Here is a 109,513-nt window from a genome sequence, read left to right on the forward strand (position 1 = left end):
AGCAGGACGAAGCCTGCGCCGAGCAGCCCGAGCGCCAGGGCATGGCAGAAAACCTCCTCGAAGAGCCGGTTGCGCGGGCCGAGATAATGTAGGCGGACCAGATCCGCGGTCGGCACGAGATTGGCTCCGGCAAAGGCCTGCCGCACCTCCAGCAGCACGAAGGCGGCGAAGAAGAAAGCGGCGAGCGCCTCATGAACCAGGCGCGGGCGATCCTGCTTGCTGCGCAGTGCCAGCGCGCCGATAGCGAAGCAGAGCGCTGGCAGGGCATAGGCCGGGATCAGCCAGTTGAGGATGGGCCAGGAGCCGATATCGCTGACGATCGGGCTCCAGACGAACCGCGCCAGCGCTGCGGTGGCGAGCGCCGCCGACATGCTGCGCAGCAGCGGAATCGGACGCAAAGCGGACAGGAGCGCGACGCCCGCGGCCGAAACGGCGAAGCCGACCACCAGCCAGGTCTCGCGCAAGGCGAAGGCGATGGCGAGGCCGAGCGCGATCGCACCGGCGGCGGCATAGGCGGCCGAGCCGATGAAGGCGAGGGGATTGGCGCGCGTCTTGGTGCTGCGGCGCTCGACCGGCAGGAGGAATTCTGAAGCGGCAAAGAGCGCGATCGTCAGGAGCAGGGCCAGTGCGGCAAAGCCGGTCGAGCGTTCGAAGCCGTTGCTGCGCAACGCCGTCGCCAGCAGCAGGCAGACCGGCGCGAGCGCCGAGGCGAAGGCGAGGCAGCCGCGCACCAGGACACCGCCAGTACCTGCCCCGCGCCGCATCAGCAGGGCGAAGAAGGGCGGGAGGGCGAGAAGCAGCGCAAAGAGACCAGCTGTCCAGCGCAGGCCCGGGCCAGCGTCGGGCGCGAAGCTCAGGCGCATCAGGTCGAGCGGCAGGGTCGGTGACAGGCCGAAGGCGCCATCGCGGGTCGGCCAGAGCAGCGCCATGCCGGCGGCCGCCGCGCCGGCGAGCAGTGCCAGCGGTGCCAGGTCGCGATACCGGACCGCGCCGGCGACGGCGGCAGCCACCGTGACGATGATGGCAACATGCAACGGCGCGGGCCCGCCATGGCTGACCAAAAGGATGCCGGAGAGGACGAGCGGCACACCGATGGCGATGAGGCTGGTCAACTCGAAGCCCGCAATCCGCCAGCCGCCATCGGGCTCGGCTCGCCCGCGCAAGGCCGGCCATTCCCTGAGCAGGCCGAGCGCGAGAACCGAGCCGGAGGCGGCGAGCCAGGCGGCCCAGTTCACATTGCCGCCGGCGAAGGCGATGAGCAGCGTCCAGGCGCCATGCCCGGCGACGGCGCCGAGGGTGACGATACGGCTCGGCCGGCGCTGGTGCAGCAGGAGGGCGACCGCGGTAACGAAGGTGATGAAGAGCGCGAGCGCGACGAAGTTCGGCGCGGTGCTGGCGACCAGGAAGGGCGTCGCATAGGAGCCGAGCAGGCCGAACAGGCCGAGCGCCGGGCCGTGCAGGAGCGAGGCGGAGAGCGCCGCCAGGCCGAGCAGGCCCATCAGGGCGAAAGCCGGGCCTGGTCCGATGAAGCCGTAGACCGCATGGGCGGCGAAGATCACGCCGAAGCCACTGAGTACGGCGACGCCCGCGAGCACGCCGGGAATGCTGGCATGGCCGAGGCCGGCGAGCGGGCCGGAGCCCGAGGCGATCGCGAGCGGCAGATCGCGCCGGCGCAGATATTCGCTTGCGCCGGCTGCGGTAAGGGCGAAGGCGGCGCCCAGCAGCAACCGGACGCCCGGACCGAACAGGCCGGCCTCGATCGAGTAGCGGACCAGGAAGAGGCCGCCGAGCGCAAGCGCGACGCCGCCGATCCAGACCGCCCAGCGCGAGCCGATCGCCTCCTCGAAATCACGCCGCGGCGCAGGGGTGGCGAAGGGCTCGGCTTCCGGCGGGAGTTCGCTGCGCTGGACGTCCAGGGCCGGCTCGGGCGCTGTGACACTCGTTGCGAGCGCCTCGATAGGAGTGGGCGGCTCCTCGTGCACTGTCTCGGCGGATGCGCCCTCGATGGTGCGTGCTGTGATGGGGGCGGCCTCCGGCTCCTGTTCGCGCGCGGCGAGGAGATCGGCAGGCAGCGCGTCAGGGGCATCCGTGACAATGGCGGGTGGCAGCTCGATGGCGATCGGCACCTCAGGCGCCTCCACCGGTTCCCCGGCCTCCTCGGGGCGCGCCGCCACGGCAGCACCGGCGGCGATCTGGGCCCGCAGAACGCTCAGATCGGTGCGCAGGGCGTCGATCTCCGCCCCCTGACGCGCGACGATGGCGAGCGCGGCGTTACTGCGCGACCGGGCGGCGAAGGCGGCCCAGGGAACGGCGACGAACAGGAACCCGAAGAGGGCGAAGCCCAGGATCACGACTTCCATTGCGAAATCTCGATCCCTGCTGGCCGGCCGCGGACTCAGGTGGAAATAGCGCGGTGCGCGCTATCCTGTCCAATTGTCGCGTTGCGAGCAGCTGAGCGCTTTTCGTGGTGGCGCAATGTCGATAGGCGAATTCGGCCGTGGCGCTGGCGGCCCGGCAAGGGAGATTTCGGAATGCCGGAAAAGGCGATCGGAGGCTGAGGGGAGCCTCCGATCTGTGCTTTAGCCCCTGAGAGCTATCGCCTGCTAGGCCTTGCCGACGCTGCCGTAGACCATGCGTCCCTGATGGAAGGTGGCACTGCGCACCGGCAGACGCGCGACTGCCTCGGCGGAGCAACTGGCCCCCACCAGTGTGAAGGCGGCATCGTCGCCGGCCTTCGGCCAGGCGCGCTTGCCCTCGTCGTCGAGCGGCAGGACGCCGCCGGTGGCGATGGCGAGCGAACGGGACAGGCGGAACTCGTCGGAATTCCGGTAGACCTGCGCGTAGAAATAGGACCGCTCCAGCATGTCGCCGCTGCCGAAGGGCGACCAGTGGTCGATCACGCTGTCGGTGCCGGTCATTACGAAGACGCCCTTGTCCTGCAATTGCGGCAGCGGCATTGTCAGGGCGCCGAGCGGCACGGTCGAGGCGATCGTCATCTTCTGGGCGGAGAGGCGCGCGATCGTCTCGGCCTGGAGGCCCGGCGCCATCGTCGCCAGCGCGAAACCGTGGCTGATCGTCACCTTGCCGCGCAAGGCCGGGTTCTTCTCGACCGTCTCGATCATGTAGGTCACAGCGGCGGCGCCGGACGGGCCGGTCTCGTGCAGATGGATGTCGACGCCCTTGCCGGTGTCGAGCGCGATCTGGAACATCGCATCGAGCGATTTCTCCATCGCCTTGTCGACATTGGTGGGGTCGAGCCCGCCGACATACTGCACGCCCATCTTCATGGCTTCGCGCATCAGCCCATCGACCTTGGAATGCAGCAGGCCGTGCTGCGGGAAGGCGACGATCTCGCAGCTGAAGTCGTTGCGGTGGTTTTCGAGCGCGCGCAGCAGGTGCTCGAGGCTCTTCAGCCCGCTGACCGGGTCGATATTGCAATGGCTGCGCGCGGTCGTGGTGCCCTTCGACTGAAGCAGAGCGATCAGGCCTTCGGCGCGCTCCTGCGAAGTCGGCAGCAGCGTGGGGATCAGCTTCTCCTCGAGCGCGATCATGTCCATGATCGTCTTGCCCTGGCGGGGACGCGGCGCCTGCCAGGGGCCACCATAGAAGGTCTTGTCGAGGTGGATGTGCATGTCGCGCATCGCCGGCAGCATCAGCTGGCCATCGGCATCATAGCGCGGCAAGGTGGCGGAGAGGGGGGCGCCGGCCGGATGCAGGGCGGCGACCTTTCCGTCCTTGATCTCAACTGTGTAGAGCCTGGTGCGGGTGCCAACCACGATTTCGGCATCATACTCGAAGCCGTCTTCGAGCCGGACATTGCCGAGATAGTAGTGGCGATCGGTCAACGTCGTGACGCCGGTCTTGCCAGCGTCCTTCTCCATTTTGCTCGGCGCCGCCTGAGCGCTGCCACCGGACAAGCCGATGATCGCGGCGCTGGTGGTGAGCTGCCCCGTCTGCATGAGAAAACCCCTGCGGCTCTGCTGCTGCGCGCTGCCCATGTCGTTTCCCCGATCTAGATGTGAGTTTGTGGCTCTGATCTACGGGATGGCCGCGAGCGTTGGCAGCGATGTTTGCCCATGATGATCATTCGATTCAGCAATGATCGATGTGTACGCATAGATGATGCGCTCCGAGCCGCTCGGAGCGGCTATCGCTCCAGTCCGCAGAAGGCCGCCAGCCTTTCGGCCAGGGCGGTGGCTGCAGCCGGGGCGTTGTCGCGGTAGTAGAGCGCCAGTTCGAAGCCGGTTACCTCCGGCACCCCTTCCGCCGATCCCAACACGCGGTGGCCCTGTTGTCGGCAGCTGGCGGGCAGCAGGGTCAGGCCGAGTCCGGCCGCCGAGGCGGCGGTGAGGGCGGCGAGACTCGTGCTGCTGTAGCTGACGCGCCAGCGAATGCCGAGCTTGTCCAGCGCTCCGCACAGCTCTTCCCGATAGAGCCCGTTCAGCGGGAATACCGCCAGCGGCACCGGCGCGCGCTCGATGGCGGGGTGGGCCAGGCTGTCGAGCCAGAGCAGTGGTTCGGGCCGGGCGGCACGCGGTGGCTGGCGGCGGCGCTGCTTGACCAGGACGAGGTCCAGCTCCTCGCGCTCATAGGCGCCGTAGAGGTCGGCGCTGAGGCCGCTGGTGACGTCAAGCCGCAGATGCGGCTCCGCCAGGCTGAACTGTGCCAGCAGCCCGGCGGTGGGAACGGTGAAATCCTCGGGCATGCCGAGCCGCAATACGCCGTCGCGCCAGAAGCCGGTCAACGCGTCATGCGCCTCCTCGTGCAGAGCGAGGATACGCCTTGCATAGCTCAGCAGCCGGCCGCCTTCTTCGGTCAGTTGCACCTGGTGCGGATTGCGCTCGAACAGTGGCTTGCCGAGCATCTCTTCCAGCCGCTTGACCTGCTGGCTGACGGTCGATTGCGATAGCGATACCCGCTCGGCGGCCCGGGTGAAGCTCATGCTGTCACAGACCGCGACGAAGCTTTGCAGCAGTTGCGGGTTGAACATCGGGTAGCGAGTCATCGTCGCGCCGCCATGCGGTTCGTGAGCCGATCAGCCACACTAGGCGGCGCAGGCAACTGGAGCCAAGGCGATACCCGTCGTCGAGCTGATGACAACCAACATGCCGAACCGGGAGGCCGGTCCGTCAAGGCGCTTCAGTCAAGCGATTGCGGGAGATCAACGAACTGACGTTGGCCTGGTGGAGCTGAGGGGATTCGAACCCCTGACCTCTGCAGTGCGATTGCAGCGCTCTCCCATCTGAGCTACAGCCCCCAGGGCGCTGGCCTTCTAGGCCCTGCGTCGCGCTCCTGTCAATCGCTTGCGGCAGGAGTTTTGTGGGCGCTTCCGGCGGAGCGCCCGGCCTTCTCGGAGATACTGTTCGATGCGTGCCGTTCTCGACGTCGTGATGCTGGCGCTGAACCTCTATGTCTGGATCCTGATCGCCTCGGCTGTGCTGAGCTGGCTGATCGCCTTCAACGTCGTCAATACCCGCAACCAGTTCGTCTCCACGGTCTGGGATTTCCTCTACCGCCTCACCGAGCCGGCACTGCGTCCGATCCGGAACATGCTGCCCAATCTCGGCGGCATCGACATCTCGCCGATCATCCTGCTGCTGCTGATCTTCTTCATCCAGAGCGTGATCACTCGCTACATCTACCCCAACGTCTTCTAGGCTGGATGGCCGCCTGGTCCGTCACCCCGGACGGGCTCGCGATCGCCATTCGCCTGACGCCGCGCGGCGGGCGCGACGCCGTCGACGGCGTCGAAACGCTGGCCGATGGCCGTCAGGTCCTGAAAGCAAGGGTTCGGGCCGCTCCCAGCGAGGGGGAGGCGAATGCCGCACTGGTCGCGCTCCTGGCGGAGGTGCTCGCCGTGTCCCGCTCGCAGCTGTCGCTGACGGCCGGCGCCAGCGCGCGGCTCAAACGCATCGTCGTCCGCGGCGATGGCGAGGCGCTGGCGGCGCGACTGCAGAAGCGGATCTGCGAGATTTGATGCTGCATTGCAGCAGAATCATTCGGGTCGGCTCTTGACGAAGGCGGTCGCCTTCTGGCCCAACTGCGCGCCATGGACCAGCCAACGTCTCAGCCGTTCCCGCAGCGCCTGACGGAGGGCTATCGCGCCTTCCTCGATGATCGTTTCACGCGCGAGAAGAGCCGCTACGAGGAGCTCGCCGAGAGCGGGCAGACGCCGAAGATCATGCTGATCGGGTGCTGCGATTCGCGTGTTTCGCCTGAGGTGATCTTCGATGCGAGTCCGGGCGAGATGTTCGTGGCGCGCAACGTCGCCAATCTCGTCCCACCCTTCTCGCCCGACGATCAGCTGCACGGAACATCCGCCGCGCTCGAATACGCCGTGCAGGCGCTGAGGGTCGAGCATATCGTCGTGCTTGGCCATGGCCGCTGCGGCGGCATCAGGGCTTTCGCGGACGATGCGCAGGGCCCGCTCTCACCTGGCGACTTCATCGGCAAGTGGATCACGCTGATCGAGCCGGCCGCGCGCCGCTCGGGCGGGCGCGGTCGCAATGAGAGCTTCGAGACTTACGTCGAGCGCCTCGCTCTGCTCTCGGTCCAGCAATCGATCGCCAATCTGCGGACCTTCCCCTGCATCAGCATCCTCGAGGGCAAGGGCCGGCTGCACCTGCACGGCGCCTATTTCGCGGTCGCGACCGGCGAGCTGATGTTGCTCGATCCGCAGTCAGGGCAGTTCGTTCCGGCGATCGGCGAGATGCCGAAGAAGGTGCAGATGATCCGCTGCTCCGAGGCCGAGTCGGGACAGGGCGGTTGACGTCTGCTCTCGATAGGGTGATTTTTGAACGATCCGCCGCTTAAATCGGCGTCTCTGGGGAAAAATTCGGCGATCCGGCAGCATTTGACCGGACCAGCATTTTTGCTGCGCCGCCCCGATGACGAACTCGGAAGCTTGCGCTAGATTGCGCGCTCCCGCTCACTATCGTTGAAGCTGCATGTTCGATCGTCGTAAGCCCGCCGCCCCGGCACCGTTCGTCACCCACGAAAATGTCGAAGCCAAGATCAAGTGGTTCGATCCGGAGAAAGGCTTCGGCTTTGCTTCTCCGGCGGACGGCTCTGGTGACGTTTTCGTCCACGTTTCGTCCATCGGCCCGCAGGATCCGCAGGACCTGCAGCCCGGTGCGACCATTATCTGCGACCTCGGCGAAGGCAGGCGCGGCCTGCAGGTCGTCGCGGTCCACGAGATCGACGCCTCGACCGCGACCCCGGCTGCGCCGCGTGGCGCCGGCGGTGGTGGCGCTGGCGGTCGTCCGTTCTCGCCGCGCCCGCCCCGTGACGATTTCGGCGGCGGCTACGGCGGTGGCGGTGGCGGCGGCGGTTACGACCGCGGCGACCGTGGCGGCTTCGACCGTGGCGATCGCGGCGGCTTCGATCGCGGCGCCAGCGCCCCGATGGAAGGGCCGTTCGACGGCGCGGTGAAGTTCTTCAACACCGAGCGCGGTTTCGGCTTTATCGCCCCGGACCAGGGCGGGCCGGACGTGTTCCTGCACGTCTCGTCGCTGAGCCGCAGCGGCCTGCAGCCGCCGATGGACGGGCAGCGCGTGCGCTTCTCGATCCGCGCTGGCAAGAAAGGCCCGGAAGCGGCGAATATCAGCTACGTCTGATCCGCCTGCTCCTGTGAGCGCCAGTTCGTGACGAACGGCGTGGCTTTCGGGCCGCGCCGCTTTTTTTGTCGAACGGAGCGGCGGTCCGCGAGATGCCGCCGCGTCGACGGGGCCTATGCCGAGCGCCTCAGACGCGTTCGAGCGCGCGATGCGGCAGCGCCGGCAAGGTCACCGCGATCGCGTCGCCGGGCCCGACCTCGCCGCCTGCAATGACGATCGCCATGACGCCGGCCTTGCGGATGAGGCTGCCATCGGCGGCCCGGCCGAGCACTGCCTTGAGGAGGCCGGGCTGGAACGCCTCGATCTGGGTGCAAGGGTTGCGCAGTCCGGTGATCTCGACGACGGCCTCGCGCCCGAGCCGCAGGCGGGCGCCGACGGGCAGGCCGAGCAGGTCGATCCCGCGGGTGGTGACGTTCTCGCCCATCTCGCCGGGACTGACCGAAAAGCCGGCGGCTGCGAGTTCGCTGAAAAGCTCGGCGTGAATGAGATGGACCTGGCGCAGATTAGGCTGCGTCGGATCGACCGCGACGCGTGAGCGATGCTTCACCGTCTCGCCGCAATGGGCATCGCCCTCAATGCCGAGGCCGGCAAGCAGACGGATCATGGGTAGGACAGGCTTGCTGAAGTGGTGGCGGTCATCCCGAGCCACCGCGACGATCATTCCCATCCGCCTAGCTCCATGTTGTCGGGCTGGTGTCTGGCATGGTGTGCCCCACTTGACGAGCCCGGCGCGCAGCAAAAAACCGGACCTGTCGCCAGGTCCGGTTGGTCACTGCTACGAATCACCGTCGCTCAGTGGGCGTCGCCCTCGAGGCCGCCGATATGCTTCTGGGTGTAGAGTTCGAGGCCGATGCGGCCGATCAGGTCGAGCTGCGTCTCGAGGAAGTCGATATGGCCTTCCTCATCCTTCATCAGGTTCTTGAACAGCTCTTCGGACGGGTAATCGCCGACCTCGCGGCAGTATTTGGCGGCTTCCTGATAAAGCGAACGCGCCTCGAGCTCAGCCTTGAGATCGCATTCGATCACTTCCTTGACGTTCTCGCCGATCCGCAGCGGGTCGAGCGTCTGCATGTTCGGGAAGCCTTCGAGGAAGAGGATGCGGTCGGTGAAGCGGTCGGCATGGACCATCTCCTCGATCGATTCCTTCTTCCAGATCTTGGCCATGTCCTTCAGACCCCAATTGTCGAGGATCCGGTAGTGCAGCCAGTACTGGTTGATGGCCGTGAGCTCGGAGCGCAGGCCCTTGTTGAGGTATTCGATGACCTTCTTGTCGCCCTGCATCGCAGCTCTCCTCGCAATCGACTACATTAGAATGATCCTAATGTAGAAGGCGAAGCGGCAAAAGGGAAGGGGAGATCGCGCAGTCGCAGGAGAAATCGTACCGCCCCAATCAGGCGGCGACGCGGTCGTCGTTCTCCTCGATGCCGGCCATCATCAGGCCGACCGAGACATGCACCGAGCATTCGACCTCGCGGCTGGCGCAGCTATGGCACTGGCTGGCGCAGGCGGCGCGCGCTTCGGCCAGCAGGCTGCGCACCTCGCGGGCGCAACGGCCACAATCGGGACTGCAGCCGAGGCAATCATAAGCCTCGCCCGCGGTGCGCGGGCCGCTCCCGTCCGACGCGACCGTGCCCTTGATCTGCCGGCAGGAGAGAACGTTGCAGGAGCAGACGATCACGCCCGGTGGCCTCCGGCGACTTTCGTCACCGTCTCCTCGCCATCAGCCCGGCGCAGGCGCACGATCACTTCGACGGAGGCGATCAGCATGCCTTCCGGGGCGACCGGCAGGCCCGAGACGTGGATCTCGGAACCGGGGATGTCGACGACGGTCTCGTCATCCTCATTGTAGAAGTGGTGATGCTCCGAGACATTGGTGTCGAAGAAGGTCTTCGGCCCTGAGACCGAGACCTGGCGCAGCAGGCCGACCTCGGAAAACTGGCGCAGCGTGTTGTAGACGGTCGCGAGTGAGAGCGGCTCGCGGGCGCGCAGCGCTTCCTCGTAGAGCATCTCGGCGCTGACATGGCGGTCGCCCTTGGCGAAGAGTAGCCAGCCCAGCGCCATGCGCTGGCGGGTCGGCCGCAGGCCGACGCTACGCAGGCGCGCCTTGACGGCGCTGATCGGGCAGGCGGCGGGAGCCTTCTGCGGCCAGGGAATCTGGTCCACCTGGGTTCGCACCGGGCTGCCATCCTTGAGGGACAGAATGCTCATGAACGCTTTCCAACTCGCAGATCAGTTTTGATGCAGTTTAGAATTTATCTAAACTACTGATATTACTCGTATTTTTGACGCTTCCGAAGCCGACTGTCAATCTCTTCGCACCTGCGGCAAGACGCATCAGGGGGTTGTCCACGGCGCGTGCGCAGCCGCCGCTCAGTGGCCGCCGCCTCCGGCAGCAGGGGCCGCGGCAGGTGGCTTGGTCATGAACAGGGACAGCAGCACCAGAGAGGCGAAGATGACCGTCAGGGCGAGAAAGACGTCACCGAAAGCCATGACCAGCGCCTGCTTGTGTGCCCGCTGCGTCAGCAGTTTCAGCGCCATCGACTGGGCAATGTCGCCATATTCGATGAAGCGCTGGGTCATCGACGCCAGATTCTCCTCGGCGATCTGGCGGCCGGCGGCGACCGCCTCGTGCAGGCGCGTGATGTGCAGGTCGGTGCGGCCGTTGAGCAGGGTGTTGATCACCGCGAGGCCGACGGCGCCGCCGAGATTGCGGGTGAGGTTGTAGAGGCCGGAGGCGTTCTTCAGTTGCTGCGGCGGCAAGGTGCCGAGCGCGAGGTTGTTGATCGGCACCATGCACAGCATCAGCGAACAGCCGCGCAGGATCTGCGGGATCAACAGTTCGTGAAAGTCCCAGTCGGCGGTGATCGACGAGGCCATGTAGGTGCCCAGCGCAAAGCCGCCGAAGCCGATCATCATCATGATGCGCGGATCGAGCTTGGCCGACAGGCGCCCGGCGATCGGCGCGGTCAGGAACATGGCAAGGCCGGTGACGAACATGGTCTCGCCGATCATCAGCGCGTCGTAACCGCGGATGCGACTGAGATAGACCGGGTAGAGATAGGTCAGGCCGTAGAGGCCGATGCCCATGGTGAAGGAGAACAGCGAGCCGAAAGCGAAGTTGCGGTTCCTGAAGGCGTAGAGATCGACCAGCGGGTCGTCGCGCGTCAGCGCGCGCCAAAAGAACAGCACGGCACCGATGACCATCACCCCGGTGAAGAGGGCGATCTCGTGGCTCTCGAACCAGTCGAGGCGTGTGCCCTCCTCGAGCACATATTCCATGCTGCCGAGAAAGGCGGCCAGGGCGCCGAGGCCGACCCAGTCGAAGCGCTTGAGCAGGCTGTGATCGGGCTTGTCGAAATCGATCAGTGTCCAGGCGGCGATGGTGACGCCGATGCCGGGGATGACGTTGACCAGGAAGAGCCAGTGCCAGGAGAAGGCATGGCTGAGATAGCCGCCGACCGTCGGGCCGATCGTCGGGGCGAGCGTGGCGATCAGGCCGATCAGCGGCGAGACGATCGGGCGCTTCGAGGCCGGGAAGATGGTGAAGGCCGCGGCGAAGACGCCGGGAATCATGCCACCGCCGATAAAGCCCTGGACGGCGCGCCACAGGATCATCTCGTTGATCGAACTCGAGGTGGCGCAAAGGATGCTCGCCACGGTGAAGCCCGCGGCGGCGATCGAGAAGAAGACGCGGGTCGAGAGCGCCCGGCTGAGATAGCCGGACAGCGGGATCATGATGACTTCAGCGATCAGATAGGCGGTCTGGACCCAGGCGATCTCGTCGCTGGAGGCCGACAGTCCGGCCTGGATCTCGGCGAGCGAGGCCGAGACGATCTGGATGTCGAGGATCGCCATGAACATGCCGAAGACCATCGCCAGGAAGGCGAAGATCCGGCGCATCGGAATGGCGTCGGCAGCCGGTGGGGCGCCGGCGGGGATCGTAGTCGCGGCGGTGGCCATGCCGGCCTCCAAGACGGGGTACAGCTTCGGGCTTCAGCTTGGGGTTGGAACCGGGCCCCCGGCCCGAGGAGCGCCGTGAGGCGCGGTGCGTTTTGGCTCAGAAGGGGCGAATGAGCCGCTGCGCATCGCCATTTCCCGGTCGGAAAATGGCTCCTCGGGTCGAGGGCCCGGAAGTCTTAATTCCCGGTTCTCGGACGCGGGTCGATCGAAACCACGACCGACATGCCGGGGCGCAGCACGTGCCTGGCCGCCGACTCGGACGACAGGGCGATGCGGACCGGTACGCGCTGGACGATCTTGGTGAAGTTGCCGGTGGCATTGTCGGGTGGCAGCAAGGTGAAGACCGAGCCGGTGCCGCCGGCGATGCCGCTGACCGTGCCCGCGAAGCTCTGGCCGGGCAGTGCGTCGATGGTGATCTTCGCCTTGTCGCCGATCTTCAGCGGGCCGACCTGCGTCTCCTTGAAGTTGGCGTCGACATAGACCTTGTCGAGCGGGACGATCGACATCAGCCTTTTGCCGGCGCTGACCAGGTCGCCGAGCTGCATGTTGGTGTTGGCGACGAGGCCATCGATCGGCGCAGAGATCGTCATGAAGGAGAGGTCGCGTTTGGCCTTGTCCTCGGCGACCTTGAGCTCGTCGATCTGGCGGGCGGCCTCGACGCGCTGCGCTTTCAGCACTTCGATATTGGCCGTAGCCTGGACGACGCCGGCCTTGGCGCTGGCGAGCGAGGCGGCGGCCTGGTCGCGAGCGGCGGTGGCGGCGTCGAGCGTCGCCTGCGAGCCATAGGACTTGGCGGCGAGGTTGCTGGCGCGCTCGAAATCGGCGGCGGTGCGGGTGACGGCAGCCTCGGCCGAGGTCTGCTGCGCCTGCGCTTGCAGCAGGCTGGCGCGGGCGGCCTCGATCTGCGCGTCGATGCGCGACAGGGTGGCCTTTGCCGTGGCACTCTTGGCCTGTGCACTCTCCAGCGCGATGCGCTGGTCGCCAGCGTCGAGCGCGACCAGAGACTGGCCGGCCTTGACCTCTTGGTTCTGCGTGACCGAGATCGTGGCGATGTTGGCCGGCAGCTTGGCTGAGATCGTCGCCATCTCGGCGCCGACATAAGCGTCGTCGGTCGAGATGATGAAGCGGCCATTGCGCCACCAGTCGATGCCGAACCAGAGGCCGGCGGCGAGCGCCGTACCGGCCACGAGAATGAGAGCAATGCGTTTGCCGCTCCGGCGCTTGGGCGCAGGCTTGTCGCTTGCTTGCGGGGCAGCGGCGCGTTCCTCGTCGGCCTTGCGGGCTTCGACGGGGGCTGGTGTCTGCTCGAGCACCGGGTCGACCAGCTTGAGCCGGTCGCGGCGGTCCTCGGAGCGCTTTTCAACGACAGATTCGACAGTCATGGTGACAATGCCCTGACGATCACAATTCGAACCGCTTGGTTCGATTGAGGTTGAAATAGCGCCCTGCGCGGTGCATATCAAGAGGAAATCGAACCAAGCGGTTCGATTATTTTTGCAAGCGCGAACATGCGCGAAACGGATGGAACACAATGAGCGCGACGCTGGAGCCGCGACACGTCAAGGCGATCTCCCGTAACCGGCGCGTCGCTGGTGCCGACCCCGACAAGCGTCACCAGATCCTCGAAGGGGCGCATGCCGTGTTTGCGGCGCGCGGCTTCGACGCGGCCAGCATGAACGATATTGCCGCGGCGGCGAACGTCTCCAAGGGCACGCTCTACGTCTATTTCGAGGACAAGGAGCACCTCTTCGTTGCGCTGATCGAACGCGAGCGCGAGAAGCAGAAGCAGGGCATGTACGCGGCCCTCGCCGAGGAGCCTGATCTTACTCTGGCGCTGGCGAATTTCGGCTCCGGGCTGGTGCGTCTGCTGACCGGCCCCTTCGCGCTGAGTGCCCACCGGATCGTGCTCGGCGTCGCCGAACGCATGCCCGATCTCGGCCGCGAGTTCTACGAACGCGGCCCGATGCAGGGCGCGCGGCATCTGGCGACCTTCCTCGACCAGCGTGTCGCCAAGGGCGAATTGGTGATCGAGGATACCAACCTGGCGGCGGCGCAGTTCGTCGATCTCTCCCAGTCGACCCTGATGCGTCCGCGCCTGTTCAATGCCGTGCGCACGCCGCCGAGCGAGGACGAGATCGGGCATGTCGTCGGCGAGGCGGTGATCACGTTCATGGCGCGTTATGGAGCGCCGCCCAAGAACCCCTAAGGTTTTGCGAAGCGCACGATATCGGCGAGAATCGGTGTGCGGCCGCGGAAGCCTGCGTTCAAGGCGAGCAGGATCCCAGCATGGCCGATGCCGGGGTAGGTCTTCAGTTCGACCGCCACTCCGGCAGCCCGAAGTTTTGCGGCGAGCGCAATGCTATTGCGTGGCCTGACCGTTTCGTCCTCGTCGCCGGTTGCGAGGAAGGCGCGCGGCGCGTGAGCGTTGGCGAAGCTGATCGGCTGAGTATCGAGCAGCCGCGGGAACTCGCCGAAGGCGGCGATGCTGCGTGGATCGTCGAGCGGCAGGAAATCGTAGGGGCCAGCAAGCCCGGCGATGCAGCGCACGAAACCGGGAGGCAGGCCAGCGCGGGCGAGGAAACGGCGGTCGAGCGCCAGCATCATCGCGATATGGGCCCCGGCCGAATGGCCGCTCAATGCAATGCCGGTCGCATCTCCGCCGTACGTCGCGATGTTGTCGCGGACCCAGCGGAGGGCGAGGGCGCCGTCCTCGACGAAGGCGGGAAAGCGGACCTGCGGCACCAGCCGGTAATCGGGAATGACCGTCACGAAACCTTGCGCCGCGAAGGCACGGCCGACAAAAGCATAGTCGGCGCGCTCGCCATTGTTCCAGCCGCCGCCATAGAAGAAAACCATGACCGGTGCGCTACGGGAGCCTTGCTCCGGCACGTAGACGTCGAGCCTGTGACGCTGATCCGGTCCATAGGCGATGCCGCCAGCCGCGAGCCGGCCGCCGGCATCACCCGGGGTGAGCGCGGTGAGCAATCCGAGCGGGGAACAGGCCGATAGCAACGCCGAACCAGCAGTGAGGAGCGCGCGGCGGCTAAGAGTGATGAGAGAGGCCATTGCAGTGCGAGGCTAGAATGAGGTCGGTGCTTTGGATAGAGCGCAATCCGCCGACCGGATGCAGCTTCGCCTAGCGTCCGGTGACCTTACGCGCGCGAATGCGCTCGCGATGGGCGGTATAGAGGCCGGACGCGATGATGATCGCCGAGCCGAACCAAGTGAAGGCGTCGGGCAGCACGGAAAACAGAATGAAGCCGAAGGCCGAGGCCCAGAGCAGCTGCACATAGGAGAACGGCGCCAGCAGTGAGGCGTCAGCGTGCCTGAAGGCCTGGATGACGAACCAGTGCCCGACGGTCGAGAATACGCCGATGAACAGGCCGACCAGCAGCGCCTCGGTCGTCAGGGGCTGCCAGGTCAGCGGCTGCAGCACCGACAGCACAAGGCAGCCGACAACGGCCGACCAAGCCAGGGTGGTGACCGGGTTCTCGCTCGCGCTCATCATCCGGGTGACGATCAGGGCGAAGGCCCAGGTCACCGCCGAAAGGACGGGAAGGATCGAGGCGAGCTGAAAATCGCTGCCGCCCGGGCGGACGACGATCAGTACGCCGATCAGGCCGACGGCGGTCGCAGTCCAGCGCCGCCAGCCGATCCTCTCGCCAAGAATCGGGATCGACAGCGCGGTGACGAAGAGCGGCGAGACGAAGCTCGTCGCGGTCGCATCGGCAATCGGCAGGTATTTCAGCGACGAGACGAACAGGATCGAGGAGACCGTGACGGCGACGCCGCGCAGGATCTGCATGCCCATGCGCTTTGGCTTCAACTGCGCGAAGCCGCCAGGGGCCGCCACCGCCAGCATGATCAGTGCGAAGGCAGCATAGCGCAGCCAGACGACCTGGAGCGCAGGGGTTGTTGCCGTGAGGTATTTCGAGGCGACGTCGGCAGCGGACAGGAAGACGCTGCCGATCAGCATCAGACCGATGCCGCGCAGGCTGTTGTCGCGTCGCGGCGCGGGGCGCTGCGGCGGCTCGGCCGAGGCTGGATCGACCGGCAGAGGCACTCTGGTCAGGGTATCGGGCAAGGTTTCGGCGAATCTCGATGCCGGCCGACCCTAGCCGATGAGCGCGGCGAGCCCTTGCGCAAATCCGGCACGGCCGCCATGCATCCGCGCAAGAAAAAGGCGGGCATGGCGCCCGCCTTGAAATTTTATTTGAACTGCCCGGCCCGAATTCAGGCGGCCTTCTTGCGCGGCTGGATCAGCTTGCGGTTGATCAGAACCTCGGCGATCTGGACCGCGTTGAGCGCCGCGCCCTTGCGCAGGTTGTCCGAGACACACCAGAAGGCGAGGCCGTTCTCGACCGTGGCGTCCTCGCGGATGCGCGAGATGTAGGTCGCGTCCTCGCCGGCCGCCTCGTGCGGGGTGATGTAGCCACCGGGCTCGTGCTTGTCGATGACGAGGATGCCGGGGGCGGTGCGCAGCACCTCGCGCGCCTCGTCGGCGGTGATCGGCTTTTCGCACTCGATGTTGACGCTCTCGGAGTGGCCGATGAAGACCGGCACGCGCACGCAGGTCGCGGTCAGCTTGATCTTCGGATCGAGGATCTTCTTGGTCTCCGCCATCATCTTCCACTCTTCCTTGGTGTAGCCGTCCTCCATGAAGACGTCGATGTGGGGGATGACATTGAAGGAGATGCGCTTGGGGAACTTCTTCACCTGGACCTCGCCGGCGGCGAAGACTGCGCGGGTCTGGTTGAAGAGCTCGTCCATCGCCTCCTTGCCGGCGCCGGAAACCGACTGATAGGTCGAGACGACGACGCGCTTGACGCCGAAGCGGTCATGCAGCGGCTTCAGCGCCACGACGAGTTGGGCGGTCGAGCAGTTCGGATTGGCGATGATGTTCATCTTGGTAAAGCCGGCCGCCGCAGCGGCGTTCACCTCGGGCACGACCAGCGGCACGTCGGGGTGCATGCGCCAGGTCGAGGAATTGTCGATCACGACGCAGCCCTGCGCGCCGATCTTCGGCGACCATTCCTTCGAGACCGCGCCACCTGCCGACATCAGGCAGATATCGGTGTCGGAGAAATCGTAATGCTCGAGCGCCTTCACCTTCAGCGTCCTGTCGCCGAAGGAGACCTCGGTGCCGATCGAGCGCGAGGAGGCGAGCGCCACCACTTCGCTGACGGGGAAAGCGCGCTCGGCGAGGATGTCGAGCATCTCATGGCCCACATTGCCCGTGGCGCCGACGATCGCGACCTTGAAGCTCATGCTGGAAATTCCTTCTGGCGAAACGGTTCAGCCTCCCCGGGAGGCCGTCGCCGCTGATCTCGTTTGCGGGTTCGGCCGGTTGACCCCGGCCGGGGGGGAGAACCCGGAATCGAGGCGACGTGTCAGCGCAGCGTCCGGGTTTTCCCGGTCGCCGTTTTGGTCGTGGTTTTCGTCGTCAGAGCGAACGTCACGGAACCAACCAGAGCTGAACATCATCGCGAAGCCGGAGGAGAAGCGTCCGGCGCGCAATCCCAAACACAAGCCGCCGTAAAAAGTCAATCGTCAGAGCGGTCCTGCGCCATTAACCCTGCCTCCTTACCCGTCATTGACCCTGTTTCGCGATGGAAAGCGGCTGGTAACGACCCGCTCACTCGCCCCGACGAAAGTTCGGCAGCGAGTGGGGCGAGGGCTGCCTGCAGGGGTGCAGACGGTCGAAACGGGTCGGGGTCTGTTGTGTTCGGGGACGGGATCAACGCCATCTGGCAGCGCCTTCAGCCGCGCCTGCATGTCCTGGCGAACGCTGCGCCAGGACGCTTCGACCTCGCCGCGCGGCTGGTTGACCTTGCCGACGCGATCGAGACCGGCTTTGCGCGGATCATGCGGCCGGTTCGGCGTCTCCTGCGCTCCGGAGCAATCGGGCTGACCGGTGGCCTGGTCTGGCGCGGGCTCGCCGCCGTCACCGGCATCGGGCTGACCGCCATGCTCGTCGCCGGCCTCTCGTCAGGCTCATCCGATCCGGCGCTCGCCGGCCTGCCGGGGCCGGCGGAGGCTTCAGCGGCGCCCGCGGTGCGCGATGTTCGTCAGCAGGCACTGCCGCTTGCCGCCAGGGAGGAGGGCTGGGTGACGATCGGCCGCCCGATCGCGCTCTTCGGTCTGGAATCCCCGGAACTCGACAAGCGTAGCGCCTATGGTGCGCGCCGCAGCCAGGACGGCCAGGGGCGCGAGGACGTGCTGACCTTCGGCGCGTTCGATGACGGCAAGTCGTTCCTGTCGCTGAAGCTCCAGGTCAACCGCGATGCGCAGATGCAAAAAGCGCTTGCCGGCCTGTCGCAGCCCTTCGTGATCACGCTGGTGCGCGAGGGCGCGGCACGCGGGCTCTCGGTCGGGCGCAGCGGCGCCACCACGGCGATCGAGACCAAATTCGGAACCGTCGAGACTGCGGATGTCGGCTTGAGCGACGGCGTAGCCGGGCGGGCCTGCATCGCTTTCCGCCATCTCGACGCAGCGGCGCATCTGTCCTTCTCGGGCTGGTGGTGTGGCAGCGAGGCCAAGCCGGCCGACAGGGCGCAGCTGACTTGCCTGATCGACCGGATCGACCTTTTGAGCGCCGGCGATGACCCGGAGCTGCGGGCCAGCTTCGCCCGCACCGAGCTCAACCGCAGGCAGGGCTGCTCGGTGCCGAGGCTCGCCGCGACGGGGCGCAAGGGCTCCTGGCTCGACGCCGACAGCAAGGCGCCGGCGCTGCGGTCGACCAGCGGCAAGCACGCGCAGGCGCGGTAACGCGCTCGTGTGGCCGCGGCGCACTGGCGAGGCGCAACAAAAACATTAACTCTGGAATTGTATCGTCAGCGCGAGAGCCGGATCCGCACAGCTTGGAACAAGCTGAGCGGTAAATCCGTCTCTCACTTTTAATCAGAGACCGTTTTACCGATCAGCTTGCGATCGGAACGGGCTCTAACCGGTCCGCCAACAGCCTTGGCGGGGGCAACCGCCTCAGGAGATCGTCATGCGTTCGCTTTCCCGCCTTGCCGCCGGCCTGGCCTTGTCCGTCGCAGCCGTCACGTTCGCCGCATCGGTGGCTGAGGCCCAGCAGCAGCGCCGCCCGCTGCGCGTCACCGTGCAGAAGCGCAGCTATTTCGACGCCGGCAATGTCGTGCCCGTCGGCAGCATGAACCGCTATGCGACCCAGAACATCGTGGCGAGCCCGGTCTATTCCGCTTCGGGCGAGCTCTATGGCGAGGGCACGCTGCCGTCGCGCATCGGCTCGGGCGCCAATCCCTTCGCCAACAGCTTCTCGACGCCGCGCTTCTGAAACGCAGCATCCCCGGAATTGGAAAGGCCCGCCGTGAGGCGGGCCTTTTGCTTTGTCGTGTCACCGCACCAGGATGTTGCGGAACTGCCAGGGATCGCTGGTGTCGATATCTTCCGGGAACAGGCCCGGGCGGCCGTCGAGCGGGGTCCAGTCGGTGTAGTAGCCCTTCACCGGCCCGAGATAGGGCATCTGGATCGCGAGGCAGCGATCGAGATCCATCTCCTCGACCTCGACGATGCCGGCCTTGGGGTTCTCCAGCGCCCAGACCATGCCGGCGAGCACGGCCGAGGTGACCTGCAGGCCGGTCGCAGTCTGGTACGGAGCGAGCTTGCGCGCTTCCTCCGTCGAGAGCTGTGAGCCGAACCAGTAGGCGCCCTTGTCGTGGCCGTAGAGCAGCACGCCGAGCTCATCGATGCCGTCGATGACCTCGTTCTCCTCGAGGATGTGGTGCTCCTCCTGCGGGAGGCCGGCATTGCCGAACATCTCGTGCAGCGAGAGCACGGCGTCGTTGGCCGGATGATAGGCGTAGTGGCAGGTCGGCCGGTAGATCGCCTTGCCGGCATCGTCGCGCACGGTGAAGTAGTCGGCGATCGAGATCGACTCGTTATGCGTCACCAGGAAGCCATATTGCGGGCCCGGGGTCGGGCACCAGCTGCGCACCTTGGTCTCGGCACCGGCCTGCATCAGGTAGATCGCTGCCTGCGAGCCGGTCTCGTGGGTGCGGGCGTTGTCCGGCATCCACTTCTCATGGGTGCCCCAGCCCAGCTCGGCCGGTTGCACACCCTCGGAGATGAAGCCCTCGACCGACCAGGTGTTGACGAAGACGCCCGGAGGCTTGGGGTTGCGCGAGCGCTGCGTATCACGCTCGGCGATATGGATGCCTTTGACGCCGACCTGCTTCATCAGCCCGGCCCATTCCTCGCGGGTGGTCGGCTGCGGCACGTTGAGGCGCATGTCGGCGGCGATGTTCAGCAGAGCCTTCTTGGCGAGCCAGGAGGCCATGCCGGGGTTGGCGCCGCAGCACGAGACGGCCGTCGTCGACCCCGGAGCACGGGCGCGCTTGGCGGCGAGCGTCATCTCGCGCAGCGCGTAGTTCGAGCGCTCGCCCGGGCCTTTCGTCTCGTCAAAATAGAAGCCGAGCCAGGGCTCGTTGACCGTGTCGATATAGAGCGCGCCGAGGCTGGAGCAGAGTTCCATGATGTCGCGCGAACCGGTGTCGCAGGACAGGTTGACGCAAAAGCCCTGGCCACCGCCCGCGGTCAGCAGCGGCTCCAGCATGGTCTTGTAGTTCTCGAGCGTTACGGCTTCCTGGATGAAGCGGATGCCGCGCTCGTCCAGAAGGGCGCGGTTGTCGTCGTCGGGTGCGATCACCACGAACCGGCTCTTGTCGAATTTGAGATGCCGCTCGATCAGCGGCAGTGTCCCGCGGCCGATCGAACCGAAGCCGATCATCACGATCGGGCCGCTGATCTCGCCGTATACGGGCCAATCCGTCATTCTTTTCAACTCCTGGGTTGGTTACTTGCAGAACAAGCGGACGCTGGTATGGCCTGCTGTTCCGGGGGTCAATCCCGCGGGCGCCAGGCCTATGCTCGTCAGTCGTGTGCACCGGGATAGTCGGCGTCGAGCACGAAGGGGTAGGGGCCGGGATAGCGTTCGACATAGGCCATGTGGCTGACGAGCCCGGTGCCGGGCCGATAGCTGTGCAGGTAATAGGCCGGCGGCTCCATGTGGAAGGTGGCCGGGCCCTCGGGTGCGAGGTCGAGCGTGACCTGATGCGTCACGCTCGGCGCGATCTGCGCGATCGTGCCGGCGAAGCGCGTCGTGATCGGCCGGTGATGGTGGCCGCAGACGATGCGCTCGATGTTCTGATGCTGGCTAACGATATCGCGGAAGCCATCGGCGCCGTCGAGCAGGCGGATGCGGTCCATGTGGATGATGCCGCAATCGAAGGGCGGATGGTGCATGAAGATCACGACCGGCTTGCCGTTCGACCCGGCGAGCGCCGTCTCCAGGAAGGCGAGGCGCTTGTCGCAGAGCGCGCCGGCGCTCTGGCCCGGCAGCAAGGTGTCGAGGCCGATCAGCCTGATGTCGCCGATATCGGCGCTGAACTGGATGAAGCCGTCATCCAGAACCGCATGCGGCCCGAGTTGGAGGCCGGCCGCCAAGGTTTCGCGGCGGTCGTGATTGCCCGGGAGCAACAGCACGGGCACCTCGATGCGCGCGAGCAGGTTCGCCAGCAGCTCATATTCCTCGGCGAGACCGCAATCGGTGAGATCGCCGGTGATCACCAGCGCATCCGGGCGCGGGCGCAGGCCAGCTACGACGTCGAGCGCGCGCTCGGTCAGGGCGTTGGTCTCGGAGACGCGATAGGCCGGCTTGCCGAGCGGGCGGATGTGCAGGTCGGTGATATGGGCGATCAGCATCGAGCGGTATCCATGGATGGCCCGAGCATCCTGCTCGGTCTTGTAACGAGCGCCACACCTTGCGACGTGGGCGTCGGGGAGGCGCGCATGGTCGGGACAAGCCCGACCATGACGACTAGGGCTGCTTTTCAGTTTGTCGGCAGCTTGAGCGCGGTTTGCTCGACATAAGGCTTCATGATCTCGTCGGCGGTCTTCTGCGCCGAGACGAGCGCCTCCTTGGGCTGCTTCTTGCCCGAGAGCACGGCCTGCAGCTCGTCCTCGATCGCCTTGCGGACCGGAACGGTCTTGTAGGTCGCGAACCAGGGCTTGGCGTAGGTGAGCTGGCTGACGGCGATGCCGGCATCCGGATTCTTGGCGATGAATTCCTTCATCTCCGGCAGCTCGTAGGCGGCCATATTGGGCGCGAAGTAACCGGTGGCGCGGCTCCACCAGCCCGACTTCTCCGGCGAGGTCATCCAGTTGATCAGGGTCCAGGCGGCCTTGCGGCGCTCACCCTCGACGCCGGCCGGGATGACGAGCGAGGCACCGCCGATCGGCACCTCGTTCTTCACGTTCTTGGGCACGAAGGCGACCTTGTAGGGGAACTTCGCGTTGGTACGGATATGGGTGAGCGAGCCGGTCGAGAGCAGCACCATCGAGGCCTGGCCGGACAGGAAGGCGGTCGAGACCGCACCACCCGCCTGCACGCCGGCAGGATGAACCTTGTGTTTGGCGACGAGGTCCGACCAGAAAGTCAGGGCGCCGAGCATGGACGGGCTGTCGTAATAGACCTCGCCGCCGTAATCGACGTTGAACCATTGGCCGCCATTGGACTGGGTCAGGGCCTGCAGGATCCAGCCGCCATAGTCGTAATTGGACGGCGCGATGATGCCCCAGCGGGTGACGCGGTCGCCTTCGCGCTTGGTCAGCTTCTTTGCGGCGGTGGCGAGCTCTTCCCAGTTCGAAGGCGGCTTCTCGGGATCGAGGCCGGCTTCCTTGAAGTGGTCGGCATTGACGTAGAGCAGCGGCGTCGAGTTGTGGAAGGGCACGCCGTAGACCGAGCGGTCGAGCACGGCGTTGCCGTGCAGGGCGCGGAAGAACTGGCCCATATAGGCCTCGTTGGTCTTGCCGTCGGTCTTGATCAGATCGTCGAGCTTCTGGATCTCGCCCTCGATTTTGAGGTCGAGCAGGAAGTTGGCCGACATGATCACCGCCGCCGGCGGCTTGCCTGCCTTCATCGCGGCGCGGGTCTTGATCAGGGTCTCGTCATAGGAGCCGGTGTAGACCGGTGTCGCCTTGATCGCCGGGTTCTTCTCGTTGAACTCCTTGATCAGCGCGGTCATGTCGCGGGCGAGCTGGCCGTCGACCGGGACCGGGAAGAACAGCTCGATCTCCGTCGGTGCCTGGGCGAAGGCGGGTGCGATGGCGAAGGAGGCGGCAAAGGCTGCGCCGACGAGAACCGATCTGCGGGTGGTGCTGGTCATCTTCTGGACCCCTTACTTGATGCCTGACGAGACGAAGGAATTGACGAAGGCGCGCTGGAACAGCGCGAAGGCGATCAGCAGCGGCGCGCTGACCATCAAAGTGCCGGCGGCGATGACGCCCCAGGCCTGCGCGCCCTCGGCCCCGCGGGTGAACGAGGCGAGGCCGACGGTGAGCGGGCGCAGATCCGGTGAGTTGATCACCATCAGCGGCCAGAGGAATTCGTTCCAATGGCTGGTGACGGAGACGATTCCGAAGGCGATCAGCGAGGGCTTCGCCAGCGGCAGATAGATGAAGCCGATGCGCTGCCAGACGCTGGCGCCGTCGATCAGCGCGGCGTCCTCGAGCTCGCGCGGGATGGCCCTGAAGGCCTGGCGCATCAGGAAGGTGCCGAAGGCGGAGGCGAAATAGGGCGCCATCACGCCGAGCAGGCTGTCATAGAGGCCGAGCTTCGCGATCGTCGCCAGATTGGGCACGATCAGCACGACCGGCGCCAGCATCAGCTGCAGCAGGAAGAGATAGAAGCAGAGCGTCCGGCCGGGGAACTCCAGCCGGGCGAAGGCATAGCCGGCCAGGGTGATCATCACGATCTGCCCGGCGAGGATGCCGAAGCTGATGATCGCGGTGTTGAGGCCATAGCGCGGGAAATCGGCGGAGGCCCAGGCTTCGGCGAAGTTGCCGAGCGTCGGGATATAGGACGGGACCAGCGATGCCATGCTGGAGCCGCCATAGGTGTGCGGGTTGAAGGCGGCGACCAGCATCCAGAGGAAGGGCGTCATCCAGAGCGCGGCGAGCAGCAAGGTCGCGGCGTAGCCGAGCTTGGGCGAGATCTCGCGATTGGCGACACCGCTCGAAGCTTCGATCATGGCTCGCGCTCCCCGAAGGAGCGCTCGAGCGTGCGCAGGGAACTCGCCGAGATGACGAGCAGCAGGGCCAGCATCACGAGCGTGCCGGCGGCAGCGCGCCCGGCATCGTAGCTCTCGACCGCCTGCTGATAGACGTAGAACAGCAGGAGATTGGTCGAGTCGGACGGGCCGCCCTTGGTCAGGACGAAGACGTGGTCGACCTGGGTGACGACGTTGATCAGCCCGATCACCATGACGAAGCCGATGGTCGGCTTGAGATAGGGCAGGGTTACGTAGCGCAGGCGCTGCCAGGGATTGGCGCCGTCGAGGATCGCCGCCTCATAGGCGTCGGCCGGAACCGCCTGCAGCCCGGCCAGGAAGAACAGCATGTAGTAGCCGGCGTTCTTCCAGATCGTCAGGCCCATGATCGACCAGAGCGCGATATCGGGATTGCCGAGCCAGTTCGGCCCCGAGATCGCGAGCAGGCCGAGATGATAGTCGAGCAGCCCGGCATTGGGCAGGAAGATGAACAGGAAGATCGAGGCGGCGGCGACGAGCGGGATCAGCACCGGCAGGAAGAAGAGCGAGCGGAACAGCGCATTGACGCGGCTCGACCTGGCGAGCGCCATGGCGAAGCCGAGTGCCAGAACAAGGCTCGGGATCACGGTGCCGAAGGCATAGAGCAGGTTGTTGGAGAGCGCCTTGCGGAAGGCGGCATCGGCGAAGAGCGCGGTGAAATTGGCGAGGCCGACATAGGCCTGCGGACCGCCGATCTTGATCTGGTTGTGCAGGGCCTGCCAGAAGACCTGCATGACCGGCCAGTAGGTGAACAACGTCAGCAGGATGAGCGAGGGGGCCAGCAGCCCGAAGGCGAGCATCGTCTGACGGCGAGGCCGCCAGGCCGCGAGCCGCAGTGTCTGCGGTCTTGCCACTCCGCTCGTCAGAACCGTATCCGCCATCGTCCCTGCCTTCGCGGGGGGTGATGGCGGTGCTGGACGACAGTCCGGTGAAGATCGGATGACGCTTCGGCGACGAAGTCGGTGAAATAGCGGGCGCCTGAACGCAGAACGGGCAGACCCTAGGGCCTGCCCGCTGAGCTTGGTGTCGAGGCTGCGACGTCAGGCGGCGCGACGTCGGAGACCCTCCGCCTCCTCGGCTGGGACGAGCGCACCCGTGGCTTTGAGAACGCCGCTCACGTCCTGGAGCGCGCCTTCGCGCAGCTCGAGGCCGAGGAAGCGCTCGCGCTCGACCGGGCCCGGCATGGCGAGATCGGCCATCGGCGCGGCCGAGAAGCCGAAGCGCTCGTAATAGGGCGCGTCACCGACGAGCAGGATCGCGCCATGGCCGCGGCAGGCGGCGCGCCAGATCGCCTCGCGCATCATCGTCTTGCCGAGACCTTCGCCCTGCAGTTCCGGCGAAACCGCGAGCGGGCCGAGCAGCAGCGCCGGCCTGCCATTGGCTTCGACATGCCAGAGCCGCACGGTCGCGACGACGGAACCGTCGCGCTCCGCCGTCAGGGCGAGGCCTTGCGCCGGCAGCCGGCCTTCGCGCAGGCGCTCGCTCGACTTCGACGTGCGGCGCTCGCCGAGGCAGCGGTCGAGCAGGGCCTCGCGGGCCGGAACATCGTTCTCGATCTCGTCGCGGATCGTGATCATGACGCACCTCCTGCCGGAGCGCCCGCGATCGCGCGGACCTTCCCGGCGCCACGCGAACGCGGCCACCTAATCGGATGTTGCGCGAAAGCGCGCAGGGATGAGGGAGATTGGGTCCGGCGGGAGCCACGCCCGCGCTCCATTCTTGGAGACGCGGACGCTCCGCCCGGTTCCCCGGGCAGCCTGCCGATAGGGTGGCAGGGCGCTTCGCCGGACCCGATTGGTCAGGGGCTGGCGAACCAGCCCCTATTCGTCAGATGACGTACTGCTTCAGCGGCGGGAAGCCATTGAAGGCGACGGCCGAATAGGTCGTCGTATAGGCGCCGGTACCCTCGATCAGGACTTTGTCGCCGATCTCAAGGCTGAACGGCAGCATGTACGGAGTCTTCTCGTACATGACGTCGACCGAATCGCAGGTCGGGCCGGCCAGCACGCAAGGCACCGTGGCGTCGCCGTCACGCTCCGTGCGGATCGGGTAGCGGATCGCCTCGTCCATCGTCTCGGCCAGTCCGTTGAACTTGCCGATGTCGAGATAGACCCAGCGAACCTGATCGTCCTCGCTCTTCTTCGAGATCAGCACGACCTCGGCCTCGATCAGGCCGGCTTCGCCGACCATGCCGCGACCCGGCTCGATGATGGTCTCAGGCAGGCGGTTGCCGAAATGCTTCGACAGCGCCTGGAAGATCGCATCGCCATAGGCCGGGACGCCCGGAATCGGCCGCAGATAGCGCGCCGGGAAACCGCCGCCGAGATTGACCATCGACAGCGAGAGACCGCGGGTGGCGCACTCCTTGAACACGGCCGAGGCCGAGGCCAGGGCCGAATCCCAGGCGTTCACGTTCGCCTGCTGCGAGCCGACATGGAACGAGATGCCATAGGCCTGGAGGCCGAGGCGATGGCCATGCTCAAGCACGTCCGCAGCCATTTCGGGCACGCAGCCGAACTTGCGCGAGAGCGGCCAGTCGGCGCCGGCGCCGTCGCAGAGGATGCGGCAGAAGATGCGGGCATCCTGCGCGCCGGTGAGCTTGGCGGCACGGGCGATCTTGTCGACTTCGGCCGTGCAGTCGACGGCGAAGAGGCGCACGCCGAGCTCCATGGCGCGAGCGACGTCGCGCTCCTTCTTAATGGTGTTGCCGAAGGAGATGCGGTCGGCCGTCGCACCGGCCGCGAGTGCGAGCTCGATCTCGACGACCGAGGCGCAATCGAAGCAGGAGCCGAGCTTGGCCAGCAGGCGCAGCACTTCCGGCGCCGGGTTCGCCTTGACCGCGTAGAAGACGCGGGTGTCCGGCAGCGCCCGGGAGAAGGCGACATAATTCTCGCGCACGACGTCGAGGTCGATCACGACGCAGGGACCATCCTCGCGGCGGTCACGCAGAAATTCACGGATGCGCTCGGTCATGAGACGCTGCTCCTCTTCGGCGCAAGCGGCGCCGATACGACGTGTAGCCGGTTGAAACGACCGCGACCCGAGGCGCTGTGGAGACGCCTTAGGACTGCGGACGAGACGTCCGGACCCGAAACACCGTCGATTGGGAGATTAACCCCGCACGCCCGGCAATGAAGGACAAGCCTCTTCGGTGTTGGCCTTTGGAGGACCAACGAGACCAAAAAAGCCCGCTCCGTCGTTGCTTTAAGCTACGTCCCCCGTGGAGATTCGGGGTTCGCCGGTTTCGCCTCCGGCTGCCAGTCGCTGTTCGGGAGCGGCCCTCTTGCGAGAGCCGGGAGCGTGATTTGAGGGGATATCCATCCCCCTCCATCCGTTTCCCATCCCTGGCGGCTGTCCGGCCTCTTGTCCGGATGCCCACCGACTGACACGCGGCCACAGGCACGTGCGAATTGGGTGAGCTGCATATACGGATAGGGGACCCCGGCTTCAAGTTTTTTCTGACGGCCGGGACCGGATTTTTTACAGGACGGGACGATAGCGGCCGGACGCTGCTCCAACGCCCCCTTAACGCTGGCCCATGCGGACCGCGACTGCGCCCTAGACCGGCCCCATTTCATCGCCTAAGTCGTTGGCGCAGCGCGCCTTCGCGCGCCTATATCGATGGGGCAAGCTTCGATCATGACGGTTACCGATCGCCGCCGGGTTCTGGCCGGGCTGAGCGCGGCATTGTGCGCCACCGCCGCGCCGCAGGCTTTGCTGGCGCAGCAGCCGGATCAGGCCCCGCCGCAGCCGCGTTTCGGGTTCGAGGAGGTGGCGCGCCGGGCCCGCGAGATCGCCGCTGTGCCCTATGAGGCCGGGCCGGCGCTGCCGGAGGTGCTGACGCGGCTCGATTTCGATGCCTGGCGCGAAATCCGCTTTCGGCCGGAGCGGGCCCTGCTCGCCCAGTCGAATTCCGGTTTCCGCATGCAGATGTTCCATCCCGGCTTCCTGTTCACGCGGCCGGTGACGGTGAACGTGATCCGCGACGGCGTGCCGATGCCGGTGCCCTACGCCGCCAATCTCTTCGACTACGGGCGGACCAAGTTCGACAAGCCGCTGCCGGTCAATCTCGGCTTTGCCGGTTTCCGCCTGCATTACCCGCTCAATGACCCGCGCGTTTTCGACGAGCTGATCTCCTTCATCGGGGCGAGCTATTTCCGCGTGCTCGGGCGTGGGCAGCGCTACGGCCTCTCGGCGCGCGGCCTAGCAATCGGCGCGGGAGTGCCGGGGGGCGAGGAGTTTCCGATCTTCCGCGAGTTCTGGGTCGAGACGCCGACGGCCGACGCCGAGCGCGTCACGGTCTATGCGCTGCTCGATTCACCTTCGGTCGCGGGCGCCTATCGCTTTCATGTCTATCCGGACGGCGACAGCGTGGTCGATGTCGGCGCGGCGTTGTTCCCGCGCAAGCCGATCGACAAGCTTGGGCTGGCGCCCCTGACCTCGATGTTCTTCACCGGCGAGAATGATCGCCGCTTCCACGATGATTTCCGCACCGAACTGCACGATTCCGACGGGCTGCTGATCCATTCCGGCACCGGTGAGTGGATCTGGCGGCCGCTGCGCAATGCCCGCGTCGCGGCGGCCTCCTCCTTTGTCGAGCGCAATATCCGCGGCTTCGGCCTGATGCAGCGCGACCGCGCCTTCGAGCACTATCAGGACCTCGACCTCGCCTATGAATTGCGACCTTCCTACTGGATCGAGCCGCAGGGCGATTGGGGGGAGGGCGTGGTCGAGCTGATCGAATTGCCGACCACCGACGAGACCAACGACAATATCGTCGCGCTCTGGGCACCGAAGACGCCGCTCGAGCCCGGCCGCGAATTCCGTTTCGGCTACAAGCTGACGGCCATGGTCGATTCCAACGACCTGCATCCTGGCGGGCGGGCGATCAACACCTATCAGGCCAAGCCCAAGGCGCTCGGCTCGGGCGAACCGGTGACGGAGAACGCCCGCCGTTTCATCGTCGATTTCTCCGGCGGCGATCTCGGCTACTATCTGAAGCAGCCTGAAAAGGTCGAGATCGTGCCTTCGATCGCCTATGGCCGGATCAACCGGGCCTTCCTAGTGCCGAATCCGAAGACGGACGGCTTCCGCGCCTTCATCGACATCGTGGTCGAGCCGGGCCAGCTCGCCGAGATGCGCGCCTTCCTGAAGAGCGGCAGCAAGACCCTGACCGAGACCTGGAGCTATCCCTGGCGGGCGCCCGACGCGGGCTGAGGCCGCGGACTTCAGAACTGCGGCGCGCTCGTGCTGCGCGCCGCCTTCCGGCGCTTCTCCGGCGCCGCAGCGACGACTTCGATCTCGACCTTGAACTCCGGCAGGGTGAAGCCGGAGACGATCATCAGGGTCGAGGCCGGCGGCGGGGTGCCGACATGGGCATCGCGCGATTCCATATAGCCCTTCATATGGGCGCGGTCGGTGACATAGGCATTGACGCGGACGACGTCCTTCAGCGTCATCCCCGCTTCGTCCAGGATCGCGGCGATGTTGGCGAAGCAGAGATCGGCCTGCTCTCTCGCGCCCTCGGGAATCGTGCCGTCAGCGGCGATGCCGAGCTGACCAGAGCAGAAGACCAGCCGCTGGCCGGCCGGAAGCTCGGCGCCATGGCTGTAGCGAGCAAAAGGGGCGCGGATCGTAGCGGGATTGAGCGGCTTCATCGGTCGGTCCGGATGGCGGGAGCATCGTTCTGCCATGCCGGCTGCAAGCTGCAAAACCATGTTGAGACTTGACCGGCGCCCTTTTTGCAGCCTTGAACGCGCTCATGTCACGTTCAGGCGCCAGGTTTCACAGTGCTCCGGATGGCCGGGCTATCGAAATGACGGGGATGAGCTTGAGGATTTCTGCGCTGCTGCGGGCCGCGAGCCTGCTGCCTCTCGTGCTGCTGACCGCCTGCGCCGGGTCGCAGCGCTTCGGCGGATACGGCTCGGGTTCGGGCCAAGCCGTCGCCCGCGCGCCGGTTTATGGCGAGCCCATTCAGTCGGCGCCGCCGATCCAGTCGGCCCCGATCACGTCCGAGCCGCTGCCGCCGCCGGGGGGCTACCCGAGCGCACCGCCACAATCGGGCGGTTATCCGGCCGGTGGTCCCGCGCCGGGGCCGGGCGGCATGCCGCCCCAGAACGATCCGTTCTTCGATCCGCAGGCGGCGCAGCCGGGCCAGCAGCCGCCAACGCAGCGTCCGCTCGATCCGGCCCCGCCGAGCAACCAGATCGCCAACGCCAATCCGGGTGGAGCACAAAGTGGCGCCTCGACTCGCGCCGGTACGGTCTCCTCGGCGAATAGTGTCGTCGGCAGCTGGACGGCGCAGGAGGCGACCGGCGGCTCCTGCAAGATGCAGCTGTCGAGCACGTCTTCGCTCGAAATTTACCGTGCTAGCACCACGGGCTGCAGCAATCGCGATCTGCAGCAGGTCAACGCCTGGGATTATCGCGACGGCGAGGTCTATCTCTACCAGCGCGGCGGCACGGTGGTCGCCCGTCTGCGCGTCGGCAGTGCCGGCGCGATGAATGGAGCGATCACGAAATCGGGCGCCGCGCTCTCGCTCAACCGCTGAACGCGGCGCCCGTTTTCGGTCAGTGCCGCGAGGCTGTCCGGCCGAACAGGGTCTGCGGCCAGAACTTGCGCTGCAGCGAGAGCGACAGGGTCGCGAAGCTGCGGGCGTTGTCCATCGCCTCGTCGAGCAGCGTGAACGGCGTCGCCGCGCCGGTGGCGATCCGGCCCTCGATGTCGTTGTAGCCGCCGACCATCTCGGCTTCGAACTTGCGAGCGAGGTTCCGCATCGCGGCATTCTCCGGCAGGCAGGTCATGTAGAGCGTGCGGATGTTGCGATTGCGCGATGCGGTGATCAGGCGGCCGAACAGTGCCTCGCCGATGCCGCGCCGGCGCCAGTCGCGCTCGACGCTGAAGGCGGCTTCGCCGGTCTGGATGACGATCTCCTCGAGTCCGCGCAATTCGGCGGCGCCACGGACCTCGCCCGCCTCGATATAGGCATAGACAAGCCCGCCGACGCCGAAGGTGGTCTCGGCGTAAGCACGCAGAAACTCATCTGTGACCGCCGTCCCGAAGCGCTCGCGCCGCGTTGCGGCGTCGAGGCGAAGGAGATGGGCAGTGAAGAGATCACGCTCGGCAGGCCAGAGACGCCTGACCTCGCCGTGTCTGGCCTTGGCGCCAGCTTTGATCGAACGATTCAATTGCAACTCCTGTGAAAGCGCAAATGCGCTGCCCAAGGAGGCGAATCTTCCCTAACTCGGAGACGAAGATGAGCCTCCGATCAGGGAATACAAGAGGCGTGATTGCGGCAATTTACGGCTAAATGACTGTAAAAACGGCGGAAATGGTCAAGGCCGTGCGCTAACGCCACATCGTGGCGATCGACGCGGCCAATGCCAGTGCGAGCGCGACGTTCAGGACGCGCCACTGCCAGGCGTGCCGCAGCAGCCGCGCCAGCAGCAGGCCGGCGACACACCAGAGCATCAACGACAAAAGCGCGAGGATGCCGAAGACGGTACCGAGCAGGGCTGCGAGTTCGGCTGCGCTGCGGGCGAGCCCGGCAAAAGACGCGGCGGCGCCGAGCGTCATCGCCCAGCCCTTGGGATTCTGCAGCTGGATCCAGAGCGCGCCGAGAAAGCTCGTCGGTCGTGCGATGCCGCGATCCAGATGCGGCGGGCCGCTGCGGGCGATCTTGACGGCGAGCCAGAGCAGATAGACCGAACCGGCGAGCTTCATCGCGAATTCGAGGGAGGGCATCGCCAGCAGCAGACCGGCGAGCCCGGCGGCAGCGGCGATCGCCATCGCTGCGAGGCCGATGGCGACGCCGATCATGAAGGGCAGGGAGCGGCGAAAGCCGAAATGCGCGCCGGAGGCAGTTGCGAGCGTGGTGGTGGCGCCCGGCGTCACCGTCGAGACCGCGGCGAAGGCGATGAGGGGCAGGATCGATTCCGGCGACATGGGTAGCTCCAGGCGGAGCCACGGGATTTAAGTCTCCCAATTGGATCATGAAAACGAATATTGAAGCGACCTGGCATTACGGCTCATAATGCTGGCCATGCGCAATCTCGACCTCGAGCTGATCCGGGCCTTCGTCGCCGTCGCCGACCATGGCAGCATGACGGTCGCAGGCAATGCGCTGCATCTGACGCAAAGCGCCGTCAGCCAGCAGATCATGCGGTTGGAGCGACGCCTCGGGCAGGTCCTGTTCCTGCGTGAGCGGCGCGGGTTGAAGCTGACGGCCGCTGGCGAGCGCCTGCTCGCCAAGGCGCGCCGGCTCATTGGGCTCAACGACGAGATCTGGTCCGAGATGACCACCAGTTTCGGTGGCAAGGTGCGGCTCGGCGTTCCCTATGATCTCGTCGGCACCTCCCTCGCTCCGATTCTGAAGGGCTTTGCCGAAGCGAGCCCGCTGGTCGAGATTTCGCTGGTCTGCGCCTCCTCGCCGCAATTGCTGGAGGCGCTCGGCAAGGGCGAGGTCGATCTTGCCCTGGTCGAGGAGCCGCTCGCCACCGCGGGCGGGGAATGCCTCGGCATCGAACGATTGGTCTGGGTCGGCGCCAGGGCCGGCAATGCCCATCTGAAGCAGCCTTTGCCGCTGTCGCTGGTCGCCGATAGCTGCGCCTTTCGGCCAGCGGTGACCGAAGCGCTCGACGCGCAAGGGCGCGGCTGGCGCAGCGTGTTCGAGAACGGCAATATCGATGCGACCACGGCGACAGTCAGGACCGACCTTGCCGTTACCGCCTGGCTCGCCTGCACGGTTCCGCCCGATCTCGACATTCTCGGGGTCGGCGAAGGATTGCCCGAGCTGCCGCCCTTCGCGATCACGCTGCATCTATCGCGCTCGCAGCCTTCTGAGGCAGCGCGCGAGCTCGCCCGTCATCTGCGCGCCGGCTGGTTGCGTCCGCGCCAGGCCGCATAGACTTCCTGCCTCGCCGAGGGTTGCGGGCCAGCCCGCCCTGCCGTAACCCGGGAGGCGACGTCTCATCCTGCCTCAAGGCCATGTCCGCTACGCTTCCCGAACGTTATGACGCCCTGGTCGCCTCGGGCGCGATCGAGCGCGATCCGGCGCAGATCGCCGTCGTCAGGCGGTTGCAGGCGCTGTCCGAGACGCTTGCCAGCCGCAAGCTGGCGAAGAAGAGCAGCGCGCTCGGCTGGCTGTTCGGCCGCAAGCAGCCGGCATTGGACGGGGTCAAGGGCCTCTACATCTGGGGCTCGGTCGGCCGCGGCAAGACCATGCTGATGGACCTGTTCTACGAGACGGTCCCGGTCGCGGCACGCCGCCGAGTGCACTTCCACGCGTTCATGGCCGATGTGCACGAGCGCATCCACGCCTATCGCCAGGCGCTCAAGGCCGGGGCGGTCAAGGACCCCGATCCGATCGGCCCGGTGGCGGCCGAGCTGGCGGAAGAGGCGAGCCTGCTCTGCTTCGACGAGTTCACCGTCACCGACATCGCCGATGCGATGATCCTGGGGCGGCTATTCACGGCGCTGTTCGCTGCCGGCGTGATCGTAGTCGCGACCTCGAACGTCGAGCCCTCACGCCTCTATGAAGGGGGACTCAATCGCGCACTCTTCCTGCCCTTCATTGAATTGCTCGCCAGCAAGGTCGACGTCATCAAGCTGGAGGCGCGTACCGATTTCCGGCTGGAGAAGCTCGGTGGCGCTCCGACCTATCACGTGCCCGCCGACGACAAGGCGCGGGCCGCGCTCGACAAGGCCTTCAGCCAGCTCACCGGCGTGGCGCAGGGCGCGCCGGTGACGATCTCGATCAAGGGGCACGACCTGAAGCTGCCGCAGGCGGCGGGCGCGGTTGCGCGGGCGAGCTTTGCCGATCTCTGCGCCCAGGCCTATGGCGCCTCGGACTACCTTGCGCTCGCCCAGCGCTTCCATACGCTGATCCTCGACGGGATCCCGATCATGGACATCGAACGGCGCAATGAGGCCAAGCGCTTCATCATCCTGATCGACACGCTCTACGAGGGCCATGTGAAACTCGTCGCCTCGGCCGCAGCGGAGCCGACCGGCCTCTATGTCGCGCAGTCCGGCCGCGAGGCCTTCGAGTTCGACCGGACGGTGTCGCGCCTGATCGAAATGCGCTCGGAAGAATATCTCGCTTTGCCGCATGGACGGGCCGATTCGGCTGCGAGCGGCGATACGACCGGGTTGGTGGAGACCTGACCGTGGCCACGCAGCGCGAGCCGAGCGAGATGCGTATCCTCTCGGTCGCCGGCGAGCACCTGCGCCAGCACGGCCTGCGCCGTTTCACCGTCGTCGCGGTGGCGGAAGAGGCCGGCATGACGCATGCCAATGTCTACCGCTACTTCCCCTCGCGCACGGCGCTGATCGATGCGGTGGTCGATGTCTGGCTGAAGGCGACCGAGCGCTCGCTCGCCGACATTGCCGACGGGCCCGACCCGGCCGAGGACAAGCTCGAACGCTTGATCCTGGCGCTCGCCAAGGCGAATCGCGACCTGCTGCATGAGGAGCCGCATCTGTTCGCGGCATTGTCGCAGGCGGTGGCGAAGCGCCACGCGATCAGCCGGCGCAACCGCACCCGGGTGCGCGCCCTGTTCGAGCGCGTGATCGACGATGGCATCGCGACCGGAGCCTTCGAGCCGCGCGACCGCGACCGCGCTATTGCCTTCGTGATCGACGCCACACACCGTTTCATCCATCCTGCGGCGCTGGAACTCGAGGCGGATGTGCCGCAGGCATCGGTCGATGCCAGGCTTGCGACGCTGATCAGGGTGGCGCTGCGGACGCTCGCGACGGGTGTCATCTAAGAAAATGACAGATTTTGTAAAATGTAACTGCCTGTTTGCGATGCAGGTTGACGATCCGATTTTGGCGGTTAGCTTCTAACGGCTTGGTTTTTCTGGATTTTCCGTGATTATGATGCCGAATTCGCGATTTGGGGCAGTTCCAATGTCCGATCTCGCACAGGGTTGAGCCCGGCGGCGGCTTGCGTCAAAGAACCGTCGGCTTTTTGGCTTCAACTGCTCTCGCATCCAACAACAAGGATTCGGCAATGGCCCGCAAGAAGATCGCCCTCATCGGCGCCGGACAGATCGGCGGCACGCTCGCTCACCTCGCCGGTCTCAAGGAACTGGGCGACGTCGTCCTGTTCGACATCGCCGAGGGCATCCCTCAAGGCAAAGGCCTCGACATCGCCGAGTCCGCCCCGGTCGACGGCTTCGACGCTGGCTACAAGGGCACGCAGTCCTATGAGGACATCAAGGGCGCCGATGTGGTGATCGTCACCGCTGGCGTGCCGCGCAAGCCCGGCATGAGCCGCGACGACCTGATCGGCATCAACCTCAAGGTGATGAAGTCGGTCGGTGAGGGCATCAAGACCTACGCTCCCAAGGCCTTCGTGATCTGCATCACCAATCCGCTCGACGCGATGGTCTGGGCGCTGCAGAAGTTCTCGGGCCTGAAGCCCAACATGATCTGCGGCATGGCCGGCGTGCTCGACTCCGCCCGCTTCCGCCACTTCCTCGCCGACGAGTTCAAGGTCTCGGTCAAGGACGTCTCGGCCTTCGTGCTCGGCGGCCATGGCGACGACATGGTGCCGCTGGTCCGCTATTCCGGCGTCGCCGGTATCCCGCTGCCCGACCTCGTCAAGATGAAGTGGACGACGCAGGAGCGCCTCGACGCCATCGTCGAGCGGACCCGCAAGGGCGGCGGCGAGATCGTCAACCTGCTCAAGACCGGCTCGGCCTTCTACGCCCCGGCGGCCTCCGCGATCGCGATGGCCGAGAGCTATCTCAAGGACCAGAAGCGCGTGCTGCCGGCGGCTGCGGCGCTCAGGGGCCAGTACGGCGTCAAGGACATGTTCGTCGGCGTGCCGGTCGTGATCGGCGCCAAGGGCATCGAGCGCGTCGTCAAGATCCGCCTCAATGGCGCCGAGAAGGAGATGCTCGCTAAGTCGGTCGCCTCGGTCCAGAGCTTGATCGACGCCTGCAAGACGGTCGACGCGTCATTGGCGTGAGACAGATCGGTGGCGTGATGCCGCGTGGCTGCGACGCAGCCAGCCGTCACGCCGCCGCCTCTCCCTTTTCCGGCACAGGACATCAGGCATGAACATCCACGAATATCAGGGCAAGGCGGTTCTCAAGGAGTACGGCGCCCCCGTCTCCGCCGGCTTCCCGGCGCTATCGGTGGCGGAGGCCGTCGAGGCGGCCAAGAAGCTGCCCGGACCGCTCTATGTGGTGAAGAGCCAGATCCATGCCGGCGGCCGCGGCAAGGGCAAGTTCAAGGAACTGCCGGCCGATGCCAAGGGCGGCGTGCGGCTGGCCAAGTCGATCGATGAGGTCGAAAGCCACGCCAAGGAGATGCTCGGCAACACGCTGGTGACGGCGCAGACCGGCCCGGCCGGCAAGCAGGTCAACCGCCTCTACATCGAGGACGGTTCGGACATCGCCAAGGAGTTCTACCTCTCGGCGCTGGTCGACCGTGAGACCTCGCGCGTCGCCTTCGTGGTTTCGACCGAGGGCGGCATGGACATCGAGAAGGTGGCCCATGACACGCCGGAGAAGATCCTGACCTTCTCCGTCGATCCGGCTACCGGCATCATGCCGCACCACGGCCGCACCGTCGCCAAGGCGCTCGGCCTCGGCGGTGAGCAGGCCAAGCAGGCCGCAACAGTGCTTGGCCAAGTCTATGCCGCCTTCGTCGGCAAGGACATGGCGATGCTCGAGATCAACCCGCTGATCGTGACGACGCAGGGCCAGGTCAAGTGCCTCGACGCCAAGGTCTCGTTCGATTCGAACTCGCTCTACCGCCATCCCGAGCTGATGGAGCTGCGTGACGAGACCGAGGAGGACGCCAAGGAGATCGAGGCGTCGAAATACGACCTCGCTTATATCGCGCTCGACGGCACTATCGGCTGCATGGTCAACGGCGCCGGCCTTGCCATGGCGACGCTCGACATCATCCAGCTCTACGGCGAAAGCCCGGCGAACTTCCTCGACGTCGGCGGCGGCGCCTCCGAGGAGAAGGTTACCGCGGCCTTCAAGATCATCACCGCCGACCCGAAGGTGAAGGGCATCCTGGTCAACATCTTCGGCGGCATCATGAAGTGCGACGTCATCGCTCGCGGCGTGATCGCGGCCGTGAAGACGGTTGGACTCGAAGTGCCGCTGGTGGTGCGCCTCGAAGGCACCAATGTCGAGGAGGGCAAGGAGATCATCCGGACCTCGGGCCTGAACGTCATCCCGGCGGATGATCTCGACGACGCGGCTCAGAAGATCGTCGCTGCGATCAAGAAGGCTTGAGGTAAACCGATGTCCATCCTGATCGACAAGAACACCAAGGTCATCTGCCAGGGCTTCACCGGCAAGAACGGCACCTTCCACTCGGAGCAGGCGATCGCCTATGGCACGCTGATGGTCGGCGGCACCTCGCCGGGGAAGGGCGGAGCGCTGCATCTCGGCCTGCCGGTCTTCGACACCGTCGCCGAGGCGCGTGAGAAGACCGGGGCGACCGCCTCGGTGGTCTACGTGCCGCCGCCGGGTGCGGCCGACGCGATCTGCGAGGCGATCGACGCCGAGATTCCGCTGATCATCTGCATCACCGAGGGCATTCCGGTGCTCGACATGGTCAGGGTCAAGCGCTCGCTCTCCGGCTCGAAGTCGCGGCTGATCGGGCCGAACTGCCCGGGCGTCGTCACCGCTGGCGAGTCGAAGATCGGCATCATGCCGGCTAACATCTTCAAGCCAGGCTCGGTCGGCATCGTCTCGCGCTCCGGCACGCTGACCTATGAGGCGGTGTTCCAGACCACGAACGAAGGCCTCGGCCAGACCACGGCCGTCGGCATCGGCGGCGACCCGGTCAAGGGCACCGAGTTCATCGACATGCTCGAGATGTTCCTCGCCGACGAGAAGACCACGTCGATCGTGATGATCGGCGAGATCGGCGGTTCGGCCGAAGAGGAAGCGGCTCAGTTCATCAAGGACGAAGCCAAGCGTGGCCGCAAGAAGCCGATGGTCGGCTTCATCGCCGGCCGCACGGCGCCTCCCGGTCGCCGCATGGGTCATGCGGGCGCGATCATCTCCGGCGGCAAGGGCGGCGCGGAAGACAAGATCGCGGCGATGGAAGCCGCCGGCATCCGGGTCTCGCCCTCGCCGGCTCGCCTCGGAAAGACCTTGGTCGAGGTGTTGAAGGGCTGAGGTTCAGGGTCATTCCAGGATGCGCCGCGGGCGCGTCCTGGAACCCATGAATGCAAGTCGCGGCAGCAAGGGGCTGTCGCGGTTATGGATTTCGGGCTCCGGCAGCGCCGGCCCCGGGATGACGGGATGAGGAAGGCAGGACGACCATGGCTCGCCAGGACATCAACGAGGCTCTCGCACAGACCGGGTTCCTCTATGGCGGCAACGCGGCCTATATCGAGGACCTCTACGCCCGCTATCAGGCCGATCCGAAGTCGGTCGATCCGGAGTGGCAGGGTTTCTTCGCCGGTCTGAACGACGACAAGCAGTCGGTCGTCGACAATGCCAAGGGCGCGTCCTGGAAGCGGCCGAACTGGCCGATCCCCGCCAGCGGCGAGCTGGTCTCGGCGCTGGACGGCAACTGGGCTGCAGTCGAGAAGGCGGTCGGCGAGAAGCTAGGCGCCAAGGCCAAGGCTGCCGGCGCGACCCTGTCGGCTGCCGATGTCCAGCAGGCGACGCGCGACTCGGTGCGCGCGATCATGCTGATCCGCGCCTATCGCATGCGCGGCCATCTCCATGCCCAGCTCGATCCGCTCGGCATCGAGGGCCAGAAGGATCCGGAGGAGCTGTCTCCGGCGGCTTTCGGCTTCTCTGAAGCCGATCTCGACCGCAAGATCTTCATCGACAACGTGCTCGGCCTGGAGTTCGCCACCATCCGCGAGATGACGGCGATCCTGCAGCGGACCTACTGCCAGACTATCGGCATCGAGTTCATGCACATCTCCGACCCCGAGCAGAAGGCCTGGCTGCAGGAGCGGATCGAGGGGCCGGACAAGGAAATCGCCTTCACCCGCGAGGGCAAGAAGGCGATCCTGAACAAGCTGATCGAGACCGAAGGCTTCGAGAAGTTCCTTGACCTGAAGTTCACCGGCACCAAGCGCTTCGGCCTCGACGGCGGCGAGTCGCTGGTTCCGGCGCTGGAGCAGATCATCAAGCGCGGCGGCTCGCTCGGCGTGCGTGACATCGTCTTCGGCATGGCCCATCGCGGCCGCCTCAATGTGTTGACGCAGGTGCTGGGCAAGCCGCACCGCGCCCTGTTCCACGAGTTCAAGGGTGGCTCCTTCGCCCCCGACGACGTCGAGGGCTCTGGCGACGTCAAATACCATCTCGGCGCCTCGTCGGACCGCGAGTTCGACGGCAACAATGTCCACGTCTCGCTGACCGCCAACCCCTCGCATCTCGAGATCGTCGACCCCGTCGTGCTCGGCAAGGTCCGCGCCAAGCAGGACCAGTTCGGCGACATCGTCGAGCGCTCCAAGGTGCTGCCGCTGCTGATCCATGGCGATGCCGCCTTCGCCGGCCAGGGCGTGGTGGCCGAATGCCTCGGCCTGTCCGGGCTGAAGGGCCACCGCACCGGCGGCTCGCTGCACTTCATCATCAACAACCAGATCGGCTTCACCACCTATCCGCGCTATTCGCGCTCCTCGCCCTATCCGTCCGACGTGGCGAAGATGGTCGAGGCCCCGGTCTTCCATGTGAACGGCGACGATCCCGAAGCGGTCGTCTTTGCCGCCAAGATCGCGATCGAGTTCCGGCAGAAGTTCCACAAGCCGGTCGTGATCGACATGTTCTGCTATCGCCGCTTCGGCCACAATGAAGGCGACGAGCCCGGCTTCACCCAGCCGCTGATGTACCGCAAGATCCGTGGCCACAAGTCGACGCTGGAGCTCTACGGCACCAAGCTCGAGGCCGAGGGTGTGATCCAGCCGGGCGAGCTCGACCAGATGCGTGCTGCCTGGAAGGAGAAGCTCGAGGTCGAGTTCGACGCCGGCCAGGCCTTCAAGCCGAACAAGGCCGACTGGCTCGACGGCCGCTGGGCCGGCATGAAGGCGATCCGCGCTGACGAGGACGATCCGCGCCGCGGCGCGACCGGCGTCCCGGAAGCGGTGCTGAAGGAGATCACGCAGAAGATCACCGAGGTGCCGGAGGGCTTCAACGTCCACAAGACGATCCAGCGCTTCCTCGACAACCGCCGCAAGGCGGTCGAGAGCGGGCAGGGCATCGACTGGGCGACAGCGGAGGCGCTCGCCTTCGGCTCGCTCTTGCTCGACGGCAATCCGGTGCGCCTCTCCGGCCAGGATTGCGAGCGCGGCACCTTCAGCCAACGCCATTCGGTGCTGATCGAGCAGGAGACCGAGGCACGCCATACCTCGCTGAACCATATCCGCGAGGGTCAGTCCCGCTACGAGGTCATCAACTCGATGCTCTCGGAAGAGGCGGTGCTCGGCTTCGAGTACGGCTACACCCTGTCGGAGCCGAACGCGCTGACGATGTGGGAGGCGCAGTTCGGCGACTTCGCCAATGGCGCGCAGGTCGTGTTCGACCAGTTCATCTCCTCGGGCGAGCGCAAGTGGCTGCGCATGTCGGGCCTGGTCTGCCTGCTGCCGCATGGCTATGAGGGCCAGGGTCCGGAGCATTCCTCGGCCCGCCTTGAGCGCTTCCTGCAGATGTGCGCCGAGGACAATATGCAGGTGGCGAACTGCTCGACCCCGGCGAGCTATTTCCACATCCTGCGCCGGCAGCTGAAGCGTGATTTCCGCAAGCCGCTGATCCTGATGACGCCGAAGTCGCTGCTGCGCCACAAGCGCTGCGTTTCCGACCTGTCGGAACTGGCGGAGGGCTCGACCTTCCATCGCGTGCTGCACGACGATGCCGAGCGCGGCAAGTCGACCACCAAGCTGGTCAAGGACTCGAAGATCCGCCGCGTCGTGCTCTGCTCGGGCAAGGTCTATTTCGACCTACTGGAGGAGCGCGAGAAGCGCGGCATCGACGATGTCTACCTGATGCGCGTCGAGCAGCTCTACCCCTTCCCGCTGAAGTCGCTGGCGCAGGAGCTGGCGCGCTTCAAGAGCGCCGACGTCGTCTGGTGCCAGGAGGAGCCGAAGAACCAGGGCTCCTGGACCTTCGTCGAGCCCTATCTGGAGTGGGTGCTGGGCCATGCCGGCTCGAAGTCGAAGCGGCCGCGCTATGTCGGCCGCCCGGCCTCGGCCGCGACCGCCACCGGCCTGATGTCGAAGCACACCGCCCAGCTCAACGCATTCCTGGACGAGACCTTCGCGGTCTGATCCTTCGCCTGATTAAAGACACGAGAAGAGGCCTGACATGGCGACCGAAATCCGCGTTCCGACCCTCGGCGAATCCGTCTCCGAGGCCACCATCGGCAAGTGGTTCAAGAAGCCGGGCGACGCGGTGAAGGCGGATGAGCCTTTGGTCGAGCTCGAGACCGACAAGGTGACGCTCGAGGTCAACGCGCCGGCGGCCGGCGTGCTCGGCGAGATCGTCGCCAAGGAAGGCGAGACGGTCGGCGTCAGCGCGCTCCTCGGCACGATCTCGGCCGGCGACGGCAAGGCGGCGGTCGCTTCGGCCAAGCCTGCTGCCGAAGCACCGAAGCCGGCTGCCGCTGCTCCGGCCGCTACCGCCCCGGCGACCAAGGCGGCCGATTCCGGCCCGGCCGTTTCGCGCCTCGCCGCCGAGAGCGGCGTCGACCCGTCCAAGGTTGCAGCCTCGGGCAAGGATGGCCGCGTCACCAAGGGCGACATGCTGGCCGCGATCGCGACCGGCCCTGCTGTTGTCTCTGCGGCGCCTGCCGCCCCGGTTCAGGTCCGGGCGCCGTCGGCTCCGGATGACGCCTCGCGCGAAGAGCGGGTCAAGATGACCAAGCTGCGCCAGACCATCGCGCGCCGCCTCAAGGAAGCCCAGACCAACGCCGCCATGCTGACCACCTTCAACGAGGTGGACATGACCAACGTCATGGCGCTGCGCAACCAGTACAAGGACGTGTTCGAGAAGAAGCACGGCGTGAAGCTCGGCTTCATGGGCTTCTTCGTGAAGGCCTGCGTGCAGGCGCTGAAGGAGCTCCCGGCGGTCAATGCCGAGATCGACGGCACCGACATCGTCTACAAGAACTACTACCACATCGGCGTTGCGGTCGGCACTGACAAGGGCCTGGTCGTGCCGGTGGTGCGCGATGCCGACGAGCTTTCCATTGCCGGCGTCGAGAAGAAGATCGGCGAGTTCGGCAAGAAGGCCCGTGACGGCGCCCTCAAGATCGAGGAGATGCAGGGCGGCACCTTCACCATCTCGAATGGCGGCGTCTACGGCTCGTTGATGTCGACGCCGATCCTGAACGCGCCGCAATCGGCGATCCTGGGCATGCACAAGATCCAGGAGCGGCCGATGGTCGTCGGTGGCCAGATCGTGATCCGGCCGATGATGTATCTGGCGGTCAGCTACGATCACCGCATCATCGACGGCAAGGAGGCCGTTACCTTCCTCGTCCGCGTCAAGGAAGGCCTGGAGGATCCGGCGCGCCTCGTGCTCGACCTCTGAGACCTGCCTGATGGCGATCCCGGCAAAGCTCGTCTCTGTTGGTCTCGCCATCGCCGGCATCGTCAACCTGTTGCCGACAATTGGCGTGGCCGGGGCCGGCTGGTTGCGCTCCCTCTACGGTTTCGAGATCGCCAATCCCGATCTCGAAATCCTGCTGCGGCACCGCGCTCTGCTGTTCGGGATTGTGGGCGTGCTGCTGCTGGCGGCCACCCTCCGCCCCGGGCTGCGCGATGTGGCCGTGCTCGTCGCTGGCGCGAGCATGGCGAGCTTCATCGTGATCGCGCTCCTCGTCGGCGGCTATGGCCCCGCCATCAGAAAGGTCGTGATCGCCGATATCATCGGGCTCCTGGCCCTCGTGCCGGCGATCGTCGCACGGTTTGTGCCATCGCATCGGTAAGATGAGGTGACGAAGTTGCCCACGCAGTCCGCCGTGATCGTTCGATCTGCCTAGGAGACGGAGCATGGCTTTCGGACCCAATCCGCCACCGATCCAGGCGCATATCTGCGTCAAAGGCGGCGAAGAGGCGATCGCCTTCTACGAGAAGGCTTTTGGCGCGCAGTGCAGCTTCAAAGCCATGGCCGATGACGGCAAGCGCGTGATGCACGCCAACCTTGCGCTCTTCGGCGGCGAGGTCATGCTGCATGACGAGTTCCCGGAGTTCGGCGGCGATGTGATGGCGCCGAGCTCGCATGGCGGCGCCAGCATCGCGATCAGCATCAACCTGCCGGCACCGGCCGACGTCGATGCCGCTGTCGCCAGGGCGCAGGCTGCCGGCGCCAGTGTCGTCATGCCGCCGAGCGACGTGTTCTGGGGCGCGCGCTATGCACGGCTGCGCGATCCCTTCGGCCATGTCTGGGCCTTCAACGCGCCGCTGGCGCAGCAATCGTAAAATCTGACCGAAAGAGAGACCATGTCCTACGATCTCGTCGTCATCGGAACCGGCCCCGGCGGCTATGTCTGCGCCATCCGCGCCGCCCAGCTCGGCCTCAAGGTTGCGGTGGTCGAGAAGCGCAAGACCCATGGCGGCACCTGCCTGAACGTCGGCTGCATACCCTCAAAGGCGCTGCTGCACGCGTCCGAGATGTTCGACGAGGTCTCCCACACCTTCCCCGGCCTCGGCATCATCACGGCTAAGCCCAAGCTCGATCTGAAGCAGATGATGGTCCACAAGCAGGAGACCATCGACGCCAACGTCAACGGCGTCGCCTTCTTGCTGAAGAAGAACAAGATCGAGGCGTTCCACGGCACGGCCTCGATCCCGGCCGCCGGCAAGGTCGTCGTCACCGCCGAGGACGGCAAGACGCAGGAGCTCACGACCAAGAATATCGTCATCGCCACCGGTTCGGAATCGACGGCGCTGCCGGGTGTCACCACCGACGAGAAGACCGTGGTGACCTCGACCGGCGGGCTTGAGCTTTCCTCCGTGCCGAAGGAGCTGCTGGTGGTCGGCGCCGGCGTAATCGGGCTTGAGATCGGCTCGGTCTGGGCCCGGCTCGGCGCCAAGGTCACGGTGGTCGAATTCCTCGACCGCATCCTACCCGGCATGGATGACGAGATCGCCAAGCAGTTCCAGCGGATGCTGCAGAAGCAGGGCTTCACCTTCCATCTCGGCTCGAAGGTCACCAAGGTCGAGACGGCCAAGAAGGGCGGCGCCACCGTCACCGTCGAGCCGGCCGCCGGCGGCGAGGCCAAGACGCTCAACGCCGACATCGTGCTGGTCGCGATCGGCCGGCGCCCGAACACGGACGGCCTCGGCCTCGACAAGGCCGGCGTCGCGACCGAGCGTGGCCGCGTCGTCATCGACGACCATTTCCAGACCAATGTGCCGGGCATCTACGCGATCGGCGACGTGGTGCGCGGGCCGATGCTGGCGCACAAAGCCGAGGATGAAGGCGTCGCCGTCGCCGAGATACTCGCCGGCAAGCATGGCCATGTGAACTACGACGCCATTCCCGGCATCGTCTACACCGCCCCCGAGGTCGCCGCGATCGGCAAGACCGAGGAGGAGCTGAAGGCGGCGGGCGTCGCGTACAAGGTCGGCAAGTTCCCGTTTACGGCCAATGGTCGGGCGCGCGCGATCAAGCACACTGACGGCTTCGTCAAATTCCTCGCCGATGCCGCGACCGACCGGGTGCTAGGCTGCCATATCATCGGCCCGCATGCCGGCGACCTGATCGCCGAGGTGACCGTGCTGATGGAGTTCGGTGGCTCCGCGGAAGACCTCGCCCGCACCTGCCATGCTCACCCGACGCTGGCCGAAGCGGTCAAGGAAGCGGCGCTCGCCGTCGACAAGCGCCAGATCCATATGTGATCGGGGCTGCTCGTTTCGTGGATTGGCGGCGCCGTGATAGGCTTCCGCCGATGACGCGAGACGAGGCAGCTTTCGAATTGGCGCTGCGCGCCGATGCCCTGCGCGCCCGTGGTGCGCAGGCGGCCTACCTCTTTGGCTCGACGGCGCGGAACGAAGCGACGAACAGTAGCGACATCGATGTCTTCATTGACGTCGCTCCCGGCCGCAAGTTCTCGTTGGTCGATCTAGCAGGAATGCGCAGCTATCTCGCCGAGCAGCTCGGTGTCGAGATCGACCTGACAACACGCAAGGGGCTGCATCCCAAGCTGCGGGAGCAGATTGAAGGCGAAGCCATCAGGGTCTTCTGATGGTGCGACGTGTCGATGTCGTCCTCGAAGACATTCTCGACGCGATCGCGTTGATCGAAGAGGCTGCTGCAGGTCATGACCGCGCAAGCTTCAGCAAAGCCCTATTCGTGCAGCGCGGGGTCGAGCGATCGCTGGAGATCATCTCCGAGGCGGCGCGCCACCTTCCCGACGATCTACTCGCGCTGCGGCCGGAGATCGCATGGGCTGATATCCGTGCGATCGGCAATCTGATCCGGCACGAGTACTGGCGCGTCGACCCCGATATCGTCTGGGCCGTGATTACCGACGACCTTCCGCCGCTTCGCGCTGCGGTCGAAGACCTCCTCGCACGCTGGCGCGCTTGATCGTCAGCCCCGCCGTGCGCGATAGGCCGTCAGCGTGTTGCGCAGCAGGCAGGCGATGGTCATCGGGCCGACGCCGCCGGGCACCGGCGTGATCGCGCCGGCAATTTCGGCCGCTTCGGCATAGTCGACATCGCCGGCGAGCTTGCCGTCGAGCATGCGGTTGATGCCGACATCGATCACCGTGGCGCCGGGCTTGATCCAGTCGCCTTTGATCATCCGCGGGCGGCCGACGGCCGCGACGACAATGTCGGCGCGCTTCACGACCGCCGCGAGGTCGCGCGTGCGTGAATGGGCGATCGTCACCGTGCAGTCGGCCTGCAGCAGCAACTGCGCGACCGGGCGCCCGACGAGTTCCGAACGGCCGACGACGACGGCTTCCAGCCCCGAGAGCGACGGCAGCGTCTGCTTCAGCAGCAACATGCAGCCGAGCGGCGTGCAGGGCACGAGGCCGTTCTTGCCGCCGGCGAGCAGGCCGGCATTGATCGGGTGCAGCCCGTCGACATCCTTGGCCGGGTCGATGGCGCCGATGATCCGGCCGGTGTCGATATGCTTCGGCAACGGCAGCTGGACCAGGATGCCGTCGACGCTGTCATCGGCGTTCAGCTCGGCGATCTTCGCGAGCAGCGCTGCTTCGGTCGTCTCGGCCGGCAGGCGGTGGGCGACCGAGTTCATGCCGATTTCGGTCGCGAGCTTTTCCTTGGAGGCGACGTAGACCCGGCTCGCCGGATCATCGCCGACGAGGACGACGTGCAGACCGGGGGTGGGCTTGCCGGTAGCCTTGAGCGCTGCGATCTCGCGGCCGATCTCGGCCCGCAGTTCAGCCGCCGCCGCCTTGCCGTCTATGATGCGTGCCGTCATGACCAGCTCCGTCCTGCGCTGCTTGATCGCCAATCGTCCTGGTGGACGCAAAACGGCGATCGAGCTCCTTGTTGAGGCATCGGATCGAAAAGTGGATTCCAGTTTTCAGTTTGATGCTCTGCGCCGTTCTCTTGCTGCATCGCGACAGAACGGACAAGTGCAGCTTTGCCTTGAATGTCTCGCGGGTGGGGATGTCGTCGGCGCGGCTTGATCGCAACGCGTCGAGCCAGCATGGTCGGCGCGTGATTCAGATGGCAGCAGGCAAGCCGGAGACAGCGACGTGACCACCGGCTTTGCGGCGACCCCGGATTCCGGCAGCTATGTGCTGCGCAATGCCAGGGCGCCTGCCTGCTTGGTCGAAGCCGGCAGCCTGGCGAGCGACCGCGACGGTCTCGCCTTGTTGGACATCAGGGTCGAGGACGGCGCCATCGCCTCGATCCTGCCGGCGGGCACGCCCGCGCTCGATGCTGTACCGGCACTCGACCTCGATGGCGGCATCGTTCTGCCCCGGTTGGTCGATGTCCACACCCATCTCGACAAGGGCCATATCTGGCCGCGCCGGCCCAATCCGGATGGCAGCTTCATGGGCGCGTTGAGCGCGGTCGCGGCTGATCGCGAGGCGAGCTGGTCAGCCGAAGACGTGCGGATGCGCATGGAGTTCGGCCTGCGCTGCGCCTATGCCCATGGCACGGCGGCGATCCGCACCCATCTCGACTCGCTCGACAAGCAGATCGGTATCTCCTGGCCCGTCTATGCCGAGCTCAAAGCCGAGTGGGCCGGGCGGATCGCGCTGCAGGCGTCGCCGCTGTTCGGTGTCGATGCCGTCGCCGATCCGGCGCATATGCAGGCGATAACCCGCGCCGTGACGGCGCATGGCGACCGGCTGCTCGGCGCCGTCACCTATATGGTGCCCGAGCTCGACGCCGCGCTCGACACGCTGTTCCGGACCGCGATCGAGCATGGCTTCGATCTCGACTTCCATGTCGATGAGACCAACGACCCGGCGGCGCGCTCGCTCGAGCACATCGCCGATGCGGCGCTGCGCCATCGCTTCCCGGGCAAGATCCTGACGGGGCATTGCTGCTCGCTCTCGCTGCAGACGCCGCAGGATGAGGCGCGCATCATTGCCAAGGTCAGGGAGGCCGGGATCGCTGTGGTCTCGCTGCCGATGTGCAACATGTATCTGCAGGATCGCCAGCGCGGGCGCACGCCGCGGTGGCGCGGCGTCACCGCGCTGCACGAGCTCAAGGCGGCGGGCGTGCCGGTGGTGATCGCCTCCGACAACACCCGCGACCCGTTCTACGCCTATGGCGACCTCGACCTCGTCGAGACGCTGCGTGAGGGCACCCGCATCCTCCAGCTCGACCATTCCGACCGCGACTGGACGAAGGCGATCGCCGTGACGCCGGCCAAGGTCATGGGCCTTCCGGGAACCGGCCGGCTTTCACCAGGCGGCCCCGCCGACCTGATCCTGACGCGGGCCCGGGACTGGACCGAGTTCTTCGCCCGGCCGCAGGCCGACCGGACCGTATTGGTCGCAGGCCGCGCCATCGACCGCAGCTTGCCCGATTATCGCGAACTCGATCATCTCATGAGCCGCTCCGCATGACCGCACGCTACGATATCGACGCGCTGAAGCGCCGCCTGAATGGCATCCGCACCGAGGACAATCCGGCGCTGGTCAAGCAGAAGAGCCGCGATTTCTTCTGGTACTCGCCGAAGCTGAAGCGCCAGCTCGATCATGTCGTCGCCGACATCATCGTATCGCCAGTAAGCGAGGCGCAGGTGCTGGAGACGCTCGCGGCGGCGCATGCGCTCGGCATACCGGTGACGCCGCGCGGCACCGGCACCGGCAATTACGGCCAGGCGATGCCACTCTCGGGCGGGATCGTGCTCGACCTCTCCGGCTTCAACAAGGTGAAGAGCATCGAGGCTGGGCGCTATGTCGCGGAGCCCGGCGCCGTGCTGGCCAAGATCGACCAGGAGACACGCGCCCATTCGCGCCAGGAGATCAGGCTGCACCCCTCGACCTATCACACCGCGTCGGTCGGCGGCTTCATCGCCGGCGGCTCCGGCGGCGTCGGCTCGATCAAATGGGGCGGCCTGCGCGACTGGGGCAACATCATCTCTCTGCGCGTCGCCACCATGGAAGGTACGCCGCGCATCCTCGAGCTCCAGGGCGAGGACCTGCACAAGGTCGCCCATGCCTATGGCACCAACGGCATCATCACCGAGGTCGAGATGCCGCTTGGCCCCGCCTATGCCTGGGTCGACGTCATCCTCGGCTTCGATGAGCTACGAGCCGCGACCGAGTTCGCCAACGCGCTCGGTGAGCAGGACGGGCTGGCGCTGAAGAACCTCGCCGTGGTCGCCGCGCCTGCGCCGCACGACTATTTCCTGCGCCACAGGAAGTTCCTGCCGCGCGAGAGCCATTGCGTCCTGATCATGGTCGCTGATTTCGCGGTGGAATCGATGCTGGCTTTCGCCCGCCGCTTTGGCGGCTCGCAGCTGCTGATGCGTTCCGACAGGCTGACGGCGGAGGAGGCGAAGGGGTTGCCGCCGACCTTCGAGCTCGGCTGGAACCACACCACCTTGCGGGCACTCCGCGTCGATCCGGCGATCACCTATCTGCAGGTGCTCTATCCCTTCCCGAACCAGGTCGATCTCGTCGACAAGATCCATGCCCGCTTCGGCGACGAGGTCACCTGCCATCTCGAGTTCGTCCGCTTCGACGGCAAGATCACCTGTTTCGGCCTGCCGCTGGTGCGCTTCACCAGCGAGGAGCGGCTGGAGGAGATCATGGCGATCCATGAGGAGATGGGCGCGCCGATCTTCAACCCGCATCGCTACACGCTGGAGGAGGGCGGGATGAAGCAGACCGACGAGGTCCAGCTCGCCTTCAAGCGCGAGGCCGATCCGCAGGGGCTGCTCAACCCCGGCAAGATGATCGCCTGGGAAGACCCGGCTTACGATTACCGCTCGGGCAAGACCTTCCTGTTCCGCGCCCTCGGCGAAGCCGGCGTCGGCGCCTGAGACCGTCGATGCGCGCGCTCGTCCTCTACGCGCACCCCGACCCCACGAGCTTCGGGGCGGCCGTGCACGAGACGCTCGTCTCTGCGCTGCGCCGCGCCGGGCACGAGGTCGATGATTGCGATCTCTACGCCGAAGGCTTCGATCCGGTCCTGAGCCGCGAGGAGCGCGTCGGCTACCATGATCTCGCCAGCAACCAAAGCTCCGTAGCCGGCTATGTTGAGCGCTTGCAGGCGGCGGAAGCGTTGTTCCTGTGCTTCCCGGTCTGGAACTACGGCTATCCGGCGATCATGAAGGGCTATTTCGACCGCGTCTTCCTGCCGGGTGTTTCGTTCAAGCTGGTCGACGGCTCGATCCGACCCAATCTCTGGAATATTCGCCGGCTGATGACCGTGACGAGCTATGGCGGTTCGCGCTGGCGCACGATGCTGATGGGCGATCCGCCGCGACGGCAGATCAAGCGGGGATTGCGGGCGGTTTGCCATCCGGCAGCGCGGGTTTCCTATCTGGCGCATTACGATATGAACCGCTCGACGCCTGAGAGCCGCGCGGCGTTTCTGGCCAAGGTCGAGCGGGAAATCGCACGGATTCAAGAGCCTGTCTGACAGTTGTCATCAGCCTGTCATGAAGGCGCGCGATTGCACAGCCGGCGAAAAGTATCCGCAACCTTTTCCAAGGGCCGGCTCATGACCAAGTCCCTCGAAAAAAGCGTCGGCCGTGCCCTCCTGGTGACGGCGCGCCTGCACAGAGCGCGGATGGGCGAGCGCCTCAACGCGCTCGGGCTCTTTCCAGGCCAGGAGCAGGCGCTGAAATCGCTGCAGACAGCGCCGATGACGATGGGCGAATTGGCGAGCCTGCTGCGGGTCAAGCCGCCGACCGTCTCGAAGACGATCGGCCGGCTTTCGCTGCAGGGCCTCGTCACCCGCGAGGGCGGTGGCCGCGACGGCAGGCTGGTGCAGGTGGCGTTGACCGAGAATGGGCAAAAGACCGCGGTCGCGCTCGATGCGGTCTGGAACCAGGTCGAGGAAGAGCTGCTCGAGAAGCTCGACGCCAAGGAGCGCAAGCAGCTGCGCAAGCTGCTGCGTAAGGCGGCGAAGGGCCTGTCGAAGGCCGGCGCCGATGCCGACGACGGCGAGGACGAGGCTGAGGACGCAGCCTGATCAGCCTCGGCTCCAGCGGCATGATCCGCATGCGTCCTAGGGCTGGCTTCGTGCTTTAAATCGGTTCATTGGTAGTCCGTCATTCCTCCAGAGCATGACGGACTCCGCGCTTGTCGGCCGCTCCCGCTCCGCTTCCGGATACGCGCCGGACACGCCTGATCGCCATCGCGTTGATGAGTGGGGCGATCGTCTGCTTCTCGCTGCTCGACGCCTGCGCGAAATGGCTCGGCGGGACGATGCATCCGATGCAGGTCGTGCTGGCGCGCTATCTGGTCAGCGTCGCCCTGGTCTCGCTCCTGCTCAATCCCTGGAGCCACCCCGGCATCACCCGGACCAAGCGACCCTGGCTGCAGGGCTTCCGCTCGCTGTTGTTGCTCGGCTCGACGGCGCTCAACTTTGTCGCGCTGCAATATCTGCAACTCGCCGAGACCGTCTCGATCATGTTCGCGGGGCCCCTGCTGGTCGCGCTGCTCGCCGGGCCCTTGCTCGGCGAATGGGCCGGACCGCGCCGGCTGATCGCGATCGGCGTCGGCTTCCTCGGGGTGCTGGTGGTGACAAGGCCCGGGGTGGGAGGCCTGCACCCTGCGGCGCTGCTCAGTGTCTGCGGCTGCTTCTGCTACGCCTTCTACAGCCTGTCGACCCGGATGCTGGCCTCGAGCGATTCCCCGCAGACGACGATGTTCTATTCCGGCATCGGCGGCGTCGTGCTGATGCTGCCGTTGCTGCCGCTGTTCTGGTCCTGGCCTCAGAACTGGCAGAGCTGGCTGCTGATGGGCGGAACCGGCTTCTTCGGGGCGCTCGGCCATTGGCTGCTGATCCTGGCGCATCAGCGGGCGCCGGCGACGATCCTGGCGCCGTTCATCTATTCGCAGATCGTCTGGATGATCCTGCTCGGCTGGTTCGTCTTCGGCCAGATCCCCGACCGCTTCACCTTCATCGGTGCCGCGGTCGTCATCGCCTCCGGGCTCTATCTGCTCTATCGCGAGCGCGTCCGGGCCGTGCCCGAAGGCTCGGCTCGGCTCGATTGAGGCCGGCACGGTCCTTGAAGCCTCCATCCGTGAATGGAGGCCATAATGACGGTTTTGCACCGCAACTGGCTACCGGCGGTCCCGTTCGGCACAGTTGTGGCCCGGACGTGCCCCGTTACGACACAAGCGCCAGGCTCAGCCGAGCGAAACTTTGCTCTGCCCGGCGACGAAGTCGGAGAGCATCGGCACATAGTCCTCGCCCATGCCGCTCGCGACGGCCGCCGCATAGACGTTCTTGACCGCTCCGCCGACCGGGTTCGGGACGCCGGCGGCGTTGGCGAGGCTCTCCAGGTAGCGCACGTCCTTCAGCGCGTTGGAAAGCGTGAACTTGTGTGCATCCGGATCGCGTTCGAGCACGTACTTCATGAAGGTCTGGTAGAAACCGCACTCCATGCGCCCGCCGGAGATGACGCTGTTGAAGGTCTGCGGGGTGATGCCGACCTTCTGCGCCAGGGTCAGCGCCTCGGCGTAGATCGCGCCATAGCCGAGGGAGAGGAAATTGTTGAGCAGCTTCATCTTGTGGCCGTCCCCGACGGGGCCGAGATGCACGATCTTCTGGGCCCAGGCTTCGCAGACCGGGCGGATGCGCTCGAAAACCGCACTGTCGGCCCCAATCATCGTCGAGAGTTGACCGAGTTTCGCCTGGGCGGGTGTTCCGCCCAGCGGAGCGTCGCAGAGATGCAGACCCATGGCAGCGAGCCGTTCCGCCAAAGCGATCGTCGAGACAGGGTCGGAGGTCGAGCAGTCGACGATGATCGTGCCGGGCTTTGCGCCGGCGGCGATGCCATCGGGGCCGCTGATGACCTGTTCGACCTGCGGCGAGCCGGTAACGCAGAGGAAGATGATGCTCGCCTTCCCGGCGAGTTCCCGCGGGGTCGCGGCTTCCGTTGCGCCGGCGGCCTTGAGCTCTTCCACGGGCTTGCGGTTGCGATGGCCCATGACTGTGAGAGGGAAGCCCTTGGCGAGAATACAGCTCGCCATGCCCTGACCCATGTAACCAACGCCGATGAAGCCGATCGATTCTTTAGTCGTGCTCATCTTCAGTTTCTCCGAAATCTATGAGATGGAACAAGGGAATGCGGAACGATTTGGCCAAGAACTGGTTGAATGCAGCGGCTTCCAGGCTTCAGGAGAAGCGAGTGATGGCGAACGACGGACACTCGCGCGACCCCTCGGGGGCCGGGAGGGCGGGTGTCAAACCCGGTGGCCGTGGCCGCGTTACCTTGCAGATCATCGCCGATCGGCTGGAGGTTTCGACCGCGACCGTCTCGCTCGCGTTGCGCGAGAGCCCGCTCGTTGCCGATAGCACCCGCCTGCGCGTACAGCAGATCGCGCGAGAGATGGGTTACAGCTACAACCGCAGCGCGGCCTCGCTGCGGACCGACCGGACCAACATCCTCGGCGTCGGCTTCCACGACATCACCAATCCTTACTTCGCCGAGCTGCTCGCCGCGATCGAGGAGACGGCGACGACGCATGGCCGCTCGATCCTGCTCGGGACCTATGCGGAGAACCTGCAGCGGCAGGACCGCGTCCTCAACACCCTCAAGGAATACCGGCCTGACGGCATGATCATCTGCCCGGCTGGCGGCACCACGGCGGAGACGCTGCAGCACCTGATGGCGGCGCAAGTGCCGCTGGTGCAGCTTTCGCGAGAGATCCCCGGCATCGGTCTCGATTTCGTCGGCTCGGATGACCGCCACGGCACTGTGCTCGCCGTCGAGCATCTGCTCGGGCTTGGTCATCGCCGCATCGCCTTCCTCGGCGAGAGCCCGCTGATCTCGACCGGCCGCAATCGTTATCGCGGCTATTGCGAGACGCTGGCCAGGCACGGCCTGCCGCTCGATCCGACGATCGTCTATTCGGCCTATGGCACGCGCGAGAATGGCCTGAAGGGCGTCCAGAAGGTGCTCGACGCCGCTGATCCGCCGACTGCCGCTGTCTGCTTCAACGACCTCACCGCCTTCGGCGCGATGCTCGGCTTGCGTCATCGCGGCCTGGAGGCCGGCGCGGACTTCTCGGTCATTGGCTGCGATGACGTCCAGGAAGCGTCGCAATGGTATCCGGCGCTGACGACGCTGAAGAATTTCCAGGATGATATGGGGCGGACATCGGCGGAGCTGCTGCTGCGCCGGATCGCCGATCCGTCGGCGCCGCCGCAGCGCGTCGTGCTGACGCCGGAACTCGTTGTGCGCGGGACGACGGCGCCGCCGAAGACGTCGCGCTGAGGCTAGAGTATTTCCGCGTTTCTCCGAACCGCGGAAATACTCTAAGTTTTTGTTTTGAAGCATTTTCTTCACGCGAACCGGTACCCACTTCGCTCGAAAATGCTCTCGTTCAGGCATCGCCGTCTGGCTTGCGGTTCAACGCCCGATAGGCGCGCACCACATGCGAGTCGTCGCGCCCGCCATGGCCGAGACCCGAGGCGGCGAGGAACATCTGGTGCGCGGCCGCGGCGAGCGGCAACGCCGCTTTGGCGGCGCGCCCGGCATCGAGGACGATGCCGAGGTCCTTGACGAAGATATCGACGGCGCTGGCTACCGGCGGCTCGTCTTCGAGCATGCGTGGGCCGCGATCCCTGAGCATCCAGGAAGAGGCGGCCGAGCCGCCCATGATTTCGAACAGCACCCGGCCATCAATGCCGGCCTTCTGCGCCAGCGAGAGCGCCTCGGCCGCCACGGCGATATGGACGCCGCAGAGCAATTGGTTGACGGTCTTCACCGTCGCGCCCTGGCCCGGCTTCTCGCCGACATGGAAGACCTTGTCGCCCATCGCGTCGAGCACGGGCTGGACCCTGGCGAAGCTCCCAGCCGGAGCGCCGACCATGATGGTCAGCGTGCCGCCCTGCGCGCCTTTCACACCGCCGGAGACCGGCGCATCGACGAAATCACGGCCGGTCTTCGTCACCGCCTCGGCAATGGCTTCGACCTCGCCCGGCGGACAGGTCGCCATCAGGATGACACTGGCGCCAGGGGCGAGCGCCGTCAGCGCACCAGCATCGAACAGGACGGAGCGGGCCTGAGCGGCGTTGACCACCATGAGCACGAGTGTGTCTGCGCCCTGGGCTGCAGCAGCAGCGCTGTCGGCAGCATGACCACCGGCAGCCACGAGCGCTGCCCGGGCACTCTCCCGCATATCGAAACCGGTGACGCGGAACTGGCGCTTGACGAGATTCTCGGCCATCGGCGCGCCCATGGCGCCGAGCCCGACGAAGGCAATGGAAGTCACGGATATCTGGCCTTGGTTCGGGGAGGGCGGCCAGGAGACCGCCCGTCTTACGACATCACTCCTTCACCGCGCCGGTGAGCGAGGCGACGTAGTAGTCGACGAAGAAGGAATAGAGCAGGGCGACGGGGATGGAGCCGAGCAGTGCGCCGGCCATCAGCGAGCCCCAGTGGTAGACGTCGCCCTCGACCAACTGGGTCAGCACCGCGACCGGGACCGTCTTCTTCTCGGCCGACTGGATGAAGGCGAGCGCGTAGATGAACTCGTTCCAGGACAGGGTGAAGGCAAAGATGCCGGCCGAGATCAGCCCCGGCAGGGCGAGCGGCAAGGTGATCTGCCAGAGGATCTGCAGGCGGGTCGCGCCATCGATCATGGCGCATTCCTCGAGCTCGTAGGGGATCGACTTGAAGTAGCCGATCAGGAGCCAGGTGCAGAACGGGATCAGGAAGGTTGGATAGGTGAGAATCAACGCCCATTGCGAGTCGAACAGACCGAGCTGGAAGATCAGTGTCGCCATCGGGATGAACAGGATCGAGGGCGGCACCAGATAGGCGAGGTAAATCGCCAGGCCGACATATTGCGAGCCCTTGAACTTGAGGCGCTGGATCGCATAGGCGGCGAGCACGCTGGAGAAGAGCGAGAGCACGGTCGCGACGGTCGCGACCGTCATCGTCGTCAGCAGCCATTGCGGATAATCGGTCTGGAACAGCAGCCGCTTGATGTTGTCCAGCGTCGGCGATTGCACCCAGAACGGGTTGTAGGTCTTGTAATCGTAGAGCTCGGCGTTTGGTTTGATGGCGGTGATCGCCATCCAATAGAATGGGAAGAGCAGCACGATCACGAAGATCGACAGCGGCAGGTAGACCGTGATGAAGCGGCGCGGGCCCGACGACCAGTCGATGACGCCGGTATTCTCCTTCTCGACGAGGTGCGGGCGCTCCGCGGCAGTGTGATCAGTCATTGTCTTCTCCCTGCTGCCATTTGCGGCGGGCGAGCGCGTAGTAGCTGAACAGGGTGGCCAGCACGAGGAAGGGGATCATCGCCACCGCGATCGCGGCACCCTCGCCGAGCTGGCCGCCGGGAATGCCGCGCTGGAAGGCGAGCGTCGCCATCAGGTGGGTCGAGTTGATCGGCCCGCCGCGGGTGATGGCGTAGACGAGCTGGAAGTCGGTGAAGGTGAACAGCACCGAGAAGGTCAGCACCACCGCGAGAATCGGCATCAGCATCGGGAAGGTGACGTGGCGGAAGCGCTGCCAGGCATTGGCGCCGTCGAGCATCGCCGCCTCGTAGAGCGACGGTGAGATCGTCTGCAGCCCGGCGAGCAGGCTGATCGCGACGAAGGGGATGCCGCGCCAGGTGTTGGCGGCGATCAGCGACCAGCGCGCCGCCCAGGGTTCGCCGAGGAAGTCGATATAGCTGGTGCGCCAGCCGAGCACGTCGACCAGCACATAGGAGATGATCGAGAACTGCGGGTCGTAGATCCACCAGAAGGCGATGGCCGAGAGCACCGTCGGCACGATCCAGGGCACCAGGATCAGCGCGCGCAGCAGCGACTTGAAGGGCAGGTGGTTGTTGAGCAGCAGCGCCAGCCAGAGGCCGAGCGCGAACTTCCCGACCGTCGCGACGCCGGTATAGAGCAGCGTGTTCCAGACCGAGGTGATGAAGACCCGGTCGTGCCAGAGCGATTCGAAGTTCTCCAAGCCGATGAAATGGCCGGAACGTCCGATCTTCGTGTCGGTGAAGGCGAGCCAGATGCCCAGGCCGAGCGGATAGGTCAGAAAGATCAGCAGCAGAGCCGCCGCCGGCAGGAGGCAGAGGAAGATCAGGACAGACTTGTTGTCGAGCAGCCGGACCAGCCAGTTCTGCGGCATCTGGTGGACGGTCCTGGCTTCCGCGGCGATCGTCATGGCGCTCCTTTCCGTGAAACAGCCGCGCCGCCGGACCTCCGGCGGCGCGGTCGCGGCGATCAGGTGCGGTAGTAGCGCTTGGCGCGGCGCTCGGCCTCGGCGGCGGCTTCCTCAGGCGTCGCCTGACCGGCGCAGACGGAGGCGACCATCTGGACCATGACGTATTCGGCGTTGACCGTGCCGGCAGCCTCGGTGATCGCGCCCTTGTAGCCGCTCCAGAGCGCCCGCTCCCAGGTGTCGCGATAGACCAGGATCTTGGGATCGCTCTCCCAGACCTTGCTTTTCGCGTAGCCCTTGAGCGGCTGGGTCCAGTAGCCGAAGCAGCCGGTCAGCCACTTGTCGTACTGGTCGTTCTCCATCATGAAGCGGAGATATTCCTTGGCGGCGTTCGGGAACTTGGTGTGCTTGAACACCATGGCGTTGATGACCAGCGCCGTCTCGGTCGGCCGCCCGACACCGGCGCCGACCGGCATCGGCGCATGATTGAGGTCCTTGCCGATCGCCGAGATCTTCTCGTCCTTCGAGTTCTTGATCGAGAAGTAGAGCGAGACACCGTTCTGGGTCAGGCCGATTTCGCCGGCGGTCAGCGCCTTGTTGTTGCTGATGTCGAGCCAGGACAGCGTGCCCGGGATGAAGGTCTCGTAGAGCGCCTTGGCGTATTTCAGCGCCTCGATCGTCTCCTTGCTGTTGATCGCGACCTTGTTGTTCTCGTCGACCATGTAGCCGCCATGCGACCAGACCAGCCAGTTGCAGAAGGAGTTGCCGTCACCGACCGCGTTGCCGAGCGCGAAGCCGGAGGGGTGGCCCTTCGCCTTGAGCTTGCGGCAGAGGTCGAGGAAGCCGGCATGGTCCTTCGGGAAGGTGTCGAAGCCCGCTTCCTTGACCCAGGATTCGCGATAGACCGCCGGGCCGCCGGAACCGCCCATCGGGATCGAGATCCAGGTGTTGGTCTTGTCCTTCTTGCCGTATTTCTCGGCGACCGGGTACCAGCCGCCATATTTCTTGCCGAGATCCTCGGCGACCTGCGTCAGATCGAGAAGCTTGTCGGCGAAGATGTGCGGATCGTCGGCCCAGCCGACGACGATGTCGGGCCCGGCGCCGGTGTTGGCGGTCACGGCGGTCTGCGGGCGCAGATCCTCCCAGCTGGCATAATCGACGCGGACCTGAACGCCGGTCGCCTTTGTGAAGGCTTCCGTGTTCTCATTGAAGATCGTCTGGTCGGGGTCGACGAACTTGGTCGGACGCAGCACGCGCAGCGTCGCGCCCTTCTCGATATTGGCCGTCTGGGCGATGGACGGCACAGGCAAGGTGGCACCGGCTGCGAGGCCCGCGCCACCGATCAATACATCGCGTCTGGAAATCGTCATTGCTTGTCTCCTCCTGGTGGCCGCGAGGCCCTGCATGGGAGCCTCGTCGCGATTTGTCGGGACAGTGCCGCCGCCGGAGTATTCTCCGTGCAGCGGCCCTCAATATATCAGATGCGCTTGCCCGTCGCCGCGTCGAAGAGATGCGTGACCGAGGTATCGGGCCGGATATGGATGTTCTCGCCGGGCTTGGCGGTGATGCGCTCGCGGAAGATGCAGGTCAGGCTCTGGCCGCCGCAGCGCACGATAACCTGGGTCTCGGAGCCCATCGGTTCGATGACCACGACCTCGGCCGGCAGGCCGGAGGGATCGAGCTGGATATGCTCGGGGCGGATGCCGAACACGGCGGCCCGGTCATTCGAATCGGCCGGATGCTTGCCGATCGGCCAGATCACGCCGCCTTCGGTCTCGAAGCCGTTGGCGCGGATCGTGCCCTTCAGCAGGTTCATCGAGGGCGAGCCGATGAAGGCGGCGACGAAGAGGTTCGTGGGGTTGTCGTAGAGATCGAGCGGGGCGCCCATCTGCTCGACGATGCCGTCATGCATCACGACGATCTTGTCGGCCATGGTCATGGCCTCGATCTGGTCGTGGGTGACGTAGACCGTCGTGGTCTTGAGGCGCTGGTGCAGCTCCTTGATCTCGGTGCGCATCTGCACGCGCAGCTTGGCGTCGAGGTTGGAAAGCGGCTCGTCGAAGAGGAAGACCTGCGGATCGCGGACGATGGCGCGGCCCATGGCGACGCGCTGGCGCTGGCCGCCGGAGAGCTGGCGCGGATAGCGGTCGAGCAGCTTATCGAGGCCGAGGATGCCGGCGGCCTTGCCGACGCGCTCGTCGATCTCGGCTTTGGGCGCCTTCCGCAGCTTCATCGAGAAGGCCATGTTGTCGGCCACCGTCATATGCGGGTAGAGCGCATAGTTCTGGAAGACCATGGCGATGTCGCGCTCTTTCGGCGGCACGTCGTTGACGACGCGCGGGCCGATGCGGATTTCGCCGCCGGTAATGTTCTCGAGGCCGGCAATCATGCGCAGCAAGGTCGATTTTCCGCAGCCCGACGGGCCGACGAGGATGACGAATTCGCCATCGTCGATGTCGATGTCGACGCCGTGAATGACCTGCGTCGAGCCATAGGCCTTGCGCACGTCGGCAATCTGGACGGATGCCATCTTTGGTTTCTCTCCCGCTCTTTAGGTTGCCCCGGGGTGCCTGACACAATCCCCGTCGGCGGCGCTGCAGATCATCGGTTTCTGACGACCGATCGAGACGAGGCCACGCAATCCAGGCGGGCCGCCTGTTGCGTCAACCTCGTTCGCGGATAAAGTCATACGATAGAAAGAGGCGTGTCAAGCGCCGGGCGGCCAGCGGGGCGACCTCTCCGACGCTGCCGATCATCGGAGGAAAAACGTAGGTTCGATGCGGCTCCAGGTCCATGCGCGCCCGACGAGGCTCAACCCCGACCGGCTTTTCGGCCAGGTCGCGCACCGGCTTGCGGTCGCGATCATCACCGGTGCATCGCCGGCCGGCGCGCTGCTGCCGAACGAGGATGATCTGAAGGGCGAGATTTCGGTCTCGCGCACTGCCTATCGCGAGGCGGTCAAATTCCTCAGCGGCAAAGGGCTGGTCGAGGCCAAGCCGAAAAGCGGCACGCGGGTGGCGCCGCGTGAAGTCTGGAACCTGCTCGACCCGGACGTCCTCGCCTGGCATTTCGAAGCCGATCCGAACGAGAAATTCATCCGCGATCTCTTCGAACTCAGGCTTTTCGTCGAGCCGAGCGCCGCCCGTCTCGCAGCGCAGCGGCGCAGCCCAGCCGATCTGCAGCGGATCGAGGCGGCCTATCGCGGCATGGTCGAGAATCCGCCCTATGCCGAGCGGACGGTCAATGCGGACCTCGCCTTTCACGAGGCGATCTTTGCCGCGACCCGCAATCCGCCGCTGCAATGCCTCGCGCCTGCTGTGTGCGCGACGATCCAATGGTCGTTGTTCCTGAAGGCGCCCGACGATCGCTTCTTTTTCACGGCGTCATTGGTCGATCACGAGCGTGTGCTGGATGCGATCGTGCAGCGCGATGGCGAGCTCGCGGCGGTGCGGATGAGCGGGCTGGTGATCGACAGCCTGAACAGCACGCTGCGTCTGCTCGCTGGTCGAGCCGAGGCAAATACGAGCAAAATCGCGTGATTAAATCATACTATATCAGGCTGAATCGACAGCCGAGCCGGGATGTCATGCCCGGCTCTGCAAGCAGCCCCTGCCTGCGCGCTAGGGGAATTCCCGGGCGCGGTTCTGAAGGCTATGCTGATCTAATCGTTTTAAAAGTTTGAAATCAAGCCACGCACGCTCTCTACGAAAGCAGGACCATGACCGCGCAGAACAAGATCGAGATCGTCATGACCGGGCCGTTGATGGCCTATGCCGCCGACCAGCTGAGGGCGCGCTTCACCGTGCATGAGCTCTGGAAAGAAGAGAATCGCCCGGCGGCGCTCGCTGCCGTGAAGGATCGCGTGCGCGGCGTCGCTGGTGGCGGGGCCCATGTGCGCATCGACGACGCGCTGTTCGACGCGCTGCCGAAGCTCGAGATCGTCTCGAATTTCGGCGTCGGCTACGACAATGTCGACGCGACTGCCGCCGGCAAGCGCAGCATCCTCGTCACCAATACGCCAGACGTGCTGACCGACGAGGTCGCCGACCTTGCCATCGGCCTCCTGCTTGCGACTGTCCGGCAATTGCCGCAGGTCGACCGCTATCTGCGCGCCGGCAAGTGGCTCTCGGGCGCCTATCCGCTGACGACTTCGCTGCGCAAGCGCAAGATCGGTATCGTCGGGCTCGGGCGGATCGGCAAGGCTGTTGCGCATCGGCTCGAGGCCTTCGACGTGCCGATCGCCTATCATGGCCGCTCGCGCCAGGCCGATGTGGCCTATCGCTACTATCCTTCGCTCGTCGAGATGGCTGAAGATGTCGACACGCTGGTCTCGGTCGCGCCGGGCGGCGACTCGACCTATCACATCATCAACGCTGAGGTGCTGAAGGCGCTCGGGCCGAACGGCATCGTCGTCAATGTCGGGCGCGGCACGGTGATCGACGAGCAGGCGCTGATCGAGGCGCTGAAGTCAAAGACGATCCTCTCCGCCGGCCTCGACGTGTTCGAGGACGAGCCGCGCGTGCCGGCCGAGCTGATCGCGATGGATCACATCGTGCTGTTGCCGCATGTCGGCTCGGCATCGGTGCATACGCGCGAACAGATGGGCCAGCTTCTGGTCGACAACCTGGTTTCATGGTTCGATGGCAAGGGTCCTTTGACACCGGTTGCCGAGACACCATGGACAAAAGCCTGATCACGACAGGAATACGCCTGATGCGGCGAGGTGCAGTCGTCGCCGCTCTGGCGCTATTGTCCGTCTCGGCGGCTGGAGCACAGACGGCGCCGCTGCCACGCGGCGCCGAGCAGGCGCCCGAGGCGCTCAAGCCCTTCATCGGCACCTGGGATATCGAGAAGCTCGGCGCCTCGCGCGAGTGCTCGGTGACCTTCGGCGCCGAGCCTGCCGGGCAGGGCCGCCAGATCCGGTTTCCCGCGACCTGCCGACGTGCTTTGCCGATCCTCACCGGGGTCGTCGCCTGGGATGTGTCCGACGGCGCACCGAGGCTACTCGATGGCCATGGCAAGGCTGTGATCGTCTTCAGCGAGAAGGCCGATCCGGGCCGCCGCGGCAAAGGCAGCGACGGCGCGCAGTACGGGCTCGATCCGACCGGCTATGTGCGGGCCCAGCAGCGCCCGGCGCCGGGCCGGGCTGAGCTCGCGGCAACGGCGGCCGCCCGCCCGACTGCGGTCGATCCGGCGAATGCGCCTGCCGTCGCGAGCCTGCCGGGGCGCTATGCGGTGATGCGGCAGGTCGGCCGCGACATCTGCAAGCTCGTGCTCTCGACCAACCCTTCCGCCAATGCCGGTGCTTTCGTGGTGAACTTCGACGGGCTCTGTCCCGATACCGGGCTGACGATCTTTTCGCCCGTCGCCTGGCGCTATGAGGCGGGCCGGCTCGAGCTGATTGCCCGCAAGGGCCACAAGGTCGAGCTGGTCTTCGAGGGCGGGCAGTGGCGCAAGGACCCGGCGGTCGGCGCAACACTGATGCTGAAGAAACTGCCTTAGCGCGATCGCCCGCCGGCCCGGACCTGCAGAATGCAAGCCCGGACTCGAGCTTGGCTCAGCGCGGCTTCACGCGGGCACATTCGCGTGGGGGCTGTCCGCCGACATTGAGAATGAGCGGCCGCGCGCCCCTCTCGAAGATTTCGACATTGCTGCCGACATAGCGCTCGCCCGAAGCGGACTGAGCCCGCGGCAGGTTATATGAGCTGCCGTTCGGAAAGGTGACGGTGATCGACTTGTGCCCGGAATTGAAATCGATGGTCACACGCTTGCCCTTGGGAAGGCCGGGCGAACAATCGTATTCCTCGGTCGCCGGATTTGCCGCTGCCGCAGCGGCCCAAAGGCCGCCCGCCAGAAGGGCGACGAATGCAGATACCTGCCCAGACATGCGAACCAGTTTGCGCATAAAGCCTCCTCAGCGGCCAACAGTGCCCCCGCTTTGCAGGGGCATCCTCGCAGCATGCACAATTCGTACGGGATTGCATCGTGCGCGCGACATTAGTGTCGCAGGGGCGATGCTCACGCGACGAATGTGCCGCCGAGCTCGTCGTCGATATGGGCGCGGATGATCTCTTCGAAGTTCGATTCCGCCTTGAAGCCCAGCGCCGGCGCCCGCTTCGCATCGAAATTGCGCGGCCAGCCGGCAACGATGCCGTCGATCACCGGATCAGGCACGCGCTTGATCCGCTTCACCACGTTCTCGCCGGCGACCTTGCGCAATGCCTCGATCTGTTCGGCGACGGTGGCGGAATAGCCCGGCATGGTCAGCACCCGGCGCGGGCCGATCGCATTGGTGTCCATGGTCGCGGCATGGACGAGGAAGCCGACGGCCGAGCGCGGCGAGGCGTGCCAGTGACGAACCTGGTCGGAGACCGGCAGCACGGCCTCCTGGCCGGCTAGCGGCTCGCGGATGATGTTGGAGAAGAAGCCGGAGGCGGCCTTGTTCGGTGCGCCCGGGCGCACGCAGATCGTCGGCAGGCGGATGCCAACGCCATCGAAGAAACCGCGGCGGCTATAGTCGCAGAGCAGGAGCTCGCCGATCGCCTTCTGCGTGCCGTAGCTGGTCAGCGGCGTGGTGAAGAACTCGTCCTCGATCTTGTCGTGGAAGGGCGCGCCGAAGACGGCGATCGAGGAGGTGAAGATCACGCGCGGCTTGTAGCCGTCGCCGACGAGGCGGATCGCGTCGAAGAGATAGCGCGTGCCATCGAGATTGATGCGGTAGCCCTTGTCGAAATCGGCCTCGGCCTCGCCGGAGACGATGGCGGCGAGATGGACGATCAGTTCTGGACGCGCAGCGATCAGCTTCTCGGCCTCGCCCGGCTGCGACAAATCGGAGGTCAGGGACTCGAAGGCGAAGGGCGCGTTCGCCGGCGCCGAAGCCGGGAAGATGTCCTGCGCGGTCACCTTGTCGACCGCCTTGCCGCCGAGGCCGCCGTCGCGCGCCAGCCGTTCGATGAACTTGCGGCCGACCATGCCGGCGCCGCCGATGACGAGGATATGCATGCTTTTGTCCGATCTATCTTCTGCGTTCAGTTGGGTAGATGGCCGCCGAGATCGTCCTCGATATGGACGCGGATGATCTCATCGAAATCCTGCTCGGCCTTGAAGCCGAGCGACAAAGCGCGATGGGCATCGAAGCGCGTCGGCCAGCCCTTGACGATGTCGGCTGCGGCCGGATCCGGTGCGCGCCGGATCAGCTTCACCGCCTTGTCGCCGGCAATGCGGCGCAACGCCTCGATCTGCTCGCCGACGGTGACGCAGACGCCTGGCATGCTCAGATTGATGCGCGGGCCGAGCTGTTCGCGGCTGAGCGACGCCCCGTGCAGCAGGAAGCCGACGGCCGAGCGCGGCGAGGCATGGGTGAAGATGACGTCGTCGCCGACCGGCAGCAGCGCCTCCAGCCCCTGCAGGGGCTCGCGGATGATGCCGGAGAAGAAGCCGCCGGCCGAGGCGTTGGGCTTGCCCGGTCGGATCACGATCGAGGGGAAGCGGATGCCGACGCCATCGACGAAGCCTCGGCGCGAATAGTCGGCGAGCAGGAGTTCGCCGATCGCCTTCTGCGCGCCGTAGCTGGTCAGTGGCGTGACGTGGAACTCGTCGGAGATCGCCGGCGGGAAGGGTGCCCCGAAGATGCCGCTCGACGAGGAGAAGACGAGTTTCGGGACGTAAGCGTCGTTCTTCATGCTCTCCTGCCGGACCGCCTCCAGCAGATTGCGCATGCCGTCGAGATTGATGCGGTAGCCCTTGTCGAAATCGCGCTCCGCCTCGCCGGAGATGATCGCGGCGAGGTGGAAGATGATGTCGGGCCGCAGGGAAGCGAGCTCGGCCGCGACCGCAGCCGAACTCGAATCCTCGGTGCGGGTCTCGATCGGCCCGTCGAAGCCGGCCGGGCGCGGTGGCTCGAAGACATCGGTGAGCGTCAGCCGTGTGAGCGGCTTGCCGGCACAGGCGCCCTCGCGGGCGATGCGCGCCGCGAGCCGCGAGCCGATCATGCCGGCGGCGCCGCTGATCAGGACATGCATGGCGTTCCTCCCGCGCTGGTCTAAAGCGCGAAGCCGCCATCGGCGAGATGGATCTGGCCGGTGGTGTAGCTCGCCTCGTCCGAGCCGAGATAGACCGCGAGCCAGGCGATCTCCTCGGCGGTGCCGAGCCGGCCCATCGGCTGGCGATCGACGAAGGCCTGGCGGGCCGCCGCCTCGGTCGTCTTGGTCACCTTGGCGAGCTCGATGATGCGGTGATCGAGCGAAGGCGACTGGATCGTGCCGGGGCAGATCGCGTTCGAACGAATGCCCTTCTTGATGTAGTCGGCGGCGACCGCCTTGGTCAGGCCGATCACTGCCGCCTTGGTTGCGCCGTAGACATAGCGGTTCGGGATGCCGCGGACCGAGCCGGCGCCGGAGGCGATATTGACGATCGAGCCCTTGCCGGCGGCGAGCATGCCGGGGACGAAGGCCTTGATCGTGCGGTGCATCGACTTGACGTTGAGGTCGAAGGAGAACTCCCAGGCTTTGTCGTCGCATTCCAGGATCGTGCCGTGATGGACGTAGCCGGCGGCGTTGACCAGGATGTCGATGGTGCCGACCTTCTCCGCGAAGGCCTCGACCGCCTTGGTCGAGAGCACGTCGAGCTTGCGCTTCTTCGCCTTGGGAATGCCATCGAGCAGGGCAACGTCCTTGTCGGTCGCCCAGACGGTCGCACCCTCGGCGACGAAGGCTTCGGCGATCGCCCGGCCGATGCCCTGGCCGGCTGCGGTCACCACTGCGACCTTGCCCTTCAAACGTCCTGCCATGTCGTTTCTTCCCTTACTGTCCGATTATCGGAAGGCTGGTTACCGGAGATTCTTGCGCATATGGACCAGCCGGCGATCCGGCAGATCCTCGTAATGGGTGACCTGGTAGCCGAGCCGTTCATACCAGCCGATGCGGTCGGCGAGCTTGGCATGCGTGTAGAGATGAACGGCGTCGTGGCCGAGCGCCCGGGCCCGTTCCTCGGTGAAATTCATCAGCGTCGAGCCGATCTTCTTGCCGGTGGCTGCAGGCGAGACGGCGATGCTCCAGAGCGTGAACTTCGCCGGCTCCTCCTCGAGCACGAGGACGCCGTCGAGCGCTCCCTCGCTCTCTGCGAGCCAGACCTCATGCTCTGCCAGCACCTGACGATAATCGGCGATGCGCGGCAGCGAGGGCACGCCGATGATGCCCTCGTTCGGCAGATAGGCGGCCTGCGTCAGCGCGACGATCGCCGGGATGTCGTCCGTCGAGGCGCGACGCAGGGGCATGTCAGGCGCCCCCCTCAGTCTTCATGAAGCCGGCCAGGGAGGCCTTCTGCTGGCCCTGCGCATCGAAATTCTCCGGCGCCAGCCAGCGTTCGAAAGCCTCTGCCCGCTTTGGCCATTCGCCGTCGAGGATCGAATACCAGGCGGTGTCGCGGTTCCTGTCCTTGACCACCATGTGCTGACGGAAGAGACCCTCATACTGGAAGCCGAAACGCAGTGCCGCCCGCTTCGAAGGTTCGTTCAGATTGTTGCATTTCCATTCGTAGCGGCGGTAGCCAAGCGAAAAGCCGTAAGCGCCGCAGAGATAGATCGCCTCGGTCGCGACCCGCGTCCGCTGCAAAGCGGGCGAATAGGTGATGTAGCCGACTTCGAAGACACCCTGTTCGGGCCTGATCTCCATCAGCCAGAGATGGCCCTTGGCCTTGCCATCGGTCTTGTCGATCACAGCGAAAGGCACGATGCCAGCCTTGGTCGCCATGCCCGCCAGCAACTCGCCATAGGCTTCCCGGCTCTGTGGCGGATTGGCCGGCATCCAGTCCCAGAGGGCGTCATGACCGGCCATCGCCGCCCAGATGTCATCGAGATGGCGCGCGGGATCGACCGGCTCGAGCCGGCACCAGTGGCCCTGCAGAACCTTGGCCGGCGGAAAGGGTGGAGCCTTCCAGTTCAAGCTCGGATTGCTCATGCCTTCATCGTCCTGCGCCAGCCCATCAGGTCCTGCCTCACCGTCCAGCCCGAACCGAGTTCATGGGCGATGGCGGCTGCGATCGCCTCGCCTTCCTCGCGCCAGGCCGTTTCCTCCGCCGCGTCGCCGAAAGCGGAGGCTGCCTCATCGGCCTCGTCATAGATCGCGTCGAAAACGTCCATCCAGCTTTCCAGCCGGTCGGCGACCTCGTCTGACAGGCCGATATCGTCGGCATCGACCGGCTTGCGCTTGCCCTTGTCGATCAGCCAGAGCCCGCTCTTGCCGAGCCATTCCGGGGCGATGAGCAGTTCTCCGCTCACGAGCGCGCCTTGAGGTCGTCGCGGAAGAACGGGTTGAGGGGCGCCGAGGCGCCGTTGCCGGCGAAGCCCTTGAAGCTGCCTTCGTCCTTGATCAGGCGGGTCGCCTCGATGAAAGCGGCCCAGGCGGCACGGGCCAAGGCTCCGCCGATCGAGATGCGGCGCGCGCCGGTGGCGGCGATGTCGGACACGCTGAGGCCGAAATCGCCATAGACCAGCGCATTGACCGGCTTGCCGCCGGCAGCCGCGACGATTGCTCCGATATCGCCGACCGTCCGGGGGCCGGGGGCGTAGAGCACGTCGGCCCCTGCCTCGGCAAAGGCCTCGATCCGGCGGACTGCTTCCTTCAGCGGCTCGGGATGGCCAGTGAGGAAGCATTCGGCGCGGGCGGTCAGCAGCACGCCAGAGCCAGTCTCGTCGACGGCGCGGCGCGCCGCCTTGACGCGCTCGACGGCGAGTTCGAAGGGGTAGAGCGTCTCGCCTGCGCGCCCGGTCGCGTCCTCGATCGAGAGGCCGGCGACGCCGGTCGCGATGCAGAGCTTGACGTTGGCAGCGACGCCGTCGGGGGTGTCGGCATAGCCGTTCTCGAAATCGGCGTTGATCGGCAAATCGGGGACCGCCTTCACCAGATCGGCGAGGTGGGCCAGCATCATGTCGCGCGGCACGTCCTGGTCGGCTCGGGCTTGCGTGAAGGCGAAGCCGGCGCTGGTCGAGGCTAGCGCCTTGAAGCCCTGGCCACGTAGCCAGCGCGCCGAGCCCTCGTCCCAGGGGTTCGGCATGACGAAGCAGCCGGATTCATGGAGTTTGCGAAACGCGTCGACTTGCGAGCTGTAAGTCATTTTAAATCGTTTCAAATGAGCTCAGGGGCGTCATACTGTCGGTCGGCGAGCGATTTGTCAGCCCCGTTCGCACGCATCGGCGTGCGGCCCGCGATGCGCAGCGGGAATGCCGCCGTGCGATGCGTTTCAGCCGCCAAGAAGGTTCGCGAGTCCGCCGAGGATCACGAGCAGGACGATGGCGACGACGATTATGCCGAAATGGACCATGTAGGCGATCGCCGCGAGCGGCAGCAGGATCGCGCCGATGATCGCCCCGGTCGCGATCATGCCGCGTCCGCGGAACCAGTGGGCGAGCGCACCCCCGAGCAGCGCGCCGATGACCGCCAGCAGGCCGGCGAGCGTCAGCATCTGCCGATCCATGCCGATCAACTCCGCCAGCGAGTTCATCATGTCCTCCGCCGAAAGACGTGAAACGGTCCGTCAGAGATGGAACACGAAGATCGCCAGCACGAGAAGCCCGACGAAGACCGAGCCGAAATAGCTGCCGAGCAGCAGCGCTGTCGCAAGCCCCGCGACGGTGCCAATCGCTGCCGCAAGGGGAAGGGCAAGCCGCCGGTGCAGCGCAATCTGCCTGCCGGCCAACCCTCCCAGCAGCGCGGCGAGCGCTGCCAGGGCGATGTCGAAGACGCCGAACGGTATCTGGAATAGCGGCCGGGGCCGCTCAGTGGTTGTCGCGCGGTATGCCGAACTTCTTGTGGATCTTCTGGTACTTGACCGCCGGCTTCAGCACCATGCCCTCGGAGAGCTCGTCGACGATCTTGCGCTGGATCTCCTGCCAGGGCGTCTGGCTCTTCGGATACTTGTAGCCGCCGGCCGCCTTGAGTGCGGCACGGCGCTTCTCCAGCTCCTCGTCCGAGATCAGCATGTTGGCGGTGCGCTTCTTCAGGTCGATGCGGACCTTGTCGCCGGTCTTGAGCAGTGCCAGCCCGCCGCCGGTCGCCGCTTCCGGCGAGGCGTTGAGGATCGAGGGCGAGCCGGACGTGCCGGACTGGCGGCCGTCGCCGACGCAGGCGAGCGCGGTGACGCCCTTCTTGATCAGGTAATCCGGCGGCCGCATGTTCACCACCTCGGCCGCGCCGGGATAGCCGACCGGGCCGACGCCGCGGATGAACAGCACGGTATGCTCGTCGATCCCGAGCGCGGGATCGTCGATGCGGTGGTGGTAGTCCTCGGGCCCGTCGAAGACGACGGCCTTGCCCTCGAAGGCCATCGGATCCTTCGGGTTCTCGAGATAGCGATTGCGGAATTCCGGCGTGATCACTGAGGTCTTCATGATCGCGGAGTCGAACAGGTTGCCGGAGAGGTTGAGGAAGCCGGCCTCCTTCTTCATCGGCTCGTCATAGGCCTTGATGACCTCGCGATCGCCTGTGAAAGCGCCCTCGCAGTTCTCGATATGGGTCTTGCCGTTGGCGGTGATCGCCGGCTTGAGCCTGCCCTTGGCGATCAACTCGGCGATCACGGCGGGCAGGCCGCCGGCGCGGTAATAGTCCTCGCCGAGATATTCGCCGGCCGGCTGCATGTTGACCAGCAGCGGCGTGTCGTAGCCGATCTTGGTCCAGTCCTCATTGTCGAGCTTGACGCCGATATGCTTGGCGATGGCGTTGACGTGGACCGGCGCATTGGTCGAGCCGCCGATCGCCGAGTTGATGACGATGGTGTTCTCGAAGGCTTCGCGGGTCAGGATCTTCGAGGGGATCAGGTTCTCCCAGACCATCTCAACGATGCGGCGGCCGGTGAGATAGGCCATCTCGTAGCGGTCGCGGTAAGGCGCCGGGATCGCAGCTGCGCCGGGCAGGGTCATGCCCATCGCCTCGGCCAGCGCGTTCATGGTCGAGGCCGTGCCCATGGTGTTGCAGTGACCCGCGGATGGCGCGGATGACGCGACCAGATCGACGAAGCCGCGATAGTCGATCTCGCCGGCGGCCATCATCTGGCGCGCCTTCCAGACGATCGTGCCCGAGCCGGTGCGCTCGCCGCGGAACGAGCCGTTCAGCATCGGCCCGCCCGGCAGCGCGATCGCCGGGATGTCGACGGTCGCTGCCGCCATGATCTGCGCCGGGGTGGTCTTGTCGCAGCCGGTCGTCAGGACGACGCCGTCGATCGGGTAGCCGTAGAGGATCTCGACCAGGCTGAGATATTGCAGGTTGCGGTCGAGCGAGGCCGTTGGCCGCTTGCAGGTTTCCTGGATCGGATGGATCGGGAATTCGAAGGGCACGCCGCCCATCTCGCGGATGCCGTCGCGGACACGATGGGCGAGCTCGAGATGATGGCGGTTGCAGGGGGCGATGTCGGAGCCGGTCTGGGCGATGCCGATGATCGGGCGGCCGGACTGCAATTCCTCGCGTGACAGGCCGAAATTCATGGTGCGCTCGATATAGAGCGCGGTCATGTCGGCATTGGCCGGGTTGTCGAACCAGGCCTTGGAGCGGAGCTGCTCCGGCTTGATCCTGCGGACCGGCTTCTTGCCGTTCGGAGTCTTGCTAGGCGTCTTGGCCATCCCGTTATTCCCTCTCGCGCCCGGGCGGCCTTCGCGCCGCTTCGGCATCGTCTTTAAATCGATTTGACCGACAGGTCATGCCGGCCGCAAGCAGATCGGCAAGGGCGCTTGCCGCAGCTGCTGTATTCTGCATACAGCAGCTTATGGCGCCGTGCCAATCGCTTGGTGGGCGCTTACGCCAGCAAAGGTCGCCGCGGCGCAGTTTGCAAGTGTTCCAAATGCGTCCCTGTCCGGCCCGGGACGCAAGAGCCGCACTTGCGCGGCCGCTGGCTTTGCGGCCAAGACAGGTTTGAGACGATGCGGCGGCTCAAGACCGGCCGCGACTGATGAGGAAACCGCCATGACGCTCCACGTGGTCCCTTCCTTCGGCCGGATCGGCGAGGAGAACGCTTTCGCCGTGCTCGCCCGGGCGACCGAATTGCAGCGCCAGGGCAAGGACATCATCAATCTCGGCATCGGCCAGCCGGACTTTCCGACGCCGGAGCACATCGTCGAGGCGGCGGTGAAGGCGCTGCGCGACGGCCATCACGGCTATACGCCGGCGAATGGCATCCTGCCCCTGCGCGAGGCTGTCGCTGCCGACCTGCACAAGCGCTTCCAGGTCGATGTCTCGCCGGAGGCGGTGATGATCGTGCCGGGCGGCAAGGTCACCATGTTCATGGCGATCCTGATGTTCGGCGAGCCCGGCGCCGAGATCCTCTATCCCGATCCCGGTTTCCCGATCTACCGCTCGATGATCGAGTACACCGGTGCGACGCCGATCCCGGTGCCGATCCGCGAGGAGAACGGCTTTGCCTTCTCCGCGGAGGAGACGCTCGCGCTGATCACGCCGAAGACGCGGCTCCTGATCGTCAACTCGCCGGCGAACCCGACCGGCGGCGTTACGCCGAAGTCGGAGGTCGACAAGCTCGTCGCCGGCCTTGCCCGCTTCCCCGATGTCGCGGTGATGTCGGACGAGATCTACGACCAGATGCTCTATGACGGCGAAAAGCATGTCTGCCTCTTAAGCTATCCCGAGCTTCGCGACCGGCTGATCCTGCTCAATGGCTGGTCGAAGACCTATGCCATGACCGGCTGGCGCATGGGCTTCTCGGTCTGGCCGAAGCCGCTTTACGACAATGCCCGCAAGCTCGCAGTGAACTCGCATTCCTGCGTCAACGCCCCGGCGCAATGGGCGGGCTTGGCCGCGCTGACCGGCCCGCAGGACGCAGTCGCAATGATGTTGGCGGAGTTCGACCGGCGCCGGAAGGCCGTGGTCACCGGGCTCAATGCGCTGCAGGGCGTCTCCTGCATCGTGCCCAAAGGCGCCTTCTACGCTTTCCCGAACGTGTCGCAGACCGGCTGGAAGGCGAAGAAGCTGGCCTCGGCCCTGCTCGAAGAGGCCGGCGTCGCCACGATCGGCGGGCCGGATTTCGGCGTCCATGGCGAAGGCTATATCCGGCTCTCCTACGCAAACTCGCTCGAGAATATCGAGCGGGCGCTCGGGCGGATGGGCGAGTTCCTCAAGAATGCGAAAGCGGCCTGACGATGACGATTACCTGCCATCTCCGTTACATCGTTGATCCCTATCAGCTCCCGGCCTTCGAGGCCTATGGCAAGGCCTGGATCCGGCTGGTCGAGCGATTCGGCGGCAAGCATCACGGCTATTTCATGCCGTCGGAAGGCACGTCCAACGTCGCGCTGGCCATGTTCAGCTTTCCGTCCTTCGCTGAGTACGAGGCCTATCGCGAGGCCTCGTTCAAGGACGCGGAGTGCCTCTCCGTGGTTGCGGAGAACGACAAGCACCGCTTCATCATCAGCTATGAGCGCAGCTTCTTCCGGCCGGTGTTCGAGGATGATCAGGGCGTCAAACGCGCGCCCTGACGCGCCCCGGCACGAGCCGCACCTTTCGTGGCGCCGCCAGCCAGATTGCCGTCGCCGAGACAAGGCAGCAGGCGATCGCCAGCAGGAAGGCCAGGCGATAGCTGCCGGTGGCATCGTGAATCGTGCCGGCCAGCCAGGGACCGGCCGCGCCGCCACCGAGCAGCGCCACTGTGACCGTTCCGAAGATCGCGCCGAAATGCGGCCCCTCGAAAATCTCGACGACGATCGCGCCCATCACGGACGCCAGCGCGTACCCCAGAAAGCCCTGCGCGATCACCATCACATAGAGCAGCACGGGCGACGGTTGGTGCTCGAGCGCGATCAGCGCACCATAGCAGATGGCGAAGCCCAGGCAGCCCACCATCCAGATCCATTCGCGGCCGATGCGATCGGACAGGGCACCGAGACCGATCTGGCCGGGGATGGCGACGGCGCTGACCAGCCCCAGCGCCCAGGCCGCGGTCAGCGGGGAAAAGCCGACCTCGATCAGGTACTTGGTCTGATGGACCTGTACGGCATACCAGGCGACCAGCGCGCAGAAATAGCCGAGCATGATCCACCAGAAGCGCGTCGTGCGCAGTGCACGCGCCAGCGTCCATTCGACCGCGACCCAGGCTTTGTCGACCACCGCTGCCGCATTGCGCGCCGCACCGGCCGGAGCCGAGCCAGTTTCGCCATCCGGGAGCAGACCCAGATCCTGCGGCCTGCGGCGAACCAGCAGGTTGAGCGGACCGAGCAGAAACAGCACGATCAGGCCCATGACCCAGCAGGCGGCGCGCCAGCCTTCAAGGCTGATGATCGATTGCAGCCAGGGCAGGAGCAGCAGCGCCCCGACGCCGACTCCGGAAAACGCGATGCTGATCGCAAAGGCCCGGCGGCGCACGAACCAGTTCGGCAGGAAGAGCGACTGCGCCGCAAAGCCCATCAGATTGGCGCCGCAGCCGACCATGACGCCGAGTGTCAGATAAAGATGCCAGGCCGTGCTGATCGCGGGCGCAATCAGCAGGCCCGCCGCCAGCATCGCCACGCCGGTCTCGATCACGACGCGCGGGCCATGCCTGTCCATGACGCGGCCGACGAATGTACTGGTCACGGCCGAGAGCAGGAAGCCGAACGAGAAGGCGCCCGAGGCGAGCCCGCGATCCCAGCCGAACTCGTCGATCAGCGGCGGCAGCAGCAGCGAGAAGGCTGTGCGGGCGCTGACGGCGACCGCCATGGTGACGAAGGCGACGCCGATGATGAGCCAGCCATAGTAGAACGGCAGGCGCGCCGACCAATGCGGGGAGGGTGATTGCATAACGCATTGGTCGGCTTGGTGCGTCGGGCGGTCAATCCACCCCCGACGCACTCCGGGTCTGCGTCAGGGCTCAGACCTTCGCAGCACTCGCCGCCGCGTCGATATTCGCGACCAGTTCGGCATCGAGGCCGAGCGAGCCGGCGAGGCCGGCGAGGAAGTCCTTCTCGGCCGGGGTGTCCGGATTGATGGCGACGCGCGCCGCCGTGTAAATCTGCGCCGCGAGTTCGGGCGTCTCTGCACCCTCGACCAGCGCATCGACGCTCGCCGGGTTGGCCAGCTCCTTGGTGAGCCATTCATTGGCTTCCGCGTCGAGCCCGGCCTCGCGCAGGCCGCCGAGGATGGCGTTGCGCTCGGTCTCGTCGATATGGCCATCGGAGGCCGAGGCGGCGATCATGGCGCGGATGAAGACCAGGGCGCTGGCATTGCTCGCCGCTTCCGGCTCGAAGCCGGAGCCGGATGGAGGCGGCAGCACGGCCTGTTGGTCGGCGCCGAGCAAGGGCTTGCCGGCCTGGTAGTTCTGGAAGGCCTTGTAGGCGAGGCCACCAATCAAAGCGAGGCCACCGACCTTGGCGGCGGAACCGGCGAGCGAGCGGCCGGCCGAGGTCCCGAAGATCAGTGCGCCGAGCCCGCCGAGCACTGCGCCGGCTGCGAGCTGGTTGCCGCCAAGCATGCCCTTGGCCTGCTCGATCAATTGCTCCGGCGTCTTGCCGCCGGAGAACTGGCCGACGATGTCGGTCGCGCCCTGCTGCAGGCCGGTGTTGCGGGCGGCGTCCTGTACGCCCTGCGTCGCCTGGCCGAAGATCTGGCCGGCCATGCCGGTGAGGCCGCCGGGGCCACCTGCCTGCTGGACCTGCTGGGCGAGATTGCCGAGCACGCCGCCAAGGCCGCCGCTGGCCTGGCCACCCTGGGAGCCGATCTGGCTGCCCGCATTGACGAGGGCGTCGAGGAGGGACTTGGCGTTGAACATCGAGAAAACTCCGGGGTAAGTCTGTCGCAGGGTGCAATCTAGGCATGCGCTAACCGCACTACTAGGGCGGCCATGCGATTGCGACGGGAGCATGACGGGCCGTATAAGGCGCCGGAAATATGCTCCGGGGCCTTGCCAATCGTCGCAAAATCCTTATACAGCCGGCATCGCATCAGGCGCGCATGTCGTTTGTTCGATGAGGGCCGGTTTCGGTTCGCGTCGCGCCTTTCGTTTTGACCGGCTTGGCCGAAAGGCTGGCCGACGGGAGTCCGGACCATGAAGATCCGCAATTCGCTGAAGTCGCTGCGCGCGCGCCATCGCGACAACCAGCTCGTGCGCCGCAAGGGCCGCGTCTACATCATCAACAAGGTCCAGAAGCGCTTCAAGGCGCGTCAGGGCTGAGGCTTCGCGCGGCCCCTGGCCGCGCTGCAGGCTTCCTTGTCGAGATCGAAGAGCGGGCTGCACAGGGTGCAGCCCGCTTTTTTGGCGTGTATCGGGCCTCGTTCTTCAACGATCTCGCTGGGCTGTGAATTGACGCAGGCCCCGGCCGGCCCCATTTTGTTGGCATGAAGCTCGCCCGCCTTGCCCGTGCTGCGCTGATTCCGGGGCTGCTCTTTGTGGCCGCACCGGCAGGATTTGCGCAGGAGTCGCCGCTGCGCGATGGCGCAGTGCCAAACGCCGATCGCGACGACAAGCCGAACCTGCCGGAAGCGCCACCGCTGCGCACCCCGGCCGCGACGCTGGATCGCCTGTTTGAGCGGCTCGCCGCGGCGAAGACCTCGGAAGAGGCGAAAGGCATCGCCAGCCTGATCCAGCGACGCTGGGCCCGCTCCGGTTCGGACACGGCCGATTTGCTGATGACCCGGGCGCAAGAGGCGCTGAAGGCGCGCGAACTGCCGCTGGCGATCGAGCTGCTCGACCGCGTCGTCACCCTGGAGCCCGACTGGGCCGAGGGCTGGAATCAGCGAGCCAATGCGCTTTTCGTCGCGGGCGATCCGATTCGCTCGATGCTCGACATCGCCGAGACGCTAAAGCGTGAGCCGCGCCATTATGGCGCGATGATGGGGCTGGGCACGATCCTGCGCCAGCAAGGCGACGACAAGCGGGCCATGGTCGCCTATCGCCGGGCGCTCGTGGTCTACCCGCAGCTCGATGCGGTGAAAGAGGCCGTCGAGGCGCTCAAGCTCGAGGTCGACGGCCGCGACGCTTGAGCGTCGGCTGCGCGTCATGCTCGGGCTTGTCCCGAGCATCTAAGCTGATGAGGCTCTCAATCAATGCCTTCTCGTCCTGAGATTCTCGGGTCTTCGCTTCGCTGCGCCCGAGAATGACACGCTTTTGAATGCGGTCTTGCCATTTGGCAGTATTTTACTTATATTATGCCAAATGGAGGTTGCCCGATGAGCTCGCTCTCGCCGGTTCCGACTGCCCCGGACGCGTTCTCGCCAGCCGTGATCACCGAAGCCGAAGCGGCGGCGATGTTCCGCGCGGCGGTGAATCTCTTCCGCCTCTGGGGTCTGACCGACGAGGAAGCTGCCGTGCTGCTCGACCAGCCGGTGCGCAGTTATCGGCGCTGGAAAGCGGGCGAGATCGGCCGCATTGACCGCGACGCCAAGGCGCGGCTTTCCAACCTGATCGGCATTCACAAGGCGCTGCGGCTGATATTTCGCGAGCCGCAACGCGGCTATGCCTGGATCAAGGCGGGCAACGAGGCCTTCAGCGGCAAGTCGGCGCTCGCCGTGATGCTCGGCGGCGAATTGACCGACCTGATGCGAGTGCGCCGCTATCTCGACGCGGAGCGCGGGCTCTGGTGAGCGCCGCGGACTACCCGGTCGCGCGGGTCGAATGGCCCGGTGCGGTCCGTATCATCCGCAGTGCCTTTCCGCCGATCGACCTGTTCGAGGACATCGCCGATCCGGCCGACTGGCCGCTGCTGATCCAGGCCGAGATGAAGACCAATCCGCGATTGATGGAGACGATCGGCAATCTCGACCTTGTGCCGCCGGCCCGCCGCGTCTCGGGGCAGGGTGCAAGCTGGCTGATGGCGCCCTTCACCCATATCAGCCGCGACCGGCCGAGCCGGTTCAGCGACGGCACCTATGGCATGCTCTATGTCGCCGAAAGCTTCGAGACGGCGCTGTTCGAGACCATCCACCACCATGGCCGCTTCATGGAGCGGACGAAGGAGCCACCGGGCTGGACCTCGCAGTTCCGGGAGCTCGTGCTGTCGGTCGATGCCGCCCTGCACGATCTGCGCAGCGAGCGGGCAGGGGACAGTGCGCTGTTGCGGCCGGACGACTATGCAGCCAGCCAGGCGCTGGGAGCCAGGCTGCGCGCCGCCAAATCGGAGGGCGTTGTCTATCCGAGCGTGCGCCGGAAGGGTGGAGACTGCGCCGGACTGTTCTGGCCCGATCTTGCGAGCAATCCCGTCCAGGGTCGGCATCTCGACTATCACTGGAACGGCGAGCGGGTCGACCTCTATCGCGAGGCCGGGACAGGGAAGGTGTTCAGGATCGGGTAGGGGTGCTTGCCATCAACGGCAGCTAAGGTGGTGAGCTGACATTCCCATCCACCGCCTTGAGTCGCCGCAACTGAGCGGCGGACCTGGCCCTCGTTCCCGGCTTGGCGCGACGGGGATCGATGGCAGAGCTTTCAGGCCAGGGTCTCGGCGGCGAACACCTTCTGGACGATCTGCCAGCGCCCGTTGAGGCAAAAGCACGACAGCAGGTCGGTCACCTCGCGGGGCGGGATCCGCAGGCGGAGCTTGAGCAGCGCCATGTCACGGGTGACGGCGATGGAGATGATCTGGTCGGCGCGCACGCCGCCGGCGTCCTGTGGCGAGGTCAGGCTCCGGACCACATCGAGCCAGGCGGCGACAGGGGTAACCACCACGCTGTTGCCATCGCCGCGCCGGGTGACCAAGGCGGCGGGATCGAAGATGGTCGCGAACGTGTCAGCGTCCATTGCGTAGGCGGCGTCGAAGTAGGTTTTCGCCAAGGCGACCAATCCATCTATGTTTCCCGTCGAGGGCGTGTCCTGCGGCGTCATGGTGATTCCTTTCAAATCCAGCGTCCAGCAGAGTATAAGTATGGGGCGGCAATGTTTAACCCACGCGCGCTAATCAGCCTTATAAGCTGAGCTAAGCAATCGAAGGCGATCATGGATCCCTCCCTTCTGTCTGCCGGAGACTTCAACCAGCTCCGCGCCTTCGTGGCCGTCGCCGGTGCGCTGAACTTCAGCCGGGCGGCGGAGAAGCTCGGTGTGTCATCCTCGGCACTCAGCCAGATGGTCCGGGCGCTCGAGGAGCGGGTCGGGGTCAGCTTGTTCAACCGCACCACCCGCAGCGTCTCCCTGACCGAGGCGGGGGCCAGGCTGTTCGAACGGGTACAGCCCGCCGTCGAGGAACTGGCGGAGGCGCTGGGCGAGACCCGCGAGCGCCGCGCCCATCCCGCCGGGACCGTGCGGGTGCACTGCTTCCGGGCGGCGGCGGACCTCTACCTGACGCCGATCCTCCGGGATTTCAGCGACGCCTACCCACAGGTCGTGCTCGACGTCACCCTCGACGACGCCGTCGTGAACATCGTGGCCGAGGGCTATGACGTCGCCATCCGCCTTGGGGAGGTGATCGACAAGGACCTCATTGCGGTGAAACTCGGCCCGGACCTGCGCCAGACCGCGGTCGCCTCGCCCGACTATCTCGCCCGGCACGGGACGCCGGCCCATCCGCGCGACCTTCTCGCCCATCGCTGCATCGGCTGGCGCTGGCCGGGGCAGAAGACGCCGTACAAATGGGAGTTCATGGAAAACGGCAAGTGGTTCGAGGTTGCCATCGACGGCCCCCTGATCTCCAATATGAAGGATTTCGGGGTGCAGGCGGCGGTCGACGGGGTCGGCGTCGCATTCGCCAGCCAGCAGCTGATCGCGCCCCACATCGCCGAGGGCCGCCTCGTCGCGCTGCTCGAGACCTGGTCCGCCCCCTTCCCCGGCTACTACCTCTGCTATCCGGCCCAGCGGCAGATGGCGCCGCCACTCCGCGCCGTGATCGACACCATCCGCGGCGGCCCGCGCGCGCGTAACGGCGTCGAGACGGCGGCGGCGATCGGCGCGGCTGTTCCTCGAGATCTGCGTCCACACCAGTAACGCAGGGCGCACCGTCGCCAAGCGCATCAACAAGAGTTTTCCGAAACCTCGCGGGGACTCATTGCTTTTCCCGGGCAGCGTGACTGGCGGGAGGTTGTCATGTCGCTGACGGTTGGAGCGCCTTGGGCGTCCGAGAAGGTTTGCGGTGGCGAACCGCTACGCCTGCAATGGGTCGAAAACAGACGTATCCTTCCGCCGCTATGACCTACACCCTCACCGCCTTCGCCTTCCGATCCGCGCCACCGAACACCCGCAGGTAACGCGTGATCTCGGCCGGATCGCCGGTCGCCTTGTTGGGGTTGTCGGAGAGCTTGACCGCAGGGCGGCCATTGGCGCTGACGACCTTGCAGACCAGCGAGATCGGGTCGAGATCGGGCGTCCCGACCGGCGAGCAGCCGACGAAGTCGTTGGTCAGGTTGGTGCCCCAGCCGAAGCCGGTGCGGACCCGGCCATGGAAATGCCGATAGGCTTCCTCGATCGAGTCGATGTCCATGCCGTCGGAGAAGATCAGGAGCTTGGTCTTGGGGTCGCGGCCCTGGGACTTCCACCAGGCGATGATCTGCTCGCCGGCCTCGATAGGCGGGGCGCTGTCGGGGCGAAAGCCCGTCCAGTCGGCGAGCCAGCTTGGGGCATCGTCGAGGAAGGCGGTGGTGCCGAAGGCGTCCGGCAGCACGATCAGCAAGTTGCCGCCATAAACCTGGCGCCATTCGTCGAGCACGCGATAGGGCGCGCGCTTCAACTCCTCGTCGCCATTGGCGAGCGCGGCGAGCACCATCGGCAGTTCATGGGCATTGGTGCCGATCGCCTCGAGATCGTGCTCCATGGCGAGGAGGACGTTGGAGGTGCCGGTGAAGGTCGACCCGAGCCCTTCCTTCAGCGCCTCGACGCACCAGCGTTGCCAGAGATGGCCATGGCGGCGGCGCGTGCCGAAATCGGAGATCCGCAAATCCGGCAGCTTCTTCAGCCGCTCGACCTTGTCCCAGAGCTTCGATTTGGCGCGGGCATAGAGCACGTCGAGCGCGAAGCGGTCCCAGCCCTTTAGCGCCTGGCGCGAGCGCAGTTCGTTGACGATGGCGAGCGCTGGGATCTCCCACATCATCGAGTGGGTCCAGGGGCCGGCGAAGGTCAGTTCATACTGGCCGTCGACCTTACGGAGCTCGTATTCGGGCAGGCGGAACTCGGCGAGCCAGGCGATGAAGTCCGGCGTGAACATCTGGGTCTTGCCGTAGAAGCTGTTGCCGGCGAGCCAGATCAGTTCCTTCTTGGTGAAGCGCAGTTCGCGGGCATGGTCGAGCTGGGCGCGCAGCTCGGCTTCCTCGATGACATCGGCGAGGCGGATCTGCTTCGAGCGGTTGATCAGGCCGAAGGTGACCTGCACCTCCGGATGGAAACTCCTGATCATCTGCAGCATCAGCAGCTTGTAGAAATCGGTGTCGAGCAGGCTGCGGATGATCGGATCGAGCCGCCAGCTGTGATTATAGGTCCTTGTTGCGATGTCGGTCAGGGCCATGGGCGTCGCGGGCTCGCAGAGGCTGGTGGCTCAAGCAGTAGAGCAGGGGAGTGCGGAGGGGAATGGCAGGCTGCCGTTGATCTCCCTCCGCCGCCAAGTAAGCAGTGCCCTCATCCTGAGGAGGCCCCAAGGGCCGTCTCGAAGGATGCACCAGATGCTTCCGGAGCCTCCTGAAACATCCTTCGAGATGCGCCTGCGGCGCTCCTCAGGATGAGGACATGAGACATGTGAAGTGCGAGCGGCTCACGCCTGCTCGACATGCTCCTTCGTGACGAAGGCGATGCGGACCATGTTGGTTGCGCCCGGCGTGCCGAAGGGAACGCCGGCGACGACGATGAGCCGGTCGCCCTCAGCGGCAAAACCCTCGCGCACCGAAAACTTGCAGGCGCGGGAGGCCATGTCGTCGATGTCGCTGGCATCCTTGGTCACCACCGCATGGACGCCCCAGACCAGGGTAAGCCTGCGCGCCGTGGCGGCATTCGGCGTCAGCGCGATCACGGTCGAGTTCGGCCGCTCGCGGGCGATGCGGAAGGCGGTCGACCCCGAGGAGGTCCAGGCAGCGATCGCCTTGAGATGGAGCGCGTCGGCGATCTCGTGCGCGGCCTTGGCGATGGCGTCGGCGCCGGTCGCCTCCGGCTCGGCCTTCTGCGATTCGAGGATCGAGCGGTAGATCGATTCGCTCTCCACCTCCTCGGCGATGCGGTTCATCATCGAGACCGCCTCGATCGGGTACTGGCCGGCGGCGCTCTCGGCCGAGAGCATGACAGCGTCGGCGCCTTCGAAGACGGCGGTCGCGACGTCGGAGACCTCAGCGCGGGTCGGGACCGGCGCCGTGATCATGCTCTCCAGCATCTGCGTAGCGACGACGACCGGCTTGCCCATGCGCCGGGCCATGCGGGTGATGCGCTTTTGCGTACCCGGCACCTTCTCGATCGGCATCTCAACGCCGAGATCGCCGCGCGCGACCATGATCGCGTCGGAGGCCTCGATGATCTCCTGCAAGCGCAGCACCGCCTGCGGCTTCTCGATCTTGGCGAGTGCCAGCGCCCGGCCCTGCACGATCTTGCGCAGGTCCGCCATGTCTTCCGGCCGCTGCACGAAGGAGAGCGCGATCCAGTCGACGCCAGCCTCCGCGGCGGCTTCCGCGTCCGAGCGGTCCTTGTCGGTCATGGCCGAGACCGGAATCGTGGTGTCGGGCAGGCTGACGCCCTTGCGCGAGGAGAGGCGGCCGCCGATGACGACCTTGGTCACCGCTTGCTTCGGCGAAGCCTTCTCGACGACGAGGCGGATCTTGCCGTCGTCGAGGATGAGGTGATGGCCGGGCTCCAGCGCCGTGAGGATCTCGGGATGCGGCAAGTGCACGCGCTTGGCCGTTCCGGGCGCCGGATCGGAATCGAGGACGAAGCGGGCGTCCTTCTCCAGCATCACGCCGCCATCGCCGCCGAACTGGCCGACGCGCAGCTTCGGCCCCTGGAGGTCGGCGAGGATGCCGACCGGGCGGCGGAACTGCTTCTCCAGCCCACGCAGCATCGCGATCCGGGCTGGCAGGTCCTCGCGCTGGGTATGGCTCATATTGATGCGGAAGACGTCGACGCCGGCCTTGAACAGGGCAGCGCACATCTCCGGCGTGGACGAGGCCGGGCCCAGCGTTGCGATGATCTTGATCCGCCGTTCCCGCTTCATCACGTCATTTTCCCCTTGAAAAGTTATTTTGTGCCCGCCCAACGCAGGCCTCGCCGATTCAAACGATTAGAGCAAGCTGGTTGCTGCACCGCCGTCATGGACGCGGTGCGGCTCCCGCCGTGTCGGTGAGCTGGATCGTCCAGCCCTTCTGCTCACCGGTGTCGACCTCGAAGAAGCCGGAGCGCTCATAGCCGCGCGCCAAGCAGTCTTCGATGCCGCGGATGGTGAATTCCTTGTTGCGCGTGCACATGACGGATTTTCCGGTCCACTCGCCGCCTTTGTCATAGTCGACGGCGTGAACGTAATAGAAGCGTGCCGCGAGCGTGCCACGCAGCAGGGTTTCGCAGGCGCGCGGCGCCAAATTCCACCAGCCTTCGGTGATCCAGCCCTGTGCATCGCGATAGCCGAGGGCGACGCCGACGCGGCTACCGGTGGTGTTGCACATGCGCAGGTCAGCCAGCGCCGGACTGGCGCCGGCCAGGAGCAGTCCCCCTGCCAGCAGGATTGAATGGAGGCGTCCACTTCGGCTCATGTATCGTTTCTTGGGTCGATCAGAATCACGCGGCAATCATTGACATTGGTCAGGGTCGGGCCGGTCTGCAACAGGTCGCCGAGGGACGAGAAGAAGCCGGTCGAATCGTTCTGGGCCAGTGATTGGGCGGGATCGAGGCCGAGGCTTTGCGCGCGCACCAGCGTGGTCTCGTCGATGATCGCACCGGCCGGGTCGGTCGCCTCGCCGCCGCCGCCATCGGTGCCGTCAGTGTCGCCGGAGAGCGCGACGATGCCAGGCTCGCCGGCGAGCGCTATCGCCAGCGCCAGCGCGAATTCCTGGTTCGGGCCGCCGCGGCCATTACCAGCGATGGTGACGGTGAGCTCGCCGCCGGAGATCAGTGCGACGCGGCGTCCGGCGGCCGTGAGTGCGAGCGCCTGCTTTGCCTGGGCAGCCGCGACCTCGCGCGCCTCGCCCTCGAGATCAGGGCCGAGATCGATCGGTTCGTAGCCGGCCTCGGCAGCTGCCTTCACCGCGGCGGCGATGGCGTCGGCCGGTCGGGCGACGATGCGATACTCGCTGTTGGCAAAAGCGGGATTGCCCGGCTTTGGCGTCTCGCTGGCATCGTCCGCCAGCAGGGCCTGCGCGGCGGGTGGCAACGCCAGTCCGTAGCGGGCGACGATGGCGCGAGCATCGGCCATCGTGCTGGGATCGGGCACGGTCGGCCCCGAAGCGATCGCGGCCGGGTCGTCATGGGGCACGTCGGAGACCGCCAGCGTCAGCAGCCGTGCCGGAGCGGCGGCGAGCGCGAGCCGTCCGCCTTTGATGCGCGAGAGCCGCTTGCGGACGATGTTCATCTCGCCGATCGGCGCGCCGGAACGCAGCAGGGCCTTGTTGACTGCCTGCTTCTCGGCGAGGGCGAGTGAGCCCGCGGGCGCGACCCAGTTGGCCGAGCCGCCGCCGGAGAGCAGCACCAGGACGAGATCGTCGGCGGTCGCCGAGGCAGCGAGTTCGAGCGCTCGCGTCGCGCTGGCGATGCTGCCTTCGTCGGGCACGGGGTGGCCGGCCGCGAGCATCGGGATGTGGCGGGTTTGTGCCTCATAGCCATGGCGCGCCACGGCATGGCCGAGGAAGCGCTCGGGCGGCAGCTTCAACGTGTCGAGATAGTATGCCTCGGCCAGTACCGTCATGCTGCCGGCGGCCTTGCCGGCGGCGAGCAGGATCAGGCGGCCATTCGGCGGGGGAGGGGGCAGATGCGCGGCGAGCCAGCTCTGCGGATGGGCACGAGCCACGGCAGCGTCGAAGATTTTGCGCGCCGTCTCGCGTCGCTGCGCGATTGCGTCGTCCCGCTGCTCCAAGCCGCTTCCTCGTGCGAATCTGCTGTTGGCAATCGACTTTCGTCTCAGCCCCTTCTATGTCGCGCAAGGCTGGGCGTCACCCGCGATTTGATGATGTAGTTCGAGGTCATGATGCGTGCGGACGAGAGCTTGCAGAGCCGTGCTCCGGTCCGGCAACCCGGTGATGTCGAAATCATCTCCGGCGATCCTGCGAGCGGCGTGCTGCTGCTCTGTGACCACGCGACGAACGCGATCCCGGCCGAGCTGAACTCGCTTGGCCTGCCGCTGCAGCAGCTCGAGCGCCACATCGCCTACGACATCGGCGCGGCCGAGATGACGCGCGCCATGGCGCAGGCGCTCGGCGCACCCGCCGTGCTCAGCAATTTCTCGCGCCTGCTGATCGATCCCAATCGCGGTCGCGACGATCCGACCCTGGTGATGCGGATCTCGGACGGCGCGATCGTGCCGGGCAATGCCCGCATCGACGAAGCTGGCATCGCCGAGCGGATTGCGCGCTATTACGCGCCCTATGACGCGGCGATCGATACCGCGACCGAGACGGCGATCGCAGCCGGCCATCCGCCGGCGATCGTCTCGTTGCACTCCTTCACCCCGTTCTGGAAAGGCGTGCCGCGGCCCTGGCAAGCGGGTGTCCTCTGGGATCGGGAGGGCCGGCTGGCAAAGTCGCTGATCGCTTCGCTGCAGGCGGAGGGCGACCTGATCGTCGGCGACAACGAGCCTTATAATGGTGGCCTGCCCGGCGACACGATCGACCGCCATGCGACACGGCGCGGCCTGCTCGACGCGCTGATCGAGATCAGGCAGGACCTGATCGGCGAGCCGCATGCGGCGCGCGCCTGGGGCTTCCGGCTGGCGCGCCTGCTGCCCGGCGCGCTCGCTGCGGCACGAGAGATGTGAACTCAGGGTCGTTCTTGCTTGACCTGCGCACCCATCCTTGCGAACCCCTGCGACCGAATTCCGAAGAAGGGTTTTGAGAATGGACGATCCGGTTGCAGGCGATCAGCTCAAGAGCATCGTGCAGCGCATCGAGCGGCTTGAGGAAGAGAAGAAGACGATCTCCGACGATATCAAGGAGGTCTATTCCGAGGCCAAGGCCAATGGCTACGACGTCAAGGTGCTGCGCAAGGTCGTCGCGCTGCGCAAGCGCGACCTCGACGAGCGCAAGGAGGAGGAGGCAATCCTTGACCTCTATCTCCAGGCGGTCGGCGAGAGCGCCTGAGCTTCAGTCTATCGAACGCAAAACGCCGCCCGGGATATCCCGGGCGGCGTTTTGCTTTTCAGGAGCTCGCTCAGGCGGCGAGCTTGAATTCAGCCTGCGCGCCGCCGCCTGATCCCGAGGCTCGGTCAACGGTGGGTGCGGAACCGGAGCTCATCATCGATGAAGGCCTTCTCCGCAAAGGCCGCTTCATTGGAGCCGAAAGGCATCTGCGCACGGAGAGTCCAGGACGCAGGAATGCTCCAGGTCTTGGCGACTTCCGCGTCAACGAGCGGATGGTAGTGCTGAAGGCTCGCGCCGATACCGACGTCAGCAAGCGTGGTCCACACCGCCAACTGCGCCATGCCGGTCGAATGCTCGGACCAGATCGGGAAGTTGTGCGCGTAGAGCGGGAAGTTTGCCTGGAGAGCCTTGACCGGCTCCTGATCCTCGTAAAACAGCACGGTCCCTGCGCCGTTCGCGAAGCTGTCGATCTTCTTGGCTGTCGCGTCGAAATCGGCAGCCGGCACGATCGCGCGAAGCGCCTCTCTGGTGATGTTCCAGAACTTGTCGCTCTCCTTGCCGAAGAGAATGACGGCGCGAGAGCTTTGCGAGTTAAAGCTCGAGGGGGAGAGGCGGATCGCCTCCCTGATCAGGCCATCCACCTGCGTTTCGGAGATCGGCAGATTCTTGCCGAGGGCATATTGCGTGCGGCGTCTTTTAAGCTTGTCGAGCATGGCTTCCTCATCTGTGACCGCGTGTCACGCCGGCAGGCCGATGAAACGGGGTGGTTTTTCCCGGAGCGCGCCCTGAGGCGCCCTTCCTGCGAAAGCGGGATTTGATGATGGAGAGGTAGCGGTTCACTTGCCGCACCAGAATGCCCATATTGGGCATCAATCTGTTGCTCATCCAGGAACGCTTGCATGTCCGAGATCGACGATATCAGGAGCTTTGTCGCCGTCGTCGACGCCGGCGGCTTCGGCCGTGCCGCCCATAGCCTCGGCCTGGCGAAGTCGATCGTCAGCCGCCGCATCTCTCGGCTGGAGGCCGATCTCGGTACAAGGCTGCTCAGCCGCACGACGCGCGGCGTCGCCGCCACCGAGGCCGGGCTGGAATTCAAGGCGCGCGGCGAGCGCATCCTCTCGGAACTCGCCGAGGCGCGCGAGGCGGTGGCGCAGCAATCCGAGGGCGTCGCCGGGAGGCTGCGGCTGTCGATGCCGCTCTCCTTCGGCTACCGTCATCTTGCGCCCGTACTGGCGGAGCTGGCGCAGCGGCACCCCCGGCTGGAGCTCGACGTCGAGGCCAGCGACCGCCAGGTCGACCTGATCGGCGAGCGCTTCGACGCCGCGATCCGGATCGGCTCGCTCAAGGATTCCAGCCTGGTCGCGCGTCGCATCGCGCCGGTTAAGGCGGCGGTGCTGGGCAGTCCGGACTATTTCGCCCGGCATGGCCGCCCTGAGACGCCGCTCGATCTCGCCCGTCACGAATGCCTGGTCTATTCGGGCAACAGCGTCGTCGACTGGGGCTTCCGCATGAACCGGCGCTGGGTTTCCGTGCGCCCCTCCAGCCGCTTGCGCTCCGACAATGGCGACACGCTGCTGCGCTGGGCCGAGGCCGGGCTGGGCATCACCGTCCTGCCGACCTTTATCGCCAGCGATGCGATCCGGGCCGGGACGCTCGAGCACATTCTCTGGCGCTATCCGATGCGCGAGAGCGCGCTCCATGTCGTGCGCCCGCCGGGGTCTTACGTGCCCGGTAAGGTCCGCGTACTGATCGATCTGATGATTGAGCGCTTTGGCAGCACTCCGTCCTGGGATCCCTGCCAGGCGGCGGTGCAGGCGAAGATCGCGGCCGGGGAACTGGCCCCCGAGGACTATCCCGCCGACGAGCATCAAATGGCGTGAAGTCAGGCTTCACGCAAATTCGCGTGGCAATGCGACTGCCAGCAGCCAGTGTTGCTCCCACAACAACGGGAGATCGCCATGCTGCTGGTTGGAATGCTCGACAGCCCCTATGTGCGGCGCGCCGCCATCACCGCGACCTTGCTCGAGGTTGAATTCGAGCACCGTTCCGTCTCGGTGTTCCGGCATATGTCGGAATTCCGCAAGATCAACCCGCTGATCAAGGCGCCGACGCTGGTCGCCGACGACGGCACGGTGATCACTGACTCAGCTCTGGTCATCCAGCATTTCGAGGATGTCGCCGTCCGTTCGCTGCGCCCGATCGATCAGGCGGCGCGGGTCAGGGATCTCAGCCTGACCGGCATCGGCATCGTCGCCGCCGACAAGGCGGTCTCGGTCGAGTACGAGCGCAAGCGGCCGGAAGAGAAGCGTTACGAGGGTTGGCAGGAGCGCATCCTGGCGCAGCTCCATACGGCACTCGATCTGCTCGACCAGGCTGCAGAGCGTGGCGAGATCGGCGCCGGGCCGGAGCTTGAGCCTAGCGACATCGCCGCGGCGATCGCCTGGGGCTTCTGCCGCTTCGTCATCCCTGATTTCGTCGAGGAGGGGCGCTGGCCCGCGCTGGCGCGTCAGGCCGCAGCCTGCGAAGCGCTCGATGTGTTCAGGGCCTGGCCGATCGACAAGGAGTAGTGGGCAGGTCGCTCAGTTCTGGACGAAGGTCGTCGGCAGGGCCTTGATGGCAGGCCCGCTGAAACCGCTCGTGCCGACATCGCTCGGCTCGGCGGCGGAGAAGCCGAGAGAGGCGGCCGGACTGGCACCGACGACCCAGCCTTTGGCCTGAGCTTCCGAGCCAGCCTTCGCCCTGGCGGTCGCGACCGTTGTCCGGCGCACCGGCGCGTCCGATGCTGAGGCGGCGGCGAAGAGCGAGTCGAGGCCGGCGCGGTCGGCGTTGTATTCGGCGGCGATCGGGGTGCTACGCGGCTGCGCGGCGATCTGGGTCGTGCCGGGACGCTCCGGTTCGGCGCCCGGCGGACGCGGCCGGATCGGCGGCAGCGGGTGACTGATCGCGACGAGCTTTGCACCGGCTGGGACGGTGTCCTCGGCCTCGTCGTTCAGCCGTAAGCCCTCGGTCGAGAGGCTCGCCAGCGCGACCGGGCGGGAGGGTGGCAGGGGCGCCGAGACGGAGCGGCCGGTGACGATGGTTTCGAGCGAGGGACCGGGCAGGTCGTTGGGCCGGCGCGGCGGCAGCGAGGCGAGGATGAGCTTCTGCTCGGCTGCCGGCAGCGGCAATGCCGAGGCTTCGGCGGCCATCGCGGCGAGCTGCGGCGAACCGGCTGGCGGATTCGGTATCGGCGGCGTCAGGCCGCTCGGGCGTGCGACGGGAAGCGCGGTAGCGATCGGGCTCGGCTTCGGCGGCTCGGGCGGCGCCACCTCGGCGGGGGCGAGCGCCGCGACCTGGGTTTCTGCCGGTGGCTGGGTGGTGGTCGTCGCGCGGTTCGAGCGCTCGCGGAGAACGGCGCGGCCGGCGGGCTCGGACTGAGCCGGCTGCGCGTTGAAAACAGCGAAGCGGCCGCCATCGCCGTTATTGCTGTCACCGGCATAGGCCATGACTGTCGGCTGCGCCGTGGGCGCGCGGCGGGCCGCTGCACGGCCGCGGGCCGGACGAGCGTCGGCCTCCTCATCGTCGCCACCGAACAACGCGGCCCAGAAGCCCTTGCCGCCGCCGCTGGAGGCCATGATCGCGCCTTCATCGTAATCCCCGGCGGCGTAGCCCATCACCGAGCCACCACCGGAGAGGATCTCGGCCTTGGCAGTCTCGTAGCCGCTGAGCGGCTTGCCATCGGCCGGCAGATGCACGGTTCTCTCATCGGGGAAGAGGCGCACGAGCTGGTCGCGGGTCATGCGCGGCCAGGAGCGGACGGAGCCGGCATCGAGATGGACGAAGGGGGTGTGTGCGCCCGGATAGAAGCCGACGCCGCCGCGCTGCATCCGCATCGCCATCTCGCGGATGCGGGCAGTCGGGGTATCCGGCAGGTAGAAATCCATCGCCTTGCCGAGCGTGTGCTGGCTGTGCTTGGCGACGCCGCGCGAGCGCCGGCGCAGCATGGAGTTCGTGCCGGGGGAGCGATAGGCGGAGACGACATGGAACGGTTGGTCAGAGCCGACCTTGCGGTGAACTTCCCAAGCGAGGTCGAACAGGCGCGGATCCATGCGGATCGGCTCGTCGAGGCGCCAGTCGCGCAGCGCCCAGTTGAGCTTCTCCAGCGCCGAGGAATCATAGCGGCCATCGCGCTTGAAGGTGACGGTCGTCTCCTCCTTGGTGTGCATGTGCTTGATGGTGATGGTGCGGGTGTCGCCATTGGCGACTGCGTTCTGCGTGCCGCGGACCCCGAGGACGAGGAGGCTCGCGCTGGCGATCAGGAGCAAGCCGACGCGTGTGCCGTGCCGCAAAGAATGCGGGAGCCGTGCTGCGATCTCGGCTTTCGACCTGCTCACTCTGTCAGACTCGTCTCGAAGCGCCGGGGAAAGCCGGAGCGATAAACGTGAAGGAACAGTTGCCGAGAAGGCTTAACGGGAGGTTACCAGCGAGGCAACTCCCCGCCGTACTCCGGCAAGCAAGATTGCTCGCTACCGGCAGATCGTGGCGAAACCGTGCCGAATGGGACTTTTCGCAGCCGAGTTGGTCAGGAACGTTGCTCGAGCGCGTTCCGCACCAGCCTGTGGAAACCGTAGATGTCGTCGAAGGTGGAGACCGCGCCGGCCTCGTTGACGACGAACGTCTCATAGACGAGGTGGATCGCCAAAGGCTGCGGCAGCTTGATGGTGCGCTCACCGGAGCCGATCAGCCGCTTCAGCCGCTCGGCGGTCCATTCCGGCCCGAGCACCTGGTCGGCGAGGGCGAAGGGATTCTCGACGCGCACGCAGCCATGGCTGAAGGCACGCTTGCCGGCGCCGAACAGGCTGCGATTCGGCGTATCGTGCAGATAGACGGCATGGTCGTTCGGGAACATGAACTTGATCCAGCCGAGCGCATTGCGCTCGCCCGGCGGCTGGCGCACCGAGATATTGCCGTTCTTGCCCCGCGTCACGACGTAGCCGCGTCTGGCGCCATAGTTCGGATCCGCAGCGAGCCCGGGCAGGAATTCCTTCTTCAGGATCGAGGGCGGCACGAACCAGGACGGGTTGACGACGACGTGATCCATCTTGTGCGAAAAGACCGGCGTCGCCGATTCCGGCTTGCCGACGATCACGCGTGCCTCATGCGCGAGCTTGCCCCCGTGCATGACGCGCATCTTGTACTCGGGGATGTTCACGATGATGTGGTTCTCACCGAGATCGGTCGGCAGCCAGCGCCAACGCTCCATCTGGGCGACGATGTCACTTTCCAATCGCGTCGAGGGCGGCATGGCGAGCGCGGCGACCGTCTGGTCGCTGAGCACGCCGTCGGCGCGCAGGCCGGCCTGCTTCTGGAAGTCGGCCACTGCCAGCGCGGTCGAGCGGTCGAAGACCGGCTCCTCGCTGCTGCCGAGGCCGAGCCGGGCGCGAACGAGCGGCACGCGGGCATCACGCATGCCGACCTTGAGGGCTGGGCCGGCCGGGATGCGGGCAACGGGCGTCTCGGGCTTGTGAGCGCGCAGCTCGGCGAGCTTGGCCTTTAGGCGCTGGTAGCCATCATGCTGGGGATTATAGGCGGCGAGCACCGCGCCGGGATCGACAGCGCCGGTAAGTTCGGACAGCACCTCGGTCGCCGAGGGCAGCTCGAGCTTCGGCGTGATAAGCTTCGAAAGGCGGCGGGGATCGATGCGTCCGCCGCGGGCGTCGCGAGCGTAGAGCACGGCGAGTGCCGACAGCCGGATATCGGCCGCGGCGAGGCTGTCCCTGTCGCTCGCCTCGAAGACCGGCAACAGGTAGTCGCCAGTGCGCAAGCCATCCTCGCCGGCACGGCCGAGACGGGCGGCGATCTGCTTGCCAGCAGCGCTGAGATCCTTGCCGTCGATCCAGAACGGCCTGTTCTCGTTGGCTGCGTAGGCAGCGACGATATCGGCGCGTTCGCGAGCGGACAGGCGCGGCAGCGCGGCTGCGATCTCGGCCTGGGCGGCGATCCGGCCGGAGAGCTCGAGCCCGGCCGGCAGCGTGACCGCGACTTCTGGCAAAGGCGGTAGGTCGATCTGCGGTGCGGCCGGCTTGGCCAGCTGCGGTTGCACCGGCTCGATTGGTTTCGTCAGTGCCGGATCGACCGGCGGCATCTCCGGCTCAGGCAGATCGAGCTCGGGCTCGGGCTCGGCTAGGCTGCGATTCGGCTGCGTCGAGAGCGCGCCGGTGACCATGTCCTTAGCCTCGGCAGCATCGGCCGATTGAAGGTCGGTGGACGGGCGCAGATCGAGCGTGACCTCAACCGGCGCGGGAATATCGAGCCTCTGCGGCTCGGCATCGCGCTTCACGATGACCAGAGCGGGCTGTTCGGGCAGCGGAATGCCGAGCTCGCCGGTGGTCTCCTGGGCAGTCGCCGGAGCGAGCAGGAGCGCGAGGCCAAGAGTGGTGGCTGAGACGGTTTCCACCAGGCGGCGAAGGCGCATCGATTAACTTCCCCGGTCCTTGCCGATCCACGCCGATAACTGCGTGACTCGACCTGCTTCGACAAGATGCCGCCCTGCAACAGCGGCCCATATTCGCCCTCTGCAGCCCGTCCCCTGTGGGTTGCAGAATGCGTTTCGCTTTTTTACGGGCTTAAGCCGCGTCGGCGCCGTCAGAGGCGTCCTCGCCTTCGATCAGCCCGTAATCCTTGAGCTTGCGGTAGAGCGTCGAACGGCCGATGCCGAGCTTGCGCGAGATCTCGGACATGTGGCCGCGATAATGGGCGAGGGCGAACCGGATGATCTCGCGCTCGAGCTCGTCGAGCGTGCGCATGTCGGAACCGGCGACGAGATCGAGCGCGTTCGGATCGCGGACCGGCACCTGGATGATGCGCGGCGGCGCCTCGCCGCGCGGTTCGGCGGCGATTGAAGCCGGCGCCGGCGGGATGCGCACATCGAAGCCGTCCATCTGCGCTGCGATCTGCGGGAATTCGGCGACGGTCAGCTCGTCGCCATCGGAGAGCACGACGGCGCGGAACATCGCGTTCTCGAGCTGGCGGACATTGCCCGGCCAATCATAGTCGGCGAGCAGGCCGAGTGCCTCGGCGCTGATGCCGCGCAGCTTGCGGCCTTCTTCCGCGGCGAAGCGGGCGAGAAAGCCGCGGGCGAGATCGGCCACGTCCTCACGACGTTGGCGCAAGGGCGGCAAGGTGATCGGGAAGACGTTGAGCCGGTAGTAGAGATCCTCGCGGAACTCGCCGCGCTTGACCTGCTCCAGCAGGCTCTTGTTGGTCGCCGAGATGATGCGGATGTCGACGCGCACGGACTTCTTGCCGCCGACGGGATCGACCTCGCTCTCCTGAATAGCGCGCAGCAGCTTGACCTGCGCATCGAGCGGCAGTTCGCCGACCTCGTCGAGGAACAGCGTGCCGCCACTGGCCTCGACGAACTTGCCGATATGGCGCTCGGTCGCGCCGGTGAACGAGCCCTTCTCGTGGCCGAACAGGATGGATTCGACGAGATTGTGCGGGATCGCGCCGCAGTTGACCGTGACGAAGGGCCTGCCCTTGCGGTCGCTGGTGCCCTGGATGGCGCGGGCCAGCACCTCTTTGCCGACGCCGGATTCGCCTTCGATCAGAATCGGGATGTTGGAGCGGGCGGCGCGTTCCGCCAACTGGATGACGCGGCCCATGTCCTGGCTCTTGCTGGCGAGATCGCGAAAGCCGAGCTGGCCAGAGGCGCGCCGCTTCATATAGCGGATCTCGTGCTCGAGAGCTCCGAGCTTGAGCGCGTTCTTGAGCGAGATCTGCAGGCGCTCGGCGCCGGCCGGCTTGACCACGAAATCGACGGCGCCGGCGCGCATCGCAGAGACCACGGTCTCGATCGAGCCGTTCGCGGTCTGCACGATCACCGGCACCTCGCTGCCGCGTTCGCGCAGCGCCGCGAGAACGCCCATGCCGTCGAGGCCGGGCATGACGAGGTCGAGGATCAGGCAGTCGATGCGGCGCGATTCGTCGACGAGAACCGCCAGGGCTTGCTCGCCGCCTTCCGCGAGCGCGACTTCGTAACCGAAGCGCTTCAGCATCGCGTCGAGCAATCGGCGCTGCACGGGATCGTCGTCGACGACGAGGATGGTGGTGGACATGAAACCTCGGCAGGCCAGGCAATCAGCCGGAAGCGGCTGTTCCGTTTCGGGTCACTGTCGAGGAGAACGGTTAAGCGCCGCTTAAGCCGGCGAGGCCCGTAGGAAATCGAGCGCCTGTGACAGCGTCGCCGTTGATCGCGGGCGGCAGCCCGCGCATATGAGGGGGCCACAATCCTTCCCGACAGGCCGAGGCTGACGACGACATGACCCGCCCCTTCGACCGTCCTGCCATCGCACGCGCCGCTCATGCCGGGGGCGTGGCCGAGGCGCTCGGCGCTCTGCCGGAATGGGACCTGACGCATCTTTATCCGGCGATGGATTCGCCGGCCTTCGCCGCCGATGTCGAGCGCGCGGCAGCCGAGGCGCGGCGCTTCGCCGAGCTCTATCGCGGCAAGCTCGCGGCGCTCGCCGCGCGCGACGATGCCAGCGCTGCGCTCACCGAAGCCGTCAAAGCCTATGAGCGGCTGGAGGACCTGATCGGCAAGATCATGTCCTATGCCGGCCTGGTCTATTCCGGCGACACCACCGATCCGCAACGCGCCAAATTCTATGGCGACACGCAGGACAAGGTCACCGCGATCTCGACTGAGCTGTTGTTCTTCGGGCTCGAGCTCAACCGGATCGACGAGGCGCTGCTGACCAAGGTGGCGGCGCAGGCTCCGCTCAGCCACTGGAAACCCTGGCTCGACGATCTCGCCAAGGACAAGCCGCATCAGCTCGAGGACCGGATCGAGGAGCTCTTCCACGAGAAGTCGGTAACTGGCCACGGCGCCTGGAACCGGCTTTTCGACGAGACGATCGCCTCGCTGCGCTTCAAGGCCGGCGGCGATGACCTCACCCTCGAACTGACGCTGAACCGGCTGCAGGACGCCGATGGCGCCGTGCGTAAGGAGGCCGCCGAGGTGCTCGGCACGGTGTTCCGCCAGCACCTGCGCACCTTCGGCCTGATCACCAACACGCTCGCCAAGGACAAGGAAATCTCCGACCGCTGGCGCAAGTTCGCGGACGTCGCCGATTCACGCCATCTGGCGAACCGGGTCGAGCGCGAGGTGGTCGATGCGCTGGTCGCGGCGGTGCGCGAGGCCTATCCGCGCCTGTCGCATCGCTATTACAAGCTGAAAGCGCGCTGGTTCGGCCAGGAGGCGTTGGACTTCTGGGATCGCAACGCGCCGCTGCCCAAGGTCGAGCAGCGTATGATCCCCTGGACGGAGGCGCGCGACACCGTGCTCTCGGCCTATGGCGATTTCTCGCCGGAGATGGCGGGGATCGCGCAGCGCTTCTTCGACGAAAGCTGGATCGATGCGCCGGCCCGCCCGGGCAAGGCGCCGGGCGCATTCGCGCATCCGACGGTGCCATCCGCCCATCCCTATGTCCTGCTCAACTATCAGGGCAAGCCGCGCGATGTGATGACGCTGGCGCATGAGCTCGGCCATGGCGTGCACCAGGTTCTGGCAGCGCCGAACGGGGCGCTGATGGCGCCGACGCCGCTGACGCTGGCCGAGACGGCGAGCGTGTTCGGGGAAATGCTGACCTTCCGCAAGCTGCTCGACGGAACCACGGATCAAAAGCAGCGCAAGGCGATGCTGGCGGCCAAGGTCGAGGACATGATCAACACGGTCGTGCGCCAGATCGCCTTCTATTCCTTCGAGCGCAAGGTCCACGAGGCGCGCCGGCAGGGCGAGCTGACGGCGGAGAACCTCTGCGAGCTCTGGCTCAGCGTGCAGTCGGAGAGCCTCGGTCCGGCAATCCGGCTCGGCCCGGGCTACGAGACCTTCTGGGCCTATATCCCGCACTTCATCCATTCGCCCTTCTATGTCTACGCCTACGCCTTCGGCGATTGCCTGGTGAACTCGCTCTACGGCGTCTACCAGAACTCGGCCTCGGGCTTTCAGGAGCGCTATTTCGCGCTGCTCTCGGCTGGCGGCACCAAGCACCATTCCGAACTGCTGAAGCCATTCGGTCTCGATGCGCGCGATCCGGCCTTCTGGCAGATCGGGCTCAAGATGATCGAAGGGCTGATCATCGAGCTCGAAGGAATGGAATGAAGCGAGGCGCGCGGTGAGTTCCGTCGTCTTCGACCGCGCGCTCTATCGCCGCCGCCTTAAGGCGGCGCTCGCTGCCGGCTATCCCGATTTTTTGGTGGCGCGCTGCGTCGCCGATCTCGACGAGCGGCTCTCCGCCGTGCTGCGGCGTTTCGAGCGGGCGGCTGATCTCGGCACGCCGCTGCCACTGGCGGATCAGGCGCTGCGGGCACGGGCAGGCGAACTGTTGCGCATAGCGGAAGTGCCAGATGCCAGCGCCGGCCTCGTCGGCGATCTGGAAGCACTGCCCTTCACGGCGGAATCGCTCGATCTCATCGCTTCCCTGCTGTCGTTGCACACCGTCAACGACCTGCCCGGTACGCTGGTGCAGATCAGGCGGAGCCTGCGCCCGGACGGCCTCTTCATCGCCTGCCTGCTCGCCGGCCAGAGCCTGACCGAATTGCGCCAGTCGCTGCTGGCGGCAGAAGTTGAGGTGACCGGCGGTGCGAGCCCGCGCGTCGCACCTTTCGCCGATCTGCGCGACCTCGGTAGCCTGCTCCAGCGCGCGGGTTTTGCGCTTCCGGTGATCGACAGCGAGAGCGTCACCGTGCGCTATGGCGACATGTTCGGGCTCTTGCGCGATCTGCGCGCCATGGGCTGGGCCAATGCGCTGACCGAGCGCAGCCGCAAGCCGTTGCGGCGCGGCGTGCTGCTGCGGGCGGCCGAACTCTATGCCGAGCGTTTTGCCGATGCGGATGGCCGCCTGCGCGCGACCTTCGAGATCGTCTGGCTCTCCGGCTGGGCGCCGCATGAGAGCCAGCAGAAGCCGCTTCGGCCCGGCTCGGCCAAGGCGCGGCTGGCCGATGCGCTCGGTGCGGTCGAGATCGGCACCGGCGACAAGGCGGGCGGGGGAGAGCGATGAGCGAGAAGCCAGTCAGGCTCGGGCGGGTCGATTTTCGCCTGTTCCGCACGGTCCCGACGCGCTGGGCCGACAACGACGTCTTCGGCCACGTCAACAACGTGATCTACTACAACTGGTTCGACACGCTGGTGAACGCCTGGCTGATCGAGCAGGGCTTTCTTGACGTCAAGGACAGCAAGATCGTCGGTCTCGTGGTCGGCACGCGCTGCGACTATTTCGAGAGCGTCGCCTTTCCTGAGATCGTCGAGGGCGCGCTCGCGGTCGAGAAGCTTGGTCGCTCCTCAGTGACCTACCGGATCGGGATTTTCCGCCAGGGCGGCGCGCTGACGGCGGCGCAGGGCCTCTTCACCCATGTCTATGTCGAGCGCGGCCCGCAGACGCCGGTGCCGATCCCGGCGAAGCTGCGCGCGGCCATGGCGGAGATCGGGGTGGGATAAGTGCTTCGGCCTCTTCGCATCACGCGATCAGCAGCCCGCAATGCTCGGCGAAGGGCTCGAAATCGCGGTCTTGATGCAGCAGGTGGTGGCCGTTCGCGATGCAATAGGTAGCGATCACGAGATCAGGTGATTTTCGAATCGTCACGCCGAGGCTGCGCAGCTTGCGATAGTGGCGCGCAGCCTGAGACGCCAGCTCAGGAGACAGCATCGGCCGTAGCTGGAAGCGGCGCAGTCGCTTTTCGATCGCAGCGGCATGAGCTTCATCACGAGCGCCGCGCAACACTTCCAGGAGCACAACGTCACCGACGAGGATTGATCTCGCGCTTTCGATCGCATTCAGGCGAGTGACAGCTTGAGAGGGCGTTCGGCGCAGAAGCGCGATCCAGACGGACGAATCGACCGCAATCACAGGCGCTCAGGGTCTGTGAGATCGGTCCTCATCTCGTCGAGGTCCCCTTCCCAGCCCAAACCCACCAAATCCCGGAGGGCGCGCCGTGCGTGATGCTCGCGCACGAGAATCCGCAACGCTTCTTCCACGGTCGCGCGCTTGGTCGGCAAGCCCGTTGCCTCCATAGCCTCGGCGAGCAACTCGTCATCGAGCTCGATATTGGTGCGCATGGCAGCCTCGATGTGTAAGAGATGTGTAAAGCATACACATCATGCGCCCGCCGTTCAATCGGCGCGCTCCAGCTGCGATTGTCTCACCCGCCGCTTTTAGGCTATTGCCCCCGCTTGAGATCGAGCCCTTGGCTCGCCCCCTCCGTCAGGAACAGGCCGCGTGATTCCCAACGACATCAAGATCACCCCGCAGCTGGTCGCCGAGCATGGCCTCAAGCCGGACGAATATCAGCGCTTCCTGCACCTGATCGGGCGCGAGCCGTCGATCACCGAGCTCGGCATCGTCTCGGCGATGTGGAACGAGCATTGCTCCTACAAATCCTCGAAGATTCATCTGAAGACGCTGCCGACCAAGGCGCCCTGGGTGATCCAGGGGCCGGGCGAGAATGCCGGTGTGATCGATATCGGCGACGGGCTCGCCGTGGTTTTCAAGATGGAGAGCCACAACCACCCGTCCTTCATCGAGCCCTATCAGGGTGCGACCACCGGCGTCGGCGGCATCCTGCGCGACGTCTTCACCATGGGCGCGCGGCCGATCGCAGTGCTCGATGCGCTGCGCTTCGGCGATCCGAGCCATCCCAAGACCCGCCATCTGGTCTCCGGCGTCGTCGCCGGCATCGGCGGCTACGGCAATTCCTTCGGCGTGCCGAATGTCGGCGGCGCCACCGGCTTCCACCGGCGCTATGACGGCAACAACCTGGTCAACGCCATGGCTGTCGGCCTCGCGCGCTCCGACGAGATTTTCTACGCCAAGGCCTCGGGCGTCGGGAAGGCGATCGTCTATCTCGGCTCCAAGACCGGCCGCGACGGCATCCATGGCGCGACCATGGCCTCGGCCGCCTTCGGCGAGGGCGCCGAGGAGAAGCGCCCGACCGTGCAGGTCGGCGATCCCTTTGCCGAGAAGCTGCTGCTCGAAGCCTGCCTCGAGATCATGGCCGCCGGCCATGTCGACGCGATCCAGGACATGGGCGCGGCCGGCCTGACCTGCTCCGCCGTTGAGATGGGCGCCAAGGGCGATCTCGGCGTCGAGCTCGATCTCAACGCGGTGCCCTGCCGCGAAGATCAGATGAGCGCCTATGAGATGATGCTCTCGGAGAGCCAGGAGCGCATGCTCATGGTGATCAAGCCGGGCCATGAAGAGCCGGCCGAGGCGATCTTCCGTAAATGGGGTCTCGACTTCGCCGTGATCGGCAAGACCACCGACACGCTGCGCTTTGTCGTCAAGCACGACGGCGAGACGATGGCCGACCTGCCGATCAAGGAGCTCGGCGACGAGGCTCCCGAATACGACCGGCCCTGGGTCGAGACGCCGAAGCGGCCGGTGGTCGATGCGGCGAGCATCATCCCGCCGATGTCGAACGCCGAGGCGCTGCTCGCGCTGGTCGGCTCGCCTGACCTTTCGTCGAAGCGCTGGATCTACGAGCAGTACGATACGCTGATCCTCGGCAATTCGGCGGTGACGCCGGGTGGCGACGCCGGCATCGTGCGCATCGAGGACGGGCCCAAGGGCCTCGCCATGACTGCCGACGTGACGCCGCGCTATTGCGAAGCCGATCCGTTCGAAGGCGGCAAGCAGGCTGTCGCCGAGGCCTGGCGCAACCTGACCGCGGTCGGAGCCTTGCCGCTCGCCATCACCGACAACCTCAATTTTGGTAATCCGGAGCGGCCCGAGGTGATGGGCCAACTCGTCGGCTGCATCCAGGGCATCGGCGAAGCCTGCCGGGTGCTCGATTTCCCGGTCGTCTCCGGCAATGTCTCGCTCTACAACGAGACCAACGGCGTCTCGATCCTGCCGACCCCGACGATCGGCGGCGTCGGCCTGCTCGCCGATGTGACGAAGCATGCGACAATCGGCTTCAAGGCTGAAGGCGAGGCGATCGTTCTCATCGGCGAGACGAAGGGCTGGCTCGGACAGGGCGCCTATCTCGCGACGGTCTGTGGCCGCGAGGAGGGCGCGCCGCCGCCGGTCGACCTTTCGGTCGAGCGCCGCAATGGCGATTTCGTGCGCGGGCTGATCACCACGGGCCGGGTCACCGTTTGCCACGACCTGTCGGATGGCGGTCTTGCCGTCGCGCTCGCCGAGATGGCAATGGCGAAGGGGATCGGCGCCAAGGTCGAGGCGTTGCCAGCCGGGCCGGCTCATGCTGCGCTCTTCGGCGAGGATCAGGGCCGCTACCTGCTCTCCCTGCCGGCTAGTGCTGCCGAAGCTATCGTCGCTGAAGCGAAGGCCGCCGGCGTGCCGGCACAGATCATCGGCCGGACCGGCGGGAGCGAGCTTGCGCTGCCGGGCGAGGCGCCGGTCGCATTGTCCGCCTTGCGCCAAGCGCATGAGAGCTGGCTACCCGACTACATGGCCGGCAAGGCTGCTTGAGGAGACGCGTTATGGCGATGGAAGCAAGCGAGATCGAGCGCATGATCAAGGCGGCGTTCCCCGACGCTATCGTCGAGATCAAGGACCTAGCGGGCGACGGTGACCACTATGCCGCGACCGTGACCTCGGCCGCCTTCACGGGTAAGTCGCGTGTCCAGCAGCACCAGATGGTCTATGCCGCGCTGCAAGGAAACATGGGCGGCGTGCTGCATGCCCTTGCGCTGACGACGACGGTTCCCCAAGATTAGAACGAGTTCATCCAGCGGGCCTTGAACCCGCCGCAGGAGAAAAGACATGAGCGACGTCAACGCCCGTATCGATGCCGAAGTGAAGTCCAGCGACGTGGTGCTCTTCATGAAGGGCACGCCGCAATTCCCGATGTGCGGCTTCTCCGGCCAGGTCGTGCAGATCCTCTCTTACGTCGGCGTGCCGTTCAAGGGCGTCAACGTGCTCGAGGACCAGGAGATCCGCGAGGGCATCAAGGCCTACTCGAACTGGCCGACGATCCCGCAGCTCTACGTCAAGGGCGAGTTCGTCGGCGGCTGCGACATCACCCGCGAGATGTTCCAGGCCGGCGAACTGCAGGCGCTGCTCGAAGAGAAGGGCATCGCCGTCAAGCAGGCGAGCTGAGCTTCTTCATCCGCAAGGAATCCAAAAGGGCGGCGCATCGAGCGCCGCCCTTTTTCATGTCCGGATATGCCTGCTGCCCAAGGAAGCAGGCAGTCACTTCACCAGCAGCCAATCCTCGACCACCAGCGCATCGAGCCCGCTTGTATAGAACATCAGGATGGCATCCTCGCTGCTGTGCAGGATCGGCTTGCCCATGATGTTGAACGAGGTGTTGAGGATCACCGGCACGCCGGTGAGCTCATGGAACGCCTTGATCAGGGCGTGGTAGCGCGGATTGCGCTCGGCTGTGACGCTCTGCAGGCGGCCCGTCGCGTCCTCATGGACGACGGCGGGAACGCGTGAGCGCACCGCTTCCTTCCAGGTCAGGGTGCGCTCCATATAAGGCGAGTCCTGGTAGTTCTCGAACCAGTCCGCCCCATGCTCCGCCAGGATCGAGGGCGCGAACGGCCGAAAGGCCTCGCGGTACTTGACCTTGGCGTTGAGGAGGTCCTTGGCATCGGCCGGGCGCGGATCGGCCAGGATCGAGCGGTTGCCGAGCGCGCGCGGCCCGAACTCGGCGCGTCCCTGCGCCCAGCCGATCAGCTTGCCCTCGGCCAGGAGCTTCGCCGTCGCGCCGATGATCTCGTCGGGCGCGAGCTTCCGCAGCCGCGGCTCCCAGGCGGTCATGCGCTCGAAGGGCTCGGTCGAGAGGCTCGAGCCGAGATAGGGGCTCATCGGCCCCGTCGGCGCGCGCCAGTCCGGATTCGCCTCGGCATGGGCGAGCCAGGCGGCGCCGATGGCATTGCCGTCATCAGCCGGAGCGGAGGGGACGTACACTTGCCGGAAGCCGTGCCGGCCGACGATCTTGCCGTTGAAGGAGGAGTTCAGCGCGCAGCCGCCGGCGAGGACGAGATGCTCGGATGGGCAGAGCGCCGCCGTCTCGGCGAGCAGCGCCTCCATCATCTCAGCGAAGACGTCCTGGCCGCAGCGCGAGAGATCGGCCCAGCCCCTGTCGAGCGCGTCGGCCGGGCGGCGGGCGAGGATATCAGCGGCGACCTGCTGGACCGTCGCGGCGTCGGCGAAGGTGAGCTTGGTGCCCTCGACGCGATAAAGCTTGCGCAGCAAAGCGAGCAATTCGGGATCGCTTCGGCCATAGGGCGCCAGCCCCATGATCTTCCATTCCTCGCCCTTGGCCTGGTCGAAGCCGGCGAGGTCGGTGACGAAGCCGAAATAGAAGCCGATCGATTCGCGGCCGCGATGGCGCTTCAGCTCGGTGAGGCGGCCGTCCCTGAGCGCGAAGATCGCGGAGGCGCCAGTCTCGCCCATGCCGTCGACGACGAGGCAGGCGGCATCGCGGAACGGCGAGGACCAGCAGGCGTAAGCCGCATGGCTGAGATGATGGCCATAGCGCTTGATCCCGGTGACCTTCGCCTCGCCGAAGGAGCGGTCGAGCCCGAGCAGGGTGCCGAGGCCGGCGCGCTGCTGCTGGTGATGCAATGAGGCGATCAGGGCGCGCTCGCTACGTTCCGGCACGAGCGAGCGGTTGAAGGCGGGCGAGAGCTTGAGCAGCGCGTCGATGCTGAATGAGCCGGCGCGGCTCATCTGGTCGAGGAAGCCGGTGAATTCCTCGCCCCAGCTGGTCGCGAGCCTGATCTCGGCGCCCTTGGGAATATAGCGCTTGAGCAGGCTTTCCATCCGCACCGCCGTGTCCGGCTCGCAGTTCGGCGCCCGCTTGTATTGCAGGTAGCGCTCGGTGGCCTCGGCGAACAGTACCTCCCCGCCGGGGTCGACGATGGCGATGGCTGGGTCGTGGAAAGTGGTGGCGAGGCCGATGGTGTAGCTCATGGCCGGCAGCGTATGGAGCAGCCGGCCGGCCATGGCAAATGTTGCAGATCGGTGACGCCAGACCGGTGGACCGGCTGCGCCATTCGGGCCTATTTGGCGAAGGCGATGCTGTCGGCGATCGCCTTGATCGCTGGCTCCAGCGTCGGGAAAGTCGCCTCGTCGGCGCTGACGATCATCCGCACGAAGCGGCCATCCGCCCCCAGGCCGATGTACTGGACGAAGCGCTTGGCGACCGCACCCTCCGTGGTCTTGCCCGACAGCATCGCGCCGCTGTCGCTGCCGGCGAAGGCGACCGTGTCGCGCTTGGTGATCTCGGCCTTCTCGAAGCCGCGCGTCGTCGACAGCAGCTTTTCACCTACAGCAGCCAGCTGGCCGGCGGCGACCTGGCCGCCGGTCTGATAGCTGACGATCAGCATCGGCTGCGAGCCCTTGGGATCTACGTTCAGCGGGCCGGAGGTCATCAGCACGCCGAGGCCGCCGAAGGTGTCGACGACGCGGAAGGGTTCAGTCGCGCGGACCCGGAAGGGCAGGGCCGCGAGCTTCTGGTCGAGCGTCGGCTCGGCGCCGAGCGATACGGTCTTCAGCATGGCGACGACATCATCGCCATCGAGATCGGAATCATCCGGCGCCTGCACCGTGATCATTACGGTCTTGGCGCCCTTGAGCAGCACGATCCATTTGTCGAAGGTCGCAGCGCCTAGGGCCTGCTGGCCGGTCAGGATGCGGCCTTTGCCGGCGGCGGTCTCGATGTCCTCGGCGTCGTCGATGGTGATGTTCTGCTTGGCGAAGTTGGTTTTCGCCGTCTCGAGATTGGTGAACAGCGCCGACAATTGCTGATGCGCCTCGGCCGGCAGCTCGACCACCAGGAGCGAGGCCTTGGCCTGCGCATGCTCGAGGCCGGCGAACTTGCTGGAGGGCTCGAAGCCCGCCACCGGCGCGAGCGTAACCGTGGTGCCGGGGATGGCCTTGCGCTCCTGGGCCTGTCCGGGGACGGCGAGGCCAGCGGCCAGCAGGCTGCCGAGCAGCAGGCGGAACAGGAACCGGGCCGCGCCGTGCCCGGTCTGTCTGGTGGGAGGTCTCATTCGTATCGCTCCATTCGCTGGCGGGAGGCCGGCCGTCATCAGTGCCGCGCCGGGGGTGAACGGCGCGGGCCGGGTCAGGTTCCCTTGCGCAGGTTTGCGGGGCAATCGTGGCGGGCGGCGCCAGTCAGCGCGAGAGATTTGCCACCTGCCGCGAAATGCCGCCAGAATGGCTCAATTGACCGATGATGCCGCGGCGCCGCCGCCGTTTTTTTGGCGAGAAGCCAGCGCCTTATCGCGTCGTCATGCCACGCCTTGCCCGCCGCCTTCCCGTGTCCTCGAGGAGAGTCTGCGATGCAGCACAAGATCATGATCGAACAAGGTAGCGGAGAAAAACTGGTCTATGCCATCCTCAAACTCAACGACAAGGCCGTAACGGTCGGCAAGTCGGCCTCGGGTAGCTGGGCGCATTTTGAAGACAGTACCGACGAGGGCAAGATCAAGTTCACCAGCGACGCCAAGGAGTATCTGTACTGGGAGTGGAAGTCGGAATCGCCCGCGACGATGCTGATCGGCTCGAAGATGGGCCGCGCATCGCACAAGGCCGGCGAGGACGAGTATTTCCAGGTCCTGATCACGCTGACGAACATGACCCGCAATTCCGAAGGCAGGTTCGGTGGCGCTGCCAGCAAGGCCGGTGCCGGTGCCGGCAAGGGCACCCTGACCTACAACGTCAATCCATATTTCGTGAAGGGCGCGATCGATTGGACGGTCGTGGCCTATCCCGGCTGATAACAGCGACGCGGTGTGCCGATGTCGCTCAGCGCTTGAGCGCTGCCTTGATCAGCGCCAGCGCATCCTCGCCCGCCCATTCGGCCGGGCCCTGGAGCAGCGCGAGCTCGCAGCCGGCCGGGTCGATCAACAGGCTGATCGGCATGCCCTCGACCTTCTTCACGGCGCGGATGTCCTGGAAGACCTTGGCCTGCGGATCGGCATAATAGCTGAGGCGGGTGATGTTCTTGTCGGCCAGCCACTTCTTCGGCTTGTCTGGATGGCGCGTATCGATGTTGATCGCGACGACTTCGAAATCGGGGCCGCCGAGCGCGCTCTGGAGCGCGTCGAGCGCCGGCATCTCGGTGAGGCAAGGCAGGCACCAGGTCGCCCAGAGGTTGACCAGCACGGTCTTGCCGCGAAAGGCTGAAAGCGTCGTCGGCTTGCCGTCCGGGCCGTTGAAGGCGAGATCGGGCAGCAGCGCCGGCTGCTTGGCGACCTCGACGGCCGCGACCTCGCCCTTCGCCCGGGCGCGCAGCGCTTCCACCTTCGTAGCCGCTGCGCTGCAAGTGGAATTGCCGGCCGCGCCCCGTACGGAGTAGAAGGCCGCAGCGCTGCCGAGCGCAAGCAGCGCCAAGGCCCCACAGGCCATCACTATTTTCGACCGAGACGTCATCGCGCGTCCTTGAAGAGCAGGAAAGACCGCCGTGAGCAACCGCATGTGGGGTGGGCGTTTCGCCACAGGGCCCGACGCCATCATGGAGGAGATCAACGCCTCCATCGATTTCGACCAGCGCCTGTGGCGCCAGGATATCCGCGGCTCGCTGGCACATGCCGCCATGCTGGCCGAGACCGGCATCCTGACGAAGGACGACGTGGACGTCATCTCGACCGGACTCAAGGGCATCGAGGCCGAGATCGAGGCTGGGCGCTTCACGTTCTCGCGCGCGCTCGAAGACATCCACATGAACATCGAGAGCAATCTCAAGGAGCGGATCGGGCTTGCCGCCGGGCGTCTGCACACCGCACGCTCGCGCAACGACCAGGTCGCCACCGACATGCGGCTCTGGGTACGCGACGCGCTCGACCAGCTCGACGAGCAGGTCGCCGACCTCCAGCTCGCGCTGGCCGAAAAGGCCGAGACTTATGCCGGTGCAGTGATGCCGGGCTTCACCCATCTGCAGTCGGCGCAGCCGGTCACCTTCGGTCACCATCTGCTCGCCTATGTCGAGATGCTGGCGCGCGACCGCAGTCGGCTGCGCGATGCTCGCGAGCGGATGAATGAATGCCCACTCGGCGCCGCCGCGCTCGCTGGCACCTCCTTCCCGATCGACCGGCACATGACGGCCAAGGCTCTCGGCTTCGCACGTCCCACGGCGAACTCGCTCGATTCGGTTTCGGATCGCGATTTCGTGCTGGAGACGCTGTCAGCCGCCTCGATCTGCGCCATGCACCTGTCGCGCCTTGCCGAGGAGATCGTACTGTGGGCGACGCCGCAATTCGGCTTCGTCAAGCTCTCCGACAAGTTCTCGACCGGCTCGTCGATCATGCCGCAGAAGCGCAATCCCGACGCAGCCGAGCTGGTGCGCGGCAAGGCGGGGCGCGTCTTCGGCGCCTTGCAGGGCATGCTGACGATGATGAAGGGCCTGCCGCTGACCTATTCGAAGGACATGCAGGAGGACAAGGAAGGCACCTTCGACGCGGTGCAGACCCTGTCGCTCTGCCTCGCTGCGAGCGCCGGCATGGTCCGCGACATGTCTCCCGATCTCAAGGTGATGAAGAAGGCTGCCGGCCTCGGCTACGCGACGGCCACCGACCTTGCCGACTGGCTGGTGCGCGTGCTGAAGATGCCCTTCCGCGACGCGCACCACGTCACCGGCCGGCTCGTCGGCATCGCCTCGGCCAAGGGTGTCGGGCTGGAGAAGCTCTCGCTTGCCGAAATGCAGGAGGTCGAGCCCAAGATCGGCGACGAGATCTTCGCTGTGCTCGGCGTCGAGCGCTCGGTGAAAAGCCGCACCAGCTATGGCGGCACCGCTCCCGTCAATGTGAAGCGGCAGGCGAGGCGCTGGCTGAAGCAACTCGCCAAGGACGCGAAGCCGCAGTCATGATCCCGGCGCAAAGGCTCGCAAGCTTGCGCGCCATTCGCTACACTCGTCCCGAAGCTTCGCCCAAGGAACATCGTTCGTGCCGCAACCCCGCCTGAAACTCGGCCGCACCTTGCTGGTGGTCGGCCTGCTCGGTCTCGCGCTTGCGGCTTGTGGCCGCCGTGGACCGCTGGAGCCGCCGCCGAACGCCAAGAATGCGGTCGATCTGCCGGACAAGCAGACTGGCGCAGTGGAGAACACTTTCGCGACGGACGCCTCGCCGCTCGGCAAGCCGCCGAAGACGAACAAGGCCATCACGATTCCCGAATCGTCTTTCGTGCTCGACCCGCTGCTCTGAGCCTCCCATGCATCACTTCGCCTATCGCGACGGCGCGCTCTTCGCCGAGGATGTCGACCTGCGCGAGATCGCGGAGACGGTCGGAACGCCGGTCTATATCTACTCTTCGGCGACGATCGAGCGGCATTACCGCCTGTATGAAGCGGCGATGAAGTCGACCGCGCCGGGCAAGCCGGCGCATGTCTTCTACGCCATGAAGGCGAACAGCAATCTCGGTGTGCTGAAGACGCTGGCGGCGCTGGGCGCCGGCGCCGACACGGTCTCCGAGGGCGAGATCCGCAAGGCGCTCGCGGCTGGCTTTCCGGCCGACAAGATCGTCTTCTCCGGCGTCGGCAAAGCTGAGAGTGAGCTCGCCTTCGCCGTCGAGGCCGGGATCTTCCAGGTCAATATCGAGACCGAGGGCGAGCTCGACCTGCTCTCGAAGGTGGCCCAGCGCCTGGGCAAGCGCCAGGAAGCGGTGTTCCGGGTCAATCCCGACATCGGCGCCGGCGGCCACGCCAAGATCACCACCGGCTCCTCGGCCAACAAGTTCGGCGTCTCCTTCGAGGAGGTGCACCGGCTCTATGCCCGTGCCGCCAATATGGCGGGCGTCAGGATCATGGGGCTCGCCGTGCATATCGGCAGCCAGATCCGCGAAGTCGGCGCCTTCGAGGCGGCCTATGCCAAGATGCGCGATCTCGTGCTGGCGCTGCGGGCGGAAGGACACCGCGTCGACCGGCTCGATCTCGGTGGCGGGCTCGGCATCCCCTACGACATCCCCAGGGAGTTCGATCACGGTCCGGGGTTGATCGAGGCCTACGCCGATATGGTCGCCAAGCTGATGCAGGGGCTCGACGCCGAGCTCGGTTTCGAGCCGGGGCGGCTGATCGTCGGCAATGCCGGCATCCTCTTGACCAGGGTGCTGCATCTCAATCCGCGCCCGACCAAGCAGTTCCTCGTCGTCGACGCGGCGATGAACGACCTGCTGCGCCCGGCGATGTACGAGGCCTATCACGAGATCTGGCCGGTGGCGGAGCCGGAGGAGGGGGCGAAGACGGTCGCCTATGACGTAGTCGGGCCGATCTGCGAATCAGGCGACACCTTCACCACCGGGCGCGATCTCTCCGAGCTGAAGCCCGGCGACCTGATCGCCTTCATGACCGCAGGCGCTTACGGCGCCAGCATGTCCTCGACCTATAATCAGCGCCCGCTCGTCGCCGAAGTGCTGGTGAAGGGCGACAAATTCGCCGTGACGCGGCCGCGTCAGACCTATGAAGAGCTGATCGGCACGGATCGTGCACCGCCCTGGCTGCCCTGACGACGCTTCACAATAAGCGGAGCGCCTGTGGGGTATCGCGCCTGAGTGCTGGTCACGCCACAATCACGTGCTAGCCTCTCCGCTCGATCGATGAAGCCAAGAGAGGCGCCGCGGGGGGCGGCTCGGAGCATCGGATGAGCGAAACACCGCGCCGGACGGCGCTCGACACAGGTGGGACGATCCGCAAGCGGCTGGAACGCCTCACCATGGCGTCGCGGCTGTCGCTCGCCTGGGAGCGGCTCTGGCCGAAGCTGTGGGCGCCGCTCGGCGTCGTCCTGCTTTTCCTTGCCGTCTCCTGGTTCGGGCTCTGGCTGCATCTGCCCTGGTGGGGACGGGCCGCTGGTTCCGCTATCTTCGCCTTAGCTCTGCTCGGAAGCTTCTGGCCCGCCGTCACTGGCCGCTGGCCGAGCCGCCGCGAAGCGCTGGCCCGGCTCGACCAATCCATGGACGGGGCGCATCGCCCGGCAACGGCGCTCGAGGATACGCTCGCGGTCGGCGGCAAGGATCCGGTCTCGCAGGCGCTGTGGACGCTGCATATGCAGCGGCAGAGCGCCCATGTCGCGGCGCTGAAGGTCGCGCCTCCGCAGCCGCATATGGCAGGGCGCGACAAGCGGGCACTGCGTGCGGCGCCGCTGGTTGCCGCTGTTGCCGGCTTCTTCGTCGCCGGGCACGAGGCGTTGCCGCGGCTCGCTGCGGCCTTCGACTGGCGCGGGCCGGCGCTCGCAGCCGCCGCGGTCCGGATCGATGCCTGGATCGACCCGCCGTCCTATACGCGGATGCCGCCGATCCTGATCGATTTCGCCAGGCTGGCGAGCCCCAATTTCAACGTGCCCGAGAAGTCGACGGTGGTGGTGCGCATCGCCGGGCGCAGCGGCATGGATGTCGCGACCACCGGCCGGCTCGATGCTATCCCGGTTGAGGGCAAGCCTGGCGAAGCCAAGCCGACTGATGCCAAGGCCGCGCCGACGAATACCGTCGCAGTGACGGAGAAGCGCTACCTGCTTGCCGGCGACGGCACCTTGCGCATCACCGGCTCGGGTGCCCCCGCCCAGACGCTACGCCTGCACGCGATCATCGACCAGAAGCCGGAGATCGCCTTCGCCGAGCCGCCCAAGCCGGTCAGCGGCGTGCAGGGCGGGCTCGGCATCAGCTACCGCGCCAAGGACGATTACGGCATCGCCTCGGCCGAGGTGATCGTCTCGCGCGTTGCTCCGCTTGCAGGCGGCCGCTCGCTGGTCGAGGCGCCGAAACAGATCCTGCCGGTGCCGTCCTCCGGCTCCGGCGAAGACGAGATGAAGAGCACGGTCGACTTCTCGGCCCATCCCTGGGCTGGGGCCAAGGTGAATCTGAACCTCCTGGCGCGCGACGAGACCGGGCAGGAGGGGCGCAGCGAGACCGTCGAGGTCGTGTTGCCGCAGCGGACCTTCACCAAGCCTTTGGCCAAGGCGCTGGTCGAGCAGCGGCGCAAGCTGATCATGGACGTCGATACGCGCAAGAAGGTCCAACTTGCGCTCGACGCGATGATGATCGAGCCCGACCGCTTCATGAAGGAGACCGGCGTCTATCTCGGCATGCGCATGATCGGTGAGCGCTTGCGCCGGGCCGCCAGCGACGACCAGCTGCGCGACACCGCCGAGATGATGTGGGCGCTCGCACTGCAGCTCGAGGATGGCGACCTGTCGGATGCCGAAAAGGCGCTGCGGGCCGCGCAGGAGAACCTGCAGCAAGCGCTCGATCGCGGTGCCACCGAGGACGAGATCAAGAAGCTCACCGAAGAGATGCGTCGCGCCATGGACCGGTTCATGCGCGAGCTCGCCCAGCAGATGCAGCGACAACAGCAGAACGGCGAGCAGAACCAGGCGAAGCTGCCCGAGAATTTCCGCACGGTGACACCGCGCGACCTGCAGAACATGCTCAACCGCATCGAGGAATTGTCGAAGCGCGGCGACATGGCCGAGGCGCAGCGCCTGATGGAGGAGCTCAACAACCTCCTGAACAATCTCAAGACGGCGCGTCCCGGCCAGCAGGACCCGCGGCAGCGCGAGATGAACCAGGCGCTCGGCGATCTCGACCGGATGACGCGCGAGCAGCAACAATTGCGCGACGAGACCTATCAGCAGGACCAGCAGCGTCAGAATCGGGCCCAGCGCGGCCAGCGCCCCGGCCAGCAGCAAGCGCGTCCCGGCCAGCAGGGCCAGCGCCAGCAAGGGCAGCAGGGCCAGCGCGGGCAGCGTGGCCAGCAACCCGGACAGCAGCCTGGCGAGAACGGCGAAGAGGGCGAGGGAGAGGACGGCCAGAACGCCGAGGGCGGGCAAGGCCAGGGCCAGGGCCTGTCGCAGCGCCAGCAGGCGCTGCGCGAGCGCTTGCAGGACCTGCAGCGGCGCATGCGCGGCATGGGCGCCGACCCGGGCGAACTCGGCGAGGCTGAGGACGCCATGCGCGAGGCTGAAGGCCAGCTCGGCCAAGGCCAGGACGGGCAGGCCGTCGACGCGCAAGGCCGGGCACTCGACGCGC

109 protein-coding genes, 1 tRNA gene and 1 pseudogene (2 of these 111 only partly in view) are annotated in these 109,513 nt (G+C 66.1%); 54 read left to right on the plus strand and 57 right to left on the minus strand.

The genetic code is table 11. The features are described from left to right. The 4 genes from ACSQ3M_RS19870 to ACSQ3M_RS19885 form a co-directional block, all read right to left on the minus strand. Positions 1-2,360 carry the 5' portion of a DUF2339 domain-containing protein gene (locus tag ACSQ3M_RS19870; RefSeq protein WP_436151801.1) on the minus strand. It extends 1,414 nt beyond the left edge of the window, so 2,360 of the gene's 3,774 nt are visible here — the first part of the coding sequence; it begins with the start codon at positions 2,358-2,360; its stop codon lies off the left edge, out of view. A gap of 243 nt (positions 2,361-2,603) precedes the next feature. Further along, complete coding sequence (locus ACSQ3M_RS19875; RefSeq protein WP_436151802.1) at positions 2,604-3,959, minus strand: amidohydrolase family protein; 1,356 nt, start codon at positions 3,957-3,959, stop codon at positions 2,604-2,606. Positions 3,960-4,147: 188 nt separating this feature from the next. Beyond that, complete coding sequence (locus ACSQ3M_RS19880; RefSeq protein WP_436151803.1) at positions 4,148-5,005, minus strand: LysR family transcriptional regulator; 858 nt, start codon at positions 5,003-5,005, stop codon at positions 4,148-4,150. 176 nt (positions 5,006-5,181) lie between these two features. After that, positions 5,182-5,257 (minus strand) — tRNA-Ala (locus ACSQ3M_RS19885). Between the two features lie 109 nt (positions 5,258-5,366). Here ACSQ3M_RS19885 and ACSQ3M_RS19890 point away from each other — a divergent pair. The 4 genes from ACSQ3M_RS19890 (at position 5,367) to ACSQ3M_RS19905 (ending at position 7,616) form a co-directional block, all read left to right on the plus strand. Then, a complete protein-coding gene (locus ACSQ3M_RS19890) occupies positions 5,367-5,657 on the plus strand; it encodes a YggT family protein (RefSeq protein ID WP_126115610.1) in 291 nt (96 codons plus the stop codon). A 5-nt stretch (positions 5,658-5,662) separates the two neighbouring features. After that, positions 5,663-5,977, plus strand: coding sequence for a DUF167 family protein (locus ACSQ3M_RS19895; RefSeq protein WP_436151804.1), 315 nt, complete (start codon positions 5,663-5,665; stop codon positions 5,975-5,977). Positions 5,978-6,049: 72 nt separating this feature from the next. Further along, entirely contained in the window at positions 6,050-6,769 is a 720-nt protein-coding gene (locus ACSQ3M_RS19900) for a carbonic anhydrase (RefSeq protein ID WP_436151805.1), read from the plus strand. A 178-nt stretch (positions 6,770-6,947) separates the two neighbouring features. Further along, positions 6,948-7,616: a cold-shock protein gene (locus ACSQ3M_RS19905; protein WP_436151806.1), complete on the plus strand. Its 669-nt coding sequence runs from the start codon at positions 6,948-6,950 to the stop codon at positions 7,614-7,616. Positions 7,617-7,743: 127 nt separating this feature from the next. On the opposite strand, the gene ACSQ3M_RS19910 is transcribed toward ACSQ3M_RS19905, so the two are convergent. From ACSQ3M_RS19910 to ACSQ3M_RS19935, 6 genes are all read right to left on the minus strand, one after another. After that, positions 7,744-8,283: an MOSC domain-containing protein gene (locus tag ACSQ3M_RS19910; RefSeq protein WP_436151807.1), complete on the minus strand. Its 540-nt coding sequence runs from the start codon at positions 8,281-8,283 to the stop codon at positions 7,744-7,746. A 125-nt stretch (positions 8,284-8,408) separates the two neighbouring features. Then, the gene (gene bfr, locus ACSQ3M_RS19915; RefSeq protein WP_436151808.1) at positions 8,409-8,897 is read right to left on the minus strand and encodes a bacterioferritin; all 489 of its coding nucleotides are present in this window, start codon (positions 8,895-8,897) and stop codon (positions 8,409-8,411) included. 109 nt (positions 8,898-9,006) lie between these two features. Beyond that, the gene (locus ACSQ3M_RS19920; RefSeq protein WP_436151809.1) at positions 9,007-9,294 is read right to left on the minus strand and encodes a (2Fe-2S)-binding protein; all 288 of its coding nucleotides are present in this window, start codon (positions 9,292-9,294) and stop codon (positions 9,007-9,009) included. After that, complete coding sequence (gene irrA / locus ACSQ3M_RS19925) at positions 9,291-9,824, minus strand: iron response transcriptional regulator IrrA (RefSeq protein ID WP_436151810.1); 534 nt, start codon at positions 9,822-9,824, stop codon at positions 9,291-9,293. Before irrA ends, ACSQ3M_RS19920 begins: the two co-directional genes overlap by 4 nt. A 162-nt stretch (positions 9,825-9,986) precedes the next feature. Next, positions 9,987-11,576, minus strand: coding sequence for a DHA2 family efflux MFS transporter permease subunit (locus ACSQ3M_RS19930; protein ID WP_436151811.1), 1,590 nt, complete (start codon positions 11,574-11,576; stop codon positions 9,987-9,989). A 176-nt stretch (positions 11,577-11,752) separates the two neighbouring features. Then, entirely contained in the window at positions 11,753-12,958 is a 1,206-nt protein-coding gene (locus tag ACSQ3M_RS19935; RefSeq protein WP_436151812.1) for an HlyD family secretion protein, read from the minus strand. 149 nt (positions 12,959-13,107) lie between these two features. Here ACSQ3M_RS19935 and ACSQ3M_RS19940 point away from each other — a divergent pair, with 149 nt between their 5' ends. After that, positions 13,108-13,782, plus strand: a complete 675-nt coding sequence (locus ACSQ3M_RS19940; protein WP_436151813.1) for a TetR/AcrR family transcriptional regulator — start codon at positions 13,108-13,110, stop codon at positions 13,780-13,782. On the opposite strand, the gene ACSQ3M_RS19945 is transcribed toward ACSQ3M_RS19940, so the two are convergent. The 3 genes from ACSQ3M_RS19945 to ACSQ3M_RS19955 form a co-directional block, all read right to left on the minus strand. Beyond that, positions 13,779-14,561, minus strand: a complete 783-nt coding sequence (locus ACSQ3M_RS19945; RefSeq protein WP_436151814.1) for an alpha/beta hydrolase — start codon at positions 14,559-14,561, stop codon at positions 13,779-13,781. The genes ACSQ3M_RS19940 and ACSQ3M_RS19945 overlap by 4 nt on opposite strands. Before the next feature lie 151 nt (positions 14,562-14,712). Next, positions 14,713-15,660 (minus strand): DMT family transporter, encoded by a 948-nt coding sequence (locus tag ACSQ3M_RS19950; RefSeq protein ID WP_436151815.1) that lies wholly within the window; start codon positions 15,658-15,660, stop codon positions 14,713-14,715. A 149-nt stretch (positions 15,661-15,809) separates the two neighbouring features. Further along, a complete protein-coding gene (locus ACSQ3M_RS19955; RefSeq protein WP_436151816.1) occupies positions 15,810-16,844 on the minus strand; it encodes an aspartate-semialdehyde dehydrogenase in 1,035 nt (344 codons plus the stop codon). Positions 16,845-17,297: 453 nt separating this feature from the next. Here ACSQ3M_RS19955 and ACSQ3M_RS19960 point away from each other — a divergent pair, with 453 nt between their 5' ends. Next, positions 17,298-18,344: a hypothetical protein gene (locus ACSQ3M_RS19960; protein ID WP_436151817.1), complete on the plus strand. Its 1,047-nt coding sequence runs from the start codon at positions 17,298-17,300 to the stop codon at positions 18,342-18,344. 226 nt (positions 18,345-18,570) lie between these two features. Next, positions 18,571-18,876 carry a hypothetical protein gene (locus tag ACSQ3M_RS19965; RefSeq protein WP_436093339.1) on the plus strand — a complete coding sequence of 102 codons (306 nt, stop codon included), beginning with the start codon at positions 18,571-18,573 and terminating at the stop codon, positions 18,874-18,876. A gap of 60 nt (positions 18,877-18,936) precedes the next feature. Here ACSQ3M_RS19965 and ACSQ3M_RS19970 read toward each other — a convergent pair whose 3' ends face one another. From ACSQ3M_RS19970 to ACSQ3M_RS20000, 7 genes are all read right to left on the minus strand, one after another. Beyond that, positions 18,937-20,373: a homospermidine synthase gene (locus ACSQ3M_RS19970; RefSeq protein WP_436151818.1), complete on the minus strand. Its 1,437-nt coding sequence runs from the start codon at positions 20,371-20,373 to the stop codon at positions 18,937-18,939. Positions 20,374-20,471: 98 nt separating this feature from the next. Further along, positions 20,472-21,302, minus strand: coding sequence for a phosphodiesterase (locus ACSQ3M_RS19975; protein ID WP_436151819.1), 831 nt, complete (start codon positions 21,300-21,302; stop codon positions 20,472-20,474). Positions 21,303-21,430: 128 nt separating this feature from the next. Continuing rightward, positions 21,431-22,765, minus strand: a complete 1,335-nt coding sequence (locus tag ACSQ3M_RS19980) for an ABC transporter substrate-binding protein (RefSeq protein WP_436151820.1) — start codon at positions 22,763-22,765, stop codon at positions 21,431-21,433. Positions 22,766-22,777: 12 nt separating this feature from the next. After that, entirely contained in the window at positions 22,778-23,629 is an 852-nt protein-coding gene (locus ACSQ3M_RS19985) for a carbohydrate ABC transporter permease (protein WP_436151821.1), read from the minus strand. Then, positions 23,626-24,567 (minus strand): carbohydrate ABC transporter permease, encoded by a 942-nt coding sequence (locus ACSQ3M_RS19990; protein ID WP_436151822.1) that lies wholly within the window; start codon positions 24,565-24,567, stop codon positions 23,626-23,628. Before ACSQ3M_RS19990 ends, ACSQ3M_RS19985 begins: the two co-directional genes overlap by 4 nt. Positions 24,568-24,726: 159 nt before the next feature. Further along, positions 24,727-25,263, minus strand: coding sequence for a GNAT family N-acetyltransferase (locus ACSQ3M_RS19995; RefSeq protein ID WP_436151823.1), 537 nt, complete (start codon positions 25,261-25,263; stop codon positions 24,727-24,729). 250 nt (positions 25,264-25,513) lie between these two features. Further along, positions 25,514-26,659 carry a type III PLP-dependent enzyme gene (locus ACSQ3M_RS20000; protein ID WP_436151824.1) on the minus strand — a complete coding sequence of 382 codons (1,146 nt, stop codon included), beginning with the start codon at positions 26,657-26,659 and terminating at the stop codon, positions 25,514-25,516. Between the two features lie 666 nt (positions 26,660-27,325). On the opposite strand from ACSQ3M_RS20000, the gene ACSQ3M_RS20005 reads away from it, so the two are divergent. After that, positions 27,326-28,903 carry a glucan biosynthesis protein gene (locus ACSQ3M_RS20005; protein WP_436151825.1) on the plus strand — a complete coding sequence of 526 codons (1,578 nt, stop codon included), beginning with the start codon at positions 27,326-27,328 and terminating at the stop codon, positions 28,901-28,903. Between the two features lie 11 nt (positions 28,904-28,914). Here ACSQ3M_RS20005 and ACSQ3M_RS20010 read toward each other — a convergent pair whose 3' ends face one another. Next, the gene (locus ACSQ3M_RS20010) at positions 28,915-29,343 is read right to left on the minus strand and encodes a RidA family protein (protein WP_436151826.1); all 429 of its coding nucleotides are present in this window, start codon (positions 29,341-29,343) and stop codon (positions 28,915-28,917) included. Between the two features lie 167 nt (positions 29,344-29,510). Between ACSQ3M_RS20010 and ACSQ3M_RS20015 the strand changes: the two genes are divergently transcribed. Next, positions 29,511-30,236, plus strand: a complete 726-nt coding sequence (locus tag ACSQ3M_RS20015; protein ID WP_436151827.1) for an AprI/Inh family metalloprotease inhibitor — start codon at positions 29,511-29,513, stop codon at positions 30,234-30,236. A gap of 19 nt (positions 30,237-30,255) precedes the next feature. Here ACSQ3M_RS20015 and ACSQ3M_RS20020 read toward each other — a convergent pair whose 3' ends face one another. Beyond that, entirely contained in the window at positions 30,256-30,873 is a 618-nt protein-coding gene (locus ACSQ3M_RS20020; RefSeq protein WP_436151828.1) for an N-acetyltransferase family protein, read from the minus strand. 160 nt (positions 30,874-31,033) lie between these two features. Then, positions 31,034-31,630, minus strand: a complete 597-nt coding sequence (locus tag ACSQ3M_RS20025) for a LysE family translocator (RefSeq protein WP_436151829.1) — start codon at positions 31,628-31,630, stop codon at positions 31,034-31,036. Positions 31,631-31,727: 97 nt separating this feature from the next. Between ACSQ3M_RS20025 and ACSQ3M_RS20030 the strand changes: the two genes are divergently transcribed. From ACSQ3M_RS20030 to ACSQ3M_RS20090, 13 genes are all read left to right on the plus strand, one after another. After that, on the plus strand, positions 31,728-32,591 hold the full coding sequence (locus ACSQ3M_RS20030; protein ID WP_436151830.1) for a LysR family transcriptional regulator: 864 nt from the start codon (positions 31,728-31,730) through the stop codon (positions 32,589-32,591). Between the two features lie 80 nt (positions 32,592-32,671). Next, a complete protein-coding gene (gene zapE, locus ACSQ3M_RS20035) occupies positions 32,672-33,850 on the plus strand; it encodes a cell division protein ZapE (protein ID WP_436151831.1) in 1,179 nt (392 codons plus the stop codon). A 2-nt stretch (positions 33,851-33,852) separates the two neighbouring features. Next, on the plus strand, positions 33,853-34,455 hold the full coding sequence (locus ACSQ3M_RS20040) for a TetR/AcrR family transcriptional regulator (RefSeq protein ID WP_436151832.1): 603 nt from the start codon (positions 33,853-33,855) through the stop codon (positions 34,453-34,455). A gap of 245 nt (positions 34,456-34,700) precedes the next feature. Continuing rightward, positions 34,701-35,663: a malate dehydrogenase gene (gene mdh, locus ACSQ3M_RS20045; RefSeq protein ID WP_436151833.1), complete on the plus strand. Its 963-nt coding sequence runs from the start codon at positions 34,701-34,703 to the stop codon at positions 35,661-35,663. Between the two features lie 88 nt (positions 35,664-35,751). Then, positions 35,752-36,948, plus strand: coding sequence for an ADP-forming succinate--CoA ligase subunit beta (gene sucC / locus ACSQ3M_RS20050; RefSeq protein ID WP_436151834.1), 1,197 nt, complete (start codon positions 35,752-35,754; stop codon positions 36,946-36,948). Positions 36,949-36,957: 9 nt separating this feature from the next. Beyond that, the gene (gene sucD / locus ACSQ3M_RS20055) at positions 36,958-37,842 is read left to right on the plus strand and encodes a succinate--CoA ligase subunit alpha (RefSeq protein ID WP_436151835.1); all 885 of its coding nucleotides are present in this window, start codon (positions 36,958-36,960) and stop codon (positions 37,840-37,842) included. Between the two features lie 146 nt (positions 37,843-37,988). Beyond that, entirely contained in the window at positions 37,989-40,946 is a 2,958-nt protein-coding gene (locus tag ACSQ3M_RS20060; RefSeq protein WP_436151836.1) for a 2-oxoglutarate dehydrogenase E1 component, read from the plus strand. Positions 40,947-40,983: 37 nt separating this feature from the next. Beyond that, positions 40,984-42,210, plus strand: a complete 1,227-nt coding sequence (gene odhB / locus ACSQ3M_RS20065; protein WP_436151837.1) for a 2-oxoglutarate dehydrogenase complex dihydrolipoyllysine-residue succinyltransferase — start codon at positions 40,984-40,986, stop codon at positions 42,208-42,210. 10 nt (positions 42,211-42,220) lie between these two features. Next, positions 42,221-42,607: a hypothetical protein gene (locus tag ACSQ3M_RS20070; RefSeq protein WP_436151838.1), complete on the plus strand. Its 387-nt coding sequence runs from the start codon at positions 42,221-42,223 to the stop codon at positions 42,605-42,607. A gap of 64 nt (positions 42,608-42,671) precedes the next feature. Next, entirely contained in the window at positions 42,672-43,100 is a 429-nt protein-coding gene (locus ACSQ3M_RS20075; protein ID WP_436151839.1) for a VOC family protein, read from the plus strand. 21 nt (positions 43,101-43,121) lie between these two features. Then, a complete protein-coding gene (gene lpdA, locus ACSQ3M_RS20080) occupies positions 43,122-44,522 on the plus strand; it encodes a dihydrolipoyl dehydrogenase (RefSeq protein ID WP_436151840.1) in 1,401 nt (466 codons plus the stop codon). Between the two features lie 77 nt (positions 44,523-44,599). Further along, positions 44,600-44,869, plus strand: a complete 270-nt coding sequence (locus ACSQ3M_RS20085) for a nucleotidyltransferase family protein (protein ID WP_436151841.1) — start codon at positions 44,600-44,602, stop codon at positions 44,867-44,869. Further along, positions 44,869-45,213: a HepT-like ribonuclease domain-containing protein gene (locus ACSQ3M_RS20090; protein ID WP_436151842.1), complete on the plus strand. Its 345-nt coding sequence runs from the start codon at positions 44,869-44,871 to the stop codon at positions 45,211-45,213. Before ACSQ3M_RS20085 ends, ACSQ3M_RS20090 begins: the two co-directional genes overlap by 1 nt. Before the next feature lie 3 nt (positions 45,214-45,216). Here ACSQ3M_RS20090 and folD read toward each other — a convergent pair whose 3' ends face one another. Then, positions 45,217-46,071 carry a bifunctional methylenetetrahydrofolate dehydrogenase/methenyltetrahydrofolate cyclohydrolase FolD gene (gene folD / locus ACSQ3M_RS20095; RefSeq protein ID WP_436151843.1) on the minus strand — a complete coding sequence of 285 codons (855 nt, stop codon included), beginning with the start codon at positions 46,069-46,071 and terminating at the stop codon, positions 45,217-45,219. Here folD and ACSQ3M_RS20100 point away from each other — a divergent pair. The 6 genes from ACSQ3M_RS20100 (at position 46,070) to ACSQ3M_RS20125 (ending at position 51,289) form a co-directional block, all read left to right on the plus strand. Then, on the plus strand, positions 46,070-46,282 hold the full coding sequence (locus ACSQ3M_RS20100) for a hypothetical protein (RefSeq protein ID WP_436151844.1): 213 nt from the start codon (positions 46,070-46,072) through the stop codon (positions 46,280-46,282). The genes folD and ACSQ3M_RS20100 overlap by 2 nt on opposite strands. A gap of 69 nt (positions 46,283-46,351) precedes the next feature. After that, positions 46,352-47,680 carry a cytosine deaminase gene (locus tag ACSQ3M_RS20105; RefSeq protein ID WP_436151845.1) on the plus strand — a complete coding sequence of 443 codons (1,329 nt, stop codon included), beginning with the start codon at positions 46,352-46,354 and terminating at the stop codon, positions 47,678-47,680. After that, a complete protein-coding gene (locus tag ACSQ3M_RS20110; protein ID WP_436151846.1) occupies positions 47,677-49,104 on the plus strand; it encodes an FAD-binding oxidoreductase in 1,428 nt (475 codons plus the stop codon). Before ACSQ3M_RS20105 ends, ACSQ3M_RS20110 begins: the two co-directional genes overlap by 4 nt. Before the next feature lie 8 nt (positions 49,105-49,112). Further along, on the plus strand, positions 49,113-49,706 hold the full coding sequence (locus tag ACSQ3M_RS20115; RefSeq protein ID WP_436151847.1) for an NAD(P)H-dependent oxidoreductase: 594 nt from the start codon (positions 49,113-49,115) through the stop codon (positions 49,704-49,706). Positions 49,707-49,787: 81 nt separating this feature from the next. After that, positions 49,788-50,261 (plus strand): MarR family winged helix-turn-helix transcriptional regulator, encoded by a 474-nt coding sequence (locus ACSQ3M_RS20120; protein ID WP_436151848.1) that lies wholly within the window; start codon positions 49,788-49,790, stop codon positions 50,259-50,261. Between the two features lie 110 nt (positions 50,262-50,371). Next, positions 50,372-51,289 (plus strand): DMT family transporter, encoded by a 918-nt coding sequence (locus ACSQ3M_RS20125; protein WP_436151849.1) that lies wholly within the window; start codon positions 50,372-50,374, stop codon positions 51,287-51,289. Between the two features lie 135 nt (positions 51,290-51,424). Here the strand turns inward: ACSQ3M_RS20125 and ACSQ3M_RS20130 are convergent, their stop codons facing one another. Further along, positions 51,425-52,327 carry an NAD(P)-dependent oxidoreductase gene (locus ACSQ3M_RS20130; RefSeq protein WP_436151850.1) on the minus strand — a complete coding sequence of 301 codons (903 nt, stop codon included), beginning with the start codon at positions 52,325-52,327 and terminating at the stop codon, positions 51,425-51,427. A gap of 104 nt (positions 52,328-52,431) precedes the next feature. On the opposite strand from ACSQ3M_RS20130, the gene ACSQ3M_RS20135 reads away from it, so the two are divergent. Then, positions 52,432-53,517, plus strand: coding sequence for a LacI family DNA-binding transcriptional regulator (locus tag ACSQ3M_RS20135; RefSeq protein WP_436151851.1), 1,086 nt, complete (start codon positions 52,432-52,434; stop codon positions 53,515-53,517). 109 nt (positions 53,518-53,626) lie between these two features. Here ACSQ3M_RS20135 and ACSQ3M_RS20140 read toward each other — a convergent pair. From ACSQ3M_RS20140 to ACSQ3M_RS20160, 5 genes and pseudogenes are all read right to left on the minus strand, one after another. Then, positions 53,627-54,580: pseudogene (locus ACSQ3M_RS20140) on the minus strand (NAD(P)-dependent oxidoreductase); the annotation flags it as partial. Beyond that, positions 54,573-55,475 (minus strand): carbohydrate ABC transporter permease, encoded by a 903-nt coding sequence (locus ACSQ3M_RS20145; protein ID WP_436151852.1) that lies wholly within the window; start codon positions 55,473-55,475, stop codon positions 54,573-54,575. The pseudogene ACSQ3M_RS20140 and the gene ACSQ3M_RS20145, both read right to left, overlap by 8 nt. Continuing rightward, positions 55,468-56,385 (minus strand): carbohydrate ABC transporter permease, encoded by a 918-nt coding sequence (locus tag ACSQ3M_RS20150; RefSeq protein ID WP_436151948.1) that lies wholly within the window; start codon positions 56,383-56,385, stop codon positions 55,468-55,470. Before ACSQ3M_RS20150 ends, ACSQ3M_RS20145 begins: the two co-directional genes overlap by 8 nt. 95 nt (positions 56,386-56,480) lie before the next feature. Then, positions 56,481-57,788, minus strand: coding sequence for an ABC transporter substrate-binding protein (locus ACSQ3M_RS20155; RefSeq protein WP_436151853.1), 1,308 nt, complete (start codon positions 57,786-57,788; stop codon positions 56,481-56,483). A 107-nt stretch (positions 57,789-57,895) separates the two neighbouring features. Next, the gene (locus tag ACSQ3M_RS20160; RefSeq protein ID WP_436093375.1) at positions 57,896-58,948 is read right to left on the minus strand and encodes an ABC transporter ATP-binding protein; all 1,053 of its coding nucleotides are present in this window, start codon (positions 58,946-58,948) and stop codon (positions 57,896-57,898) included. 247 nt (positions 58,949-59,195) lie between these two features. Between ACSQ3M_RS20160 and ACSQ3M_RS20165 the strand changes: the two genes are divergently transcribed. From ACSQ3M_RS20165 to ACSQ3M_RS20175, 3 genes are all read left to right on the plus strand, one after another. Then, positions 59,196-59,957 (plus strand): FadR/GntR family transcriptional regulator, encoded by a 762-nt coding sequence (locus ACSQ3M_RS20165; RefSeq protein WP_436151854.1) that lies wholly within the window; start codon positions 59,196-59,198, stop codon positions 59,955-59,957. Between the two features lie 179 nt (positions 59,958-60,136). Beyond that, entirely contained in the window at positions 60,137-61,111 is a 975-nt protein-coding gene (locus ACSQ3M_RS20170) for a 2-hydroxyacid dehydrogenase (protein ID WP_436151855.1), read from the plus strand. Positions 61,112-61,131: 20 nt separating this feature from the next. Then, the gene (locus ACSQ3M_RS20175) at positions 61,132-61,920 is read left to right on the plus strand and encodes an AprI/Inh family metalloprotease inhibitor (protein ID WP_436151856.1); all 789 of its coding nucleotides are present in this window, start codon (positions 61,132-61,134) and stop codon (positions 61,918-61,920) included. A 55-nt stretch (positions 61,921-61,975) separates the two neighbouring features. Here the strand turns inward: ACSQ3M_RS20175 and ACSQ3M_RS20180 are convergent, their stop codons facing one another. The 11 genes from ACSQ3M_RS20180 to ACSQ3M_RS20230 form a co-directional block, all read right to left on the minus strand. Beyond that, positions 61,976-62,323, minus strand: coding sequence for an MliC family protein (locus tag ACSQ3M_RS20180; protein ID WP_436151857.1), 348 nt, complete (start codon positions 62,321-62,323; stop codon positions 61,976-61,978). A 113-nt stretch (positions 62,324-62,436) separates the two neighbouring features. Then, positions 62,437-63,420, minus strand: coding sequence for a D-erythronate dehydrogenase (gene denD / locus ACSQ3M_RS20185; protein ID WP_436151858.1), 984 nt, complete (start codon positions 63,418-63,420; stop codon positions 62,437-62,439). A 26-nt stretch (positions 63,421-63,446) separates the two neighbouring features. Continuing rightward, positions 63,447-64,439, minus strand: coding sequence for a D-erythronate dehydrogenase (denD, locus tag ACSQ3M_RS20190; protein WP_436151859.1), 993 nt, complete (start codon positions 64,437-64,439; stop codon positions 63,447-63,449). Between the two features lie 20 nt (positions 64,440-64,459). Further along, positions 64,460-65,206 carry an SDR family oxidoreductase gene (locus ACSQ3M_RS20195; RefSeq protein WP_129159659.1) on the minus strand — a complete coding sequence of 249 codons (747 nt, stop codon included), beginning with the start codon at positions 65,204-65,206 and terminating at the stop codon, positions 64,460-64,462. Between the two features lie 39 nt (positions 65,207-65,245). Continuing rightward, a complete protein-coding gene (locus ACSQ3M_RS20200; RefSeq protein ID WP_436151860.1) occupies positions 65,246-65,692 on the minus strand; it encodes a GNAT family N-acetyltransferase in 447 nt (148 codons plus the stop codon). Position 65,693: 1 nt separating this feature from the next. Then, positions 65,694-66,374, minus strand: a complete 681-nt coding sequence (locus ACSQ3M_RS20205; protein ID WP_436151861.1) for a GNAT family N-acetyltransferase — start codon at positions 66,372-66,374, stop codon at positions 65,694-65,696. Further along, entirely contained in the window at positions 66,371-66,694 is a 324-nt protein-coding gene (locus ACSQ3M_RS20210) for a hypothetical protein (RefSeq protein ID WP_436151862.1), read from the minus strand. Before ACSQ3M_RS20210 ends, ACSQ3M_RS20205 begins: the two co-directional genes overlap by 4 nt. Next, on the minus strand, positions 66,691-67,530 hold the full coding sequence (locus tag ACSQ3M_RS20215) for an isocitrate lyase/PEP mutase family protein (protein WP_436151863.1): 840 nt from the start codon (positions 67,528-67,530) through the stop codon (positions 66,691-66,693). The genes ACSQ3M_RS20210 and ACSQ3M_RS20215 overlap by 4 nt, the downstream gene beginning before the upstream one ends. Positions 67,531-67,656: 126 nt before the next feature. Next, entirely contained in the window at positions 67,657-67,917 is a 261-nt protein-coding gene (locus ACSQ3M_RS20220; protein WP_436151864.1) for a hypothetical protein, read from the minus strand. A 33-nt stretch (positions 67,918-67,950) separates the two neighbouring features. Further along, on the minus strand, positions 67,951-68,112 hold the full coding sequence (locus ACSQ3M_RS20225) for a hypothetical protein (protein ID WP_436151865.1): 162 nt from the start codon (positions 68,110-68,112) through the stop codon (positions 67,951-67,953). Between the two features lie 79 nt (positions 68,113-68,191). Beyond that, positions 68,192-70,027, minus strand: coding sequence for an IlvD/Edd family dehydratase (locus ACSQ3M_RS20230; protein ID WP_436151866.1), 1,836 nt, complete (start codon positions 70,025-70,027; stop codon positions 68,192-68,194). A 340-nt stretch (positions 70,028-70,367) separates the two neighbouring features. On the opposite strand from ACSQ3M_RS20230, the gene ACSQ3M_RS20235 reads away from it, so the two are divergent. Both ACSQ3M_RS20235 and ACSQ3M_RS20240 read left to right on the plus strand, forming a co-directional pair. Continuing rightward, the gene (locus tag ACSQ3M_RS20235; RefSeq protein WP_436151867.1) at positions 70,368-71,552 is read left to right on the plus strand and encodes a pyridoxal phosphate-dependent aminotransferase; all 1,185 of its coding nucleotides are present in this window, start codon (positions 70,368-70,370) and stop codon (positions 71,550-71,552) included. A 2-nt stretch (positions 71,553-71,554) separates the two neighbouring features. Then, entirely contained in the window at positions 71,555-71,890 is a 336-nt protein-coding gene (locus ACSQ3M_RS20240; protein ID WP_436151868.1) for an NIPSNAP family protein, read from the plus strand. Here ACSQ3M_RS20240 and ACSQ3M_RS20245 read toward each other — a convergent pair. Together ACSQ3M_RS20245 and ACSQ3M_RS20250 are read right to left on the minus strand one after the other, a co-directional pair. Beyond that, positions 71,874-73,187, minus strand: coding sequence for an MFS transporter (locus tag ACSQ3M_RS20245; protein ID WP_436151869.1), 1,314 nt, complete (start codon positions 73,185-73,187; stop codon positions 71,874-71,876). The two genes, ACSQ3M_RS20240 and ACSQ3M_RS20245, sit on opposite strands and share 17 nt — an antisense overlap. A gap of 70 nt (positions 73,188-73,257) precedes the next feature. Beyond that, positions 73,258-74,154, minus strand: coding sequence for a tellurite resistance TerB family protein (locus ACSQ3M_RS20250; RefSeq protein ID WP_436151870.1), 897 nt, complete (start codon positions 74,152-74,154; stop codon positions 73,258-73,260). Between the two features lie 276 nt (positions 74,155-74,430). Here ACSQ3M_RS20250 and ykgO point away from each other — a divergent pair, with 276 nt between their 5' ends. The 4 genes from ykgO (at position 74,431) to ACSQ3M_RS20270 (ending at position 76,672) form a co-directional block, all read left to right on the plus strand. Further along, positions 74,431-74,556 (plus strand): type B 50S ribosomal protein L36, encoded by a 126-nt coding sequence (ykgO, locus tag ACSQ3M_RS20255; protein ID WP_038363015.1) that lies wholly within the window; start codon positions 74,431-74,433, stop codon positions 74,554-74,556. Positions 74,557-74,720: 164 nt separating this feature from the next. Further along, positions 74,721-75,365, plus strand: coding sequence for a tetratricopeptide repeat protein (locus tag ACSQ3M_RS20260; RefSeq protein WP_436151871.1), 645 nt, complete (start codon positions 74,721-74,723; stop codon positions 75,363-75,365). 186 nt (positions 75,366-75,551) lie between these two features. Further along, positions 75,552-75,965, plus strand: coding sequence for an MbcA/ParS/Xre antitoxin family protein (locus tag ACSQ3M_RS20265; protein WP_436151872.1), 414 nt, complete (start codon positions 75,552-75,554; stop codon positions 75,963-75,965). After that, positions 75,962-76,672, plus strand: coding sequence for an RES family NAD+ phosphorylase (locus tag ACSQ3M_RS20270; RefSeq protein ID WP_436151873.1), 711 nt, complete (start codon positions 75,962-75,964; stop codon positions 76,670-76,672). Before ACSQ3M_RS20265 ends, ACSQ3M_RS20270 begins: the two co-directional genes overlap by 4 nt. Before the next feature lie 131 nt (positions 76,673-76,803). Here ACSQ3M_RS20270 and ACSQ3M_RS20275 read toward each other — a convergent pair whose 3' ends face one another. Next, positions 76,804-77,199, minus strand: coding sequence for a nuclear transport factor 2 family protein (locus ACSQ3M_RS20275; RefSeq protein WP_436151874.1), 396 nt, complete (start codon positions 77,197-77,199; stop codon positions 76,804-76,806). Between the two features lie 111 nt (positions 77,200-77,310). Here ACSQ3M_RS20275 and ACSQ3M_RS20280 point away from each other — a divergent pair, with 111 nt between their 5' ends. Continuing rightward, the gene (locus tag ACSQ3M_RS20280) at positions 77,311-78,291 is read left to right on the plus strand and encodes a LysR family transcriptional regulator (protein WP_436151875.1); all 981 of its coding nucleotides are present in this window, start codon (positions 77,311-77,313) and stop codon (positions 78,289-78,291) included. Between the two features lie 205 nt (positions 78,292-78,496). On the opposite strand, the gene pncB is transcribed toward ACSQ3M_RS20280, so the two are convergent. From pncB to ACSQ3M_RS20300, 4 genes are all read right to left on the minus strand, one after another. Then, positions 78,497-79,801, minus strand: coding sequence for a nicotinate phosphoribosyltransferase (pncB, locus tag ACSQ3M_RS20285; protein WP_436151876.1), 1,305 nt, complete (start codon positions 79,799-79,801; stop codon positions 78,497-78,499). A gap of 243 nt (positions 79,802-80,044) precedes the next feature. After that, on the minus strand, positions 80,045-81,484 hold the full coding sequence (pyk, locus tag ACSQ3M_RS20290; RefSeq protein WP_436151877.1) for a pyruvate kinase: 1,440 nt from the start codon (positions 81,482-81,484) through the stop codon (positions 80,045-80,047). A 94-nt stretch (positions 81,485-81,578) separates the two neighbouring features. Beyond that, on the minus strand, positions 81,579-82,016 hold the full coding sequence (locus tag ACSQ3M_RS20295) for a DUF1036 domain-containing protein (RefSeq protein WP_436151878.1): 438 nt from the start codon (positions 82,014-82,016) through the stop codon (positions 81,579-81,581). After that, on the minus strand, positions 82,013-83,332 hold the full coding sequence (locus ACSQ3M_RS20300; protein ID WP_436151879.1) for a glycerate kinase type-2 family protein: 1,320 nt from the start codon (positions 83,330-83,332) through the stop codon (positions 82,013-82,015). Before ACSQ3M_RS20300 ends, ACSQ3M_RS20295 begins: the two co-directional genes overlap by 4 nt. Before the next feature lie 111 nt (positions 83,333-83,443). On the opposite strand from ACSQ3M_RS20300, the gene ACSQ3M_RS20305 reads away from it, so the two are divergent. Next, the gene (locus ACSQ3M_RS20305) at positions 83,444-84,229 is read left to right on the plus strand and encodes an N-formylglutamate amidohydrolase (RefSeq protein ID WP_436151880.1); all 786 of its coding nucleotides are present in this window, start codon (positions 83,444-83,446) and stop codon (positions 84,227-84,229) included. Between the two features lie 79 nt (positions 84,230-84,308). After that, the gene (locus ACSQ3M_RS20310) at positions 84,309-84,551 is read left to right on the plus strand and encodes a DUF2312 domain-containing protein (protein ID WP_057191700.1); all 243 of its coding nucleotides are present in this window, start codon (positions 84,309-84,311) and stop codon (positions 84,549-84,551) included. Positions 84,552-84,676: 125 nt separating this feature from the next. Here ACSQ3M_RS20310 and ACSQ3M_RS20315 read toward each other — a convergent pair whose 3' ends face one another. Continuing rightward, a complete protein-coding gene (locus tag ACSQ3M_RS20315) occupies positions 84,677-85,264 on the minus strand; it encodes a nitroreductase family protein (RefSeq protein WP_436151881.1) in 588 nt (195 codons plus the stop codon). A 186-nt stretch (positions 85,265-85,450) separates the two neighbouring features. Between ACSQ3M_RS20315 and ACSQ3M_RS20320 the strand changes: the two genes are divergently transcribed. Then, entirely contained in the window at positions 85,451-86,431 is a 981-nt protein-coding gene (locus ACSQ3M_RS20320; RefSeq protein ID WP_436151882.1) for a LysR family transcriptional regulator, read from the plus strand. A 78-nt stretch (positions 86,432-86,509) separates the two neighbouring features. After that, positions 86,510-87,118: a glutathione S-transferase family protein gene (locus ACSQ3M_RS20325; protein ID WP_436151883.1), complete on the plus strand. Its 609-nt coding sequence runs from the start codon at positions 86,510-86,512 to the stop codon at positions 87,116-87,118. Between the two features lie 12 nt (positions 87,119-87,130). On the opposite strand, the gene ACSQ3M_RS20330 is transcribed toward ACSQ3M_RS20325, so the two are convergent. The 3 genes from ACSQ3M_RS20330 to ACSQ3M_RS20340 all read right to left on the minus strand — a co-directional run bounded on the left by ACSQ3M_RS20330 (position 87,131) and on the right by ACSQ3M_RS20340 (position 92,647). After that, positions 87,131-88,924: a DUF882 domain-containing protein gene (locus tag ACSQ3M_RS20330; protein ID WP_436151884.1), complete on the minus strand. Its 1,794-nt coding sequence runs from the start codon at positions 88,922-88,924 to the stop codon at positions 87,131-87,133. A gap of 188 nt (positions 88,925-89,112) precedes the next feature. Continuing rightward, a complete protein-coding gene (locus ACSQ3M_RS20335; RefSeq protein ID WP_436151885.1) occupies positions 89,113-91,005 on the minus strand; it encodes a L,D-transpeptidase family protein in 1,893 nt (630 codons plus the stop codon). Between the two features lie 151 nt (positions 91,006-91,156). Next, positions 91,157-92,647 carry a sigma-54-dependent transcriptional regulator gene (locus tag ACSQ3M_RS20340; RefSeq protein WP_436151886.1) on the minus strand — a complete coding sequence of 497 codons (1,491 nt, stop codon included), beginning with the start codon at positions 92,645-92,647 and terminating at the stop codon, positions 91,157-91,159. Between the two features lie 203 nt (positions 92,648-92,850). Here ACSQ3M_RS20340 and ACSQ3M_RS20345 point away from each other — a divergent pair, with 203 nt between their 5' ends. Genes ACSQ3M_RS20345 through ACSQ3M_RS20355 form a run of 3 tightly spaced genes read left to right on the plus strand, consistent with a single transcriptional unit; the run spans position 92,851 to position 96,027 of the window. Beyond that, a complete protein-coding gene (locus ACSQ3M_RS20345) occupies positions 92,851-94,692 on the plus strand; it encodes a M3 family oligoendopeptidase (protein WP_436151887.1) in 1,842 nt (613 codons plus the stop codon). A 13-nt stretch (positions 94,693-94,705) separates the two neighbouring features. Then, positions 94,706-95,590, plus strand: a complete 885-nt coding sequence (locus ACSQ3M_RS20350; RefSeq protein WP_436151888.1) for a methyltransferase domain-containing protein — start codon at positions 94,706-94,708, stop codon at positions 95,588-95,590. After that, positions 95,587-96,027, plus strand: a complete 441-nt coding sequence (locus ACSQ3M_RS20355) for an acyl-CoA thioesterase (protein WP_436151889.1) — start codon at positions 95,587-95,589, stop codon at positions 96,025-96,027. Before ACSQ3M_RS20350 ends, ACSQ3M_RS20355 begins: the two co-directional genes overlap by 4 nt. A 19-nt stretch (positions 96,028-96,046) precedes the next feature. Here the strand turns inward: ACSQ3M_RS20355 and vapC are convergent, their stop codons facing one another. Both vapC and ACSQ3M_RS20365 read right to left on the minus strand, forming a co-directional pair. Next, on the minus strand, positions 96,047-96,436 hold the full coding sequence (gene vapC / locus ACSQ3M_RS20360) for a type II toxin-antitoxin system VapC family toxin (RefSeq protein ID WP_436151890.1): 390 nt from the start codon (positions 96,434-96,436) through the stop codon (positions 96,047-96,049). Then, a complete protein-coding gene (locus ACSQ3M_RS20365; RefSeq protein ID WP_436151891.1) occupies positions 96,433-96,645 on the minus strand; it encodes a type II toxin-antitoxin system VapB family antitoxin in 213 nt (70 codons plus the stop codon). Before ACSQ3M_RS20365 ends, vapC begins: the two co-directional genes overlap by 4 nt. A 160-nt stretch (positions 96,646-96,805) precedes the next feature. Here ACSQ3M_RS20365 and purL point away from each other — a divergent pair, with 160 nt between their 5' ends. The 3 genes from purL to grxD are packed head-to-tail and all read left to right on the plus strand — an operon-like array spanning position 96,806 to position 99,646. Continuing rightward, positions 96,806-99,016 carry a phosphoribosylformylglycinamidine synthase subunit PurL gene (gene purL / locus ACSQ3M_RS20370; protein ID WP_436151892.1) on the plus strand — a complete coding sequence of 737 codons (2,211 nt, stop codon included), beginning with the start codon at positions 96,806-96,808 and terminating at the stop codon, positions 99,014-99,016. 11 nt (positions 99,017-99,027) lie between these two features. Next, positions 99,028-99,264 carry a BolA/IbaG family iron-sulfur metabolism protein gene (locus tag ACSQ3M_RS20375; RefSeq protein ID WP_129159688.1) on the plus strand — a complete coding sequence of 79 codons (237 nt, stop codon included), beginning with the start codon at positions 99,028-99,030 and terminating at the stop codon, positions 99,262-99,264. Positions 99,265-99,310: 46 nt separating this feature from the next. Beyond that, positions 99,311-99,646 (plus strand): Grx4 family monothiol glutaredoxin, encoded by a 336-nt coding sequence (gene grxD, locus ACSQ3M_RS20380; protein ID WP_091836387.1) that lies wholly within the window; start codon positions 99,311-99,313, stop codon positions 99,644-99,646. A gap of 93 nt (positions 99,647-99,739) precedes the next feature. Here grxD and ACSQ3M_RS20385 read toward each other — a convergent pair whose 3' ends face one another. Together ACSQ3M_RS20385 and ACSQ3M_RS20390 are read right to left on the minus strand one after the other, a co-directional pair. After that, complete coding sequence (locus tag ACSQ3M_RS20385; protein ID WP_436151949.1) at positions 99,740-101,470, minus strand: carbamoyltransferase family protein; 1,731 nt, start codon at positions 101,468-101,470, stop codon at positions 99,740-99,742. An 89-nt stretch (positions 101,471-101,559) separates the two neighbouring features. Beyond that, positions 101,560-102,552 carry a hypothetical protein gene (locus ACSQ3M_RS20390; RefSeq protein WP_436151893.1) on the minus strand — a complete coding sequence of 331 codons (993 nt, stop codon included), beginning with the start codon at positions 102,550-102,552 and terminating at the stop codon, positions 101,560-101,562. Between the two features lie 291 nt (positions 102,553-102,843). On the opposite strand from ACSQ3M_RS20390, the gene ACSQ3M_RS20395 reads away from it, so the two are divergent. Beyond that, positions 102,844-103,281, plus strand: coding sequence for a hypothetical protein (locus tag ACSQ3M_RS20395; protein WP_436151894.1), 438 nt, complete (start codon positions 102,844-102,846; stop codon positions 103,279-103,281). 28 nt (positions 103,282-103,309) lie between these two features. On the opposite strand, the gene tlpA is transcribed toward ACSQ3M_RS20395, so the two are convergent. Next, a complete protein-coding gene (gene tlpA / locus ACSQ3M_RS20400; protein ID WP_436151895.1) occupies positions 103,310-103,981 on the minus strand; it encodes a thiol:disulfide interchange protein TlpA in 672 nt (223 codons plus the stop codon). Here tlpA and argH point away from each other — a divergent pair. The 4 genes from argH to ACSQ3M_RS20420 all read left to right on the plus strand — a co-directional run. Next, positions 103,968-105,368: an argininosuccinate lyase gene (argH, locus tag ACSQ3M_RS20405; RefSeq protein ID WP_436151896.1), complete on the plus strand. Its 1,401-nt coding sequence runs from the start codon at positions 103,968-103,970 to the stop codon at positions 105,366-105,368. The two genes, tlpA and argH, sit on opposite strands and share 14 nt — an antisense overlap. Positions 105,369-105,444: 76 nt before the next feature. After that, a complete protein-coding gene (gene lptM, locus ACSQ3M_RS20410) occupies positions 105,445-105,702 on the plus strand; it encodes an LPS translocon maturation chaperone LptM (protein ID WP_436151897.1) in 258 nt (85 codons plus the stop codon). Positions 105,703-105,709: 7 nt separating this feature from the next. Continuing rightward, positions 105,710-106,999, plus strand: a complete 1,290-nt coding sequence (gene lysA / locus ACSQ3M_RS20415; protein WP_436151898.1) for a diaminopimelate decarboxylase — start codon at positions 105,710-105,712, stop codon at positions 106,997-106,999. 134 nt (positions 107,000-107,133) lie between these two features. Beyond that, on the plus strand, positions 107,134-109,513 hold the 5' portion of the coding sequence (locus ACSQ3M_RS20420; RefSeq protein WP_436151899.1) for a TIGR02302 family protein. It continues 320 nt past the right edge of the window; only the first 2,380 of its 2,700 coding nucleotides appear in the window; it begins with the start codon at positions 107,134-107,136; its stop codon lies beyond the right edge, outside the window.

The sequence above is a fragment of the Allobosea sp. LjRoot90 genome, assembly GCF_964254315.1.
GTDB lineage: Bacteria > Pseudomonadota > Alphaproteobacteria > Rhizobiales > Beijerinckiaceae > Allobosea.

Excerpts from the sequence above, each read along its gene's own strand:
- ACSQ3M_RS19965 (WP_436093339.1), top strand. The coding sequence starts at position 18,571 with ATGCGTTCGCTTTCCCGCCTTGCCGCCGGCCTGGCCTTGTCCGTCGCA.
- ACSQ3M_RS20335 (WP_436151885.1), bottom strand. The coding sequence starts at position 91,005 with ATGCGCCTTCGCCGCCTGGTGGAAACCGTCTCAGCCACCACTCTTGGC.
- grxD (WP_091836387.1), top strand. The coding sequence starts at position 99,311 with ATGAGCGACGTCAACGCCCGTATCGATGCCGAAGTGAAGTCCAGCGAC.
- ACSQ3M_RS20310 (WP_057191700.1), top strand. The coding sequence starts at position 84,309 with ATGGACGATCCGGTTGCAGGCGATCAGCTCAAGAGCATCGTGCAGCGC.
- ACSQ3M_RS20005 (WP_436151825.1), top strand. The coding sequence starts at position 27,326 with ATGACGGTTACCGATCGCCGCCGGGTTCTGGCCGGGCTGAGCGCGGCA.
- ACSQ3M_RS20110 (WP_436151846.1), top strand. The coding sequence starts at position 47,677 with ATGACCGCACGCTACGATATCGACGCGCTGAAGCGCCGCCTGAATGGC.
- ACSQ3M_RS20010 (WP_436151826.1), bottom strand. The coding sequence starts at position 29,343 with ATGAAGCCGCTCAATCCCGCTACGATCCGCGCCCCTTTTGCTCGCTAC.
- ACSQ3M_RS20280 (WP_436151875.1), top strand. The coding sequence starts at position 77,311 with ATGGATCCCTCCCTTCTGTCTGCCGGAGACTTCAACCAGCTCCGCGCC.
- sucD (WP_436151835.1), top strand. The coding sequence starts at position 36,958 with ATGTCCATCCTGATCGACAAGAACACCAAGGTCATCTGCCAGGGCTTC.
- ACSQ3M_RS20240 (WP_436151868.1), top strand. The coding sequence starts at position 71,555 with ATGACGATTACCTGCCATCTCCGTTACATCGTTGATCCCTATCAGCTC.
- ACSQ3M_RS20165 (WP_436151854.1), top strand. The coding sequence starts at position 59,196 with ATGCGGCTCCAGGTCCATGCGCGCCCGACGAGGCTCAACCCCGACCGG.
- ACSQ3M_RS20000 (WP_436151824.1), bottom strand. The coding sequence starts at position 26,659 with ATGACCGAGCGCATCCGTGAATTTCTGCGTGACCGCCGCGAGGATGGT.
- ACSQ3M_RS20145 (WP_436151852.1), bottom strand. The coding sequence starts at position 55,475 with ATGACTGATCACACTGCCGCGGAGCGCCCGCACCTCGTCGAGAAGGAG.
- ACSQ3M_RS20305 (WP_436151880.1), top strand. The coding sequence starts at position 83,444 with ATGCGTGCGGACGAGAGCTTGCAGAGCCGTGCTCCGGTCCGGCAACCC.
- ACSQ3M_RS20260 (WP_436151871.1), top strand. The coding sequence starts at position 74,721 with ATGAAGCTCGCCCGCCTTGCCCGTGCTGCGCTGATTCCGGGGCTGCTC.
- ACSQ3M_RS19905 (WP_436151806.1), top strand. The coding sequence starts at position 6,948 with ATGTTCGATCGTCGTAAGCCCGCCGCCCCGGCACCGTTCGTCACCCAC.
- ACSQ3M_RS20230 (WP_436151866.1), bottom strand. The coding sequence starts at position 70,027 with ATGGCCAAGACGCCTAGCAAGACTCCGAACGGCAAGAAGCCGGTCCGC.
- ACSQ3M_RS19990 (WP_436151822.1), bottom strand. The coding sequence starts at position 24,567 with ATGGCGGATACGGTTCTGACGAGCGGAGTGGCAAGACCGCAGACACTG.
- ACSQ3M_RS20130 (WP_436151850.1), bottom strand. The coding sequence starts at position 52,327 with ATGAGCACGACTAAAGAATCGATCGGCTTCATCGGCGTTGGTTACATG.
- ACSQ3M_RS20200 (WP_436151860.1), bottom strand. The coding sequence starts at position 65,692 with ATGCCCCTGCGTCGCGCCTCGACGGACGACATCCCGGCGATCGTCGCG.
- ACSQ3M_RS19975 (WP_436151819.1), bottom strand. The coding sequence starts at position 21,302 with ATGCTGATCGCCCATATCACCGACCTGCACATCCGCCCGCTCGGCAAG.
- denD (WP_436151858.1), bottom strand. The coding sequence starts at position 63,420 with ATGCATATCCTCGTCATCGGCGGCGCCGGCATGGTCGGCCGCAAGTTC.
- pncB (WP_436151876.1), bottom strand. The coding sequence starts at position 79,801 with ATGGCCCTGACCGACATCGCAACAAGGACCTATAATCACAGCTGGCGG.
- ACSQ3M_RS19995 (WP_436151823.1), bottom strand. The coding sequence starts at position 25,263 with ATGATCACGATCCGCGACGAGATCGAGAACGATGTTCCGGCCCGCGAG.
- irrA (WP_436151810.1), bottom strand. The coding sequence starts at position 9,824 with ATGAGCATTCTGTCCCTCAAGGATGGCAGCCCGGTGCGAACCCAGGTG.
- ACSQ3M_RS20150 (WP_436151948.1), bottom strand. The coding sequence starts at position 56,385 with ATGCCGCAGAACTGGCTGGTCCGGCTGCTCGACAACAAGTCTGTCCTG.
- ACSQ3M_RS19940 (WP_436151813.1), top strand. The coding sequence starts at position 13,108 with ATGAGCGCGACGCTGGAGCCGCGACACGTCAAGGCGATCTCCCGTAAC.
- ACSQ3M_RS20250 (WP_436151870.1), bottom strand. The coding sequence starts at position 74,154 with ATGTTCAACGCCAAGTCCCTCCTCGACGCCCTCGTCAATGCGGGCAGC.
- ACSQ3M_RS20340 (WP_436151886.1), bottom strand. The coding sequence starts at position 92,647 with ATGTCCACCACCATCCTCGTCGTCGACGACGATCCCGTGCAGCGCCGA.
- folD (WP_436151843.1), bottom strand. The coding sequence starts at position 46,071 with ATGACGGCACGCATCATAGACGGCAAGGCGGCGGCGGCTGAACTGCGG.
- ACSQ3M_RS20320 (WP_436151882.1), top strand. The coding sequence starts at position 85,451 with ATGTCCGAGATCGACGATATCAGGAGCTTTGTCGCCGTCGTCGACGCC.
- zapE (WP_436151831.1), top strand. The coding sequence starts at position 32,672 with ATGTCCGCTACGCTTCCCGAACGTTATGACGCCCTGGTCGCCTCGGGC.
- ACSQ3M_RS20235 (WP_436151867.1), top strand. The coding sequence starts at position 70,368 with ATGACGCTCCACGTGGTCCCTTCCTTCGGCCGGATCGGCGAGGAGAAC.
- ACSQ3M_RS20015 (WP_436151827.1), top strand. The coding sequence starts at position 29,511 with ATGAGCTTGAGGATTTCTGCGCTGCTGCGGGCCGCGAGCCTGCTGCCT.
- ACSQ3M_RS20090 (WP_436151842.1), top strand. The coding sequence starts at position 44,869 with ATGGTGCGACGTGTCGATGTCGTCCTCGAAGACATTCTCGACGCGATC.
- ACSQ3M_RS20160 (WP_436093375.1), bottom strand. The coding sequence starts at position 58,948 with ATGGCATCCGTCCAGATTGCCGACGTGCGCAAGGCCTATGGCTCGACG.
- ACSQ3M_RS19900 (WP_436151805.1), top strand. The coding sequence starts at position 6,050 with ATGGACCAGCCAACGTCTCAGCCGTTCCCGCAGCGCCTGACGGAGGGC.
- mdh (WP_436151833.1), top strand. The coding sequence starts at position 34,701 with ATGGCCCGCAAGAAGATCGCCCTCATCGGCGCCGGACAGATCGGCGGC.
- ACSQ3M_RS20355 (WP_436151889.1), top strand. The coding sequence starts at position 95,587 with ATGAGCGAGAAGCCAGTCAGGCTCGGGCGGGTCGATTTTCGCCTGTTC.
- ACSQ3M_RS19980 (WP_436151820.1), bottom strand. The coding sequence starts at position 22,765 with ATGACCAGCACCACCCGCAGATCGGTTCTCGTCGGCGCAGCCTTTGCC.
- ACSQ3M_RS20075 (WP_436151839.1), top strand. The coding sequence starts at position 42,672 with ATGGCTTTCGGACCCAATCCGCCACCGATCCAGGCGCATATCTGCGTC.
- denD (WP_436151859.1), bottom strand. The coding sequence starts at position 64,439 with ATGCATGTCCTGATCAGCGGCGCCGCCGGCATGATCGGCTCGCGGCTC.
- ACSQ3M_RS19930 (WP_436151811.1), bottom strand. The coding sequence starts at position 11,576 with ATGGCCACCGCCGCGACTACGATCCCCGCCGGCGCCCCACCGGCTGCC.
- ACSQ3M_RS20155 (WP_436151853.1), bottom strand. The coding sequence starts at position 57,788 with ATGACGATTTCCAGACGCGATGTATTGATCGGTGGCGCGGGCCTCGCA.
- lpdA (WP_436151840.1), top strand. The coding sequence starts at position 43,122 with ATGTCCTACGATCTCGTCGTCATCGGAACCGGCCCCGGCGGCTATGTC.
- ACSQ3M_RS20205 (WP_436151861.1), bottom strand. The coding sequence starts at position 66,374 with ATGAGCAATCCGAGCTTGAACTGGAAGGCTCCACCCTTTCCGCCGGCC.
- ACSQ3M_RS20060 (WP_436151836.1), top strand. The coding sequence starts at position 37,989 with ATGGCTCGCCAGGACATCAACGAGGCTCTCGCACAGACCGGGTTCCTC.
- lysA (WP_436151898.1), top strand. The coding sequence starts at position 105,710 with ATGCATCACTTCGCCTATCGCGACGGCGCGCTCTTCGCCGAGGATGTC.
- pyk (WP_436151877.1), bottom strand. The coding sequence starts at position 81,484 with ATGAAGCGGGAACGGCGGATCAAGATCATCGCAACGCTGGGCCCGGCC.
- ACSQ3M_RS20115 (WP_436151847.1), top strand. The coding sequence starts at position 49,113 with ATGCGCGCGCTCGTCCTCTACGCGCACCCCGACCCCACGAGCTTCGGG.
- ACSQ3M_RS20070 (WP_436151838.1), top strand. The coding sequence starts at position 42,221 with ATGGCGATCCCGGCAAAGCTCGTCTCTGTTGGTCTCGCCATCGCCGGC.
- ACSQ3M_RS20345 (WP_436151887.1), top strand. The coding sequence starts at position 92,851 with ATGACCCGCCCCTTCGACCGTCCTGCCATCGCACGCGCCGCTCATGCC.
- ACSQ3M_RS19985 (WP_436151821.1), bottom strand. The coding sequence starts at position 23,629 with ATGATCGAAGCTTCGAGCGGTGTCGCCAATCGCGAGATCTCGCCCAAG.
- ACSQ3M_RS20170 (WP_436151855.1), top strand. The coding sequence starts at position 60,137 with ATGACCGCGCAGAACAAGATCGAGATCGTCATGACCGGGCCGTTGATG.
- ACSQ3M_RS20265 (WP_436151872.1), top strand. The coding sequence starts at position 75,552 with ATGAGCTCGCTCTCGCCGGTTCCGACTGCCCCGGACGCGTTCTCGCCA.
- ACSQ3M_RS20375 (WP_129159688.1), top strand. The coding sequence starts at position 99,028 with ATGGCGATGGAAGCAAGCGAGATCGAGCGCATGATCAAGGCGGCGTTC.
- ACSQ3M_RS20315 (WP_436151881.1), bottom strand. The coding sequence starts at position 85,264 with ATGCTCGACAAGCTTAAAAGACGCCGCACGCAATATGCCCTCGGCAAG.
- ACSQ3M_RS20325 (WP_436151883.1), top strand. The coding sequence starts at position 86,510 with ATGCTGCTGGTTGGAATGCTCGACAGCCCCTATGTGCGGCGCGCCGCC.
- tlpA (WP_436151895.1), bottom strand. The coding sequence starts at position 103,981 with ATGCGGTTGCTCACGGCGGTCTTTCCTGCTCTTCAAGGACGCGCGATG.
- ACSQ3M_RS20100 (WP_436151844.1), top strand. The coding sequence starts at position 46,070 with ATGACCAGCTCCGTCCTGCGCTGCTTGATCGCCAATCGTCCTGGTGGA.
- ACSQ3M_RS20395 (WP_436151894.1), top strand. The coding sequence starts at position 102,844 with ATGCAGCACAAGATCATGATCGAACAAGGTAGCGGAGAAAAACTGGTC.
- ACSQ3M_RS19875 (WP_436151802.1), bottom strand. The coding sequence starts at position 3,959 with ATGCAGACGGGGCAGCTCACCACCAGCGCCGCGATCATCGGCTTGTCC.
- bfr (WP_436151808.1), bottom strand. The coding sequence starts at position 8,897 with ATGCAGGGCGACAAGAAGGTCATCGAATACCTCAACAAGGGCCTGCGC.
- ykgO (WP_038363015.1), top strand. The coding sequence starts at position 74,431 with ATGAAGATCCGCAATTCGCTGAAGTCGCTGCGCGCGCGCCATCGCGAC.
- sucC (WP_436151834.1), top strand. The coding sequence starts at position 35,752 with ATGAACATCCACGAATATCAGGGCAAGGCGGTTCTCAAGGAGTACGGC.
- ACSQ3M_RS19970 (WP_436151818.1), bottom strand. The coding sequence starts at position 20,373 with ATGACGGATTGGCCCGTATACGGCGAGATCAGCGGCCCGATCGTGATG.
- ACSQ3M_RS20390 (WP_436151893.1), bottom strand. The coding sequence starts at position 102,552 with ATGAGACCTCCCACCAGACAGACCGGGCACGGCGCGGCCCGGTTCCTG.
- ACSQ3M_RS20385 (WP_436151949.1), bottom strand. The coding sequence starts at position 101,470 with ATGAGCTACACCATCGGCCTCGCCACCACTTTCCACGACCCAGCCATC.
- ACSQ3M_RS20135 (WP_436151851.1), top strand. The coding sequence starts at position 52,432 with ATGGCGAACGACGGACACTCGCGCGACCCCTCGGGGGCCGGGAGGGCG.
- ACSQ3M_RS20295 (WP_436151878.1), bottom strand. The coding sequence starts at position 82,016 with ATGAGCCGAAGTGGACGCCTCCATTCAATCCTGCTGGCAGGGGGACTG.
- ACSQ3M_RS19895 (WP_436151804.1), top strand. The coding sequence starts at position 5,663 with ATGGCCGCCTGGTCCGTCACCCCGGACGGGCTCGCGATCGCCATTCGC.
- ACSQ3M_RS20195 (WP_129159659.1), bottom strand. The coding sequence starts at position 65,206 with ATGGCAGGACGTTTGAAGGGCAAGGTCGCAGTGGTGACCGCAGCCGGC.
- ACSQ3M_RS20025 (WP_436151829.1), bottom strand. The coding sequence starts at position 31,630 with ATGTCGCCGGAATCGATCCTGCCCCTCATCGCCTTCGCCGCGGTCTCG.
- odhB (WP_436151837.1), top strand. The coding sequence starts at position 40,984 with ATGGCGACCGAAATCCGCGTTCCGACCCTCGGCGAATCCGTCTCCGAG.
- ACSQ3M_RS20175 (WP_436151856.1), top strand. The coding sequence starts at position 61,132 with ATGCGGCGAGGTGCAGTCGTCGCCGCTCTGGCGCTATTGTCCGTCTCG.
- ACSQ3M_RS20275 (WP_436151874.1), bottom strand. The coding sequence starts at position 77,199 with ATGACGCCGCAGGACACGCCCTCGACGGGAAACATAGATGGATTGGTC.
- ACSQ3M_RS19910 (WP_436151807.1), bottom strand. The coding sequence starts at position 8,283 with ATGGGAATGATCGTCGCGGTGGCTCGGGATGACCGCCACCACTTCAGC.
- ACSQ3M_RS19935 (WP_436151812.1), bottom strand. The coding sequence starts at position 12,958 with ATGACTGTCGAATCTGTCGTTGAAAAGCGCTCCGAGGACCGCCGCGAC.
- ACSQ3M_RS19880 (WP_436151803.1), bottom strand. The coding sequence starts at position 5,005 with ATGACTCGCTACCCGATGTTCAACCCGCAACTGCTGCAAAGCTTCGTC.
- ACSQ3M_RS20220 (WP_436151864.1), bottom strand. The coding sequence starts at position 67,917 with ATGAACTCGCTGGCGGAGTTGATCGGCATGGATCGGCAGATGCTGACG.
- ACSQ3M_RS19955 (WP_436151816.1), bottom strand. The coding sequence starts at position 16,844 with ATGAGCTTCAAGGTCGCGATCGTCGGCGCCACGGGCAATGTGGGCCAT.
- ACSQ3M_RS20120 (WP_436151848.1), top strand. The coding sequence starts at position 49,788 with ATGACCAAGTCCCTCGAAAAAAGCGTCGGCCGTGCCCTCCTGGTGACG.
- ACSQ3M_RS20180 (WP_436151857.1), bottom strand. The coding sequence starts at position 62,323 with ATGCGCAAACTGGTTCGCATGTCTGGGCAGGTATCTGCATTCGTCGCC.
- ACSQ3M_RS20365 (WP_436151891.1), bottom strand. The coding sequence starts at position 96,645 with ATGCGCACCAATATCGAGCTCGATGACGAGTTGCTCGCCGAGGCTATG.
- ACSQ3M_RS20030 (WP_436151830.1), top strand. The coding sequence starts at position 31,728 with ATGCGCAATCTCGACCTCGAGCTGATCCGGGCCTTCGTCGCCGTCGCC.
- ACSQ3M_RS20245 (WP_436151869.1), bottom strand. The coding sequence starts at position 73,187 with ATGCAATCACCCTCCCCGCATTGGTCGGCGCGCCTGCCGTTCTACTAT.
- ACSQ3M_RS19890 (WP_126115610.1), top strand. The coding sequence starts at position 5,367 with ATGCGTGCCGTTCTCGACGTCGTGATGCTGGCGCTGAACCTCTATGTC.
- ACSQ3M_RS20215 (WP_436151863.1), bottom strand. The coding sequence starts at position 67,530 with ATGACTTACAGCTCGCAAGTCGACGCGTTTCGCAAACTCCATGAATCC.